113 protein-coding genes, 1 tRNA gene and 2 pseudogenes are annotated in these 93,231 nt (G+C 41.2%); 45 read left to right on the plus strand and 71 right to left on the minus strand.

Translation table 11 applies throughout. The annotated features are described in order from the left end of the window. From ACNAV8_RS07425 to ACNAV8_RS07455, 7 genes and pseudogenes are all read left to right on the plus strand, one after another. Window positions 1–96, plus strand: a pseudogene (locus tag ACNAV8_RS07425) (IS1595 family transposase); the annotation flags it as partial. Window positions 97–206: 110 nt separating this feature from the next. Beyond that, window positions 207–551, plus strand: a pseudogene (locus tag ACNAV8_RS07430) (TraI domain-containing protein); the annotation flags it as partial. A gap of 1 nt (window position 552) precedes the next feature. Continuing rightward, the gene (locus tag ACNAV8_RS07435; protein ID WP_415777482.1) at window positions 553–1,209 is read left to right on the plus strand and encodes a conjugal transfer nickase/helicase domain-containing protein; all 657 of its coding nucleotides are present in this window, start codon (window positions 553–555) and stop codon (window positions 1,207–1,209) included. Window positions 1,210–1,312: 103 nt separating this feature from the next. Further along, the gene (locus ACNAV8_RS07440; RefSeq protein ID WP_415777535.1) at window positions 1,313–1,675 is read left to right on the plus strand and encodes a site-specific integrase; all 363 of its coding nucleotides are present in this window, start codon (window positions 1,313–1,315) and stop codon (window positions 1,673–1,675) included. A 157-nt stretch (window positions 1,676–1,832) separates the two neighbouring features. Further along, window positions 1,833–2,462: a lipoprotein insertase outer membrane protein LolB gene (lolB, locus tag ACNAV8_RS07445; protein WP_103855560.1), complete on the plus strand. Its 630-nt coding sequence runs from the start codon at window positions 1,833–1,835 to the stop codon at window positions 2,460–2,462. Then, a complete protein-coding gene (gene ispE / locus ACNAV8_RS07450; protein WP_415777483.1) occupies window positions 2,462–3,355 on the plus strand; it encodes a 4-(cytidine 5'-diphospho)-2-C-methyl-D-erythritol kinase in 894 nt (297 codons plus the stop codon). Before lolB ends, ispE begins: the two co-directional genes overlap by 1 nt. A 51-nt stretch (window positions 3,356–3,406) precedes the next feature. Further along, the gene (locus ACNAV8_RS07455; protein ID WP_103855561.1) at window positions 3,407–4,354 is read left to right on the plus strand and encodes a ribose-phosphate pyrophosphokinase; all 948 of its coding nucleotides are present in this window, start codon (window positions 3,407–3,409) and stop codon (window positions 4,352–4,354) included. Between the two features lie 105 nt (window positions 4,355–4,459). On the opposite strand, the gene miaB is transcribed toward ACNAV8_RS07455, so the two are convergent. Beyond that, on the minus strand, window positions 4,460–5,884 hold the full coding sequence (gene miaB / locus ACNAV8_RS07460) for a tRNA (N6-isopentenyl adenosine(37)-C2)-methylthiotransferase MiaB (RefSeq protein ID WP_103855562.1): 1,425 nt from the start codon (window positions 5,882–5,884) through the stop codon (window positions 4,460–4,462). Between the two features lie 195 nt (window positions 5,885–6,079). On the opposite strand from miaB, the gene ACNAV8_RS07465 reads away from it, so the two are divergent. Next, window positions 6,080–7,252 (plus strand): FAD-dependent monooxygenase, encoded by a 1,173-nt coding sequence (locus ACNAV8_RS07465; RefSeq protein ID WP_415777485.1) that lies wholly within the window; start codon window positions 6,080–6,082, stop codon window positions 7,250–7,252. Window positions 7,253–7,323: 71 nt separating this feature from the next. On the opposite strand, the gene cpdA is transcribed toward ACNAV8_RS07465, so the two are convergent. The 9 genes from cpdA to thrA all read right to left on the minus strand — a co-directional run bounded on the left by cpdA (window position 7,324) and on the right by thrA (window position 16,888). After that, window positions 7,324–8,154 (minus strand): 3',5'-cyclic-AMP phosphodiesterase, encoded by an 831-nt coding sequence (gene cpdA / locus ACNAV8_RS07470; RefSeq protein WP_103855563.1) that lies wholly within the window; start codon window positions 8,152–8,154, stop codon window positions 7,324–7,326. Between the two features lie 141 nt (window positions 8,155–8,295). Further along, window positions 8,296–8,925: an ADP-ribose diphosphatase gene (nudF, locus tag ACNAV8_RS07475; RefSeq protein ID WP_103855564.1), complete on the minus strand. Its 630-nt coding sequence runs from the start codon at window positions 8,923–8,925 to the stop codon at window positions 8,296–8,298. Between the two features lie 118 nt (window positions 8,926–9,043). Continuing rightward, window positions 9,044–9,451, minus strand: coding sequence for a phosphate-starvation-inducible protein PsiE (gene psiE, locus ACNAV8_RS07480; RefSeq protein WP_103855565.1), 408 nt, complete (start codon window positions 9,449–9,451; stop codon window positions 9,044–9,046). 12 nt (window positions 9,452–9,463) lie between these two features. Next, a complete protein-coding gene (locus ACNAV8_RS07485) occupies window positions 9,464–10,150 on the minus strand; it encodes a M15 family metallopeptidase (RefSeq protein ID WP_103855566.1) in 687 nt (228 codons plus the stop codon). Next, a complete protein-coding gene (dapE, locus tag ACNAV8_RS07490; RefSeq protein WP_103855567.1) occupies window positions 10,150–11,289 on the minus strand; it encodes a succinyl-diaminopimelate desuccinylase in 1,140 nt (379 codons plus the stop codon). Before dapE ends, ACNAV8_RS07485 begins: the two co-directional genes overlap by 1 nt. A gap of 13 nt (window positions 11,290–11,302) precedes the next feature. Beyond that, complete coding sequence (locus ACNAV8_RS07495) at window positions 11,303–11,650, minus strand: ArsC family reductase (protein WP_415777487.1); 348 nt, start codon at window positions 11,648–11,650, stop codon at window positions 11,303–11,305. Between the two features lie 189 nt (window positions 11,651–11,839). Beyond that, window positions 11,840–13,117, minus strand: coding sequence for a threonine synthase (gene thrC, locus ACNAV8_RS07500; protein ID WP_103855568.1), 1,278 nt, complete (start codon window positions 13,115–13,117; stop codon window positions 11,840–11,842). A gap of 369 nt (window positions 13,118–13,486) precedes the next feature. Beyond that, window positions 13,487–14,431 carry a homoserine kinase gene (thrB, locus tag ACNAV8_RS07505; protein ID WP_415777489.1) on the minus strand — a complete coding sequence of 315 codons (945 nt, stop codon included), beginning with the start codon at window positions 14,429–14,431 and terminating at the stop codon, window positions 13,487–13,489. Between the two features lie 9 nt (window positions 14,432–14,440). Then, a complete protein-coding gene (gene thrA, locus ACNAV8_RS07510; protein ID WP_415777491.1) occupies window positions 14,441–16,888 on the minus strand; it encodes a bifunctional aspartate kinase/homoserine dehydrogenase I in 2,448 nt (815 codons plus the stop codon). A 304-nt stretch (window positions 16,889–17,192) separates the two neighbouring features. On the opposite strand from thrA, the gene ACNAV8_RS07515 reads away from it, so the two are divergent. The 5 genes from ACNAV8_RS07515 (at window position 17,193) to priC (ending at window position 21,229) form a co-directional block, all read left to right on the plus strand. Then, window positions 17,193–17,894 carry a YggS family pyridoxal phosphate-dependent enzyme gene (locus ACNAV8_RS07515; protein WP_103855819.1) on the plus strand — a complete coding sequence of 234 codons (702 nt, stop codon included), beginning with the start codon at window positions 17,193–17,195 and terminating at the stop codon, window positions 17,892–17,894. Between the two features lie 85 nt (window positions 17,895–17,979). Beyond that, on the plus strand, window positions 17,980–18,387 hold the full coding sequence (gene gloA / locus ACNAV8_RS07520) for a lactoylglutathione lyase (protein ID WP_103855820.1): 408 nt from the start codon (window positions 17,980–17,982) through the stop codon (window positions 18,385–18,387). Window positions 18,388–18,480: 93 nt separating this feature from the next. Continuing rightward, entirely contained in the window at window positions 18,481–19,128 is a 648-nt protein-coding gene (rnt, locus tag ACNAV8_RS07525) for a ribonuclease T (protein WP_103855821.1), read from the plus strand. 53 nt (window positions 19,129–19,181) lie between these two features. Beyond that, window positions 19,182–20,540, plus strand: a complete 1,359-nt coding sequence (locus ACNAV8_RS07530) for a Na+/H+ antiporter family protein (protein WP_103852752.1) — start codon at window positions 19,182–19,184, stop codon at window positions 20,538–20,540. A gap of 107 nt (window positions 20,541–20,647) precedes the next feature. Continuing rightward, window positions 20,648–21,229: a primosomal replication protein PriC gene (gene priC, locus ACNAV8_RS07535; protein ID WP_103855822.1), complete on the plus strand. Its 582-nt coding sequence runs from the start codon at window positions 20,648–20,650 to the stop codon at window positions 21,227–21,229. 75 nt (window positions 21,230–21,304) lie between these two features. Here priC and fabB read toward each other — a convergent pair whose 3' ends face one another. After that, window positions 21,305–22,525, minus strand: a complete 1,221-nt coding sequence (gene fabB, locus ACNAV8_RS07540; protein ID WP_103855823.1) for a beta-ketoacyl-ACP synthase I — start codon at window positions 22,523–22,525, stop codon at window positions 21,305–21,307. A 157-nt stretch (window positions 22,526–22,682) separates the two neighbouring features. On the opposite strand from fabB, the gene mnmC reads away from it, so the two are divergent. Then, a complete protein-coding gene (gene mnmC / locus ACNAV8_RS07545; RefSeq protein ID WP_415777495.1) occupies window positions 22,683–24,713 on the plus strand; it encodes a bifunctional tRNA (5-methylaminomethyl-2-thiouridine)(34)-methyltransferase MnmC2/FAD-dependent 5-carboxymethylaminomethyl-2-thiouridine(34) oxidoreductase MnmC1 in 2,031 nt (676 codons plus the stop codon). Window positions 24,714–24,771: 58 nt separating this feature from the next. On the opposite strand, the gene metG is transcribed toward mnmC, so the two are convergent. Continuing rightward, window positions 24,772–26,823: a methionine--tRNA ligase gene (metG, locus tag ACNAV8_RS07550; protein WP_415777496.1), complete on the minus strand. Its 2,052-nt coding sequence runs from the start codon at window positions 26,821–26,823 to the stop codon at window positions 24,772–24,774. A gap of 191 nt (window positions 26,824–27,014) precedes the next feature. On the opposite strand from metG, the gene apbC reads away from it, so the two are divergent. Continuing rightward, the gene (gene apbC, locus ACNAV8_RS07555; RefSeq protein WP_103855824.1) at window positions 27,015–28,139 is read left to right on the plus strand and encodes an iron-sulfur cluster carrier protein ApbC; all 1,125 of its coding nucleotides are present in this window, start codon (window positions 27,015–27,017) and stop codon (window positions 28,137–28,139) included. A 484-nt stretch (window positions 28,140–28,623) separates the two neighbouring features. Here the strand turns inward: apbC and rpsO are convergent, their stop codons facing one another. After that, entirely contained in the window at window positions 28,624–28,893 is a 270-nt protein-coding gene (gene rpsO / locus ACNAV8_RS07560) for a 30S ribosomal protein S15 (protein ID WP_017805737.1), read from the minus strand. A 173-nt stretch (window positions 28,894–29,066) separates the two neighbouring features. On the opposite strand from rpsO, the gene ACNAV8_RS07565 reads away from it, so the two are divergent. The 3 genes from ACNAV8_RS07565 to ACNAV8_RS07575 all read left to right on the plus strand — a co-directional run bounded on the left by ACNAV8_RS07565 (window position 29,067) and on the right by ACNAV8_RS07575 (window position 32,810). Next, a complete protein-coding gene (locus ACNAV8_RS07565; protein WP_415777498.1) occupies window positions 29,067–30,161 on the plus strand; it encodes a sugar diacid recognition domain-containing protein in 1,095 nt (364 codons plus the stop codon). 123 nt (window positions 30,162–30,284) lie between these two features. Continuing rightward, complete coding sequence (locus ACNAV8_RS07570; RefSeq protein WP_415777499.1) at window positions 30,285–31,661, plus strand: GntP family permease; 1,377 nt, start codon at window positions 30,285–30,287, stop codon at window positions 31,659–31,661. A 12-nt stretch (window positions 31,662–31,673) separates the two neighbouring features. After that, complete coding sequence (locus tag ACNAV8_RS07575) at window positions 31,674–32,810, plus strand: glycerate kinase (protein ID WP_103855570.1); 1,137 nt, start codon at window positions 31,674–31,676, stop codon at window positions 32,808–32,810. A gap of 185 nt (window positions 32,811–32,995) precedes the next feature. Here the strand turns inward: ACNAV8_RS07575 and ruvB are convergent, their stop codons facing one another. From ruvB to ACNAV8_RS07855, 56 genes are all read right to left on the minus strand, one after another. Continuing rightward, complete coding sequence (gene ruvB, locus ACNAV8_RS07580) at window positions 32,996–34,003, minus strand: Holliday junction branch migration DNA helicase RuvB (RefSeq protein ID WP_035685781.1); 1,008 nt, start codon at window positions 34,001–34,003, stop codon at window positions 32,996–32,998. A 14-nt stretch (window positions 34,004–34,017) separates the two neighbouring features. Further along, window positions 34,018–34,632, minus strand: coding sequence for a Holliday junction branch migration protein RuvA (ruvA, locus tag ACNAV8_RS07585; RefSeq protein ID WP_103855571.1), 615 nt, complete (start codon window positions 34,630–34,632; stop codon window positions 34,018–34,020). Window positions 34,633–34,718: 86 nt separating this feature from the next. Then, window positions 34,719–35,279, minus strand: a complete 561-nt coding sequence (ruvC, locus tag ACNAV8_RS07590) for a crossover junction endodeoxyribonuclease RuvC (RefSeq protein WP_103855572.1) — start codon at window positions 35,277–35,279, stop codon at window positions 34,719–34,721. 72 nt (window positions 35,280–35,351) lie between these two features. Continuing rightward, window positions 35,352–36,092 (minus strand): YebC/PmpR family DNA-binding transcriptional regulator, encoded by a 741-nt coding sequence (locus ACNAV8_RS07595; protein ID WP_103852766.1) that lies wholly within the window; start codon window positions 36,090–36,092, stop codon window positions 35,352–35,354. 286 nt (window positions 36,093–36,378) lie between these two features. After that, the gene (gene nudB / locus ACNAV8_RS07600) at window positions 36,379–36,822 is read right to left on the minus strand and encodes a dihydroneopterin triphosphate diphosphatase (protein WP_103855573.1); all 444 of its coding nucleotides are present in this window, start codon (window positions 36,820–36,822) and stop codon (window positions 36,379–36,381) included. A 40-nt stretch (window positions 36,823–36,862) separates the two neighbouring features. Continuing rightward, window positions 36,863–38,632 (minus strand): aspartate--tRNA ligase, encoded by a 1,770-nt coding sequence (aspS, locus tag ACNAV8_RS07605; RefSeq protein WP_103855574.1) that lies wholly within the window; start codon window positions 38,630–38,632, stop codon window positions 36,863–36,865. Between the two features lie 475 nt (window positions 38,633–39,107). Then, the gene (locus ACNAV8_RS07610; RefSeq protein ID WP_103854893.1) at window positions 39,108–39,437 is read right to left on the minus strand and encodes a hypothetical protein; all 330 of its coding nucleotides are present in this window, start codon (window positions 39,435–39,437) and stop codon (window positions 39,108–39,110) included. Further along, window positions 39,434–39,769: a hypothetical protein gene (locus ACNAV8_RS07615; protein WP_103854892.1), complete on the minus strand. Its 336-nt coding sequence runs from the start codon at window positions 39,767–39,769 to the stop codon at window positions 39,434–39,436. Before ACNAV8_RS07615 ends, ACNAV8_RS07610 begins: the two co-directional genes overlap by 4 nt. 8 nt (window positions 39,770–39,777) lie before the next feature. Continuing rightward, window positions 39,778–40,647: a hypothetical protein gene (locus ACNAV8_RS07620; protein ID WP_415777503.1), complete on the minus strand. Its 870-nt coding sequence runs from the start codon at window positions 40,645–40,647 to the stop codon at window positions 39,778–39,780. Window positions 40,648–40,650: 3 nt separating this feature from the next. Further along, window positions 40,651–40,863, minus strand: coding sequence for a hypothetical protein (locus tag ACNAV8_RS07625; protein WP_103854890.1), 213 nt, complete (start codon window positions 40,861–40,863; stop codon window positions 40,651–40,653). A 235-nt stretch (window positions 40,864–41,098) separates the two neighbouring features. Continuing rightward, window positions 41,099–41,794 carry a hypothetical protein gene (locus tag ACNAV8_RS07630; protein WP_103854889.1) on the minus strand — a complete coding sequence of 232 codons (696 nt, stop codon included), beginning with the start codon at window positions 41,792–41,794 and terminating at the stop codon, window positions 41,099–41,101. Between the two features lie 191 nt (window positions 41,795–41,985). Further along, complete coding sequence (locus ACNAV8_RS07635; RefSeq protein WP_103854888.1) at window positions 41,986–42,330, minus strand: DUF2335 domain-containing protein; 345 nt, start codon at window positions 42,328–42,330, stop codon at window positions 41,986–41,988. Beyond that, on the minus strand, window positions 42,299–42,517 hold the full coding sequence (locus ACNAV8_RS07640) for a hypothetical protein (protein WP_146256850.1): 219 nt from the start codon (window positions 42,515–42,517) through the stop codon (window positions 42,299–42,301). The genes ACNAV8_RS07635 and ACNAV8_RS07640 overlap by 32 nt, the downstream gene beginning before the upstream one ends. 207 nt (window positions 42,518–42,724) lie before the next feature. Beyond that, on the minus strand, window positions 42,725–51,208 hold the full coding sequence (locus ACNAV8_RS07645; RefSeq protein ID WP_415777506.1) for an ADP-ribosyltransferase-containing protein: 8,484 nt from the start codon (window positions 51,206–51,208) through the stop codon (window positions 42,725–42,727). A gap of 68 nt (window positions 51,209–51,276) precedes the next feature. Continuing rightward, a complete protein-coding gene (locus ACNAV8_RS07650) occupies window positions 51,277–52,119 on the minus strand; it encodes a hypothetical protein (RefSeq protein WP_103854883.1) in 843 nt (280 codons plus the stop codon). A gap of 9 nt (window positions 52,120–52,128) precedes the next feature. Beyond that, a complete protein-coding gene (locus ACNAV8_RS07655) occupies window positions 52,129–52,893 on the minus strand; it encodes a glycoside hydrolase family 73 protein (protein WP_181021995.1) in 765 nt (254 codons plus the stop codon). 146 nt (window positions 52,894–53,039) lie between these two features. After that, entirely contained in the window at window positions 53,040–53,375 is a 336-nt protein-coding gene (locus ACNAV8_RS07660; RefSeq protein WP_103854881.1) for a hypothetical protein, read from the minus strand. Then, on the minus strand, window positions 53,375–55,015 hold the full coding sequence (locus ACNAV8_RS07665) for a hypothetical protein (RefSeq protein WP_103854880.1): 1,641 nt from the start codon (window positions 55,013–55,015) through the stop codon (window positions 53,375–53,377). The genes ACNAV8_RS07660 and ACNAV8_RS07665 overlap by 1 nt, the downstream gene beginning before the upstream one ends. 80 nt (window positions 55,016–55,095) lie before the next feature. Continuing rightward, window positions 55,096–55,500, minus strand: coding sequence for a M15 family metallopeptidase (locus tag ACNAV8_RS07670; RefSeq protein ID WP_103854879.1), 405 nt, complete (start codon window positions 55,498–55,500; stop codon window positions 55,096–55,098). Further along, window positions 55,493–55,819, minus strand: coding sequence for a phage holin, lambda family (locus ACNAV8_RS07675; RefSeq protein ID WP_415777507.1), 327 nt, complete (start codon window positions 55,817–55,819; stop codon window positions 55,493–55,495). Before ACNAV8_RS07675 ends, ACNAV8_RS07670 begins: the two co-directional genes overlap by 8 nt. A 52-nt stretch (window positions 55,820–55,871) precedes the next feature. Next, a complete protein-coding gene (locus tag ACNAV8_RS07680) occupies window positions 55,872–56,045 on the minus strand; it encodes a hypothetical protein (RefSeq protein ID WP_181022027.1) in 174 nt (57 codons plus the stop codon). After that, complete coding sequence (locus ACNAV8_RS07685; RefSeq protein ID WP_103855455.1) at window positions 56,045–56,734, minus strand: hypothetical protein; 690 nt, start codon at window positions 56,732–56,734, stop codon at window positions 56,045–56,047. Before ACNAV8_RS07685 ends, ACNAV8_RS07680 begins: the two co-directional genes overlap by 1 nt. Further along, a complete protein-coding gene (locus tag ACNAV8_RS07690; RefSeq protein WP_103855454.1) occupies window positions 56,731–57,384 on the minus strand; it encodes a phage adaptor protein in 654 nt (217 codons plus the stop codon). The genes ACNAV8_RS07685 and ACNAV8_RS07690 overlap by 4 nt, the downstream gene beginning before the upstream one ends. Continuing rightward, entirely contained in the window at window positions 57,384–57,572 is a 189-nt protein-coding gene (locus ACNAV8_RS07695) for a hypothetical protein (RefSeq protein WP_103855453.1), read from the minus strand. Before ACNAV8_RS07695 ends, ACNAV8_RS07690 begins: the two co-directional genes overlap by 1 nt. A 66-nt stretch (window positions 57,573–57,638) precedes the next feature. Continuing rightward, window positions 57,639–58,232, minus strand: coding sequence for a hypothetical protein (locus ACNAV8_RS07700; RefSeq protein ID WP_103855452.1), 594 nt, complete (start codon window positions 58,230–58,232; stop codon window positions 57,639–57,641). 13 nt (window positions 58,233–58,245) lie between these two features. Continuing rightward, window positions 58,246–59,202, minus strand: coding sequence for a hypothetical protein (locus ACNAV8_RS07705; protein WP_103855451.1), 957 nt, complete (start codon window positions 59,200–59,202; stop codon window positions 58,246–58,248). A 13-nt stretch (window positions 59,203–59,215) separates the two neighbouring features. Continuing rightward, the gene (locus ACNAV8_RS07710) at window positions 59,216–60,193 is read right to left on the minus strand and encodes a cell envelope integrity TolA family protein (protein ID WP_103855450.1); all 978 of its coding nucleotides are present in this window, start codon (window positions 60,191–60,193) and stop codon (window positions 59,216–59,218) included. Window positions 60,194–60,257: 64 nt separating this feature from the next. Next, on the minus strand, window positions 60,258–60,515 hold the full coding sequence (locus tag ACNAV8_RS07715) for a hypothetical protein (RefSeq protein WP_146256881.1): 258 nt from the start codon (window positions 60,513–60,515) through the stop codon (window positions 60,258–60,260). 32 nt (window positions 60,516–60,547) lie between these two features. Then, complete coding sequence (locus tag ACNAV8_RS07720) at window positions 60,548–60,715, minus strand: hypothetical protein (RefSeq protein WP_181022026.1); 168 nt, start codon at window positions 60,713–60,715, stop codon at window positions 60,548–60,550. A gap of 29 nt (window positions 60,716–60,744) precedes the next feature. Then, window positions 60,745–61,182: a hypothetical protein gene (locus tag ACNAV8_RS07725; RefSeq protein WP_103855448.1), complete on the minus strand. Its 438-nt coding sequence runs from the start codon at window positions 61,180–61,182 to the stop codon at window positions 60,745–60,747. 14 nt (window positions 61,183–61,196) lie between these two features. Further along, window positions 61,197–62,360, minus strand: a complete 1,164-nt coding sequence (locus ACNAV8_RS07730; RefSeq protein WP_415777510.1) for a hypothetical protein — start codon at window positions 62,358–62,360, stop codon at window positions 61,197–61,199. 1 nt (window position 62,361) lies between these two features. Beyond that, window positions 62,362–62,784 (minus strand): hypothetical protein, encoded by a 423-nt coding sequence (locus ACNAV8_RS07735; protein ID WP_103855445.1) that lies wholly within the window; start codon window positions 62,782–62,784, stop codon window positions 62,362–62,364. Window positions 62,785–62,828: 44 nt separating this feature from the next. Then, window positions 62,829–63,653: a hypothetical protein gene (locus ACNAV8_RS07740; protein ID WP_103855444.1), complete on the minus strand. Its 825-nt coding sequence runs from the start codon at window positions 63,651–63,653 to the stop codon at window positions 62,829–62,831. A 12-nt stretch (window positions 63,654–63,665) separates the two neighbouring features. Next, the gene (locus ACNAV8_RS07745; RefSeq protein ID WP_103855443.1) at window positions 63,666–64,334 is read right to left on the minus strand and encodes a hypothetical protein; all 669 of its coding nucleotides are present in this window, start codon (window positions 64,332–64,334) and stop codon (window positions 63,666–63,668) included. Then, window positions 64,324–64,608, minus strand: a complete 285-nt coding sequence (locus tag ACNAV8_RS07750) for a hypothetical protein (protein ID WP_103855442.1) — start codon at window positions 64,606–64,608, stop codon at window positions 64,324–64,326. Before ACNAV8_RS07750 ends, ACNAV8_RS07745 begins: the two co-directional genes overlap by 11 nt. After that, window positions 64,605–66,551 carry a hypothetical protein gene (locus tag ACNAV8_RS07755; RefSeq protein WP_103855441.1) on the minus strand — a complete coding sequence of 649 codons (1,947 nt, stop codon included), beginning with the start codon at window positions 66,549–66,551 and terminating at the stop codon, window positions 64,605–64,607. Before ACNAV8_RS07755 ends, ACNAV8_RS07750 begins: the two co-directional genes overlap by 4 nt. Next, window positions 66,538–68,082, minus strand: a complete 1,545-nt coding sequence (locus ACNAV8_RS07760) for a hypothetical protein (protein WP_103855440.1) — start codon at window positions 68,080–68,082, stop codon at window positions 66,538–66,540. Before ACNAV8_RS07760 ends, ACNAV8_RS07755 begins: the two co-directional genes overlap by 14 nt. After that, window positions 68,060–68,518 carry a hypothetical protein gene (locus tag ACNAV8_RS07765; protein ID WP_103855439.1) on the minus strand — a complete coding sequence of 153 codons (459 nt, stop codon included), beginning with the start codon at window positions 68,516–68,518 and terminating at the stop codon, window positions 68,060–68,062. Before ACNAV8_RS07765 ends, ACNAV8_RS07760 begins: the two co-directional genes overlap by 23 nt. Before the next feature lie 6 nt (window positions 68,519–68,524). Continuing rightward, the gene (locus ACNAV8_RS07770; RefSeq protein ID WP_415777513.1) at window positions 68,525–68,881 is read right to left on the minus strand and encodes a hypothetical protein; all 357 of its coding nucleotides are present in this window, start codon (window positions 68,879–68,881) and stop codon (window positions 68,525–68,527) included. Then, entirely contained in the window at window positions 68,881–69,144 is a 264-nt protein-coding gene (locus tag ACNAV8_RS07775; protein ID WP_103855456.1) for a plant Invertase/pectin methylesterase inhibitor family protein, read from the minus strand. The genes ACNAV8_RS07770 and ACNAV8_RS07775 overlap by 1 nt, the downstream gene beginning before the upstream one ends. A gap of 32 nt (window positions 69,145–69,176) precedes the next feature. Continuing rightward, complete coding sequence (locus ACNAV8_RS07780; protein ID WP_103855437.1) at window positions 69,177–69,431, minus strand: hypothetical protein; 255 nt, start codon at window positions 69,429–69,431, stop codon at window positions 69,177–69,179. Beyond that, window positions 69,415–69,633 (minus strand): Rz1-like lysis system protein LysC, encoded by a 219-nt coding sequence (gene lysC, locus ACNAV8_RS07785; RefSeq protein WP_103855436.1) that lies wholly within the window; start codon window positions 69,631–69,633, stop codon window positions 69,415–69,417. The genes ACNAV8_RS07780 and lysC overlap by 17 nt, the downstream gene beginning before the upstream one ends. Then, the gene (locus ACNAV8_RS07790) at window positions 69,608–69,940 is read right to left on the minus strand and encodes a DUF2570 family protein (RefSeq protein WP_103855435.1); all 333 of its coding nucleotides are present in this window, start codon (window positions 69,938–69,940) and stop codon (window positions 69,608–69,610) included. The genes lysC and ACNAV8_RS07790 overlap by 26 nt, the downstream gene beginning before the upstream one ends. Beyond that, window positions 69,913–70,434 (minus strand): lysozyme, encoded by a 522-nt coding sequence (locus ACNAV8_RS07795; protein WP_103855434.1) that lies wholly within the window; start codon window positions 70,432–70,434, stop codon window positions 69,913–69,915. The genes ACNAV8_RS07790 and ACNAV8_RS07795 overlap by 28 nt, the downstream gene beginning before the upstream one ends. Further along, on the minus strand, window positions 70,431–70,676 hold the full coding sequence (locus tag ACNAV8_RS07800; protein WP_181022025.1) for a hypothetical protein: 246 nt from the start codon (window positions 70,674–70,676) through the stop codon (window positions 70,431–70,433). The genes ACNAV8_RS07795 and ACNAV8_RS07800 overlap by 4 nt, the downstream gene beginning before the upstream one ends. 116 nt (window positions 70,677–70,792) lie before the next feature. After that, window positions 70,793–70,966: a hypothetical protein gene (locus ACNAV8_RS07805; protein WP_415777516.1), complete on the minus strand. Its 174-nt coding sequence runs from the start codon at window positions 70,964–70,966 to the stop codon at window positions 70,793–70,795. A 145-nt stretch (window positions 70,967–71,111) separates the two neighbouring features. After that, on the minus strand, window positions 71,112–71,516 hold the full coding sequence (locus ACNAV8_RS07810) for a hypothetical protein (protein WP_103855432.1): 405 nt from the start codon (window positions 71,514–71,516) through the stop codon (window positions 71,112–71,114). 2 nt (window positions 71,517–71,518) lie between these two features. Beyond that, window positions 71,519–71,869 (minus strand): RusA family crossover junction endodeoxyribonuclease, encoded by a 351-nt coding sequence (locus tag ACNAV8_RS07815; protein ID WP_103855431.1) that lies wholly within the window; start codon window positions 71,867–71,869, stop codon window positions 71,519–71,521. Continuing rightward, on the minus strand, window positions 71,866–72,147 hold the full coding sequence (locus tag ACNAV8_RS07820; RefSeq protein ID WP_103855430.1) for a DUF1364 domain-containing protein: 282 nt from the start codon (window positions 72,145–72,147) through the stop codon (window positions 71,866–71,868). The genes ACNAV8_RS07815 and ACNAV8_RS07820 overlap by 4 nt, the downstream gene beginning before the upstream one ends. Further along, window positions 72,148–72,783, minus strand: a complete 636-nt coding sequence (locus ACNAV8_RS07825) for a DUF1367 family protein (protein ID WP_103855429.1) — start codon at window positions 72,781–72,783, stop codon at window positions 72,148–72,150. Between the two features lie 122 nt (window positions 72,784–72,905). Then, the gene (locus ACNAV8_RS07830) at window positions 72,906–73,508 is read right to left on the minus strand and encodes a DNA N-6-adenine-methyltransferase (RefSeq protein WP_103855428.1); all 603 of its coding nucleotides are present in this window, start codon (window positions 73,506–73,508) and stop codon (window positions 72,906–72,908) included. Next, window positions 73,508–74,185: a replication protein P gene (locus tag ACNAV8_RS07835; RefSeq protein WP_103855427.1), complete on the minus strand. Its 678-nt coding sequence runs from the start codon at window positions 74,183–74,185 to the stop codon at window positions 73,508–73,510. Before ACNAV8_RS07835 ends, ACNAV8_RS07830 begins: the two co-directional genes overlap by 1 nt. After that, window positions 74,185–74,922 (minus strand): replication protein, encoded by a 738-nt coding sequence (locus ACNAV8_RS07840; protein ID WP_103855426.1) that lies wholly within the window; start codon window positions 74,920–74,922, stop codon window positions 74,185–74,187. The genes ACNAV8_RS07835 and ACNAV8_RS07840 overlap by 1 nt, the downstream gene beginning before the upstream one ends. After that, complete coding sequence (locus ACNAV8_RS07845) at window positions 74,919–75,161, minus strand: helix-turn-helix domain-containing protein (RefSeq protein WP_103855425.1); 243 nt, start codon at window positions 75,159–75,161, stop codon at window positions 74,919–74,921. The genes ACNAV8_RS07840 and ACNAV8_RS07845 overlap by 4 nt, the downstream gene beginning before the upstream one ends. Before the next feature lie 44 nt (window positions 75,162–75,205). Beyond that, on the minus strand, window positions 75,206–75,646 hold the full coding sequence (locus ACNAV8_RS07850; RefSeq protein ID WP_103855424.1) for a YmfL family putative regulatory protein: 441 nt from the start codon (window positions 75,644–75,646) through the stop codon (window positions 75,206–75,208). A gap of 48 nt (window positions 75,647–75,694) precedes the next feature. After that, the gene (locus tag ACNAV8_RS07855; RefSeq protein ID WP_103855423.1) at window positions 75,695–75,916 is read right to left on the minus strand and encodes a hypothetical protein; all 222 of its coding nucleotides are present in this window, start codon (window positions 75,914–75,916) and stop codon (window positions 75,695–75,697) included. Window positions 75,917–76,015: 99 nt separating this feature from the next. On the opposite strand from ACNAV8_RS07855, the gene ACNAV8_RS07860 reads away from it, so the two are divergent. From ACNAV8_RS07860 to ACNAV8_RS07925, 14 genes are all read left to right on the plus strand, one after another. Next, window positions 76,016–76,681, plus strand: coding sequence for a LexA family protein (locus tag ACNAV8_RS07860; RefSeq protein ID WP_410679816.1), 666 nt, complete (start codon window positions 76,016–76,018; stop codon window positions 76,679–76,681). A gap of 60 nt (window positions 76,682–76,741) precedes the next feature. Beyond that, window positions 76,742–76,969, plus strand: coding sequence for a hypothetical protein (locus tag ACNAV8_RS07865; protein ID WP_103855654.1), 228 nt, complete (start codon window positions 76,742–76,744; stop codon window positions 76,967–76,969). A 158-nt stretch (window positions 76,970–77,127) separates the two neighbouring features. Then, the gene (locus tag ACNAV8_RS07870) at window positions 77,128–77,949 is read left to right on the plus strand and encodes an NYN domain-containing protein (RefSeq protein WP_415777520.1); all 822 of its coding nucleotides are present in this window, start codon (window positions 77,128–77,130) and stop codon (window positions 77,947–77,949) included. A 375-nt stretch (window positions 77,950–78,324) separates the two neighbouring features. Beyond that, window positions 78,325–78,669 (plus strand): hypothetical protein, encoded by a 345-nt coding sequence (locus ACNAV8_RS07875; RefSeq protein WP_103855655.1) that lies wholly within the window; start codon window positions 78,325–78,327, stop codon window positions 78,667–78,669. A gap of 291 nt (window positions 78,670–78,960) precedes the next feature. After that, a tRNA-Met gene (locus tag ACNAV8_RS07880) sits at window positions 78,961–79,038 on the plus strand. A 72-nt stretch (window positions 79,039–79,110) separates the two neighbouring features. Continuing rightward, the gene (locus ACNAV8_RS07885) at window positions 79,111–79,704 is read left to right on the plus strand and encodes a hypothetical protein (RefSeq protein WP_415777536.1); all 594 of its coding nucleotides are present in this window, start codon (window positions 79,111–79,113) and stop codon (window positions 79,702–79,704) included. Between the two features lie 91 nt (window positions 79,705–79,795). Beyond that, a complete protein-coding gene (locus tag ACNAV8_RS07890) occupies window positions 79,796–80,104 on the plus strand; it encodes a hypothetical protein (protein WP_103855725.1) in 309 nt (102 codons plus the stop codon). An 18-nt stretch (window positions 80,105–80,122) separates the two neighbouring features. Then, window positions 80,123–80,392 (plus strand): hypothetical protein, encoded by a 270-nt coding sequence (locus ACNAV8_RS07895; RefSeq protein WP_103855724.1) that lies wholly within the window; start codon window positions 80,123–80,125, stop codon window positions 80,390–80,392. Then, a complete protein-coding gene (locus ACNAV8_RS07900; RefSeq protein ID WP_103855723.1) occupies window positions 80,385–80,615 on the plus strand; it encodes a hypothetical protein in 231 nt (76 codons plus the stop codon). The genes ACNAV8_RS07895 and ACNAV8_RS07900 overlap by 8 nt, the downstream gene beginning before the upstream one ends. After that, on the plus strand, window positions 80,612–80,782 hold the full coding sequence (locus ACNAV8_RS07905) for a hypothetical protein (RefSeq protein ID WP_181022047.1): 171 nt from the start codon (window positions 80,612–80,614) through the stop codon (window positions 80,780–80,782). Before ACNAV8_RS07900 ends, ACNAV8_RS07905 begins: the two co-directional genes overlap by 4 nt. Next, entirely contained in the window at window positions 80,783–81,733 is a 951-nt protein-coding gene (locus ACNAV8_RS07910; RefSeq protein ID WP_415777523.1) for a hypothetical protein, read from the plus strand. It abuts the gene before it with no gap. Window positions 81,734–81,743: 10 nt separating this feature from the next. Beyond that, window positions 81,744–82,532, plus strand: coding sequence for a phage recombination protein Bet (gene bet, locus ACNAV8_RS07915; RefSeq protein WP_103855721.1), 789 nt, complete (start codon window positions 81,744–81,746; stop codon window positions 82,530–82,532). Further along, window positions 82,529–83,146, plus strand: a complete 618-nt coding sequence (locus tag ACNAV8_RS07920; RefSeq protein ID WP_415777525.1) for a YqaJ viral recombinase family protein — start codon at window positions 82,529–82,531, stop codon at window positions 83,144–83,146. The genes bet and ACNAV8_RS07920 overlap by 4 nt, the downstream gene beginning before the upstream one ends. Before the next feature lie 16 nt (window positions 83,147–83,162). Further along, window positions 83,163–84,005 (plus strand): hypothetical protein, encoded by an 843-nt coding sequence (locus ACNAV8_RS07925; protein WP_415777527.1) that lies wholly within the window; start codon window positions 83,163–83,165, stop codon window positions 84,003–84,005. Between the two features lie 152 nt (window positions 84,006–84,157). On the opposite strand, the gene ACNAV8_RS07930 is transcribed toward ACNAV8_RS07925, so the two are convergent. Beyond that, window positions 84,158–84,766 (minus strand): IS1595 family transposase, encoded by a 609-nt coding sequence (locus ACNAV8_RS07930; RefSeq protein ID WP_245872616.1) that lies wholly within the window; start codon window positions 84,764–84,766, stop codon window positions 84,158–84,160. 73 nt (window positions 84,767–84,839) lie between these two features. Between ACNAV8_RS07930 and ACNAV8_RS07935 the strand changes: the two genes are divergently transcribed. From ACNAV8_RS07935 to ACNAV8_RS07990, 12 genes are all read left to right on the plus strand, one after another. Next, the gene (locus tag ACNAV8_RS07935) at window positions 84,840–85,229 is read left to right on the plus strand and encodes a hypothetical protein (RefSeq protein WP_415777528.1); all 390 of its coding nucleotides are present in this window, start codon (window positions 84,840–84,842) and stop codon (window positions 85,227–85,229) included. Continuing rightward, on the plus strand, window positions 85,226–85,483 hold the full coding sequence (locus ACNAV8_RS07940) for a DUF6378 domain-containing protein (protein WP_103855718.1): 258 nt from the start codon (window positions 85,226–85,228) through the stop codon (window positions 85,481–85,483). Before ACNAV8_RS07935 ends, ACNAV8_RS07940 begins: the two co-directional genes overlap by 4 nt. 97 nt (window positions 85,484–85,580) lie before the next feature. Beyond that, complete coding sequence (locus tag ACNAV8_RS07945; protein ID WP_103855717.1) at window positions 85,581–85,820, plus strand: hypothetical protein; 240 nt, start codon at window positions 85,581–85,583, stop codon at window positions 85,818–85,820. 236 nt (window positions 85,821–86,056) lie between these two features. Further along, window positions 86,057–86,476 (plus strand): hypothetical protein, encoded by a 420-nt coding sequence (locus ACNAV8_RS07950; RefSeq protein WP_103855716.1) that lies wholly within the window; start codon window positions 86,057–86,059, stop codon window positions 86,474–86,476. Beyond that, window positions 86,460–86,645, plus strand: coding sequence for a hypothetical protein (locus tag ACNAV8_RS07955; protein WP_103855715.1), 186 nt, complete (start codon window positions 86,460–86,462; stop codon window positions 86,643–86,645). Before ACNAV8_RS07950 ends, ACNAV8_RS07955 begins: the two co-directional genes overlap by 17 nt. After that, window positions 86,632–87,114 (plus strand): hypothetical protein, encoded by a 483-nt coding sequence (locus ACNAV8_RS07960; RefSeq protein WP_103855714.1) that lies wholly within the window; start codon window positions 86,632–86,634, stop codon window positions 87,112–87,114. Before ACNAV8_RS07955 ends, ACNAV8_RS07960 begins: the two co-directional genes overlap by 14 nt. After that, window positions 87,107–87,376, plus strand: a complete 270-nt coding sequence (locus ACNAV8_RS07965) for a hypothetical protein (RefSeq protein WP_103855713.1) — start codon at window positions 87,107–87,109, stop codon at window positions 87,374–87,376. The genes ACNAV8_RS07960 and ACNAV8_RS07965 overlap by 8 nt, the downstream gene beginning before the upstream one ends. A gap of 132 nt (window positions 87,377–87,508) precedes the next feature. Further along, window positions 87,509–88,372, plus strand: a complete 864-nt coding sequence (locus ACNAV8_RS07970) for an SPFH domain-containing protein (protein ID WP_415777532.1) — start codon at window positions 87,509–87,511, stop codon at window positions 88,370–88,372. A gap of 297 nt (window positions 88,373–88,669) precedes the next feature. Then, window positions 88,670–88,885, plus strand: a complete 216-nt coding sequence (locus ACNAV8_RS07975) for a DUF4224 domain-containing protein (protein ID WP_103855096.1) — start codon at window positions 88,670–88,672, stop codon at window positions 88,883–88,885. Continuing rightward, window positions 88,864–89,949: a tyrosine-type recombinase/integrase gene (locus ACNAV8_RS07980; protein WP_245872544.1), complete on the plus strand. Its 1,086-nt coding sequence runs from the start codon at window positions 88,864–88,866 to the stop codon at window positions 89,947–89,949. Before ACNAV8_RS07975 ends, ACNAV8_RS07980 begins: the two co-directional genes overlap by 22 nt. A 155-nt stretch (window positions 89,950–90,104) precedes the next feature. Further along, entirely contained in the window at window positions 90,105–90,830 is a 726-nt protein-coding gene (cmoA, locus tag ACNAV8_RS07985; protein WP_415777533.1) for a carboxy-S-adenosyl-L-methionine synthase CmoA, read from the plus strand. Beyond that, window positions 90,830–91,174, plus strand: a complete 345-nt coding sequence (locus ACNAV8_RS07990) for a hypothetical protein (protein ID WP_415777534.1) — start codon at window positions 90,830–90,832, stop codon at window positions 91,172–91,174. The genes cmoA and ACNAV8_RS07990 overlap by 1 nt, the downstream gene beginning before the upstream one ends. A gap of 101 nt (window positions 91,175–91,275) precedes the next feature. On the opposite strand, the gene ACNAV8_RS07995 is transcribed toward ACNAV8_RS07990, so the two are convergent. Further along, the gene (locus tag ACNAV8_RS07995) at window positions 91,276–92,463 is read right to left on the minus strand and encodes a porin (protein WP_103855099.1); all 1,188 of its coding nucleotides are present in this window, start codon (window positions 92,461–92,463) and stop codon (window positions 91,276–91,278) included. A gap of 559 nt (window positions 92,464–93,022) precedes the next feature. Between ACNAV8_RS07995 and ACNAV8_RS08000 the strand changes: the two genes are divergently transcribed. After that, a partial coding sequence (locus ACNAV8_RS08000; protein WP_415777537.1) for a DUF1698 domain-containing protein occupies window positions 93,023–93,231 on the plus strand: 209 nt, incomplete at its 3' end.

Raw genomic sequence — 93,231 nt, forward strand, 5'->3', positions numbered from 1 at the left:
AACTTTCCTTTATTCTTGAAGGAATGTGAATTTCGGTTTAACTTTGGGCCACCAAAAGAGCAGTTAAAAATATTGCGAAAATGGTGTGAAATTTAGGGCTAATCTACTACAGCCCCTAATTTTAAATAGTTTATTCGAAAGTGAATAAAAAGTGAAGTGAGTTGATAAAATCAGAAACTATATAGTTAGTTTATTCAAGAATGCCTAATCCGGTATTAGGGGGATTTATCGCGAATCAACTGATTTCCAAAGAAACCTTTGATTGGCTAGCAAACTATCCCGACGTATTTTCTGCATTAATGTATGCTATGGCAGGACATTATGATAAAGCGAGTGTATTAGCTGAAATTGTGCAAAAAGCAGATCAAAACAGTGTTGCTCTCGCTCTTGGCGGTGATATTACTAAACTTGTCCAAAAACCACTAATTTCTTTTGCAAAACAACTTGTTTTAGCCTTACGTTATTTAGTTTCACAAAAATTCAAAATCAGCGCTAAAGGTCCAGGAGATGGCTGGCTTACTGAAGAAGGGCTATGGCTAATGAGTAAAAGTGGTGAATATCTCCTCTGCTGAAGCTGGAACAACAACGATATTAAAATCTGAGCCAGAGAATCTGAATACGCACATCGACATTGAAGCAAATTCTATTCCAGAGCCTCCAATATCTCCAACAAACAACGACTCGAATTTCAAATCCGAAGGGCAGAAATTTGTGGAGTGGATAAAAAATAAACTGTTAAATAATAAACTCACCTTTAATGATCGCACGGCAAAAGTTCATATTGTTAATGATTGTTTATTTATTGTTAGCCCAAGTTCCTTTGAGCTCTACTTACAAGAAAAGGGGGAGTATTTTTATGAAGAAAGTATAAATAATTTACAATATGAATTTCAAGCACTCGGCTTGCATAGAAAGCGAGTCATCAAAGATGATAGCGTAAACTTTTGGCGTTGTTATGTGATTTACCCAAATGAAATTACGCGTACTCATTTACTTAATTGGCGTAATACCGTTGTAGGGGAAGGGATTAAACCAATCACTTGGAATAGTTATTTACGGAATTTAAAATGTCTTTATAAATTTGGGATTGAACAAAAATTATTGGATTATAAAGAAAATCCATGTAATAAATTATTTTTATGGACAGGTAAAGCAAAAAGAAAAACGCTTACGGACTGCCAATTACAAAAATTAGAACTTTTTTCTTAGTAGTGAAGAAAGTTTGCTAGAGGTATTGAATCCCCAATGGTTTATCCCGGCATTAGTTAATACATTTCGTTTTACTGGGATTCTCCGAGCCCAATTACTTCGTTTGAAAATCGGTGATATTGATTTATATCAGAAAGTTATTCATATTTCTCCAGAGTTCAATAAAAACCATGAATATCATTGTATTCCTATTTCTGAAAGATTATTACCCTATATTGAAAGATTAATTATTGAGTTGAGGAAATGTAGCCAGACTTCTCATTCTCAGTTATTTAATATTAATATATTTTGTAAAACTCGATATAAAGGACAAGTTACAACAGAGTATCAAATTAGCCATCTCTTTCGAGTGATTTCAAGTAAACTGGGAGTTCAATTTTCCCCTCATCGTTTATTGATAAGAAACCTTGTCCTTTATTATGAAAAGAATGTGAATCTCACTTTAGAGAGCCAAAAGAGCAGCTAAAAACACTGCAACTTTAGTGTAAAATGTAAGACTAAGCTAATACTATCCCCAAAATTTTTCCACCACACTTATTTTTATACTTTATCCTTAAACTGCTTTCCTTTACTAATCCCTCCTAACCCCTTACAATACCTCAAAATTTTCTCGGTATAACGCAATGAAATTCTTAAAAACTCTTTTTATTCCTTTATTTATCAGCTTGTTGCTAGCAGGCTGCGCCCTCGATATTGATGATAACCGCCCAGCCAATGTGCAATATATAGAAAAAAACGACCGCACTTGGCAGCAACATTTACAACAAATTCAACAAATTAGTGCTTATCAAGCAGAAGGACAAATTGGCTATATCAGCGCCAAACAGCGTTTTTCTACCGCCTTTGATTGGCAATATCAAAATCCGAAAGCCTATACACTGGTGCTTTCTTCTGCCTTAAGTAGTTCCAAACTCATCTTTAAAATGCACGCGCAAGGTTTAACCATTTCAGATGAAAAAGGACGCCAGCGCTCAGCTAAAGATGCCCAAGCGTTATTACGCGAAATTATCGGTATGGATATACCACTCACCCAGCTAGCCACTTGGCTAAAAGGTGAACCAAACAATCAACAGGATTACAATGTGGGTAAGAACCATTTGCTCGCCAACTTTACTTATGCCGTCAATGGTGAGCAATGGACGGTGGATTACTTGAATTATCACCAAGACCGCTCGCCTGCCCTACCACGGGATATTTTGCTAAAAAATGACGCACAAACCCTGAAAATTCGTGTTAATCATTGGAAATACTAATGAAAAATTATCATTTTTCCACCGCACTTTTTGTTCCGCCGAAAAATGGACGCTACCGTTTTCCTAGCCCAGCAAAATTAAATTTGTTTCTTTATATTAATGGGCGCTTGGAAAATGGTTACCACGAATTGCAGACCTTATTCCAATTTTTGGATTTTGGCGATTGGCTAGAAATTGGCGTTAGGGACGATTCACAAATTATTCTTTCCCCAGAAATTCCCCATTTAAAACAAGAAGATAACCTAATTTATCGCGCAGCGCGTTTACTCCAACAGCGCACGGGATGCCAGCTAGGAGCGAATATTCATTTAGATAAAATCTTGCCTATGGGCGGTGGCGTTGGCGGTGGCTCATCAAATGCGGCTACCACACTTGTTGCTCTTAATGCTTTGTGGAAAACGCAATGTTCCCTTGAAGAGTTGGCTCAGTTAGGATTACAGCTGGGCGCTGACGTGCCTATTTTCGTCCACGGCAAAGCGGCGTTTGCAGAAGGCGTGGGAGAAAAAATTCACTATTGTAATCCTGCTGAAAAATGGTACGTAGTGCTAAAACCTGAAGTTTCCATTTCAACCGGCGTCATTTTTCAAGATCCTAATTTGCCGCGCAATACCCCGAAAAGACCACTTTCACAACTTTTAGCTGAAAATTATACAAACGATTGCGAAAAAATTGTGCGAGATCATTATCCAGAGGTTGAAGAACTGCTGGGCTGGTTGTTACAATATGCCCCCGCAAGATTAACGGGAACAGGGGCTTGTGTTTTCGCAGAATTTGACGATGCTCAATCTGCTCAAGCAGTATTTCTAAATAAGCCAAAAGACTGTTTTGGTTTTGTTGCAAAAGGGCTAAATGTTTCGCCATTACATCAAATGATGGAGCATTTATTCCAATGAGATCAATATGTTACACATTCTTCCATCTAAAATTCTGAGGTTAATTTTACAATGCCTGACATAAAACTTTTCGCTGGTAATGCAACGCCAGAACTAGCAAAACGAATTTCTGAACGCTTATACCTCTCGCTTGGTGATGCCACTGTGGGACGTTTTAGTGATGGGGAAATTCAAGTGCAGATCAATGAAAACGTGCGTGGTAGCGATGTTTTCATTATCCAATCAACCTGCGCACCAACAAATGACAACCTAATGGAATTACTTGTGATGGTTGATGCTTTACGCCGTGCATCAGCAGGTCGTATCACTGCGGTAATCCCTTATTTCGGCTATGCTCGCCAAGATCGCCGTGTGCGCTCTGCGCGTGTGCCTATCACCGCAAAAGTGGTGGCGGATTTCTTATCAAGCGTAGGGGTAGATCGTGTTTTAACCTGTGATCTTCACGCTGAGCAAATTCAAGGATTCTTTGATGTTCCTGTGGATAACGTATTTGGTTCGCCAGTATTAATTCACGATATTTTAAAGAAAACTGATCTTGAAAATCCAATCGTGGTTTCACCTGATATTGGTGGTGTGGTTCGCGCCCGTGCGGTGGCAAAATTACTCAACGATACCGATATGGCAATTATTGATAAACGCCGTCCAAAAGCCAATGTCGCACAGGTTATGCATATTATTGGGGATGTAGCTGGACGTGATTGTATTCTCGTTGATGATATGATCGATACAGGCGGAACACTATGCAAAGCCGCAGAAGCATTAAAAGAACGTGGCGCAAGACGCGTTTTTGCTTATGCAACTCACGCCGTATTCTCAGGCTCAGCGGCAAAAAGTCTTGCCAGCGATGCTCTTGATGAAATCGTGGTAACCGACACTATTCCACTTAGCCCAGAAATCAAAGCCTTGGGTAAAGTGCGTGTGCTTACACTTTCAAGTATGCTTGCCGAAGCGATTCGTCGTATCAGTAACGAAGAATCAATCTCTGCAATGTTTAGCTAATTGCTATAAAATGATAAAACAAAAAGCTGATTACATTGTAATCAGCTTTTTTCAATAAGTATCTCAACACTCAAAAATTGATATTATGATCACTCTTTGGTTGAGCTAACCTTGATAATGCCCCACGCCGAGTTCATCTTCTTTGCGCGTGCGGTTAATCACCGCTTGTGGCGATTGCACTACACGAAGTCCCATTTGATCTTCGGTACGCACCACATCACCACGCAAGGAGTTGGTGAACACATCAGTGATTTTAATATCCACAAATTTGCCGATCATATCTGGCGTTCCCACAAAGTTTACGATACGGTTGGTTTCCGTGCGGCCGGTGAGTTCCATTAAATCTTTCTTCGATGGCCCTTCCACTAACACGCGCTGCTCTGTGCCAAGCATTGCACGGCTAAATTGTGCCGCTTGGTTGTTAATGCGTTGTTGTAGCACATATAAACGCTGTTTTTTCTCGTCTTCGCTCACATCATCAGGAATATCTGCCGCAGGCGTTCCCGGACGAGCAGAATAGATGAAGCTAAAGCTCATATCGAAATTTACTTGTGCGATCAGGTTCATCGTATCTTCAAAATCTTGCTCCGTTTCCCCAGGGAAACCAACGATAAAATCAGAGCTGATTTGAATATCAGGGCGCACTTTGCGTAATTTGCGAATAATGGATTTATATTCCAACGCCGTATGGCCGCGCTTCATTAAATTCAAAATACGATCAGAACCACTTTGCACTGGCAAGTGTAAGAAACTGACTAATTCTGGCGTGTCCGCATACACATCAATAATGTCATCAGTAAATTCAATTGGGTGGCTGGTGGTGAAACGAACACGGTCGATACCATCAATCGCTGCCACTAAACGCAATAATTCAGAGAAAGAACAAATACCGCCATCGTGGGTTGGGCCGCGATAAGCATTCACGTTTTGCCCTAATAAATTCACTTCACGCACGCCTTGTTCTGCCAGCTGTGCGATTTCAAACAGTACATCATCAAGAGGACGGCTCACTTCTTCGCCACGGGTGTAAGGCACTACACAGAAAGTACAATATTTATTACAGCCTTCCATAATTGATACGAACGCCGTTGGGCCTTCTGCGCGCGGTTCTGGCAAGCGGTCAAATTTCTCAATTTCAGGGAAACTGACGTCCACCACGGAACTTTTACCGCCACGGATCTGGTTGATCATTTCAGGCAAGCGGTGCAAGGTTTGCGGGCCGAAGACAATATCCACATAAGGTGCGCGGCTACGAATATGCTCACCCTCTTGTGATGCCACACAACCGCCCACGCCAATCACTAAACTGGGATTGGTTTTCTTTAATTCTTTCCAACGCCCTAATTGATGGAACACTTTTTCTTGCGCTTTTTCACGAATAGAGCAAGTGTTCAACAACAACACGTCCGCTTCTTCTGGAATATCCGTTAATTCCAAGCCGTGCGTGCTGTTTAATAAATCTGCCATTTTTGAGCTGTCATACTCGTTCATTTGACAGCCCCACGTTTTAATATGTAATTTTTGCGTCATAATTTGCTTTAAATCGTTTAACCTGTAAAAATCGACTGGCTATTTTACCGACTTGTGCTGGTGGTGGCTAGTTAAAATAATCTTTTCTTTTGAATTTTACTCATAAAAGGTAAACTAGCAGGCAGTGAAAAATGCAAGTGCGGTATAAAAATTAGCAAAAAAATCACCGCACTTTTCGGATAAAAAGAGGCAAAAATGAATGCACAACGCGATGTAATCATTGTTGGCGGCGGAATGGTTGGTGCGGCTTGTGCCGTAGGGTTGGGGCAATTAGGGCTAAACGTGCAAGTGATTGAAGGCGCGCCATTACCCACTTTTCAGGAAAATTCCCCTTATGATTTGCGCATTTCCGCCATTAGCCTTGCTTCTGTCCAATTACTGCAACAATTACAAAGTTGGAAATATATCGAACAAATGCGCATTTGCCCCTATCGCGCCTTAGAAACTTGGGAAATTGACGGCTTTTCCACTTACTTTCATTGCAAAGAGTTAGATCATTCCGAACTCGGTTATATGGTGGAAAACAACGTGATCCAACTTGGCTTATGGCAAGCCTTGTCCCAGTTAGACAATGTGCAAAGTAGTATCGACGTGAAAGTGCAACGTGCAGAAAAGTGCGGTGAAAATTGGCAGATTTTTTTAACCAATGGTGAACAATATTCCACCCCATTAGTCATCGCCGCAGACGGTGCAAATTCGCAACTGCGCCAAATTGCCGGCATTGGCGTAACAGGCTGGCAATATCGCCAAGATTGTTTATTAATTTTGGTGGACACCGAATTACCACAACAAGACATCACTTGGCAGCAATTTTTCCCATCTGGCCCAAGAGCTTTTTTACCCCTTGAAGGGCAACAGGCTTGCCTTGTGTGGTATGACAGCCCAGAAAAAATCACTCAACTGAAACAATTATCCAAAGAAAAATTAGCCCACACTATTGAGCAATCTTTCCCTGCAAGATTAGGTCAAGTTAAGGTGCAAAAAGCAGGCAGTTTTACCCTCACCCGCCGCCACGCTCAGCAATATTATCATCAAGGCATTGTGCTAGTGGGCGATGCCGCTCATACCATTAATCCATTGGCAGGGCAAGGTGTAAACTTAGGTTTTAAAGACGTAAAAGCGCTGTTGCAAGTGATCGAAAGTGCGGTGAAAAATCAACAAAATTTTGCTTCTGATGAGGTACTAAAAAAATACCAAGCCTTGCGTCAAAAAGACAATTTACTAATGCAATCGGCAATGGATTTATTCTACAAAGGCTTTAAAACAGAATTGTTGCCCGTCAAAATCGCCCGCAACGCTGCCCTTTTATTAGCATCCAAAGCCACACCGTTGAAAAAACAAGCATTGAAGTATGCGTTGGGGTTATAGTAAGTAAGGAGCAAGTAACTATAAAAATGCGGTGAAAAATCACCGCACTTAGTTATTTGCTCTTTCCTCAGCTAATAGCCCTCCCCGAGCATATTCGGTAGAAATGTAGCTTGCTGGATACGTTTCACTCGGGTTTCAATGCGTCCATCATTGTAAAGCTCAATTTCACGCCAACCAGGTTGTAATGTGTCCAAAGCGAAGCTGTTGCTATCAGGTTTAAATTGAATGCAGGTGGACGGCGTTGCCATCACTTTGTAGCCCTTCCATTCGCTATCCACAGCTTGGTGGATATGTCCATATAAAATGCCTTTCACATTGTTAAATGGTGATAAGGTATAGGCTAAATCTAACGCATTGCGTAAATTATGCTGATCTAGCCAAGCAGAGTTCGTAGATAAGATATGGTGATGCAACACCACCAAAGAATAGCGCTCTGGATAATCTTTCAGTTTAGATAACAGCCAATCAATCTGATATTGTCCGAGCTGTCCGTGAGGTACGCCAAAAACTTGGCTATCAAGCATTAAAATCTGCCAGTGTTCACCAATTAAAAGATGTTTAAGCGGATTAATATTGCCGTTATTATGATTAAGAATATCAAACATCTTAGGTTGAAAATCGTGATTTCCGGGGATCCAAAACACCATTTTCTCTAAGCACTGCACTGTTTCGCAAAAACGTAAATACCCTTCACTGCTACTGTCTTGCACCAAGTCCCCTGTGGCAAGAACCAACTCATAATCAAAATCACTTTGTTTAATTTCACTTAAAACTTGGTTGAAGCTGGCTTGGGTGTTGATACCAAGCAATTCACCGTTTTCGTCCTTAAACAAATGAGGATCTGTAATCTGCACCAAACGTACAACGTCATTGTCCGTTGGATATGTATAAGTATTGACCAAAGTACGCTCTCCTCCTGTTATATTTATTATTAATTTTTGTTATACGTTACGAATTTGAAAAAAAATTGCATTAGGTAAATCTAAAAAATGCTAGCGGGATCAAAGTTTACGCCAAATTTTCTATTAAAAATTCGATCCAGTTCACATTTTTGACCATTCCTTTTGTAAAGAAAGGTAATTTAATTGTAGCCACAGCAAACCTGTTACCGCTAAGCCATTATCAATCTTGCCATTGCAAACCCATTCGTAAGCAGTTTGACGCGGGATAACGTGAACGCGAATGTCTTCATTTTCATCGGCCAAGCCGTGAATACCCTGTGCTTTTTGGCTATCTACTTTGCCGACAAATAAATGAATGCGTTCCACAATGCCCCCTGGACTATCCCAAAAGCTCATCACTTCACGCAAATGTTCTACTTGTACGCCTGCTTCCTCTTGGCTTTCACGCTGCGCCACCTCATCGGGCTGCTCGCCTTCTTCCACCATACCTGCGATCAGTTCTAACAACCAAGGGGATTGGCTAAGCTGCGGGTTATAAGCACCGATGCGCACCTGTTCTACCATCACCACGCTATCGGCATCAGGATCATAAGCCACCACCACAGAAGCTGCGCCTTTCACCAGCAATTCACGGGTTACTACACCGCTTTCACCGCCAGCAAACAGCTTATGTTTAAAATAGACTTTCTTTAAATTAAAAAAACCGTTATAAAGCGGTTCTTCCTTGATAATTTCAATATCCTGTTGAGTAAATTGCTGTAAGTCGGACATCATTTTTCCTCGCATAAAATTTTGCTAAGAATACGCCAGTTTTTTACAAAAAAAAATGTAATTTTTCTGTTCTTTGTTGAAAAATTTGACCTTGTTCACAAAACCTATGAAAAATCGGCTAACTTTTCTTCAGGCGATCTGAGCTAACCAAGAATAGCGCAATCACCATTAGCAAAATCGATCCAGAAAAGAGCAAAGTATTTACTGGGCTGGAATGATCCACAATGATTAAGCGCACCATTGCAGTAATCCCAATATATAAAAAATAACGCAGAGGAAAGTGATAATCAGTTTTAAAGTATTTCACAATCAAGGCTAAAAACTCAAAATAAAGGAAATACACCACAATTTTTTCCACCAACAGATAAGAGGCCTCTTTTGATTGCTCAAATAGCACAAGGGCTAGACCATAAGTTTCTTTCGCTAAAAACACGACCAAAATCAGTGCAAGCACTAAGAGAGAAATATTCAGCACCCATTGTAATAATGCAGAGATACTTTGTGGAAAAAAACGTTTTTCACTCATTTTATTTTCCTTCTAAATAAAAAATCGTTCAAAAATTTCAGGCAATTGCTTGATTAATGTTGCCTTGCCTGCTACATCTTGATCTTGCCAAGCTTGCACTAAAATTTCAGGATTGAAATGCGAGCGAGCAAGCTCAGCCATTGGTAAATAACTAATATGCCAAGGCTCATAACCAATAGTTAGACGTTCTGGCATTTGTGCAAAAGGGAAGTAAAAATCAAACTTTTGCACATTTTCTTTTAGCCATTCACTCAGCTCAAAAAAATAGCCTTTCTCACCATATTCCCAAGGCTCAAGTTGTAATTTTTGATCTGCTGGCAATAAATCAGGATCAAAAATATCCACTTCCGTTCCCCAGTGATGACGGCTTCCCCCCGGCAAGGCTGACCAACGCAAAATCGCTTGGCATTTTTCCCAATCAGAACAACAAGATAAGTCAAGTGCTTGTCCTTCATCATTATGTACTTTACGCTTGCCCGCAAATTTCTCATTCCAAATCATTTGCTGACGCTGGAAATCTCGAAAGCTACTCGCAGGCTGTAAATTGAAGCCATTTTTGACCGCACTTTGCTGTAAGCCTTGAAAGGCTTTTAAGGCATCTGGCTGAAGAAAATGTTGTGTTGAGAACGGGCAAGGCAAAGGGGATAAATGCTCACGCGATTTTCCCGTGAGCATTGCAGGTGTAAAACTCACTTTCATTATGCGTCCTTATTCAGCAAATTCACTAACATTTGCTGATAAACGTCGCCCAAAGTGGCGAGATCTTGACAACTTACGCATTCATTCACTTTATGAATGGTGGCATTTAATGGCCCAAGTTCCACCACTTCAGCCCCCATTAAAGCAATAAAACGTCCGTCTGACGTGCCACCACCCGTTTCAAGTGCGGGAGTAATTTTGGCAATTTCTTCAAGACTATCCACCACGGCATTCACCAGTTTACCTGGTTTTGTTAAAAATGGCTTGCCCGATAAATTCCATTCAATGCGATAATCAAGCTGATGTTTTTTCAGCATTTGTTCTACGGTTTGCTTGATTAGCTCGTCTGTTACTTCGGTGCAATAACGCAAATTAAACTGCACATAAAGCTCCCCAGGGATTACATTATTACTGCCTGTACCAGCTTGAATATTAGCAATCTGCAAACTGGTTGGCGGGAAGAATTCATTGCCCTGATCCCATTGGTAAGTGGTTAATTCTTTTAGGAAATCAACGGATTTATGAACAGGATTATCGGCTAAATGTGGGTAAGCAACGTGGCCTTGCACGCCTTGAATATGCAGATTGCCTGTAATGGAACCACGGCGGCCATTTTTCACAACATCGCCTAATTTCTCAGCACTTGAAGGCTCGCCAACCAAACAATAATCAATCGGCTCACCGCGTGCCATTAAGGTTTCCACTACCCGCACTGTGCCATCTTTTGCCGCAGCTTCTTCATCGGAAGTAATGAGCAAGGCAATCGTCCCTGCGTGATTTGGGTTAGCTTTCACATAATTTTCTGCCGCCACAACCATTGCCGCTAGCGAGCCTTTCATATCCGCCGCACCACGGCCATACAACATATCATCGACAATTTGGGCTGAAAACGGAGGATATTGCCATTGGCTCTCATCGCCCACTGGCACAACATCGGTATGCCCTGCAAAAGCCACCACTGGGCCTGTTGAGCCGCGCTTCGCCCATAAATTTAACGTATCATTAAAAGGCAACCACTCAATTTGAAACCCGAGTTTTTCTAAACGATCGGCAATTAGTTTTTGACAGCCTTGATCATCAGGGCTAATCGAAGGACGTTGGATCAGCTGTTGCGCTAAGGTAACGATTGTTTCTTTCATTGCTTAACCTTTCTTACTTACCAAAAGCTTCATCGTATGCCGTGGCATCAAAGCCGATTAACGCAATGTTCTCTTGTAAAATAATTGGGCGTTTAATCAACGTTGGCTGTTCAAATAACACCTCAAGTGCGGTGCTTTTTGACAACGTTTTTTTCACTTCATCAGGCAAATTACGCCATGTCGTGCTACGCTTATTCACCAAATTTTCCCAGCCAAACTGAGCTTCCGCTTGTGCTAACCAAGCCTTATCCAGCCCGTCCACACGGTAATCGTGCAAACGATGTTCAATGCCATTATCCGCCAACCATTTCAACGCTTTTTTCACCGTATCGCAATTTTTAATACCGTAAAGAGTAATCATTTTTTGTCCTTTTTATTTTCTAATGTTTCGGGCGGACACACAGGTCCGCCCCTATATATTCATTATACTGATATAAAATTTATCTAAATGCTCCGTAGGGTGGGTTTCAGCCCACCAAAGGGAGAAATCTCATTAAATGGTGGGCTAAAGCCCACCCTACTTCACTATGCGTCCGCCCTTTTTACAAAATTATTTCTTCAACAAATACGCCTTTAACGTTGCAAAATCATTATCCATTTCATCTGAAAGCAATGGCAATTTGTTGTGTTTATCCAAGGCTTCAGGTAAAGGTAATTCCGTTGATAAAATTCGCTCGACGCTTTCTTTGAATTTTGCAGGGTGAGCAGTGCAAAGGAATAATCCTGTTTCGCCAGCTTGTAAATCTTGTTTTAACACGCCGTAGGCGATCGCACCGTGCGGTTCGCATAGATAGCCTTGCTCGTTCATTGCTTGCAAGGTGTGTTCAGTTTGCTCATCACTCATTGCGGCGGAATGAAGCTCTGACAATGCCCAGCCGTTGCGTTTGAAGAGTTCTTCTACACGAGGCCAGTTATTTGGGCGGCTAACGTCCATTGCGTTTGATAAGGTTGCCACGGTGTCATTTGGCGCCCATTCGCCTGTGCTTAAATAACGTGGCACGGTATCGTTCGCGTTGGTTGCGGCGATAAAACGTTTAATCGGTAAGCCCATTGTTTTGGCAATTAACCCTGCGGTGAGATTACCAAAGTTACCGCTTGGCACAGAAACCACAATGTTTTCACGCTCTGCTTTTGGCAGTTGTGCTACCGCTTCAAAATAATAACAAACCTGTGCTAATAAACGGCTGATATTAATAGAGTTAGCTGAATTTAAACCAATCGCTTGGCGAAGTTCCGCATCATCAAACGCCTGTTTAACCAAGGCTTGGCAATCGTCAAAATCGCCGTTAATGGCAACAGTACGGATATTCCCACCTAGGGTACAGAATAATTTTTCTTGTAATGGGCTGATTTTGCCTTTTGGATATAAAATCACCACATCAATATTTTCTAAACCATAGAATGCGTGTGCCACTGCTGCGCCAGTATCCCCTGATGTTGCCGTTAAAATGGTGATTTTTCCATCGCCACGCACGGCAGCAAGGGCTTGCGCCATAAAGCGTCCGCCAAAATCTTTAAAGGCAAGAGTTGGGCCGTGGAATAATTCTAAGGCGTAAATATGATCTGCCACTTTTTCTACTGGTGCAGGGAATGTAAAGGCATTTTTTACCAGTTGAGCCAGTTTATCCGCTGGAATTTCATCACCAATTAATGCCCCTAGGATTTTCTCGCTACGCTCAACCAAAGGTAGTTCAAGCAAGGCATCAATGTTATCTAAGTGCGGGATAATTTCAGGGAAAAATAGCCCTTGATCTTTGCCTAGCCCTTGGCGTACTGCTTGGGCGAAATTTACTTGTTCTTCGGGGTGTTTGATGTTGTATAAATTCATAGTTGTTCCGTTTGGGGTTGGTTAATGTTCTTTGTTTAAAATTCTTTCATTTTTAATGATGTATAACGAGTTTCGCTCGTTGAGCGACCTGCTTTCTTTTGCTTGCTCAAAAGAAAGTAGGCAAAGAAAAAAGCACCCGATCAACCCGCTTTTTCCTCATTCCAATAAAATTTTCTTAACGAAAAGTAAGCCCATACTCGCTACGCTGCGTTCAGGCGTTACTTTTCTAAAAATTTTATTTTCATTCGGGCGGTTTGGACGGGGATTTTTACTCCCTTTCACTTTATTATCTGCTTTACAAAAGCGGTAAAAGTTACCTTTTTTGCAGATAATATTGCTTTTATAGTTTTACTTCCATTTGGGCAATTTTTAGCCCAATTCTCTTGCGCCTTGGTTATCTACTTTACAAACGTGGACGAAGCCTTCGTTGTTTTGTAGATAATGATTTTCCAAATAAGTGGCCACTTTGCTGGCGGTGTTTAAATCTGGTGCGATAGCAAACATTGTTGGGCCTGAGCCTGAAATGCCAGAAGCCAGTGCGCCAAGATCGCGTACCGCTTGTTTAACTTCAGCGAAGTTTGGTAATAGTGCTTCACGATAAGGTTCTGCGATCACATCTTTCATCATATAGGCGGCTAAGGCTTCTTGCTGTGTGTGGCAAGCGTGAACAAAGCTCCCTAAATGGCGACCGTGGGTAATTACATCTTGTCTGGTGTAGCTTTTCGGCAAAATGGCTCGTGCTTCTGAGGTAGAAACCTCAATACCTGGGTATGCCAACACCCAATACCAGTTATCAAAAAATGGCAACTGCTGACAAATATTGCCAAGCGATTGTACCATTAATTGCACCCCACCTAAATAACAAGGGGCAACATTGTCATAATGAATTGAGCCTGAAATACGCCCCTCCAATTCGCCCATCATTTCTAATAATTCCATTTTGGAAAACGGTTCATCGTGGAATTTGTTTAATGCCACCAAAGCAGCCACAATGGAACAAGCACTTGAGCCAAGCCCTGAGCCAATCGGCATATTTTTTTCGAGCGTGAGGCGGAGAGGCTTCACTTTAACGCCACGCAATTTTAACCGTTCACTGAACAGAACGTAGGCTTGATAGACGATATTTTTTTGTGGTTCTTTGGGTAATTTACGCACAAAATAACCCGCACTTTCTAGCTCAAAGCCTTGGCTGATTGCCTCCACTTGCACCACATCGCCCAATAATGAGCCATCAATTGGGGACACCGCCGCCCCCAATGTATCAAAGCCCACGCTGATATTCGCACTAGATGCAGGGGCGTAAATTCGTAACATAAATGCTCCTTAATTATGTAATGTTCTTAAAATATCAGCGAAGATCCCTGCCGCAGTTACCGCATTTCCTGCCCCATAACCACGCAATAATAATGGGATTGGCTGATAGTAGCGGGTGTAGAATGCTAAGGCATTTTCACCATTTTTTACTTTATACAGTGGATCATCTTGCCCGACTTCTACAATCGACACTTTGCATTTGCCGTTTTCAATTTGTCCAACATAACGCAGTACTTTGCCCTCTGCTTTCGCTTTTTCCACGCGAGCTTTAAATTCTGCATCAAGCTGTGACAACATTGCCATAAATTCGTTAACTGATTTGCCTTCCGCAAAACCTTTTGGCAACACGCCCTCTACTTCCACATCGCTTAATTCTAATTGTAAGCCTGCTTCACGAGCTAAAATAAGCAATTTTCGCGCCACATCTTGTCCTGAAAGATCATCACGCGGATCCGGTTCAGTAAAGCCTTTTTCACGCGCTAATGCGGTAACTTCTGAAAGCGATAGTCCTTCTTCCAACTTGCCAAAAATAAAGGAAAGCGAGCCAGATAAAATGCCACTAAAGCGGATTAATTCGTCCCCAGCAGCCAATAAATTTTGCAAGTTTTCAATCACTGGCAAGCCCGCGCCCACATTGGTTTCATACAAGAATTTATGCTGGCTTTTACGCGCATCTTCACGCAATAAATTATAGTACTCGAGTTCTCTGGTGTTGGCTTTTTTGTTTGGCGTAACCACGTGGAAACCCTCGCTTAAAGCACGCGCATACAAGCCTGCAACACTTTCCGCTGATGTGCAATCCACAAATACGGGGTTTACAACGTGGTGCAATTTAATAAAAGAAAGCAACACATCAAAATCAGAGGGCTGTGTGGCATTTTCCAAATCTTCTTGCCAGTGATCCAGATTTAAGCCATTGGCATCAAGTAACATTTTATTTGAGTTTGCAATGGCACAAACGCGGATCTCAATGTCCTTTTTTGCTAAATAATCTCGCTGATTTTTTACCTGCTCAATTAATTCACTCCCTACGCCACCTACCCCAACGAGAAAAATATCCACCACTTTTTTGTTATTAAAAAGGGCTTGGTGCGTTGCTTTCACCGCTTCAATGGCTTTATTTTGTGGCACTACGGCAGAAATAGAACGCTCAGAAGATCCTTGTGCAATCGCTACAATGCTGATATTTGCTTGTGCTAATGCGGAAAAGAAATGGGCAGCAATCCCTTTCGCTTGACGCATTCCCTCGCCCACCACGGAGATGATGGAAAGATCTTTGATCACTTCGATTTCTTCTAAATCTTGGTTTTTCAGTTCTTGGGCAAATTCCACTTCCAACGCATTTTTTGCCACCTCTGCTGCTTTTACAGGCACACAGAAACTGATGCTATATTCAGAAGAAGATTGGGTAATTAAAATCACCGAAACGCCAGCTTTTGACATTGTAGAGAACACGCGAGCGGCCATTCCCACCATTCCTTGCATTCCCGGCCCTGACACATTAAACATCGCCAAATTATCAAGGTTGGTGATCCCTTTTACTTGTAATTGTTCTGATTGCGCATTGCTGTCGATAATTGAGCCTTTGGCATCTGGATTACCTGTATTTTTAATTAAGCAAGGAATATTAGCTTGTGCTAATGGCCCAATGGTGCGTGGGTGAATCACTTTCGCCCCGAAATAAGAGAGTTCCATTGCTTCACGGTAAGAAAGACTTGGCAATAAACGTGCATCAGGCACAAGGCGTGGGTCGCAGGTAAACACGCCGTCCACATCTGTCCAAATTTCACACACAGAAGCATTTAAACAGGCAGCAAGGCACGCGGCGGAATAATCTGAACCATTACGACCGAGTAAAACAAGTTCCCCTTTCTCATTGCCCGCAGTAAAGCCTGCCATTAACACTACATTTTTCGGCGGAATACTTGCCGCATCAATGCGTTTGGTGGATTCTTCAATATCCACCGAAGATTCTAAATAACCACCTTGTGCTAAAAGTTTTTCCACGGGATTAATCACCGTAACTTGATAGCCACGGGCTTCAAACCAGGCTTTCATCATTGCGATAGACAACTTTTCCCCGCGACAATCAATGGTCGCTTTCACTGCGTCATCTAACACGCCTTTAGCACGAATTTCTGCTAAAAGCTCGGCGATTTGAGCAAATTCCGCATCAATCAGGGCTTTTGTTCCTGCGAGATCAAAATTTTCATTTTCGGCATATAAGCCATTAATAATGGTATAGAAAATTTCAAGTGCTTGATTAAAATCGGTATCAGTTGGTAGGTTTTGGCTTGCTTTTTCAGAAAGGGCGACAAGGTAATTTGTGATCTTAGCGGGGGCCGATAACACGCCAGCGGCTTGCTCTTCTAAATGGGCTTTTTCGATCAGCCGTGCCGCTTGTGAAAAACGTTCTGGATTTGCCAGCGAAGTGCCACCAAATTTTAATACTCGCATAGAAATTCTCCTCAGTATAAATGTTGTGAATGCAAAAAATGCTTATAAAAAAACCCGCACTTTGTAATGCGGGTTTTCTGTGATCCTGTTTTTAACGCACTAACCCGCCCCATTCATCGTAATGGTAATAATGGTGGTGGTCATAATAATTGCCATTGTGCGTTGCATTGTTGTGATTTTCCTAACAAAAAATAATGGTGTTAGAAATACCGAAATTTTCACGCCTTGTCAAACAGAAAATGAATAATATAGAATGATTTTGTTAAAATAATGCGAAACTTCATAGGATATAGGTAAGCCCACAATGACAATTCAACAAAATTTACAACAGGTGCAAACACAAATCCAACAAGCGTGCGAGCAAGCTCAGCGAGCCAGCACGGATATCACTCTATTGGCGGTGAGCAAAACCAAGCCCGTAGAAGCCATTTTGACTGCCTACCAAGCGGGACAACATCAATTTGGCGAAAACTATGTGCAAGAGGGGGTAGAAAAAATTCAGCATTTTGAGGGGCAAGGTTTCGATCTCGAATGGCATTTCATCGGGCCGTTGCAATCGAATAAAAGCCGTTTAGTGGCGGAACATTTTGATTGGATGCAAACCCTCGATCGTGCCAAGATTGCCGATCGTCTTAACGATCAGCGTCCCCACTACAAAAAACCGTTGAATGTGCTGATTCAAATTAATATTAGCGATGAAAGTAGTAAATCAGGCATTCAACCTGCGGAAATGCTCGATTTGGCAAAACACATCAAAAATCTACCGCACTTATGTTTGCGTGGCTTGATGACGATCCCCGCCCCAACGCAAAATATCGCTGAGCAAAAGCAGGCCTTTAGCCAAATGCAACAGCTTTTCCAGCAATTAAAAACCGCGTTGCCCGAATGTCAAATTGACACCCTTTCAATGGGAATGTCTGATGATCTCACCAGTGCCATTGAATGCGGTGCGACAATGGTACGCGTTGGCACGGCGATTTTCGGTGCAAGGGACTATAGCAAATAAGCGAAATTTAAGACAAAACTCTGTAATGCTTTTTCCCCCTAATTATGGCATAATGCCTACAATTTTTTGCTGATTGGAGATGATTATGCGAATTTTACATACAATGTTACGCGTGGGCGATTTAGATCGTTCGATTAAATTTTATCAAGATGTGTTAGGTATGCGTTTATTGCGCACCAGCGAAAATCCAGAATATAAATATACCCTTGCTTTTTTAGGTTATGACGATGAAGACAAAGCTTCTGTGCTTGAATTAACCTACAACTGGGGCGTACACGAATATGAACTGGGCAATGCTTACGGGCATATCGCTATCGGCGTGGACGATATTTATGCCACTTGCGAAGCCGTTCGCCAAGCAGGCGGAAAAGTTACTCGTGAGCCGGGCCCAGTAAAAGGCGGCAAAACAGTAATTGCCTTCGTGGAAGATCCTGATGGTTACAAAATCGAGTTTATCGAAAATAAAAATGCACAAGCCGGATTAGGCAACTAAGTTAAAATAAACGGTTAAAAAGTGCGGTGGAAATTTTCGCAAATTTTACACCGCACTTTTTATCTCACCTTTGATCTGATAGTCCATAATGTTATGACAACAAGCGAACCCATTAATTATAATTTGCTAAAAAACCGCTTTCGTGGCTACTTGCCCGTGATTATTGATGTAGAAACCGCAGGCTTTAACGCAAAAACTGATGCGTTACTTGAAATCGCCGCTATTACGGTAAAAATGGACGAAAATGGGTTCTTATTGCCAGATCAAAAGTGCCATTTTCATATTCAACCTTTTGAAGGGGCGAATATTAATCCTGATTCACTCAAATTTAACGGCATTGATATTGATAACCCCTTACGCGGTGCGATTTCGGAAAATATCGCCATTAGCGAATTATTCAAAATGGTGCGTCAGGCGCAAAAACAAGCGGAATGCCAACGTTCCATTATCGTGGCACATAATGCCACCTTCGACCAAAGTTTCTTAATGGCGGCGGCTGAGCGCGTGCAAGCCAAACGCAATCCATTCCACCCTTTTGGAATGTTTGACACCGCCACATTAAGCGGATTTATGTTCGGTCAAACGGTATTGGTGAAAGCCTGCCAAGCGGCGAACATTCCTTTTGATCATAAACAAGCGCATTCCGCTTTATATGATACAGAACGCACCGCAGAATTATTCTGTTATATGGTAAACCATCTCAAACAATTAGGTGGTTTTCCCCATCAAATAACAGAATAAGTGCGGTAATTTTTTTATAAATTTTTCTTTTTCTCTTAAATAAGGACAATGCAATGTTACTTTCCAATCCTGTTGTGATTTCTATCATTGTATTGCTTGCGTTAAGTTTATTGCGCATTAACGTGGTGATTGCTTTGATCATTTCCGCGCTAACCGCAGGCTTATGCAGCAATTTAACAATGAGCGAAACCATTCAAACCTTTACGGGTGGCTTAGGCGGCGGCGCTGAAGTGGCGATGAACTACGCTATTTTAGGTGCATTTGCTGTGGCAATTTCTAAATCAGGCATTACCGATTTGCTCGCTTTCAAAGTGATTCAAAAACTCGGCCATTCGCCAAACGGGCTTTCAATGGCAACGTTTAAATATTTCATCTTGGCGGTGTTGGTGATTTTCTCCATTTCATCACAAAACTTATTGCCTGTGCATATCGCCTTTATTCCTATTGTGATCCCACCACTGCTCGCCATTTTCAATAAATTGAAAATTGACCGCCGTGCCGTGGCTTGTGTGCTAACTTTCGGTTTAACCGCCACTTATATGCTCTTGCCAGTGGGATTCGGGAAAATCTTTATCGAAAGCATTTTGGTGAAAAATATTAACCAAGTGGGCGCACCGCTCGGCTTACACACCAGCGTTGGCGAAGTTTCCCTTGCAATGATGTTACCGGTGATTGGAATGATTTTAGGTTTACTCACCGCCGTGTTCATCACTTATCGCAAACCAAGAGAATATGCCGTTTCAGACAACAACCTTAGCACGCAAGAAATTGAACAGCATATTGCGAACATCAAGCCGTTCCACGTTATTGCTAGCATTGTTGCGATTGTGGTTACTTTCGGTTTACAACTTTTCACTGATTCCACCATTATCGGCGGTTTAGCAGGTTTAATCATTTTCGCCGTTTGTGGCATTTTCAAACTCAAAGAAAGCAACGATATTTTCCAACAAGGCCTACGCCTAATGGCAATGATCGGCTTTGTGATGATTGCTGCATCAGGCTTTGCTGCGGTGATTAACGCCACTGGCGGCGTAACCCAATTAGTGGATACATTCAGCCAAGGCTTAGGCGCAGACAACAAAGGATTAGCCGCATTATTAATGTTAATTGTGGGCTTGTTTATCACAATGGGGATCGGATCCTCTTTCTCTACGGTGCCAATCATCACCTCAATTTATGTGCCACTATGTTTAACCCTTGGATTTAGCCCATTAGCCACGGTTTCTATCGTAGGCGTGGCCGCCGCACTCGGTGATGCAGGCTCCCCAGCTTCCGACTCCACACTCGGCCCAACATCAGGCTTGAATATGGACGGCAAACACGATCACATTTGGGATTCTGTCGTACCTACCTTTATTCACTACAACATTCCATTAATTATTTTCGGCTGGTTGGCTGCAATGTATTTATAAGCAATGTTAGATAGAAGATAGACAGAAAAAGGACATCACAAGATGTCCTTTTTTATGCGATAATTTCCGCGCTACCCAATCTCACTCAATCAATATTGAACGGAAAAATGAACAAAACTCAACTCATTCAAGCGTTACGCCAAAAAATTTCGCAATGTTATCAGCAATATCCAATGCCTGATACAGAGAAAATTTATGCAAAATTTGACCGCACTTTATTTAGTGAAGATTTCCAGCTATTCAAATTTTATCGTGCCGAATTAGACAACACCCTTGCTCAAATCGCACGTTTGCAAGAAAACGAACAGGCTCAATGTCAATTTTATAGCGAAAAACTGCTTGCCCAGTTACAAGCCCTGCTAGATGCCATAAAACAACAGAAATCAAGAAAAACAACGCAGCGTAATCCCACAAAAGCGCCACTCAGCGCAAAGGATAAGCAGCAACACGCCATTCATCGCCTGCCGCCAAGGGAACGCTTAGAGAAATATTACGAAGCCCTACAAGCCTTAAATGCAAAAATTGAGCAGCAACAAGATCAGTATTTTCAAGCCCAAGAAGAATTGGAAAAACAACGGCTCCAACAGCTCATCGCACACACCCAACAACGCCGCGCACGCTGTTTGGAAGCCATTGAATTATTGGAAGGATATTTAGCTTTAGAACAGTCGCAAAAGAATGACAAATAGCTCAAATGCTAACAATGATTGAATATAAAAAAAACGCTTTCTTACTGAAAGCGTTTTTTATTATTTTGGCTTGGTTTATTTTGTATAACGTCTAAACACCAATGTTGCGTTTGTGCCGCCGAAGCCAAAGCTGTTTGACATTACGGTATTTAAGCCCGCGTTTTCTTTGGTTTCTGTTACGATGTTCATTCCTTCCGCTTGTGGATCGAGGGTTTCGATGTTTATGCTTGGGGCGATGAAATCGTTGTCTAACATTAGTAAGGTGTAAATGGCTTCGTGTGCACCAGCCGCACCTAGTGAATGGCCTGTCATTGATTTTGTTGATGAAATGGCTGGTTTTTCATCACCGAAAACATTTTTGATCGCACCTAATTCTTTCACATCACCCACTGGCGTTGATGTGCCGTGTACGTTGATGTAGTCAATAGGAGTATCTACTGTTGCCATTGCTTGTTTCATACAACGTTCCGCGCCTTCGCCGCTTGGTGCAACCATATCATAACCATCAGAAGTTGCGCCATAACCCACGATTTCCGCATAGATTTTTGCACCACGCGCAAGGGCGTGTTCTAATTCTTCAACCACAACCACAGCGCCACCACCTGCAATCACGAAACCATCACGGTTTGCATCATAAGCGCGCGAAGCTTTTTCTGGGGTATCGTTATATTTGGTGGAAACCGCACCCATTGCGTCAAATTCGGTGGCACATTCCCACGATAATTCTTCTGCACCGCCTGCAAAAACAATGTCTTGTTTGCCTAATTGAATTAATTCTAAAGCGTGGCCGATACAATGGGCAGAAGTGGCACAAGCAGAACTGATACTATAATTCACGCCACGGATTTTGTAAGGGGTGGCTAAACAAGCTGATACACTTGATGCCATCGTTTTGGTTACCGCATAAGGACCAACCGCTTTCACACCACGCGGGCCACGCACGGCATCACAAGCGATAAGCTGATTGTGCGCAGAACCTGTTCCTGCACCAATCACTAAACCGGTGCGATCGTTAGACACTTGTTCTTCTGTTAAGCCTGCGTCTTCAATGGCTTCTTTCATTGAAAGATAAGCATAAGCCGCCGCATCGCCCATAAAGCGATAAACTTTACGATCAATCAATTCTGAAGGTGTAATTTTGAGCGTACCTGCGATATGGCTACGCATACCCATTTCCACAAATTCTGGCACTAACTCAATGCCTGATTTACCCGCTTTTAATGAAGCTAATACTTCTTCTTTATTGTTACCAATACTGGAAATGACACCGAAACCAGTAATCACCGCTCTTCTCATAGATTATTCCTTTTGCGTTGAAAGAGTAAAAAATACAGTCGGTCGCTAACTTACTACGAAATGAAAATATTGCAAGCATTTCTTTGAAGGTTCGACCAATCCCGAAAATTTCGCTATTATAGCAAACTCGAATAGCACAACAAAGACGCCAGCAAAGATGTTTAAACTTAATCACGCAGAGATTTACTTTAATCAAGAAAACACGCCCGTTTCCCACCAATTTGATGATGTCTATTTTTCTAACCAAGACGGTTTGGAGGAAAGTCATTATGTATTTCAACAAGGAAATGCGCTGTGGGAACGTTGGCATCAGTTTAACCAAGGGCATTTTGTGATTGCCGAAACTGGCTTTGGCACAGGGCTGAATTTTTTTGCTGTTACCCAGCTTTTTCGTCAATTTCGTCAAGCCAATCCGCATAGTCCGCTGAAACGCTTGTTTTTTATTTCTTTTGAAAAATATCCGCTCAATCCAACACAACTAGCCCAAACTCATCAGCCTTATCCTGAATTTGCCGATTTAAGCACGCAACTTTGTCGCCATTGGCAGCCGATGATCACAGGCTGCCAGTGTTTTCATTTTGCCGAAACCACGTTGGATATTTGGTTTGGTGAGATAGCGGAAAACCTGCCGCAACTGGGTGATTATATGCAAAATCGCATTGATGCGTGGTTTTTAGATGGCTTTTCGCCGAGTAAAAATCCGCAAATGTGGAATGATCAGCTTTACAACGCAATGTTTGATTATTGCAAACCTAACGGCACATTTGCCACTTTCACCGCTGCAAGTGCGGTGCGAAAAGGCTTAGAAAATGCAGGATTTATCGTGCATAAACGCAAAGGCTACGGTAAAAAGCGTGAATGTTTAGCAGGGGTAAAACCCGAAAACTCCGCCAAAAACCACCGCACTTGCGCAATGTTAACCCCTTGGTATTTTCCACAAGCGGCTCAAATGAATGAAACGCAAGACATCGCCATTATCGGCGGCGGTATTGCTTCTGCCTTTACCGCGCTTTCTTTATTACAACGTGGCGCGAATATCACGCTTTATTGTGAAGATGAGCAAACCGCGCTCAACGCGTCAGGCAACAAGCAAGGGGCATTTTATCCGCAGCTGAGCGATGATGATGAGCGTAACATTCGTTTTTATATTCACGCGTTTTTATATGGGCAACAGCAACTGCATTGGGTGATTGAGCAAGGCATTGAATTTGAACGGGATTTTTGCGGCGTGGCGCTCTGCGCTTATGATCATAAAAGTGCGGTGAAATTAGACAAAATTTCTCACTTAGATCTGCCCGAAGCCTTATTTCAACGTCTTTCTCAAGCGGAATTGAGCGAGAAAGTCGGTTTGCCACTGCCTTGCGATGGCGTATTTATTCCACAAGGCGCTTGGCTTGCGCCTCGTCAGTTCGTGCAAAATTTATTTGCTTATTTACAAAAGCGTGGCGTAACGATAAAAACTTCGCAAAAAATCACCGCACTTTCTCAACAAGGCGAAGGCTGGGCGCTGACTAATTCACAGGGTGAAACCTTTTCTCATCAGATCGCCATTATTGCTAACGGACATAAGCTCAAAGACTTTAGCCAAACCGCACAACTACCCGTTTACCCTGTGCGTGGACAAGTGAGCCAAATTCCTACCACAGCACAGCTAAAACACCTTAAAGCGGTGCTTTGCTATGACGGCTATCTCACCCCTGTAGATCAAGAAAAAAGTAGCCATTGCATTGGAGCAAGCCACGTTCGTGATAATCAAGATCGTCAATTTAGCCAACAAGAACAGCAAGAAAATCAGCACAAAATTCAGCAAAATCTTTCGGGTGTAGAATGGGTGAATGAGATTGATACCTCGGGCAACTTGGCGCGTGTCGGTGTACGTTGCTCCGTGCGCGATCGCATTCCTATGGTGGGCAACGTGCCAAATTTCGCACAGCAAGTAGAAGACTATAAAAATCTCTTTAATCTACGCCGCCGCAAACAGCCTATTCCGCCTGCGGTAATTCATCACAATCTTTATTTAATCGGTGCATTAGGCTCAAGGGGATTAACGTCCGCGCCTTTGCTTGGTGAAGTGCTAGCTTCATTAATTTATGGCGAACCTTTGCCGTTAAGTGAAGATATTTTGCATCAGCTCAGCCCAAATCGTAGCTGGATAAGAAAATTGCTGAAAGGCACGCCAGTAGCGTAAACAAAAAGGCGAACATTAGGTTCGCCTTTTTTCTATTTTCTATCATAATTTGCGATTATTATTTCACGCGCGCGCCTGCTTTCGCACCAGAATCTACATCAAGCAAGAATAAATCTGCACCGCCCGTGCCTGCGGAAAGGATCATTCCTTCTGACATACCAAATTTCATTTTGCGCGGTGCAAGGTTGGCGACCATAATCACCATTCGGCCTTCCAGATCTTCTGGTTTGTTGTAGGCTGCTTTAATGCCCGAGAACACTTGACGCTGTTCCACGCCTAAATCTAGGATAAATTTCAATAATTTATTGCTTTCGGGCACGGCTTCGCATTTCAGTACTTTGGCAACACGCAAGTCTAATTTGGCGAAATCATCAATGGTGATGGTTTCTTCAAAAGGTTCAAAATCTGCTGCATTTTGCACCGCACTTTTTTCTATACTACTTTGCGGATTGAGTTGAGCATTTTCTGCTTTTGATGCGTCGATCATTTGCTCAATTTGTTTCATATCTAAACGAGAGAACAAGGCTTTAAACGGCGCAATTTTGTGAGCAAGCAACGGTGTTGCAAGGTTATCCCAAGTAATTTCTGTCTGTAAGAAGGCTTCAGCACGCTCGGCTAATTTTGGTAGCACAGGTTTTAAGTAGCCCATTAATACACGGAATAACTCAATACCCATTGAGCAAACTTGTTGCAATTCTTGCTCGCGACCTTCTTCTTTGGCAATGACCCAAGGGGCTTTTTCGTCAATATATTTATTGGCTTTATCCGTTAATGCCATAATTTCACGAATGGCTTTGCCGAATTCACGGTTTTCGTAATAAGCTGCAATGTGATCCGCTTGTGAAGTAAATTCAGCGAATAAAACAGGATCTTGCAAGCTGGCCGCTAATTCCCCTGCAAAACGTTTTTGGATAAAGCCTGCATTGCGTGAAGCAAGATTGACTAATTTATTTACCACATCGGTATTCACGCGCTGGACAAAATCTTCCAAATTGAGATCTAGATCGTCAATGCGGTTGCCTAATTTTGCCGCATAGTAGTAGCGTAAATATTCGGGATCAAGGTGTTTTAAATAGGTTGCCGCTTGGATAAATGTACCGCGAGATTTCGACATTTTCTCGCCATTCACCGTAACATAACCGTGTACAAAAATATTATCAGGCTTGCGTAATTCTGCCCCTTCTAACATTGCCGGCCAGAATAATGAGTGGAAGTACATAATATCTTTACCAATAAAATGATAAAGCTCAGCTTGGCTGTCTTTATTCCAGAAACTATTAAAATCAATATCACCTTTGCGGTTGCACAGGTTTTTGAAAGACGCCATATAACCAATCGGCGCATCAAGCCAAACATAGAAATATTTATTTTCTGTACCCGGGATTTTAAAGCCGAAGTAAGGCGCATCACGAGAAATATCCCATTGTTGCAGCCCCGCTTCAAACCATTCTTGCATTTTATTCGCCACTTCTTGTTGCAATGAACCAGAGCGAATCCACGCTTTCAACATTGCTTCAAAACTTGGTAAGTCAAAGAAAAAATGCTCACTTTCTTTCAACACAGGCGTTGCACCCGATACCGTAGAACGCGGATCGATTAATTCCGTTGGGCTGTAAGTGGCAGAACAAACTTCACAGTTATCGCCATATTGATCAGGGGATTTACATTTTGGACAAGTGCCTTTAACAAAGCGATCAGGCAAGAACATCTGCTTTTCAGGATCGAATAATTGCGAAATAGTACGGCTTTTGATAAAACCATTTTCTTTTAATTTGTTGTAAATGCTTTCTGCTAGCTCGCGATTTTCTTCGCTATGGGTTGAATAATAATTATCAAAACTAATGTTAAAGCCTTTGAAATCTTCAACGTGTTTTTGTTGCACATCGGCGATTAACTGCTCAGGGGTAATGCCCATTTGATCGGCTTTAAGCATAATTGGCGTGCCGTGCGCATCATCAGCACAAACAAAATAAATTTCGTTGCCACGCATACGTTGGAAGCGCACCCAAATATCGGCTTGGATATGCTCAAGCATATGTCCTAAATGAATCGGACCGTTTGCATAAGGCAATGCGCAAGTGACTAAAATTTTACGAGGTGAATTTGACATTATCTGTTACCTTTATCATCAGAAAAATTGTGCTGAATTTTACCTTATTGGCGGTATTTTTTCCAGTTCAAGGCGGTTTATCTCAATTTATACTTAACAGCACCGCCTTGCCGTGTTTAAATATACCCACAAATTTACTCAACTATTCTCTAACCATTTACTTAACAGCGACTTAACAATAGGAAATAATGATGAGCATTCATTTTTCAGCGAATTTAAGCGAGGCTCAACAAGCCGAAATTCAACAATTATTCCAACAATTTCAACACCCTAGCTTACAACGTGATTTAATCACTCTCAATGCGATCAAAAAAGTAGAGCTAGGTGCAGGCGTTTTACGCATTGAAATCACAATGCCTTTTGCGTGGAACAGTGGTTTTGAACAATTAAAAGCAGCGCTAACCAATGCACTAGAAAAAATCACTCAATCCACAGAAGTAAAATGGGTGCTGAACTACCAAATCGCCACCTTAAAACGCGCCAATAATCACCCAGCGGTAAAAGGCATCAAAAATATTATTGCAGTAAGTTCAGGCAAAGGCGGCGTGGGTAAATCCACCGTTTCCGTCAATTTAGCCTTAGCCTTACAAGCACAAGGCGCAAAAGTTGGCTTGCTCGATGCGGATATTTATGGCCCGTCTGTCCCCCATATGCTTGGCGTGGCAGATCAGCGCCCGACTTCGCCAGACAACAAACATATTAACCCTATTGAAGTGTATGGATTACGCACCAATTCCATTGGCTATTTGATGGAACCTGATAACGCCACCATCTGGCGTGGCCCAATGGCAAGCAGTGCGCTAAGCCAGCTTTTACAAGAAACCTTATGGGCGAAAGACGGCGTGGAGCTAGATTATTTAGTGATTGATATGCCACCTGGCACAGGTGATATTCAGCTTACACTCTCACAACAAATCCCTGTAACTGGCGCGATTGTGGTGACCACACCGCAAGATATTGCTTTAATTGACGCGATTAAAGGCATTTCAATGTTCCAGCGCGTTTCTGTCCCAGTGCTTGGCATTGTGGAAAATATGTCTGTGCATATTTGTAGCAACTGCGGTCATCACGAACCTATTTTTGGTACAGGCGGGGCAGAAAAAATGACGGAAAAATATCAAGTAAAAGTGCTTGCACAACAGCCATTACATATCCGCTTGCGTGAAGATATGGATAACGGCAAACCAACGGTGGTTTCCGCACCAGACAGCGAAATTGCCCAATCTTTCCTACAACTCGCCGAAAAAGTTGCCAGCGAGCTTTATTGGCAAGGCGAAATTATTCCAAGCGAGATTTTATTTAAAGCGGTGGAATAAAAATAACATAAGCAAAAAGAGCGGTGGTTTTTCACGGAGTTTTAAGTGGTTAAAAATTTGTGGAAAAGTACCGCTCTTTATTATTTGTTATTTAGTTCATTATTGTTGGCTGATTACTTATTTCTTTATGATAAATAACAGGTTTCGCCGTTGGCGACTTCCTTTCTTTTGCTTACCCAAAAGAGAGTAAGCAAAGAAAAGCCCCCCGATCATCGTCAAATTTCTCACTTTTCCTCATTCCAATAAAATTTTCTTAACGAAAAATCAGCCTGATGTTCACTTCGCTCTCGCTCGGCGTGATTTTTCTAAAAATTTTATTTCCATTCGGGCGGTTGGGACGAGGAATTTGGTTAGATTGAATTTTAAAGTGCGGTGTGTTTTGGGAGAGTTTTTCGGACGAATGTAGGTTTATTTTGCTATTGACAAAATATTCCCATAAAAAAACGCTCAATTGCTTGAGCGTTTTCTTGTTCTAATTTGGAAATTAGCGACGTAAACCTAAACGAGCGATAGTTTCACTGTATTTAGCTAAATCAGTACGTTTTAAGTAGTCTAATAATTTACGACGACGAGAAACCATACGTAATAAACCACGGCGACCGTGATGGTCTTTTTTATGCACTGCGAAGTGTGCTTGTAAGTGGTTGATTTGTGCAGTTAATAATGCAATTTGAACTTCTGATGAACCAGTATCTTTTGCATCACGACCAAATTCAGCAACGATAGCTGCTTTTTTTTCTGTGCTTAGAGACATATTAAAATCCTCAATAGTAGGGTTAGTCATACATCAAACGCCGATCTCTAATTCAGCGCCGACAAGGAGCAATAATTGTAGCGATTAAGAGAAAAAATGCAATAAATATCTTGGGCAAATAAGCATTTTAATTATATGATTTAGCCAGGTTTGATTTCATTTTCAGGTGGGTTATGGAACTTGATCAGCAAGTTGCACAGAAAATTGTTCAACGGGCAATGCATATTATTCCAAACAGCGTCAATGTAATGGATAAAAACGGGGTGATTATTGCTTCTGGCGATACTTCCCGTTTAAAGCAAAAACATACGGGGGCGGTGATTGCAATTCGAGAAAATCGGGTTGTGGAAGTTGATGAGTTCCTTTCGCAAAAATGGAATCAAGAAGCCAAGCCTGGTATTAATATTCCAATTAATTATCTCGGAAATATTTTTGGCGTTGTGGGGGTATCAGGCAAACCAGAGGAGGTGCGTCCTTATGCTGAATTAGTAAAAATGACGGCGGAATTAATTGTTGAACAGCACATTTTAATTGAGCAAGAACGTTGGTCGCATCGCTATAAAGAGGAATTTATTTTACAGTTAGTTAATCATTCACAGCAATATCCCCAGCTTGTTCAACAAGCACATTTTTTCGGTATTGATTTATCCAATAATTATGTGGCAACGCTGATCAATTTGTGCCATTCCAATCAAAATCAATTACAGGAATTAGTCAGCTACTTGCAGCAGCAAAATGTGCTTTTTGCCATTCATTCTTTGGATTCCATCTTGATATTATTACCAGCAAGTGAACGTCAAAATAAAACGTTGTTGAAAACCTTTGTGCCAGCACATTGGAATTCTCGCCAATATAAGATTGTGGTAGGCGGTTTTTTAGGTGGAAATGAAAGATTGTCTCTTTCTTATAAAACGGCATTAAGTACGCTAAGTTACGGGTTAAAATTTTTCCCTAAAAAATCGATTTATTTTTTTGAACAATACCAGTTGCCGGTTTTATTAGATGATTTAACCGATTCTTGGCAAGCAAAGGAATTGTTAAAACCCATTAATAAACTTTATGCACAAGATACCCATCAACAATTACGCAAAACCCTGCAACAATATTTTTTATCAAATTGTGATCTCACTCTCACTGCACAAAATTTATTCATTCATAGTAATACACTGCGTTATCGACTTAACAAAATTGAGCAAATAACTTCTTTGTCTTTCAATAAGATAGATGATTTATTTATATTCTATTTAAGTATATTATTAAAAAAGTAATTTGTTTATTTCTACAAATTATTGTGAATTACCCTCTTATTTTTTGTATTTTTAGATAAAGTATTTTCTCTTAGAGAAAACAATAATGTGATTGCTGATTAATCATATAAAAGGAGAAATAATATGACGGGCATCGCACTCATTATTAGCTTTATCCTTGCTATCCTGATTATGATTTTTATGATAGCGAAATTAAAAGTTCACCCTTTCCTCGCATTAATGAGCATTTCCCTTGCTTTAGCACTTCTTGCGGGCATTCCTCTCACTAAAATTCCAGCAATGGTTGGAGCTGGCTTTAGTGGCACATTTAAGAGCATCGGTATTGTGATTATTTTCGGTGCAATTATTGGTATGGTGCTAGAAAAAACAGGAGCAGCCTTAAAATTAGCAGATATGGTTGTTAAACTGGTTGGGCAAAAACGACCAGAGCTGGCTATGCTTATTATGGGCTGGGTTGTTGGTATTCCTGTATTCTGTGATAGTGGTTTTGTTGTATTAAACCCAATTCGTGAAGCGATTCAGAAAAAAATTGCCGCTAATCCCGTTGGTACTGCCGTTGCACTGAGCGCAGGGCTTTATGCCGCACACGTTTTTATTCCGCCAACACCAGGGCCAATTGCCGTGGCAGGTGGATTAGGTTTAGAGCATAATTTATTATTAGTCATTCTTATGGGGATTGCAGTATCTATTCCTGTTTTGATTGCAAGTTATCTTTTTGCCAAATTTATTGGTAAGCGAGTGATTTTGCAAGATGATGCTAATGATGAATTGATTGCTCAAGGTTATGAAGCCTTATTGAAAAAATATGGCACTTTACCTAATGGCTTTTTAAGCCTTGCGCCGATTTTTGTTCCTATCATTTTAATGGCACTAGGTTCAATCACTAAAATTTCAGGCGCAACAGGGGATATTGCCAATTTCATTTTATTCTTAGGCAATCCGATTATTGCCTTAGGAATTGGATTAATCTTTGCCATCATTCTTATTTTTCAATGTGGCAAAATCAGTGAGTTTGAAACCTTAACCAACGACACCCTAAAACTCGTTGGCCCAATTCTGTTTATTACAGCAGCTGGTGGCGTATTAGGCAAAGTGATTGTTGAAGCGGGATTCGTAGAATATATTAAAGAAAATGCGCATATTATTAGTAGTGCGGGTATTTTCTTTCCATTTATTATTTCAGCAATTTTGAAAACCGCACAAGGCAGCTCTACCGTAGCAATGATCACCACTGCGGCAATTATGGGAATGTTTAATGTTGATGATTCTCTAATGAGTGCATTAGGATTAACCAGTGAAATTGCTGCCGCGCTGACCGTAATGGCGATTGCGGCAGGGGCAATGTGTGTTTCTCACGCTAATGACAGTTACTACTGGGTGGTAACAAACTTTAGTAAAATGACACCACAACAAGGCTATCGCACACAAACCACACTCACTTTTATTATGGGAATTGTGGGGATTAGCACTGTTTATGTCCTTTCCTTAGTTTTACTTTAACAGGAATTAACAATGAAAATACTCATCGCACCAGATTCATTCAAAGAAAGTTTGACCGCGTTTGAAGTGGCAGAAGCGATTGAAATTGGGTTTCGCAAGATTTTTCCGCACGCGCAATATTGCAAAATCCCAATGGCTGATGGTGGGGAAGGCACGGTGCAATCTTTGGTGGACGCTACGCAAGGAAAGCTGATCCAATGCACGGTTACCGCCCCTTTGGGCAATAAGATTGACGCCTTTTGGGGGCTTTCTGGTGATGGTGAAACCGCATTCATTGAAATGGCAGCGGCTTCAGGATTGCATCTTGTGCCAATGGAGGTGCGTAATCCATTGAAAACCACCAGTTTTGGCACGGGAGAATTGATTTTGAACGCCTTAAATTATGGGGTGAAAAAAATTATTCTCGGCATTGGTGGAAGTGCAACCAATGATGCTGGTGTTGGAATGTTGCAAGCCTTGGGCGCGTGCTTTCTCAATGCTGAAAATCAATCTTTGGGCTATGGCGGTGAACAGCTAATTCACACCGCTCATATTGATTTAAGCCAGCTTGATTCACGTTTAGCGCAAGTACAAATTGAAGTGGCTTGTGATGTGAATAATCCATTATGTGGTGAAACTGGTGCATCTGCCGTGTTTGGTCCGCAAAAAGGCGCAACCGTGCAAATGGTGCAACAACTTGATGCCGCGCTTGCTCATTTCGCCGAGAAAGTACGGCAACAGCTTGGGATTAATATCGCTAATCAAGCAGGGGCAGGAGCGGCTGGCGGAATGGGCGGTGGATTATTGCTGCTACCTAAAGTGCGGTTGAAAAAAGGCGTAAATATTGTGTTAGAAACCTTAAATTTTAGCGCTCAAGTGCAAGATGCCGATTTGGTGATTACGGGCGAAGGGCGAATGGACGGACAGAGTGCTTACGGAAAAACGCCCATTGGTGTCGCCAAAACTGCTAAGCAATTTGATAAACCTGTGATTGCTATTGTTGGCTGCCTACGGGAAGATTACGAAGTGGTGTATGAACAGGGCATTGACGCAGTCTTTCCGATTATTCGTCAGCTCGATAGTTTGGAAAACACCTTGCGTTCGGGGAAAGAAAATCTGATTTCAACGGCGCAGAATATCGCCAGATTTTATCAGTTAGCGATGAAATAACAGAATAGTGAAAAGACAAGTGCGGTGGAAAATTTTCAGATTTTTCACCGCACTTTATTTTTAGGCATAAGATACGTTTTTCTACCAACTTTTCTACATTAACTTCCTGTAGCTTGCTACTTTACTATCTCGATAAAGCTTGCGAAAAAACGGAGCACTTCCCTACTCCATCGTCTTTTTCTTTCCTAGTCAGTCAGCTTATCAATTCCCAAATGACGATAGGTTCGCAATGTGGCGATACGCCCTCTTGGGGTGCGTTGTAAAAAGCCTTGTTGGATTAAATAAGGCTCAAGCACATCTTCAATGGTTTCACGTTCTTCACCAATGGCGGCGGCAAGGTTGTCTAACCCCACAGGCCCACCGTCAAAACGTTCAATAATGGCACTGAGTAATTTACGATCCATAAAGTCGAAACCTGCGGGATCAACATCTAACATTGAAAGGGCGGATTTGGCAATTTGTGCGGAAATTTGCCCTGCATTTTTAACATCGGCATAATCTCTCACACGGCGTAATAAACGGTTGGCAATACGCGGTGTACCACGAGAACGACAGGCAATTTCTTGCGCCGCATCTTGTTCAATGGCTAAGTTTAAACATTGCGCACTGCGTGCCACAATGGACGTGAGATCTTCTACGGAATAAAATTCTAAGCGTTGCACAATGCCAAAGCGATCACGCAAAGGGGAAGTGAGCGAGCCAGCTTTGGTGGTTGCGCCAATTAAGGTAAAAGGGGGCAAATCCAGTTTAATTGAGCGTGCCGCTGGACCTTCACCAATCATAATATCGAGCTGATAATCTTCCATTGCGGGATACAGCACTTCTTCAATGGCTGGGGAAAGGCGGTGAATTTCGTCAATAAATAGCACATCGTGCGGTTCAAGATTGGTCAGCATTGCCGCTAAATCGCCTGCTTTTTCAAGCACTGGCCCTGAAGTGGTGCGGATATTTACTCCCATTTCATTCGCCACAATATTGGCAAGGGTGGTTTTCCCTAACCCTGGTGGGCCGAAAATTAATAGGTGATCGAGCGCATCTTGGCGCAGTTTGGCGGCTTGGATAAAGATTTCCATTTGCTCACAGACCTGTGGTTGCCCTACATAATCGGTGAGTAATTTAGGGCGAATGGCACGATCAATGACTTCTTCATCGAATTTTTCCGTTGCGCTGACAATTCTATCTACTTCAATCATTATTCTGCCTTAATTTATAATGCCGCTTTCAGGGCTTCGCGGATTAATTGTTCGCTGTTAAGTGCAGGATCGGCAACTTTCTTCACCATTTTTTCCGCTTCACTTGCTTTGTAACCTAACGCGATTAATGCCGCGACTGCATCATCAATTTGAACATTTTCTTTATTTGGTGATTTTTCTGCCGCAGGTAAATGCGTGCTTTCAATAAAGAAATCGCCTTGTTGTAAATCCTTAAATTTCCCTTTTAATTCAACCAGTAAACGTTCTGCTGTTTTTTTGCCCACGCCGGGGATTTTGACTAATTTAGACAATTCTTCACGTTCTATGGCATAAGCAAATTCATTGACAGACATCGCAGATAAAATGGCGAGTGCCAGTTTCGGGCCTACACCGTTGGTTTTGATTAGCTCACGAAATAACGTGCGGTCTTGCTTGTGGGAAAATCCAAACAGCAAATGTGCATCCTCTCGCACGACCAAATGGGTAAATAAGGTTGTTTGCTGCCCTGTTTCTGGCAAGTTATAAAAGCTGGTCATTGGCAATAAAAGCTCATAGCCCACGCCTTGCACATCAAGCAAAATTTCTGGTGGTTGCTTTTCGACTAATAATCCTGTTAAACGGCCTATCATAATTTCCCCTTAAAACGATTTGCCATAGGATAAAATAAAACTGGATAAATATCCAGTTTTAAACGATAAATTTTCACGCTTAGCCATTATAAACGAAAACGCCCACGGCTATATCTTGGACGCAAAAGTGCGGTGTTTTTTCCCGCTGTTTTTTGCATATTCTGATTAATTTGCGATAAATGCGCGAAAGAATGGGAATGCGTGATGGCAATGGCTAAGGCATCGGCAGCATCGGCTTGCGGTTTCGCGGAAAGATTAAGAATGCGCGTTACCATTTCTTGCACTTGAGTTTTATCGGCCGCCCCTGTGCCAACCACCGTTTGCTTGACTAAGCGCGCGGCATATTCAAACACGGGTAAATCGTGGTTCACAGCAGCAACAATCGCCACGCCACGGGCTTGCCCAAGTTTTAAGGCGGAATTGGCATTTTTCGCCAAAAATACTTCTTCAATGGCAAACATTGTGGGCTGAAATTGCGTGATAATTTCGCTTACCCCCGCATAAATGCGCTTTAAACGGGTTGGCATATCTTCTGCTTGAGTGCGAATCACCCCGCTGCCTAAATAGTCCAACTTTAACCCCACTTGACGGATTACGCCATATCCCGTTAAGCGAGAACCGGGGTCAATTCCCAAAATAATTGCCATTCGATTTCCTGTTTGAAAAGGTTCAAATACCCTAAACAAAAAAGGTGCTTTCGCACCTTCTTCCATTACGCATTAAAGCAAGGCTGCCACTTCATCACTGATTTCGCCGTTGTGATACACATTTTGCACATCATCACAATCTTCTAGCATATCAATTAAGCGTAATAATTTTGGTGCAGTTTCCGCATCAAGATTTACCGTAGTTGATGGAATCATTGTTACTTCGGCTTCTTGAATTTTGAAGCCTGCTGCTTCAATGGCTTCACGCACCGCACTTAAATCTTCCCACGCAGTGTAGATCTCAAAGCTGCCGTCTTCTTGTGGTTGAATATCATCTGCGCCTGCTTCAATTGCTGCTTCTGTAAGCGCATCTTCATCGGCTTCCGCAATTAAAATCAACCCTTTTTTACTGAACAAATAGCCAACAGAACCCTCTGTCCCTAAGTTTCCACCGCATTTAGTGAAGCTTGGACGAACCTGTGAAATGGTGCGATTTGCGTTATCACTTAAACATTCTACCATCACCGCTGTGCCACCAGGGCCATAGCCTTCATAAACTTTGGTTTCCATATTGGTGTCATCGCCACCGCCCACACCGCGATCAATTGCACGGTTGATGGTATCGCGCGTCATATTGTTAGAAAGGGCTTTATCCACCGCCGCACGCAAACGCGGGTTAGCGCTCACATCACCGCCACCAAGTTTGGCTGCGGTAACCAATTCACGGATTAATTTAGTAAAGATTTTTCCACGTTGGGCATCTTGGGCGGCTTTACGGTGTTTAATATTCGCCCACTTACTATGTCCTGCCATTTTTTTTCCTTCTGTTTTTGTGATCTTTTTGATCTTGAGTTTAATTAAATTTGTTTGTTTTTATAAATCGGGTTTCGCCGTTGGCGACTTATGTTCACCACAATAGGCGTCATATCATTTAGTGTGTAGTTATTGCTACTATCAAATCTCCCCCTACCCATCTTTTCTAAAGAGGGGGATATGAGCGTATGATTAACTCATTTTGAGCTATAACTACTAAATTCCCCTCTTTCGCAAAGAGGGGTTAGGGGAGATTTGGCAGAATTTATTCCAACCAAATAATCAATCAGCCCTTATTTACCAAATATTTCTCAATCGCTGCGGCGTTATTTGGCGATTTTGTCATTTGCACGGCCTGTTGTGGGGAAACCCATTTAAAGGCCAAATGCTCGCTTAATTGCGGTTCAAATTCCTGCTCCACGGCGCATAAAAACCAATGTTCGCGCGCGTGGGTGATATTCGGTGCGTATTTATAGCGGAAATGGGGAAAAATTTCAAATTCTACGCTTTCGTTGCAATCAAAAAGTGCGGTTGAATTTGGTGAAATTTTTAACCGCACTTCTTCCCAAAGCTCTCGGATTGCTGTTTCTCTTGCGGTTTCGTCATTTTCCATTGAACCTGTTACCGACTGCCAAAAATCAGGATCATCTTTGCGTTGTAGCATCAACACGCGATTTGTGTTTTTGGCGTAGATAATAACAAGAACACTTTGGGGGTTTTTGTATTGCATAGAAGAAGAGAAGACGTGAGTTCTCTCACGCCTATTCACATTATTTCTCGTTTTTCACCACGCTAACCCCTAACTCCGCCAATGCCTGCGGGTTGGCATAGCTTGGGGCTTCGGTCATTAAGCACGCGGCGGCGGTGGTTTTCGGGAAGGCGATAACATCACGAATGTTGTCTGTGCCAGTTAAAAGCATCACTAAGCGGTCTAAACCAAAGGCTAAACCTGCGTGTGGTGGTGTGCCGTATTTTAAGGCATCAAGCAAGAAGCCGAATTTTTCTTGTTGTTCTGCTTCGTTAATGCCAAGAATGCGGAAAACGGTTTGCTGCATTACAGGATCGAAAATACGCACAGAGCCGCCGCCCACTTCATAACCGTTAATCACCATATCATAAGCATTGGCTACTGCTGCTGTTGGATCTTGTTCAAGCTGTGCAGGGCTGAAATCTTTTGGAGAGGTGAACGGGTGGTGCATTGCGGCAAGGTTGCCTTCTTCATCACGTTCAAACATAGGGAAATCTACCACCCAAAGTGGTTTCCATTCTTCTAAGCGAGTTAAGCCTAAATCACGGCCTAATTTCAAGCGTAATGCGCCCATTGCGTCAGTGGCAATGTTCCATTTATCCGCCCCGAAGAAAAGAATATCGCCGTTTTGTGCTTGCACACGGGTTAATAACGCATTTAACACGTCTTCAGAGAGGAATTTTGCGATTGGGCTTTGCACGCCTTCTAAGCCTTTTTCAAGCTCATTGACTTTTAACCACGCCAATCCTTTCGCTCCGTAAATGCCAACAAATTGGGTGTATTCGTCAATTTGTTTACGGGTAATGCTTGCACCATTTGGCACGCGGATTACGGTTACGCGCCCATTTGGATCATTAGCAGGGCCGCTGAATACTTTGAAATCCACGTCTTTGACTAAATCAGCCACGTCCACCATTTCTAACGGGTTACGCAAATCAGGCTTATCTGAACCGAAACGTTGCATTGCCTCCGCCCAAGTCATCATTGGGAATTTACCGAGATCTACGCCTAAAATGTCTAACCATAATCCGTGGATCATTTGTTCCATAATTGCACGCACTTCAGGGGCGGTTAAGAATGAGGTTTCCACATCGATTTGGGTAAACTCAGGCTGGCGATCCGCACGCAAATCTTCATCACGGAAACATTTTACAATTTGATAATAGCGGTCAAAGCCCGACATCATCAATAATTGCTTAAATAATTGTGGCGATTGCGGTAGAGCATAGAATTTACCCTTATGCACACGGCTTGGCACTAAATAGTCGCGCGCGCCTTCAGGGGTGGCTTTTGTGAGCATTGGGGTTTCAATATCTAAGAAACCGTGATCATCCATAAAACGGCGTACAAAACTGGTGATTTTCGCACGGGTTTTTAAACGTTGCGCCATTTCAGGGCGGCGTAAATCTAAATAACGGTATTTTAAGCGTTGCTCTTCGGTGTTATTTTGATTGAAATCCAACGGCAACACATCAGAGGCATTGTAAACAGAAAGGGATTTCGCCAATACTTCCACTTCGCCTGTTGTCATATTTTTATTGATTTGATTTTCAGGGCGCGCAATGACTTCGCCTTTAATTTGCACGCAAAACTCATTACGCAAGCCCGCTGCAGCGGTGAGTGCTTCTTGATATTTCGGGTCAAAGCAGACTTGTACAATACCTTCACGATCACGCAAATCGATAAAAATCAAGCCACCTAAATCACGGCGCTTATTCACCCAACCGCTCAGAGTAACTTCTTGTCCAATGTTGCTGCGGTTTAACGCCCCGCAATAATGAGTTCGCATCATAATATTTTCCTTATTGAAATCTAAAAAAAGTGATAACCGCAAGATTATAGCGGAAATCTTGGGGGGATAGAATTGTTTATTCAGTGAATTTATTAAATTCAGTGCAAGGACTTGCTGTGTATGTTGTAAAATTTTCCATTTGTGAGAACCGCAGTCTTGCTCTAAAATGCAGGCAAAATAAAGTGCGGGGGGAAATTTTGTGAAAATCCGAAATTTTCAGTAAGTACAAGTGTTTTTATGCCAAAAACGTTCCGAAAAATCACTGTATTTTTCAAAATTCCCATCAATTAAATCAATAAATTAGAAATCGTTTCGGAACGTTTTATAGCCCCCATTTCGTCAAACTAATGTCACTTTTTCTTAAACGAAATCCCCCCCCCAAATACTCTCACCAATCCATACAACACACGCCCTAAAATCGGGCGTTTAGTTTTAAACATTATGAAAAAGGCGACCATAAGATCACCCTTCTCCACTATTTGCAACAACAAGATTCGCAATTATCTTCTGTTGGACAACCGAGATCGTAAAATGCGCTTTGGGTAAATTCCCATCTTACACAAGCCCCCATTGGAAAAGTTTTTGCTTGAGTATCATCTTGTCCACGTTCAATTTTCACCTCATTACCAAAACGGTAGGCTTTGACAATTTCAGCCCCTGTTCCATCATTAATGACAAGGTAAGTGTGATCATCGTTCAATCTTTCTGCTAATGCTCTTGCTTCAGCAATGGGTAAGAGCTTGTCTGTGGTGCTGAGTTTTTCATTAAGGCTTGCTGTAAAGCCGTTTAAGAATTTATATGTCATTTTGCACATCCTAAACATTCTGTTGAAGTAAAATAACCATTTTCACTACGCCCCATTGAGCAAGTACAGCTATCAACGTGAATTGGCACGCAGAAAGGTTTGCACCCATCAATGCGAATAATCCCCTGGTAACGCCCTTTTCTTGCTTTATAAATCGCATCGTCCCACATAAACGTAACTTGGTTTTGATCACTTTCAAAAGCAGGATAAACAATCGTTGAACCATCACCGCCAACACGTGTGAGTTCAATACTAATATTTTCGGTGTTCGTACAGTTATCAATTTGGAACGTGGTCTTGGCCACTTTTTTATTAATTAAAATTGGTCTCATTTGATCTCCTATGTCCATAAGTTATTTGCAAAAGCTGGGATCATTCCTGCATTTAATGTGTGCATATCAGCGACATTTAATCGTCCCCACGCTGCGCCAATATTACTTAGCCCAGCTACAGATTGACTCCAGCCTTCATAAGGATTTATCTGGCTTGCAGCGGCTGCTGCCTGTTGTGCGGTGCGAATAGAATTAAGGCTATCCCCCACCCGCCCTTGAAATAAACCATTCCATTTATATACTTCTTCACGGTACTGACTTTCTCGTTGGTGTTTACGTTCTTCTTCAATGCGAATAGCCTGGTTTGTAGCCAAAACAGCGGCTCTTGCTTCGGCAATATGAAGCTGGCGTAATGCTGTTCTTCTTGCCCCCACACAATGCACATTCATTTCTCTTTCTATTTTTTGCCGAGCGTAAGAATATTCACTGCGAGTTGTCACAACAGCACGATTTTTCGCTGTATCATAATCAACGGGATAACCTGCCTGCTCTCTTGCTCTTGCTTCATTGAGCATCGCCACTTCAATCGGTCTGCTATTGTCATACCAGTGATTAAAGAGCTTATCCCCCTTATCACGTTGGTTATTCCAAATTTCATCAAAACGATTTTGTGCTTGCTTTGCTACATCGTGTTGCTTATCGGCAAAATAAAAAGATGCCGCTTGCTGGATTAACGCAATAATCATATTGGCTTTTGCATTTTGACTAACTGCTTTGAAATATTTGCAAGCATAATCAGCCATTGCAATCGCTCGCGCTTTTGCTGAACCATTTGTCAACTTTCCAGCATCATCAATACTTTTGATGTTATTAACTACTTCGTCGCAATTAATATCATCACCGGTAAGCATATCGAGATAGGAGCTACTGTCTGCCATAATTTAGTTCTCATTAAAGTGATGAAGATAGAGATACTCAGCTTTTTCCTTGTATTCCATCATCTGGTGGATAATTTCCTTAACATATTCATCTCGCAATGAAGTTAGTTGAGGTGCGGTGTATTTTTTATATTCTTGGTACAGCAGATCTTTGCTGCCCTCTTTATCTGACTGATCTTTTAACTGATCGATGATAGGCTTAAATTGATTTGCCATAGTCCTCCTTTTGAGTAATAAAAAACCGCTTGCGGTTTCCCACAAGCGGTTAAAGTGCGGTGTTTTTGTGAAATTTATTTCACATAGCCTAATTTTGGCATTGTGGCTGCGGTTACTGCTTATTCAAAATCATTGCGTACATAAGACTCGCAGCCCATTATTGGGTAAATTTGTCACAAAGCTGTTTCTGCTTTTTGGCTTTGGCAACCACAATTAAAGTGTTGTAAAAATAGAATTAGTTAATTCCAAAAAAATCTTGATAACGCTTTAGTAATGGCACTGCCGAATTACGCTCGATTGTGCAATATTGATCGCCAAATTTATCTAATCGCTTTTGTATCGTATTACGAATTAAGTTATTCATTCGATTTCTTTCATCCTGCTTGAAGTCCATTTCTGACTGATATTGAGAACATTGTTGAGCAATATAATATTGTGCTATTACTTCAGGTTTGACTTGAGTATCCGAAAATTCATTAGGACATAACGAAGTGACAGTCGATAAATAACTACCTTCATCAAAAATTCGGTTACAAAAATCAGCTTCACTCAAAATTTGATTAGCTGTCGGACTAAAAACCCAAGCTTGTGGATCGGCAGCTATATCTATGTGCTCACTAAACCACTTGTTAAAATCGAATTTAGATTGTCTATTTAATTCTTTAGCATAGAACTCTTTAGCATAATCACCGTATGGATTTGCATATTCAGAAAATGCTTCATTAAAGTCCTTATTATGCAATTTCGCATATTTCTGCTTCACTTGAGAAAATTTAGAGTATGCAGTTTTTTGATTGTCATTTAATACAGAATATAAAAATGAATTTGCCGATGCTTTCCCTGCTACTTCATCAGGCGAATCATCAAAAAATGAAAAACCAAACGCTGGAGAGCTAAATAGCAAAATCCCATAAGCCAACAATTTTTTCATAAAATATCCCAGCAAATAAAAGAAATTTAAGCATACAAAATAACCAAACTTTACTCATCAACGCTACTTTTGCTATCCTTCGGGTGAATAACTTTACCGATCGCAAAAACACCAGCTAAAGCAACTAGTACGCTAATCATAACAGTAACTGAAAGCCCATATTGCTCTTTATTTATTAATTCAAAGCAAAACTAAATAACTAAAGCAACGCTCACCATTGCAAAAACAAGTCCCAATCCTTTCAAGAATAATGACCACTTAGGAATAGCATAGCGATTTCTCTGTTCATTCTCTGCTAATTTCATAATGCGATCAGCCCCATTAGGAATAACCTCATTATATTTCCGCATATCATCAGCCATCGGTAGCGGGCCTGAATGGCTAATCTGCTGTTGAACCATCATTGAGATCAATCCTGCTGCTTGCGGAGTTTGCAAAACCTGTGTTAATAATTCAGGCTTTGCCGCAACAGTTTCAACAATATCTTTAGCTTGTTCTGATTGCTCAGCTTCTGTAATTTGATGTTGTTCGGTCATTGTCTAATGTTTCCATTGCTTTATATAAATAACCACCAACAGCCTGCCAATCCTTTTGCAAATTGGTTTTATCATTATTAGGCGTATCAGTATTTATAGGTAAAAATGCGATTGGTGCAACATTTAAAATCGAACCAATTCCAATCATAAAGCTTGCTAAATATTGTGAGTTTCTTAACTTTTTCATTTGAATTTATCTCGTTAAAATAGGTAATAAATTCAAACTCTCTGTGAAATAAGAGTTTAAGAATTGTTCATAGTCTATTATACAAACATAAATAGCTTATGCAATAGATTAAGTGCGCCAATAACTTTAACTGGCATTATCTTACTTAGTTAAAATGTTCAGAAAAAACCTACCGCACTTTGATCTCAACCAAAGTGCGGTGATTTTTTAGTGCGTATTTAGGCCATTCATTTCACGCCAGCGTTTAAGCAGAATGCGCTGGAGCTTATCCGTTTTTTGGTTATAAAGTTTCAATCTTGCTTCATAACCTGCTGGCGTTAATTTCCCCTTGTTTAAATCTCGGGTGAGTTTGGATTTTTCCGCACGCAGTTCCGCCATTCGTTTTTTGTCGATTTGATGAAATTGAATCATCGCTCGTTTCTGTGGGGTGAGCCAGCCATCTAACTTGCCGCGCGCTTTACGGCTTTCATACTCTTTAAACAGGCTTTGAGCCTCATCACTTGCCTCATAATAACGGCTCATAATGGCGAACTCATTGCCTGCCCCATAAAGCTGATTGAAAAATGGCGTGCGTTTATTACGCCCTAATAATTCTCGGTTCGGATTTTCCACAAAGATCGTTTGCACTTCTTTGAGTGATCCGAAAATTGAGCCATACCCATCAAACAGATTTTTAATTTGTTCAGGGTGAGCATCAATACCGAAAACATCGTGAACTTGCAGTGCCACATCTTTCCAAAATTGTGCGGTGGTTGATTTGGCCTGCTCTGCTTTCAGCTTATCATCTCGCACAAAGTTTGTGGTGATTTGGCTGCCAAATGCGTTACGGTTTAAGGCAATTTGCATTAATGGCTGCAAAATCGTCGGCGTTGCAGTCATCGCCACTTTTTCAATCGGATATTTGGCGGCGGAAATCTCACTTGGTGAAATTGGGGCAAAGGTTTTCATTGTGTGAACAAGCATATTCACCGCCGCTTCACTGTTAGAAATATCCCCCACATATGCTTTCACCAAATTCACGGAGAAGTTCCACGCCAATTGTGGCATACCAAAGCCAACAGGCAGTTTGATGTATTTGCCTAATCCATCTGGAATTGGGATGTAGCGAGAAATATCACCAAGCTGATCCATTTTGTTTCCGCCTTCATCTTCATCATCAAAAGCACGCAAGGCTAGGTAAAATGGCATCATCACTGCCATATAGGCAAAGAACCGATTTCTTCCTTTTCGGTGAGAAAGGAATTTATAGAGATTTCTTGCCCCCATTGCGGTAGGTTGAGAGAACATATACAAGGCTTTAATCGGTGCCATTGCCGAACCTTGCTTGCGGAAGTTAGTAAGTTCCAGCGTAATGGCTGCCGCTTGTTTTTCATCAATACCATTTTTGATCAAAGATTTAAACGCTGCCAAAGAAGATACCGTATCAAAGGTTTTGTTATAGCCTTCTAGTATCGTTCCGACTTGTTCAAGGCGTTTACCTAAGCCAGAATTTTCCGCTTTCACTTTTTTGACCAAATCTTTTTCCGTGCGTGCAAGATAAGTGCTGTAAGTAGAAACGCCACCTAATTCAAGCAAGCGTTTCAACAAACGCTCATCTTCCACGTCTTCACGCAAAGCTTGGCCAAAACCAAAGCGTTTTGTTGCCGTCCATAGTCCTTTATCGGAAAAGGCATACTTCAGCACCCCACGTCCGATTCTATCCATTGTTGCATCGTCCACTTTCTTACCATTACGATAAAGTTTCTGCACACGGATAAATTCGGATTTTTCCCAAGTATCTCGCAACATATTTTGCGGAGAAAAGGTAAGCGTCCATTGGGTTACACCACGGGCATACCAACCTGTTGGTTTGCTCACAAGTCTAAGTAACGCATTCACTTGTTCCACATTATCTCTTTTCAATGCTTGGATCACATCATTTGGTAAATGATATTCATAATAGCTATGCCCTTGTTTGCGAATGAGTACGTTATCACTTGTGCGTGTGGTGCCTTGCATTTTTTTCTTGCTAATGCCAAGGGTTTCTTCCACTTGCTCTTTGGCAGAACGTTCAGAAAAGCCTTCTTCTCGCAAGCGATGAAACTCATTTTCATAGATTTCATCAAGGCGATTTTTGAAATCCACCATTCCTGCATAAGCAGTAGTTTTACCCACGGCTTTCCAAGTGGCATCAATGGCATCTTCTGCTTCTGAAGTTTTCCGCCCTTTATGTGCTTTATCCTTAGCGATATTAAGCGCACTTTGCCCTGCACCACCAATGAAATCAAAGCCTTCATCAGCTCTTGGATCGCCTGTTAATGGCACATAATGACGATCTTGTTTATATTCGTCATAGGCTTCTTGCGTAAATCGCCCTGAATTGAGATCGATAAGCAAACGTGCTTGGTTTAAATCATAAACCAATTCTGCCACGCTTTCTAAATCCTTGCGTGAAACATAGGTTTCAATGCGTTTCATTAAAGCACGCGCGTGTGGAATTGAAAATCCGCCAGCGGTTCCCACTTTAAAGTTTTTCTCCACATTGCTACCAAAGTTTGTGCTTTCTACATCCGCTTTGCGGTAACGGTATTGGCGCTCCGCTTTACGATAGGCATCTCTTGCCTTATCGAGCAAATCCGGATCGTCTTGCGCTTCCGCTTCGTGCAATGCTTCTTCCGCGTCTTCCATTTTCTTTTTCTCATCGACTAAATAGCGCTGATTTCGTTCAATGGAATACCGCGCAGAAAGCCAAAAGCCCACTAAGCGTTTCACATCAAGTTCATTGCTTTTATTGCCTGATGGCCCTTCTTTGCTGGCAATTTCTGCCAGTTTACGCAATAACGGTTTGAGATAGGCTTGCTCTAATTCAGAATTAAGCGCATCTCTCACCCCTTTTGCGCGATACATATCGCCTTTTAATTGCTCTGCAATATGTTCTGGCACAATGCCTTTTATCTCATCAATCCAATCATTCACTGGGCGCAAGCTATCCGCAAACCATTCATCTAGTTTACTCGTTGCCCTATTTATGCGTTTTTTAAACCCTTCCCAGTCTTTGGCTTTGAGATCGTCAAATAACCCTGGTTCTGCTTTCGCTTTCCCTGTTTTGACTAAATCATCTACGGACTGGCGTTTGGAATAACGAATATTTTCTTCATTTTCCACCGCACTTTTATCTTGCAAGATTTGTAAAAGGCGTTTATCATCAAATTCATTAAAAGGCGAGTTACTTTTATCCACTGGAGTTGTTATCCTACTGGTCCGTGAAAGTAGCTCGCCTTTTTCGATCTCACTTAATTTATGATCATAATAACGACTACCATCTTTAGCAGTAGAAACCACCGCTTTGACAGTATAATTATCACCACCGATATTTAAGCCTGCCACATAATAATCATAACGTTGAATATTCGGGTGCTTTTCTTTATCCTCATTTTGAAGCGTATCAATATAAATCGCCTCTTCAATTATTTGTGGAATGGCGGCGATACTTTGTAAATGATCAGGGTCTTTGTAATCGTGGTTTAATACCTCTTTCACTGCCCCCATACCTAATACAACTTCTTGCCCCGTATCTTTATTCACATAGCTACCACGCAAGGTTTTACCATAGTTCAAGGCATTACGTTTGTATTGGCGTAAGTCTGAGCTTGGCTCAATATCCTTGCCTGAAATGTGAATCGGTTTCGCTTGGCGTAACTTCTCAAGGCTTTCTGATTTTGGACGGTGAGTTGGGCGGAGAGAATAACGAATATCATTTGAACGAGCATTAAAACGTTTTGATAATGGAATAATGTTTCCCTTATCATCATAGGTAATCAAATCAGCCGACTTCATTTGATTTTGTGTACCAAGAATATAGTGGGTACTGCCATCCTCTTTAGGAGCAATGATTCCACTGTTCTTCCGCACTTTGCTCAATGCGTTATAAACCTTGTCGATATCATTACCTGAGTTAATAATATCCCCAATAACTTCTACATCATTATCCAACTCAAGCAATGATTCTGCTGCTTCATTAAGAACATTGTTATATCCCTCATAATCCACGTCGCCATAATTAGAAAGAAAATCTTGCCCCGTTGGATCAAGCTGTTTGAGCAGTGATTTCACTTCTTTTTTGGTGAGTGTCAGCGAATTAGGATCTAATTCATTTTCTAGGTTGAGATACGCATTGATGACTTTTCCATTACCTTGTTGATAACGTTTGGCATAATCCGCATCATCGGTAAAATAGAACCCCTGCCCATCCACCGTTCCTTGCTGCCCAATTTTGTCGTAATCAAAGGTATGCAAGTTTTCCGCTTTGGTTCCGTGGTAAACGGTGCGTAAATTTCCATTCTCATCCGTAATACGGCTCGCTTTTGCCCAAGCTTTTGCCTTTTGATCAATTAATTGACGTAATTGTGGTTCAACAGATGTATCACCTTGTTCATAGCGTTTTGCTAATTCAAGATAGGTTTTATCATCCGCTGTATTTTGTTTCTGACGTTGGGAATAACGAATGTCGTCATTTTCTGTTGAAAACTCGCCATTATTCCCAACAGCAGATTTCACTTGATTTGGGTTGTACACCACCCAAATATCGCGAGAATCATTTGGGCGTAGATGATCAAGTTCAACGGTTTGCCCTTTTCTTCTTGCCAAACGCTTTTCAGTCAATCCGATTCTAGCGTTCAAGAACACAGGCATTACGTTATCACCAAACAATTTCGCCACGTCAGGATTGCTCGTGAAATAAAATCCACCGCCATATTGATTGCGGTAGTTTTTCTGTTTTTCTGGGTCGAACACATTAAAGTTTGCACTCGTGCCGTGATAGACCACCAATGGCTCACCGGTTTTCGGGTTAATCACTTTAGACGCATTTTCAGGATCGTTCTCCCAATCGCCGAACCAAGCCTTGAAAGCTGGGCTACGCACTTGCTTCCATTGTGAATAACTGAGTTCAGTTTCGCCATTTTCTTTTGCTTGGTTGTAACGTTGTTCAGAGAGATCTTGGTTCTCTCGCTGAGAAAAACGTGTTTCTTTGTTGTTTCGGTATTGACTTAGATCGTCTTCGGTTTTAATATTTTCAAAAGGGGAAAAATCTTGTGATACATATGCGGGCAATTGAAGCCCAAAGGTATCGGCAAAATTTTTTCCTTTTTCTTTATTTAAATACAACAAATCATTATCTAGCCCTCGCTGAATCTGAGAATGATTTCTTCCATACACGCTTGCAATATTAATAAGCTCTAACCCATTAGCATCTTGTTTTAAATGCAACGCTGCTATTACTGGCTTATTTGCTCCGTTTACATTTTCAATTAATTCAGTTAAAACAACATAGCCATTATTTTCAGTTGATGATCTCATTACCGCAACGGGATTATTAATTTGTTGTGGTAGCTGTTTTAAGGTTTCCGCTGTAATATGATGTTTATCTTGCATCACCTTTTTAAAGGTAGCACCGTGAATTGTAACTTTTACATCAGGCAATCCCAACATTTTAAGTACATCTGGTGTTGTGCCAACATCAATATAACCTTTGACACTTCCCCCCTTAGAAACCTCATCAACCGCTTTCGCAAAATCAGAATCAGCACTTTCGTTTAGGGAGTAACGTGTTTCTTGGGTATTGTCTTGCGATACATTCTCGGTATGCGGATCTTGGTTAAGTTGTTTGAGCAAAGAAAGAATATCTGCCGTGGTCGCTTTACTGAGATCTTTTTTCAGCACCGCACCGACAATTTTGCGTAATTTGTTCGCCACATTTTCAATAAAAGTGCGGACAGAATTTTCCCCTGTTTTCCAGCTATGGTGAATGCGAAGATTGTAATCTTTCTCTAGCTTTGCCCAATCGTTTGTCTGGCTTGCTGCATAAAGTTCAACAATGGCTTCTTCCGTTGCCACATCATCATTGATATGAATATTCATATCTGCATAACGCTGTTGGATTTTGCGTCTTAACGTTCCCACGACGGGATTAGTGCGGGCAAATTCCATTAAGTTTTTATGATTAGCACTAAAACGAACATTAACACCATTATGCCCCAATTCGTGCCAAGCGACCCAGGCAAGACGTTCTTCACGGCTAAATACGTCATCACCCTTGATATTGTCCGTAACAAGATGCGCCTTACCATTTTCAAAAAAACCTTCTGCGTTTTGCTTATTGCCCTGTAAAGCAACACGGCTAACCAATTCAATCTGGCTGGCAACATCGCCCAATATTTTTTGCAAAAACTGGCGATCTTGTTCAATATTCGCAGAATCAATATGAGGCTGGTTGTTGCTTTGAGTGGTGGTTTGTTGTACAGTATCTGTACCGACTGCTCCCATATCTTGACGCTGACGTGTAGGCAAGGTATGCGTAGGCTGGATAGGATCGTTACTTCCTACTTGTCCATCAGTTGGTTTCATTTCAAACGCATTCATTAACCAACTATTTGATCCTTGTCTTTTTATTAATGTAGCTCGATTTCCATTGTAATCAATAAAAACGCTTTGAACGTTTCCATTCTTGTAAATTTGAGATACTTGCCCTTTTGCAAGCGTCTCAACGACCCGATGAGTAAGCATTTGACTAACTTGACCATAATCCATACCATCTTTTCTAATTCGTGATTCAATAATATGAGCAATCCCCATTGCTCCTTTTGTTTTACCACTAGGCTTAATTTGTCCTACATCCCCCCATTCAAAATCCACCCAGCCATCTAAATTATGGTTATACATTGCTCTATGAACAGTTCTTCGCTCTACAATGGCTGTGTTCATAGCTTCACGGCCACGCTTGATATTCGCTTCCACTGATTTTATTGGCGAATGAGAATAGCGAGTTTGTGCTGCAGAATCACCATTATCTTGTGCATATGGTTGTGCTTGTACACTCGATTGTGCGTTATCTTGTGCTTGAGCTTTATCAAGATCTTCTGCAGTGATGGTGATGTGGGGGTCGCTGTCCTGTTCAATCCATTCACGGATCGCATTGCCATCGTTTGGATCAATCCCGTTACGTTCTGCCAAACGCTGAATTTCACCAAACGCAGTGCGAGTGGCAAAGGTGACTTTTGCTTTGTCATCAGTGAAGGTCATTGGCGTGCTAATAACATCGCTAATATCATCAACCTTTTCTTCATTGAGCCAGCGTTCCATTCGGCTTCTTAAATCAGCCGCACGTTGTTTATCCAACTGTTCTTGAGTTAGCCCTTCCGTTTCAGCTTGAGCTTCTGGCTGAGTTATTGCACGTTGCTCTGTATCAATTTCCTGTTGCGGATTTGTGGCTTGTAAATAGGCTTTGGCTAATTTGCCATAGGTAGAATTTTCTTTTGCACGTTCCGCAATTAACCCGTCTTTGATGTCATTTTCGAGTTCTTCTTTATAATCTTTACGAAGTTGTTCATCTTCAATGACGCTCAATGTTTCATCTAAGACATTTTCATCAAACTGTTGTGCAGCCTTTTCGGTTTGCTTTGGTGTAGGCTCTGCATTTTCACTTTCTACTTCCACGGCATTCTGTAATGCTTCTCTGTGTTTTTTTGCTTGGCGATCGTTACGATACGCATCATAAGCAGAAATTGCCCCTGTTGGCACGCCCAATACAGCACCAGCAACGGCGCTTGCTTGCACGTCATCCATTAGTTGGGTTTTGCCGTCAATTTGTCCTACGCCATAGTTTCTATTCCCTTGTTCTATGGCTTCTTGCGCTGCCTCTTTGGTGACTTCTTTGCCAAAGGTTTTGAGCATACCGCTATTTACGCCTTTGCCTAATTTGCCAAGTGGGCTAATGGCATCAATCCCACCAATTGCAGCTGCTCGCCCAATTCCCGCCAAATTATCCGATAAGTCTGTAGACGCATCTTCAATAGCTTGTTCCAATGTCATTCCTTGCGCCATTCTTTGTTGGATTTGTGGCATTTGAATTGCTTGCTCGGGCGATAGGTTTTTCCACGCATTGCGAATTTCTTCACGATATGAACCCGCACTAGCCGCCGCATTCACCGCTCCTAGACTCAATCCACCTGTTGCGGCAGCCAAAGCAACTTGTGGAATTGCCTGCGTAGCCTGATTGGCGGTGGCAAGTGGGTGATTCCACAATGATTGGAATTTAGCTAGCGCTTCGTTTTCCCCATTCGCCATACGCTGGGCAAACTCTTGATCTTGACGATTAAGCCCAATTAAGCCACGATCTGAAAGCGCATTTGCATAAGCATCTCGGGTTTCTTTCCAGTCGCGATGCCACTCACTTTCAGGCGCAAATGCACCGATGACATCTGCCGTTAAGCCACTGGTTGCTGCTGCGGTAGATTTGGCTAAGTCACTGGCGTGATCCCACGCGCGTTCATACCACGGGCCTTGTCCCGCCAAATTCGATGCTTGGTTAAATTCCGCTTTGATCTTCTCAATTTGCGCAGGGCTAAATCCTTGTAGGGTGTAGAACTTTTCCATTTCCCCTAAATGATGCTGGAATTGATTGTCAATCCAAACTGGATCTAATCGCCCTTTCTGTGCCGCACGCTGTTTTTCTACCTGGGAATTAAAATATTCACCATATTTTGTTCCCATTCCTGTAACATCTTTATCTTGAACATTACGAAATACCCATTCTTGTGGATCTAAAGCTGGTTGCTGTGAGGCGTTAGCTTGATGGTTTTGTAGCATTTGGTTGGCGGTGTTTTCATCGGCAAACACCCACGCACGCGGGTCAAATTGAGTTGATTGTGTCATTATTACTACCTATTAAATAAAACAAAACCCGAACGATTGTTCGGGTTATTTCCATTGATTTTTATTTTCTATCTATTCCAGCCATTTTGATTCATTACCCTGGCAACGAATCCATTAATTTCATCTACGCGATTTGGGTAAAGCAGATAAAGTTGTTTCATATTTTGGCGGAATTTCGCAGGATCTAATGCTGGGACGCTGCCTTCTTCACCTAACATATCTTGCATAGAATTGGTGAGTACATCACTAAAGGGTTTGGTTAAATCAGGTAATGCACGTTGTGCCGCTTTTTGTTGAGATTGCTGATTGGCAAGTTGATTGAAATAATATTTCCACGCCTCGCCACCTGCTACCGCTGCTGGATCGACATTATTTGGTAGCACACCAATGTTTTCCCCTGAGAAAAAGTTTTGCACTTGATTATTTTCATCAAGCAAATGTGGAGTTACACCAGCCATTAGGGAATATTGCGATGCTGCACTGGGATTAATGGGTGCAAGATTTTTGGCGGTTTCTGTAAGGTAGTTTTTATCTCCACTAAGTAATTGGGCAAAGAGATAGGGGTTTTGTTGTTGCGTTGGAAATTGGCGATATTTGTTGAGCAATTCTTCAGGATTTCTAATTCGTCCTTGCTCATCAACAGCGTGTTTTTTCAAGAAATCTAACCCTTGCTCCCAACCTTGTAGTTGGGTTAAATCTGCTTGCTGTTTTGCCACATTGGTTTTGGCTAATGCGTTGGCATAAGCAACGCGCCAATCTTTGGTTTTATTATTTTCATCTAATCGGCGGTGTTGCTCTGCCGTGTCAGCAAAGGCGTTAGCCATTTGAAATGGTACTTTCCACGCATTTAATTCAGCTTCAGGTTGGGTAGCGTACAAGGCTTGGATTTTGTTAATATCTGCAATGGCCATTTTGTTCTCCTAAGTTTGGTCATAAATACTTCGCACTAAGTCACCAATATAATCAGGTATCATTCCTTTGGTAGAAGGTTCTATGCCAAAGGCTTTGGCGAGTTCCTTTTGATATTTCTGCTGATAATTAATTGGCTCTATTGGCGATTGCGCACTTTCTCCTTGAGCTCCGTTGAGTTGTTCAAAGTAATTTTGAAATTCGGCTAAGGGGTTGTTAGATTGAAAATTAGGTTGACTAGGAAAAGAGAACGCATTTTCTTCTGTGTGTTGAGACAAGTTTGATGTCGGCTTTATTGTGCTGTAATCACGCTGACCATTGTATGGATCTATTCCAGCGCTTTTCATTACATCAATTAAGTTTTTGGCATAATTAGGATCGGTAGCATAGCCACCTTTTTGTAATGCTATCGCTGCTTCCGCTGGCGATGCTGCATCAAAATACCCCGCCTTTTCATAACGCCCACCGCGTTTAGTAAATGCAGCCCTGTCTGCTAAGGCTTCCGACAGGCTGTTATAATCACGGAATTTTTGTTTAACTTTGACATTTTGCCCATTGATATTTTCGTGCGTCCAAGATACCGTTCCCTTTTCATCATTATTAGGATCACCGTTACCTGCTTTGACTCCCCAATAATTATACTTTCCAGTAACCTTTTTTCCCCATCCAGATTCTGCGGCCCATTGTGCGGCAACCACTTCAGGATGCGGAATTTCCGCTTGTTGTGCTGCTTGGAAAACTTCCATAAATTGCGCTTTCTGTTCTTGTGTTGCCATTTTTTCTCCCATTAAAAAAGCCTATTGGAATGAGCAATAGGCTTGATATAAATTTGTTAATAAGTGCGGTAAAAAATTGTTTCATAAACCCTCCTTATGTGAATAAGTTATTATAGGCCTATTCAATCTGGAGTTTCACTAAAAATTTAAACGCTGTCTAAAATCAGTTTTACATACTGTTCAAACTGAGTATCACCATTAGTCAAATCAACAAAGCGCTGAATAAAAGGCTTTTCAACGAATAGTGGGTTTTCAATAAGCAATGCCATTACACAACCTACAATGTGATCTTTTTCATCTCTGGCGGTAAATACTTTGATTTTGGTGTACGGATCTTGATTGCCCCAAATACGAAAAAACGGCACCCAACTTTCTCTTAACTGTGCCGTTTGATCGTGATGTTCGCCCACGAAAGTAAAAAGTTCTGCCAGCAAGGATTGCGATTGGCCGATTGCTTCAATGCGTTCTGTTTGGTATTTCATTATTCTGTTCCTAATTCTGCTACAGAAGTAGCAATGTGATAAGCCAGCACTTCGCCTTTACCCGAGATTTCAACGTCAAACTGCAATGTTGAATAGCCCCCCTTTAAACGGTGTGGACGGCTGTCATTAACGATTTTATCACCTAAAATAACAAGCTCTCTGACCATCTCGTTGCGATGGCGTTTATAAGCCGTATGCTTAACGTGCGTTTGTGCAAAATCCTGTTGCAATTTATACGCCGTCATTGCGGTGTAACCAGGTAAGGTATTTAATCGTCCTATCCATTTAAAGGTTTTCCAATCATCACCGGCGTTCCATTGATAAATGCCAGATTCAGTCGCAAAATATAGTTCATCTTGATCACTACGATAAACCGCCTGTGGTTTTATGGAAAGAGTGGTTAAAGATTCAATTTGCACTTCTTCATAAATGCTATCCGGAATTTTAAACCGCAAGCTGTGTGTTTCAGTAAATCCCAAATAATAACCATCTTGTATGACACCAATCATTGTCCAAGGAGCAATAGCTTGCCACTGGTCTTGCGTGAATAATTGTGTGGTAACAATTTTAGATTGATTACCCGAAAGCATAACCAACCCATCTTTAGTCGCATAAAAACAAGCTCCGTTGTATAAGCAAGCGGATTGGTATGAGATGATGGGGTGTGGTTCTTCATGCAAGCTAATAGTCCTACAACCTTGCGATTGGCACGGGCTTTCCATTTCGATAATCGCAGGATATTCATCGGTGAGAATATAGCCTACCCGTTCGCCACATAAAAAGCGAATTGGTTTACCGTTGAAATGGCCATAACGATAGGCTTCAGGAAAAGCGTGCGGCTTAAGGGGTTCACTTAACCACAATTCCGTTCCCACCAGGCCACCAAGCTGTCCATTTCCACAATATTGCAGATCGGTCATAGTGTTTGGCGGTGGTTCATATTCTTCAGTAATGCACACGTCGCCATAGGTGATGTGTGGCTGGTGAATATAATTTGCCGTGCCAAAATCAATCTCATCAAGCAATAAAAAGTGCGCATCATAATCGGTTTTAGCGTCACCATAATCTAAGGGTGTTACCGCACAATATAACCGCACTTTGGCTATGTTGTAGGTTGGGAAATCCATTGGTAGTCCACTTAAAATAACTGGCTTATCATTATGCGCATAAATCGCTTCACTCGGCAAACTTGGGGCTGATTCAAACCCAAATTCATCAACAAGCGTGTAAATATATTGGCGTAGTTCTTGATTGAAATCTTGGCTTAACTCTCCCAAGAACTCGGCATTTGGCGGGGGCAATTCAACGGGAAATCCAAGCCGATTCCACTTCTCTTCGCAAGCGCACTGCTTCTTTTGAATAACAGGATATTCTTTCACCCCACTTGCTACGATGAAACAACAATCGGTATTAATTCGAGAAAAAGACGCCTTGCAATTTTCACTCGCAAGATAACAACATTTATCAATAAAAATGGATTTCCCTGTTTTTTCGCTGACCTTTTTATCCGTACGCCAAGGACGTAATGTGCCACGGGAAAGATCAACATCTTCCGCCACTTGCGCCATTGCTTGATGTAAGTTTTGTGCCTGATACCTCGGGGCAATCCCACCAAAGTTAGTGAGTTTAATACTTGGCATAATTATGCACCTTAAATGAAAAAGGCCTAAGGGTTGGGCTGTTCCTGAATAGCGGAAAGCGTTGCCAAAGGCCGGATGTATTAAGGATAAGCCGCTCTAAGTAATTCAAAATGCGGGCCATCATAAAAACGTTCGTCTTCCGTTTTACCATTTTGATTCCAATCACCGCCCCAGCGGATAGGAATATTTAACTCTTTTGCCGCTTGGAACATTGCTTGGGATATTTTTTGAAATTTCGCTTTATCTTGCCAGTCTAAAGGATAAGGAACAATATCAACGGCGTGGCCTGTAAGATGGCGGCTGTGCATTGTTTTACTTGCCCCTTGAGCAAAAAGTCGCTTTTGTTTGGCTTTGCTGCGAATGCCTTCAATAACGGTAAAATCGACCGCACTTAACTGTAATGCACGGCGAACCACTTTGACTAAGTCTTTGTGAACGCCTTTAAGACTTTCTTCGCTACGCTGGCTAAATTTGAACTTATTCACTTTTCACCACCTTTTTATCCACATAGTTCTTCGCAAATAACCGCACCTGGTCTATTCCAAACATTGCGATAATTGCCCCTAGTGCGATGGCTAATTTTGCTGGCATTTGGAAATACTCAAATAGACTTTCACTTGCTATGGCAAGTGAGCCACAAAGCAAGCATTCCACTAAAATTCGCCAGCACTTTCGTTCTTTGCCCACATAAACAATGCATAAAAATGCAATGATAAAGGTGAGAACAAAGCTATTGATTGAGTTCATATGTAGCGCCACCCAGTTCCAAATGGTTGCCCATACGTCAGGATTTTTTATTGGCATTGTTTTCTTCCTCCCCTTTCGGGAAATAAAAAACCAACTCCGCTGAGTTGGTTTATGACGTTTCGTTACAATCACAATCTGGTTTGCACCTTGATGCAAGTTCCACAATTTGTCGCTCAATCACGCGTTCTGTTGGTCGGGGAATTTGGATTTTCTCTGCCAATCCCACTTCTTTGTTTTTACAAGCGCACTTTTTGCATTTCTCTAAGATTTTGCATTTCCCCATTAGATCCAAGCCTCCCCAATCAATGATTGTGTGTCCGTTGAGAAATCACGCATTGTGTCAATTTTTGCCTGAGCTATTCCCTGCTTAAAGCGTCGCTCATAAACCATCGCCATTTGCGGATCAGTAAATTCATAGTGACGCATTAACAATAAATCAGCCAATGCGCCATTCACCACCACATCGTGGTAGCGGTCGTAAATCAGCTTATCCACCTGACAGGCATTTTGCGTGGGTATGGCAAAATAATGCACAAAGAGATGCCGCTCCCTATCTTGCATAGGCGGACGTGTTAGAATAATTTTATCGCTAGGCTCAAACGCCAAATTTTCATCACGATAGCCAGCCAAAGGTTTATAGCGGAAATAACCTTGTTTACATTTGCCAAGAGAAATATTATCCACATAATGCACTTGTTCATTATCACCGCAATGCAGGTAGTAATCTTTTACCCCTGCTTGCACATCTAGGCTCACTTCTCGCTTAAGTAGCCAGCTATCCCTTGCCAGTTGTTGGCAGGCTTGGCGAAGATATTCTATCGCTACATCATCGGGGACGCCTTTGGCAACCAACGTAACGCGTGGCAGGAATAACTCCAAATCCACAAACTCAACGTCTCGCCCCACATTTTCGCAAGAAAAATTCACCGCACTTTGTTGACTAGTGATGGGCTTTAAGCAACCGCAATTCATTTTTTACCCCCTTGCGGTACTTTGGTTCCGTGAATAAAACCTTGTCGCACCTGCTCCTTAACCATTATGCTTTCTAAAAACTGCTTGTAATGAAAGGCAGACTTTTGCTGTGAAGTGGCGCTTTCTGTTTCCGCACCAAATAAACGGTATAGCGCATAATCCACTAACGCAGAATAATGCTCAGTAATCGCCTCATCTAATGGCTCATCTTCCTTGATCTTAGGCATCACCGCACAAGTCATTCTTGCATAAACGGTTTCATTTGGGCTAATTGGTGGGCTGACGGTAAACTGATTGTCCGTGTTAGGTACTTTGCTGTAACTGCGTGTTTGGCTTTGTCGGCCTGTGCAGTTACGTTTACCAAACGCGGTTGCCGCACTTTCATCAACGGATTTTAGTTTGGCAATAAAGTTACCCTGTGCATCAGTAATCGCATCCACCGAATAGAGCAGATCACAACAGCAAGGTTGTTGTAAGTCGCTGTCATCAAGCTGTGCCACAACAGTTTTCAGAAACTTATTTGGGTTTAAGCGAAAAAGCTCTTGTAATCCCTCATTGAGATAATCAATAATCAGCGGATCTTCAATTCTATCGCTGTCGATGTCGTTGTAATCGAACCGCACTCGTAAAATAATATCCGCAAGATTCATTAGTTAAGTTCCTGTTCTACATCATCCGTGCCAATCGACACTTTGGCTTTGCGAGCGGTTTTGGTTGTAGGTGTTTCCGCTTGCACGAATTGGCTTTTTTGGTGGCTGCTTAAAAGATGATTGGTGGTTGGGTTATAGCTATCGAACTTTAACCCATTCACTTGAGAACGAAAAATTGTTTTATCCATTGTGATTTCCTTGAATGAAATAAAAAGTGCGGTGAAAGTTTTGAATTTTTCCACCGCACTTTTTGATTAGTAAAATGATGGCATCATATAGCCTTCAGGCTCAAATCGACGTGCAAACTGGATTTGTGCCTTTTGTAGTAAAGACGGATCTTGCGGTAATGCCACAATTTCTAAATCAATGGCATCTACTTTGCTGTTGTAGCCATTCTCCACAATCGTGGTGATTTGCGTGAACGCATCAACGGCCGCAGTATCTACCTCTTCGACTTCTTCTTGATTATCAACGCCACCGCACTTGGTGTAAGTGGATTGATAAATCTTGCCTGAATAATCTGCCCCATTTGCGGCCACAAGGTTAAATTTAAATCCTGCAACTGGCTCACGGAAATCCATAAAAATCGATTTCACGTTAGCGTGATTTGGTTGTAAGAAAATGCGAAGTTTATCGCCTACCTCAAGATCCGTTGCATCTTTGTCATAACGGCGATCTAATTCGTGCAACAAGTCTTCCCAAGTGATTTTATCGCGGAAATGGTAGCCATCTCTGCTATCAGGTTGCAAAAAAACAGGCAATTCATTGTCAGTATCAACCGAGCAACCCTTGCAGCTATTGCCATATTCAGGGGCGATGCCCCCTTTCGCTAAAATATAAAGTGCCATAGTATTACGCTCCTTATTCTTCTACTACAACGGCAGCTACAACAACAGATGCACCTGTTAATGCAACCACATCAAAGTCAAATTGACCAACCAACCAAATATCACGCTTGATAGTTTGCCATTCAAGGAAATCAAGGGACATTGGTGCGGCAATGTGTTCAGGGTTTACCATCATTACATATTCCACACGTTTACCATTGCCCGTTTTGTCGAAGGTTGGCATTGCGATAGTTGAATACAATTCCATTCCTAGCATTGGTGAAGTGATACCAGTGATAAGCGGATTATTATTCAAACAACAGCCCGCACCTAATGCAGATTGTTCATCAAGCACTAAGTCATAAAAACCTGGTGTTGCCACCACTTTAACTAAACCACAGTTGCCCGCACTTTCGGTTAACACGCGTTTCATCCGTTTTAACACGGTTGAAGCTTTAGTATTACCTTCACCTACAACAATTGGGTTGTCTGAGCTACCTAAGTTGATATTCTTTGAGTTACGCCCAGCTTTCGTCCCTACGTTATAGCGATAGGCGTGTGCCATAATAGAGCGTAAACCATAGTATTCCACTTCGGCAGCCAAAGCTTGCCCAATTGACGTTTCATAGCCACCTTGTACGGTGTTCCAGCGTTCACCTAAGCGTGTTGCTTCACGGCGAGAGAATTTCTTCTCAAGATCGATGTTTTGACACAGGGTGATTTCCCCTGATTTAAACGGATTATTAGGTTCCCATACTTCTCCGTTCCAGTTGCCACCAGTAAAACCGCCCACTGAAATATCAGTGATGATGTCATACACGGCTTTAGGTGCTTGATCTAAGCCTAAGTTTTCAATGCTGTACTTAGGATTTACGATTTGCAGTAACACCGAATGACGGCACGTTTCTGCAATAATAAGATTGAGGTTTTTCTCAGGGACACGAGAAAGCGATGCACCGCTATAGTCAGCGGCCTTGATAACTGCTCCCATATTATTTCCTTATTTAGTCAATGTCATATTCATCCTGAAGCTTGCGTAATTCCTCCGTTTGTCCGGTGTTCATTAAAATCCGCATTTTGCTGATAACTTCAGGGGTTAGTTTCTTTTTGCCTAAACCAGCTTTTCTATTCATCGCTGTGCCACTATTACTCGGTGGTGCCGTAACAGCTGGCTTAGAGGGGTGTTGAGATTGATTGAACTCATCCACTAAGGCGCGGAACTGCGGAAGTTTCTCAATATCATAGGTTTTGCCGATATGTCCTACAAACATTGCAGCGGTGTTGCCATAAAAATCTACCACCTTGCTATTTAAGAATTGTGTGAACGCCGAGTTGTTCATCAACCCTTGTAGCTCTGGTACGGTATCATTTAAGGCTTGGATAAAGGCTTGTTGGCGAGTTTGTTGCGCTTGTTGTTCTTGCGCTTGTTTTAACCGCTCATCAACGATCTTGCCAATATCTTCAGGCGGTTGCGTAGGTGGATTAGCTGGCTGACGCAGACGATCTAACAGTTTTTTCCCAGTGGCACCGAGTAGCGAAATGATTTCCTCTTCTTCAGTTGTGCTGAGTTCATCTTCTGCTTTTTGTGGTGGTTGGGTTTCGGGCTGTTTTTGCTGCTCAAGTTGCTGTTGCAACGCTGCGAGCTTTTCTTCTGCTTCTTTCGCCTTTAGCTCCGCTTGTTGGCGAGCTTCAGCTTCTGCAAGCAAGCGTGCATTGGTGCTTTTATGCGCTTCTTGCTCTTTGTTTAATCTTCCTTTCCACGCCTTAACATCGTTATCTTCTTGTTCGATGTTGGTTTGTGGTGGTTCAATCTGTAGTTGCTCAGATTGTTGGGGAACTTCTTCAGGGGTAGCAGGGGAGTTATCTTGTTCCTGCTCGTTATTTTCGATATGCTCACTTGGTTGCTTTTCGTCAGTGGCAAGTAGGGCTTGTCGAACCTGTGTGGGTAAGTTTCCGTATTTTTCTAAGTCTTGATGTTCCATTGGTCTTTCCTTTAAGAGATGGAATAAAAAAGCCATTCAAGATGAATGGCTTTCAGGGTGAGCGTTAAATGCTAGATGGCATTTCCGTTGTCTTTGGCGATTCACTTTCTTTAAACAGCTTGCCGGCAATTTCTGCCAATGCGTGGGCATAATGCAGGTACTCTTGCCGTAACTCAGGGTTAAGCTCAGTACGAACTTTGGTGTTGTAAGCAAGCCATTCTGAATATAAAAACGCCTGTAAGAGATAAGATAAGTTTTCGTCTATGGATAACCGATGCCGAATTTCGGTCAGCTCAGACTTTGAGCTGGTGGGCGAAAACATCTGTTTCCACAGCGGTGAGTCAGTGTTTTTCATTATGAATTACAACCGCTACAACGTTCTTTGCGTCCAGTTTGTTGTAATGGTTTTCCGCTATTGATAATACCGGCTACTTTTGCCGTGCTATCTTGAAAGCGTACTCCACTATTACCATTGGCTGGTGTTTTTACGTTACGGCGGTTTGCTAAAGGACGTAATGCCATATTGTTTCTCCCATAAAAAAGCGACTGGATTAACCGCAGTCGCATTGTCTGTTTTTTGCCATTACTGGATCATCATAGTGATCGAGTATGACCTCATTGTTGCCGTGATACTCAAAATAGTAAGTTCCCGCATCATCAATGTGAATAGCAGGATCATCAGCAGTTAAAACTACCGCTTGCTTACATTTTTTGTAGGGCATTTTGTTCACATTCACCACTAAATCTGGCTCAATAATGCAAGGGCAACAATCGTCCGTTAATGCCCAATTTGGATTACCGATTGATTGCACTCTTGCAATATGCACCGTTACCGTTTCATCACCTTCCAATCCCCACGCAATCACGCGCTTAGGTAAGCGGCGAACTTCAATATTGCTTGATGTGGGATAAAGTGGATTAAGGGTGAAGCGGGGGGCGTTAGATTGAGTTGAATTTGTCGTGATTATGGTGTGTGTTTTAATTTTCATACACCAAGCTACCTTTACCATTTTGTTGGCGAAACATCAGAAGTTGGAGCCAACAACTGCTTTACTCCATTTTGTTCATCAATAACAGCGCCATATACTCGTTTTGTAAATCTCTCTACAGGATCTGCATTTTGGCCCAAAGAAATGGAAAGTAGGTTATTAATCCTCTGATCCCAACCTTGATGTGCAATAATATGACACGCTACATTACTTTCAATAAATGAATTCAAAATATTAATTTCTCCCCCCTGAGGATGAAGAAAACCTGTAATAGAAATTTGGTTACCTTCAACTAGCTTACGCGATTTCTCAAGTGTAAATTCTTTAGTATCTTTAAATGTCATATTTCCCACACAAGATAATCTACATTGGAATAAACCGACATTAACGCCATCGCGTTGAAGAATTCTACTAAGAGATCCATATTTCACTACGTTAGATTTTGCTTCAGGATGCTTTCTAATTTGGACATTTAAGTCATTACATAAATTTATCCCATAGAAATTAACTTTGCATCCATTTGACAAGGAAATACAAGGCATATAAACATACGAAGCTTCTTTTGTTGATGGTGGAGTCAATTTCATCACAACTCCAGTGAATTTTACTATTGGCGCTGTACTTTCTCTTGCTACTATACTAGTAGCTGTAGTTCTATCTCCACCAGCTCTTTCCATTGCCGCATCAAATGCTCCCCCATAAGGAAATATAGATAAATGCCCTGGCTGAACAAAAAACTCATCACTTGATGAGCAGATATGTTCCTGTTCTGTATGCAGATGTATTTCTCGATATGTTCCTTTTACCGCAAACGAATTGGCATATTTTATTGTCCTTAACGGTTTGTTAATTGTTCCCGCCCCTTCAATCTCATAAGGTGATTGATCTACCCCATTTACCGAATCAACATAAAGCACCTCCACCTCTTTCGGAGATTTAGACCCCACATAAATACCATCTTTATGCACTTGTAGTAAATTATCTTCTAATTTTGATATACGAATGCTAAGTTGTCCCGTTTTATCATCAACCTCAAGAAGCTGACTATTAATATCAATGTTATACTTGCCTGTAGAATCATCCCATAATAGCCCCTTACCCATATTCACAGGAGAAACCACAGCAATATCGCTTTCGATCTCCGTGTCTGAACCATTTCCTAATTTTTGATGTGCCATACTATGCTCCCTGATTAACTGCATAACCAATTACTTTGCCGGCTGCATTAACAATGCGTGCAGTTGAAACATTGAGCTGTTTACTTCTTTCATCAAAATTAAGCCCATTACCTGCTAACGCATTACCAATAACGCCACCAACCTTTTCTGTATCTACACCTAGTTTACCTTCTTCGTTAAACTTAAGTGTTTCATCTGGTGCTAATGCAAGTGGGCTTTCTTCAGTACCGTTCCCATTAATTCCTGCGTTTGGTTTTACAGAAACTGCAACATCACCAGCAATTGCTTCTTTAATTTTCTCAACGGTTACTTTCCCAGCTCCTTCGCCACCGCTCTTATCTAGTAACGAATCTTCTGCGGAAACCGCTTTATCATCTTGCTCTTGTTGTGAATCTTTAAATTGTTTACAAGTTACGAATGCCATATTTGTTCTCCATAAAAAGTCTTGTTATTAAACAAGACTATGTGTTAATACGAACTACCTAATGGTGCCGTGATAAATACTGCCGAGTCATCATTCGTACCATCGATGCGAGTGAGTCCAAATAATGATGAACCACTAGGACCACCACTGAATGAAATTCCAATCTCTCCTGCATTAACTACATTACGGTGTCCATGGCTATCAGTTAAACGAATAGTGTACATTCGTCCACGACCGATTAATTGACTATCTAACACTTCAAGCGTTGAGCCAGAACCATTCACCCAGAAATAATCTGGCACCATTGTTTCTGGTACGGTGTTTTCACCCGTTACATCATACACAGCTACAACAGCTTTCACATAGTTGTTAGTCTGAATGACAGTTAAGTTACTTATCCCCCATTGTGGTCTAGGTGCCGGCTGTCGCTCTATTGATTTTGCTTTATCTCTAGCTTCTGCTAATTGAGCTTGTGTAATAGCAAGCTCTGATCGCGCTTGAGTTAATAACTCTCGCATTGAATCAAGCTCTGACTGAGCACTTTCTGCTTGAGCAGTTATTGATTTGAGTTCTGCTTGTGAAATAGCCAAATCAGATTGCGCTGTAACTAAATCACTTTGAGTTCTCGTCAATAAGTCTGTTAAATCTGTAATCTGTGAAGTTAAGTTTTCAATCTCGCTTTCAAGACCTACAATTTTTGCTTCCAGTGCGGAAGTGTCAGCCGAATCTCCTTTTTCCTGACATTCGGCTAATACAGATTGAACCTGCTCTAATTCCTTTTGGGCTGCAGCTAAACGCTGATAAAGTTTGCCTTTTTTACAAGGCCAGTTTATTTCATCAAGTAATTCGACATAAAGTTTTAAACCCATATTTTCTCCCTTTTAATTACATTGGATAATCTCTGGAGCTGTTGGCGAGTTATTTACCGCATACCCCACAATAGTCCCGTTACACTCCTCAATAGGTAATGTATGCCCATCGCCTGCAGTGGGATAGGCATAACCAACGAACTTTTCACAATCGTAAATTTTAACCGTTGCTTCTGGATCACGCGTTTCATTTGGGTGAAATAAATACCCCATAAACATCACTCCACAACAATCCCCATCATCTAAACTAATCGGCAATGGCACACTAGCCTGATACCCACAAGGAACAATGCCTAGCTCTTTGTCACTAAAATCAGTGCCATTAATGGGTTCTATCGTGACGGTTAAGTCAGGGCTATGCTGATTATTCACCACCGGAATATAATTCCCTGTGTAACGAATCACTAGCGTTGAACGCTTTGCCGAAAGAGTAGGTGTGCAATATCCCAGCTGATAAGGAATTGCACTGGCTATTTCTGCTGGCGTTGGTTCAATAATGCAGCAACCTTCGCTCTTATAATTTCCTTGATTAGAGCAATAATTCACACGCTTAAAGGTAATGGTATCAAGCGCATTTAGTCCATATGCACTCACTAAAACAGCTTTTGAACCTACGGAAAAGCCTTTTGGATCAATGCTGGCAGGTGAGATAATAGAAATAACATTTGGATTACAACTCATTTTGCCCTCCATATTTCCAATCAATTAAGTGCGGTACAATTTCTAGCAATTTTTGGTAATTTACTCCTTTTCTCGGCGTAAATAACATTGGTGGTTGCCACCATAGCACTTTAAAATTTCCTGCATACCCACCCTCAGTAAAGGTTAATAGTGTCGGCGATTCATTAAATTTGACATCGCAAGTGCCAGATTGAACTCGAATCACCTTTCCCCATCCATAGCGATCGTGCCAAACCTGATCGTTTTGTTTTACATCATCTAAGTCAATTTTCATTGCATTACTCTCAAGCTCCTTCCGTCTAGCCCGTCTGTTGGGCTTTGCATCTGAATATTATTTAAATCGGACTGCACGCCATCACTCGGCATATAACGGTCAGTGTCGATCCCTTTTGATTTGAAATAATCCCGAACAAGATCGCGATAAAGCTGTTCTGGGAGCATTCCTTGCTGAACAATTTGTCCAGCTTGTGGCACAAGCCCTGCCAGCTCTTTGGATTTATTTAACTCAGCCTCAAGACCAAGCAATCCTGTTGCCACAATTTTGGCATCTGCTTTAATTGACTTATCTTTACTGGTTACCAGGTTTGTCGCATAAATCAGCGTAATTGCTGGGCGAATAAAGTACTCGTCAATATTTAATGCACAATCTTTTAAACCTAATACGGCATTATCAGTCATCATTGCTAAGCCACCTAAGGTTTGCCCAGCGCCTTGCAATCCCGCATTCCCATTCAAAAATGAAGGCAATCCGCACTCGTCATCGGCAAGACGAATCTCGTTTGTCATCTGATTAAATAGGGTTGGAAATGTTGGGGTGATTTGATGTTGTTTAATGCCGTTAAGATAGCCTTCCTTGGTTGGGTTCGTGTAAACCCGATGCAACGGTTCCATCGTTACATCTTGCGGGCTGTCAAAAGCAGCCGCATCAATTTCTAACATCGGGCCTGCTGCATAACGTGTATTAAGTAGCATTGCATATTGCGTGCGGTTTATAGAGATTTGTCTGTCATAAACCATCATACCTACGCTAATCCCATAAGGCTCTCCTGCCACCCGTTTATAGCTGGCTGAAAAATAAGTACGTTTACCTTTTGGGTGAGCCACAATGTTACATCGGATAACCCGATGATTGCATACTTCGATGTCCGCATTAAAATACTTAAATTTTTCGCTTTCTTGGATTGGTACACCATAATCAATTAAGTCTGCACCACGAACAAGCATTTGGCATCGCAAGATATGAATTTCGTCATCAAGTAAGCTATTATCCAATGTACCACTTTCATTTGTGTCAATGCCAAGCCATTGGTTGTCGCCATTTTCGATAATGTCTTTCAGCACTTCATCAAAATAGCCTAGGGTTTCATTGCCAATAAAGCCCGCCAGTTGTGCTTTCGTTCGTTTCGCGAGTTCGATAAAAAATGAACCGTCTTGCGCATTAGTTGCATCAGGTGAGAAATACGCATTGCTTGGTTCTACACGTCTAAATGTTGGGCGAATAACAATCTTTTCTTCGTATTTATCGTTTTTCCATACCTGATCGACAACAGCTTCATTTTCATAGCTGATCACCATTACAGGATAAAGCGCCAAATCCAATAAGGCTTCCGTCATTGCGCCTGTAAAATTCCCTTCGATAAGCTGATCTTTAATTAACCTTGCCATTTTAGTTGTGGCTTCACTGGCGATTTTAAATTCTTCTTCGCGCAATGTTTCTTTTGCCTGCTTGCTTTGCTCCTCAATAAATTTGGCAATTTTCGGATGTAATAAAAAGCCATCAGTTAAGGCTTCAAACGGCAAATTATTATCCAATACCACTTCAGTGAGCTTTGCTTTTACTCGCTCAAAACCTTGCTCTTGCTTGTCTTTTGGTAGCTCTACAATTGGTGTGGGCGCAATATCAAAAGGTGGATTTCTGTGATTAATATATTTTGAGCGGATATAGCTCGATACCATATTGGCCTTATTTTGAATTAACCCAAAATAGGTTTTCATATTTTTTAGATTGGCCAATTCTTCGGGTTCGTGGATTTTGTTATAGGCGTTATACAAGCGATAAAACCAACTCTCCACCGTCTTGCCTTGTATCTCCATTCTCGCACGATACCCTTGCGCAATCCTAAAATTATCCATCACCCTTTCGGCAAGTTTATCGTGGATTTCTTCTTGCGTTTCTTCATCTTTGGGTAACGCAATTTTTTCGCTAGATGTTTCCATTTATCATACTCCCGCCACTAGTTGGCGTCCGTCTAATGCCATCATACTCATCAGGTTGCGGTGAGCGTGGGACAATATTTTTTAAATAAAAGGTCATCGCCAAAGCATCGCCTACATCGGGAGAGCGTGGTAGTTTCTTTTTGGCGGTGAGCAATAGCCGATCTTTGCTGTCATAATCATATTTAGGCAACAACAAATCACTAGCAAATAAATCGTTATCCGGTATATCTGCCCCTGCATTAAGCCACTCACTCATCCGATCCCACATTTCTGCACGCTTATTAACATAAGCATCATCATTGTCAGCCGTATTGCTAGCAATTGCCTCAAAGATTCGCTCTCCAAAACCTAGTTGATTTAACCTGTCATAAACACCAGCACCAATGCCTATCGTATCGACAAACACCGCATCGGCATTAAACTCAGTAATAAATTTCGCACAGCGCTCTGCCACCAGCATTGTATCTGGGATTTTTAAGCGTAAGGCTTTAATTACTTTGCGCCCTTGTCTAATAACTACTCCTGTACTGTCTTTACCACGTCTTGCAGGGTCAATACCCATCACAATAGGCCCAATCGGCTCATAGGTTGCTTTGCGTGCTTTGGTTACACTATCGCCACTCACTAAAGAGCCATCTGCGGACTGAAATGCTTCTTCTGCCGTGATAGGATATTGCTCGGCAAACAACGCAATTTTTCGATCTTCTGAACCTTTAAACGACCTGATTTTCGACTGCCGCCAAGCTAATTGCTCATCGCTAATGCCGTGCAAACGTTGGTAATCCAATTCTTCTTCGGAAAACTTCACGCCTTCCGCACTGATGGCATATTCTTTCATCACCGTCCAAGGATAAAAAACCGGCTCAAACTCACTTTCACCACGCAGAGCCGCCTCCCAAGTTGCGTGGAAATAATCACCAGGGCCATTTGCCGTACTCTCCAAGAAAATCATTGAGCCTTCGCCCGTTGGCACGGTTTGCATTACCCCTGCCGTCATATCTTCTTGGTTTTTTGAGCGGGACACCTCAGACCAATGCAAACACTGGATTGTTGAGCCGTGTCCAACGTTTTTACTCCCTGCCGTAGCAGTTTTAATTGCGCAATCAATCCCCGTAAAAGCTAACTCATTAACACTGGCACGATTAGCAGGTGTTTTAAACGTCTCAGGTGTATAATCGTGATAACGCTTAGTTATCTCAAATAATTCTTTTGTCGAGCTATCTAAGTGCGTTAATACCAGAGATTTTGTCCCTGCGTGGTTAATCGTCCACCAATAAATTAATGCTTCAATCAGGGTGGAAAACCCCATCTGCCTTGCTTTTAAAATGATAAAACGCGCATAACCTTTAATGGTCATAGACTCAATAAAGCGATTAATAAAATCCGTCTGCGCCTCATTTGGTACAAATCGAACTAACCCGCCTTTTTTCGGACGTATCCATAAGCAATCTGCTGCAAAACGCAAAAAATCGGCGCGATAAATTTCGCTCAAGCGCCGAATAATTTCATCATCCGTTAGTGTTTTGCTCATATTCGCTTAATCTCTTTAACCAATTTTCACGGTCGAACCCTTCCGATGTTGCCTGATTCTCCGTGCTTGCTCCCAAGGCTAGGCGAGTAACGGACTGGGTATCTTTTAGCGCCCCTGATAGTGCTTTAAGCGCAACAGGGCTATCTATAGTAGGCAGCAACTCAATGATTTTATTATTAATCAGCTCTGCTGTTTTAACGCAATCATCATCAATTTGAGCAAGTTTTGCGGCTCGATTATTAACCGAAAATTCAATGCTCTTGTTTTCCGCATCTTTTCCGATCAATTTCCGTTCGTCTATCCACTTCCCTTGCGCGACTTGTTTCGATAGCGATCCATAAGGTATTCCGTATTTTTCCGCAAATTCTTTTGCGGAAAGCGAAGAATTGATAAACTGAACCTTAATTGCTACCCAGTCATATGATTTCTTCGCCATCTAACTTTACCCCGCCAAATAACCAATTAGTCCACCAAGCAACAACCCGCCCATAATGCGATAGCCTAAGCAGCACTGACAGTCTGTACCATAAGCAAAAAATAAAGCAGCCTTTTTGAGCTGCTTAAACGGGAATGGCAATTCGTCTGCTGGCATCGAGCAAATCCAAGCAATTTTCTGCCCTCCAAATTTACTCACTGCTTCGGTTCCCACCACCTCATCATAGTCATTGGCATAATGCAATCCTGCACAAATACTCTCAGCCAATGCTTTTGCTTCCTTAACGCTTGATGCCGTAATGTAAAATGATTGCTCTTCGCCATTATGGATATAAGTAAACAAAAAGTTATAGTACTTCATCATCAAATTCCATAAGTTAATGCTTTAACCGCCCACATCTGAGCATCAAGAATGCGTTTTTGTGCTTCCTCGATAAGCATTTCTTTTGTTGAGTTTAGTGTACCTTGTGCAAAAGCATCTTGTTTATGCGCCTCAAGCTGATCAATAGCAAAAGCAAATCGCTGCTTGCAATCGTGTACATCTTGTCTCGCACCAACGTTAAAGGTAATACCAACTAATTTCTCACCGCGTGTAAAAGGTGGCGTGGTTTGTTCTTGTTCTGTCATATCTTCCTCACTCATTTGATATAAGTTAATTCTTATTTAATTTCTCCGGTGATGCGGATTTTAAACATCGGTTCATACTCAGGATTGTTAATATTTATCAATCCCTCAATAAAAAATCCTATATGATCTGCCGCAGTCAAAACCCAATCAGGAATAAAGTTAGCTGCAACGATTTCTGGAGCTTCGCTATTGATGTCTTTAACATAAACGGGAATATCCCAAAGCCGTCCGTAATGCGTGAAGCCTTCTTCAATCAATTTCTTTTTCGACTTATAAAGCATTCCCATTTAATTTACTCCATTCAATCACGCCACTTAATCGCCCTGCACAAATCTCACGCTCTTTTTGTACTATACGCAAATAAACAATCGCCTCGCCGTAAGTTGAACCTTGAAAAGCAGTTTGTTGGCAAGGAATTAAGTAAATGCTAGGCGGTAAAATAGGCTCTGTTTTGATGACTGATTTAGCGCAACCGCTTAATAACGTCATTAGGCAAGCGCTGATTAGCACAGTCTTGCACTTTAATCGTTTTGTAAATGACTTGAATGTCTTCATCTGCTTTCTCTCGCTGGGTTTGTTCAAGTGCGGTCTGTTTTTCGGTGGATTTTCGCTCATCATTTAACTGCCTTGTTTTTTCCGCTAAGCTATGGTTAAGTTGCTGTATGGTTTGGGCTTGCGCTTGATTTTTGGCTTTTAAGCTACTTATCATCTGTGACTGATACCAAACCCAACCACACAAGCCTAAAATCAGACAAAGTGCGGTGAGATTTAGCCACGTTTTAAACTGGTTAAACATAGTGCTTTCTCTTTTTCACGGCGGGCTACCAAACCTTTAAGCACTTTCCCGCCAGAATATTTCCAGCGCGGGAATTGCTCACATATTGCAGCAATATCACCTTGTTTTGCGTAACGGTAAATCGTAGATGTTTTGAGCTTGCTGCAACCTACGTTAAAGGTGAGTGAAGTTAATGCCTCAAATGCGCCTTGTGGTAAGTTTCTACCATTAGCATAACGATTGACACACTGTTCCGCAGTCTGAATATCTTTCGCCCAACGGTAGGCAATCTCTTTATCCGAATAAACCTTGCCAAAGGTAATATCGCCTGTTGACCCAATTCCAACCGTCCACACATCAGCAGGGCATTTATACGGCTCACGCATACAGCTTTCCGCTTCGCCGATTAATTCCATTCCCTTTTGCGTAGTGCGGATTTCGTCGGAGTGATTAAGCATTACTAAGCCAATGATTGCTACAACCGAACAACCCGCAATTTTTTTGAAATGCTTCATTTAATATCTAGCCCTTTTTTCAATCTCGCCACTGTGAGCTGATGGATTTCTTCCTTACGTTCTTCATCACGCTTTCTCGCCCGCCAATCACAAATACGTTGATATAAATTAGCAAGTGCGGTAACAATACCGATGGCGAGGCTCAACATCATTAAATTTTGTTGATCGCCAAGCCAAGCTAAAAAGCCACCAAAGCCTGACCAAAGATAGCTTTGCGTCCCCATATCTTTCATAGTTTTCATACTCCGCCCCATTTCGGGACAACAAAAAAGCCCACTTGTTACAGTGAGCTATAAGTTCTGCTAAGATAGAGTTTCCACGCAATAAAATAGCAGAGGTTTAAAATGATTATACGAATTTAAGTAAGACTCGAAGATTTCGTACCGCCTGAAACAATACACTTACCGTTGCAGACTCTTACAGTATAAGCACATTTAAATTTCATCTTCAAATTCTCATAAAGTGCCTTGAGTAAATACTCTGGCACTTCTTCGCCGTTAATCTTAATTTTTTCGCCTAATGTAATTTCCATACTGTCACCTAAATAAAAAACCCCGACCGTTTCCGATCAGGGCTGTTAAAATTCATTCGTGCGTTTTAAACGTGCAAAACCGCACTATAGACAAAATGTTAGTGTTTTAGTGCGCACTAGTCAAGTGTTTTCACAAAAAATATGCTTACGCAACAAAAATACAGTTATTTTGGCTTAACATTAACATCAGTGATGTTTCTGCTATTTTTAAGCGTTCAAAATAAGTGCGGCGACCGATCCCAAACCTTTCCAAAATCCCCATTCTCACTAACGCACGATTGCGATCGTACTCATTATAAAGTGGCAAACGGTAAGCATAAGTTGCCATAAACAAATCATAAAGCTCAGGTGTTGCTTTACGCATCACTAGCACGCAACGTTCAATTTCCTCAGCCAATGGCTCACTGATTGGATCTGCTCGTCTTTTGCTCTCATCAATAGGCACGGGTATGCTCACCGAAAGGCAAGGATATTCTGTGCCTAATCGTGGTGTAGCCCAATAGCCCCATTGGGTGCAAACTTTTTTAATATCGTTAAAAACTAATTCCATTATTAAACAATCTCCCCAATAACAACTTCAATCTTTCCACCTTTAACCGCTCCGCATTTTTCGGCACTTAATTTAAAGATCAAACTATCATCCTTAATCACTCCCGCTTTGACGAGAGCGTCAAGCAATGCTTTAAAAATATTATCAATATCTCGCCTGCGGTTATCGGGTGGGTAAATTGCAATATTCAGTGCCACCTTACCCGCAAAGTGCGGTGTATTTTTTGTGAGATTTTTCACTGTTTGCTGGTAGGCTTTGCCTTGTGTCGTCACATAATGCACGCCAGATTTTGTATGCTTCCAGTAATGATTTACTGTAGGCGGGTAAGGGAGGGTTAAAGTTAGCTCTCTCATAGTTTTCCCTCTCGTTCAAGTTGCACAAGGGTTCGCATTACACCTTCTGCGTGAGCTTGGCGCACAAAATCCGCTTCTAATTGACGAGTGCGGCGATCGATTTCATCGTGGCAAGCGCCACAGGCCCATGCGCCGATTAAATCATTGGGTTTCATTCCCATGCCGTTAATTCCAGCCATACGATAATGAGCCAGCACCACGGTATCAGGATTAAAATTACAAATACCAGGCAACCGCACTTGACAATCTCGCCCTTTGGCTTCTTTGCGTAAATTCATCTAACCTCCAAACGCCATCAACTGATTAATCTTATTCTCCAATGCCCATTCATCTTGATAGATATGGCATAGGGTTTCATTCCAAATCACGCCATACACGCCCTTGTACACTTCGTTGAATTTTTCCTGTGGCAACTTATCAAAGGCGATAGACCAGCGTGTTTTTATCGTGCCGCCATCTTGGCTTGGTTTAATGTCATAAAAACCTGCTTTTTTCATCACGTGATCGAGATAGGCTTCAAGGGTTTTCATTCCCTCATAATCCAATTTTGCTTCACGATTTGACCGCACTTTGGCTAACACTTTGTCGGCAATGGGTTTTGTGATGTTGGAATATAAATTCTCATCATTAGCCGCTATCGCAATTTCTTTTGCCACGGCTTGGGCAATCCATTCTTCCGCCTGAGTTAAAACGCTAAATTCTGGCTGCCAATATTCATAGCCTGCATCAAGCAAGGCAAAAAATTTCTTGTGATGCTGGTAATTGCGATTATGAGATAACGGCACAATTTTCACCGCACTTCCAATCGGTAATGACTTCAACAAATTGCGATCGTAATCCGTTTCTGCCACAATCGCCCCGTTGGCATATTTCACCGCGTGGATCTCAGTTTTGCGACGTGTTTTACTTGCCATACCCACTTACCTTAGTCTTCAATCCCTTCTCCGTATTTAGGGCATTTTCTATCCATTAAAACCTGACTCGAGATAAAATCGCAAAGCAAATTATCAAGGCCCAAAAACTAACCGCTAAACTTTCATAATCCATACCCACCTACCTTTTTTACAAAATCCAAACTCACCGAACGCTGTACAAAATCTTCCATTGCTGGATCGAACACCACAACCATTTGCCCTTTGCTGTTGCCTTTGATTTCTTCACCTGTTACCGGGTGGAGAAAATTAATGCGCCCGCCGACAATATCAATCACTTCATTGGCCACGCCGTGAATATGGTTTTGATACCATTTTGTGGATTTGTCGTTATTGAGCAACATCACCACCAAATAACCTGCATCGCGTAATTCCTTTGCTCGTTGCAAGTAAGGCGTAACGTTGGAGTAAGGCGGATTAACGAAAATGCGTAAGTTGCCGTTACAGGTTTCCGCAACCACATCAAGCAATCGCTCGAATAAATCCTCGCCCAAAAAATCTGCCGCAATAGGGTATTTTTCACCCCAAGGCGATTCATCGGGATGTTCATAATCTTCAGGTGCTGGTTTACCGATGTAACGATAGGTCAAAGCGTTTTCATAGGTCGCGCAACCGTCAATATCAAACCAGTTAAAACGCCGTAAGAGCCAGTCAAAAACATATTTCGGTGTGCGCCACGTGTCTTTATCGAATTGTTGTTCGGTCATCATTTCATCCCTAAAATCGCTTTGCATTTTTCAATGCCGTGTTGATTAATTTTTCTTTGCACTTCAGGCGGAACAAAGCTCGGTTTAGCTGGCAAGGTGATTTGCGGTTTAGGCAAAGTTTCGCCCGCTTCCAAGCGTGCTGCCATCGCTTTCAACGCTTTGCTCACTGCTTTGCGCAACTTTTCTTCCGTTGCCTCACGATTGTTGCAATACAAGTCTGTGAGCAACCAATATTCCGCATCGCTCTCAAATTGGAATTTGTGGATTTCCAGCATTCCGCAGCCTTGGAATTTCTTCAGGCGGTCGTAAAGTTCGTCTTCGCTCGGTAGCCCTAACGCTTCAAAACGGTCTTGTTTGCACCAAGTGATAAATTGCCCCACGCTCGGGAAAAACGGTTTATTTTCACGTTCCGCTTGGGCAATGCCACGCTTGAATTGGGCTGCGCTAGTTACCCCGTTATTCACCAAGGCTTCAAGCCAAAGGTGCTTGGCTTCTTGGTAGCCTTCTTCACCGTCAAATGCCGCTTGCCAAGCGGGGAATATTGCTTTCAGGCGGACGAACAGGCGATCGACAAATTTGGCAACGTGCGGTGGGATTTCTTGCTTGCCCACAGGTGCGTGATAGTTTGGCTCACGCCCAATCGCATTTTGCAGTTGTGTTACGGTAATTTGGTTCATCAATACCCCCGAATCTCAATGGTTTTGCCACGCCACCAGCTATCGTCATCATCGCTGAACTTTGGCTTTTTGCTGTCCGCCGTTTTCCAATCCCAATCAGCTTGAAAGCCTTGCCAGCCCCGTTCAATCATCATCGCCACTACCTCCCCAAGTGGCAATTTGGCTAAATCCGCTTGTTTTTTCAGTCGTGCCATCGCCGTGTTGGTGATAACCGCACGTTTGGCTTTTCGGTGTCGGATAAAATCTTCAGCAAGCTCCCCCTCAATGCCAAAACTTGCCAAAATTTCCACCGCACTTTGCGATTTTTTTTGCGAAGTTTTTTTAATTGGTTTTATAGGAGTGTTTTTATTGTTATTTTGTGTGTGAACTTTTTTCACAGGATCTTGTGAACTTTCTTCACAGGCGCTATGAACTTTTTTCACAGGTGAACTTTCTTCACTAGTGAACTTTTTACACAGGTTAGGCGTGAAAACATTCACCCCTCTTGCCCCTTTTTGGCGAGTTAATAACCCGATTTCTGTTAAATGATTACAGGCATCAATCACCGCTCTGTTACTCAACCCTGTCATTTCCATTAACTGAGAGATAGAAATCGCGTCGCAATCTTTATTCCAGCCTTTTGTCTTACGCACAATGACTAAGTAACATTTGAGTTCCGCACCAGTTAAATCTCGAATTAAATCATCCACCACCACATTAGGCAGCTGGAACGAATTTGGAATAAATTGATTGCTCATACACCCTCCGCTAGCCAATAAGCCTTATAACGCTTGCCAGAATTTGGATCTTTCATCATCTCGTCTGTGATGGGATAACCCTGTTCACGCAAATCCAAAATGCGGGCAGAAAGACGCATACAGCCAAAGCGATTTAATGCTTCAAGTGCGGTGATTCTTTTACCTGTTTTTAGATAAGCCAAGATTTTGTTACATTGGCTTTGACTTTGTTTTTCATTTGGATTAATATTTTCCTTCATAGTTAATTCCTAAATTGATTAGCCACCGTGTCCGCGGTGGTTTTTTATTGCTTATGAATAGCAATCGCCACTTCGATCGCTTTTGCCGTGGTCTGTTGTGATTTATGCAACAACTTATGCAGCACATCTTGTTCTTCCTGTGTCAGCACGCCATCGCTTAAAAATTCGTTGAGCTTGGCAAATAAAATCCCACGCTCTGCTAGTTCTTGCAGTTGTAACTGCGATAGCTCGACTAAGTCAGTTTCGTTTTCGTTCGGTACAGCAAAACTCACCTTGCCTAAACGCCGATTGATTTCATCCGACCAATCACTTACGCCATATTCAAGCTCAATCGCAATCAATTCTTCGCAGGTGAAACGCTGTCCTTTGGTTTGATAAAGGCGGTTATTTAGCGCCTGTTCTGTCATACCAAGAAAGCCCGCAACGGCTGCTTTTCCGCCTTGGCACTTCTCTATCATTTCAATAATCGTTTTCTTCATTGCCATAAATTCCTTGTGGATTTTGTGGTTTTGTTTTTGGGTGGGCTTGGTAAATTAGCGATTAGCTGGATTCGCTAGTCGCTTAATGTCGTCAGCCGTTATTTTATTATTGAGAGCATTAGCTAATTTCTCTGCATATTGCGTTTCTCCCGTGTAATCTGTTCTTGGCAATGCATTTGAAGCTCGCCACTTATACACAGCCCGAGAAGTAATACCGCATAATTGAGCTACATTTGAAGCTCCAATATGGTCAATAATTTGTGTAAGTGTTTTCATAATTCCTCATAAAAATATGAACATTAAGTACATAATAAATCAGAACTGAAAGTACTTCAATATTTATTTATAATTGAACCGATGGTACGGAGATAAAAAATGATTACAGAAGAAAAATTCAGAGAGAATTTTGCTAAACGATTAGATCTTGCTTGTAAAGAAAAAGGTTTAGCAGAATGGGGGCGTGGTGCAGAAATTGCCAAAATCCTTGGAGTAACGCCTAAAGCGGTCAGTAAATGGTTTAGCGGAGAAACAACCCCCTCACCGAGTAAAACTTATGCTCTTGCCAAATATTTAGGAGTGACACCGGAATGGCTAACATTTGGCGATCAAAATGTTGTTCCTGCGAACGTTAAAAAATCCCACTCTTATCCCCTTATTAGTTCAATTCAAGCAGGTACATGGACAGATGCGTGCGATTTTCACGATAGTATAGGTTATGACTATATTGACACAGAGATAGATGCAGGCGAAGACGCGTTCTTTTTGAGGATAAGCGGCTTATCGATGGAGCCTAAATTTAGCGAAGGGGATTTAGTGTTAATTGACATTCGCAAACGCCCTCACCCCGGTGATTTTGTAGCCGCTGTCAATGGAAACGGTGAAGCAACCTTAAAACGCTATCGTGAATTAGGCGAAATTTCCGAATCAGGTAATCCACATTTTGAGCTTGTTCCCCTTAACCCAGATTTCCCAACCCTTAGTTCAATGAAACAAGAAATTCGCATTATTGGCGTGGCGGTTGAGCATCGGAGTTATTTGTAACTACCAAACCAGTAATTGAAATTTATTGGACGTGGCGGTTGAGTATATACGGAGTCCAAAATGAAAGAACACGATCACGATAAGTTTCTCATTGCCTTGATCAAAGAGGCTTTACGCCGTACTGAATATTCTAAAACAGAGCAGAAAGAATATTTAGAAGGTTTGCTGCGCGTTGAGCCAGCATCATTACGGAATCTAATCACCTGTATGCTATCGGTTCAACTAGAAAACCTACATCAGTTTGCTGATGTGGTAGTGGGCAAAGGTGAAGATAAAGATGGGGCATAGGTTGAATTTAAATTAAAATGATCAAATTTAGCTTGACATTAAAAGATTAGATATTATTATAAATCATAAATGACGGAACCCATAGCAGCTCACAGACCATTTTTACTATCTGTACGGCTGTTATGGGTTTTTCTTTATCATCTCAACGAGTTCCCAATATGAAGAAAACAGCAATTCTAATTGATGGTGGTTTTTTCTTTGCCAAAGTTGGTTTTTTTATTAGAAAATACTTTAAAACACAAGAAGTAACCGCAGATCACCTGATTGATTTAATGTGGAAAATTGTTAAATTCCATACCGAAATTGAGCGCGGACAACATTCAGGAAGAGAGCCACAAGAGCTATATCGCATTTATTACTATGATAGCCCCCCACTTGATAAGCAAGTTAAATTACCTCATCCAGAGAAAGGACAAAGCACACCTAGAGATAAAAATTTTAAAGCTGAACCAATGAATAAACTTAGAGCCGAATTTCACGCAAAACTGAAAGGAACACGAAAAACGGCACTACGAATGGGCAAATTACAATCAACAGATTGGAAACTTAATGATCATACCTTAAAAGAGCTTCGCAGGGGCAAAAAGAGATGGGAAGATTTAACTAATGCAGACTGGTACTATGAAGTTAATCAAAAAGGTGTTGATGTTAAACTTGGAATGGATATTACTATCCTTTCATATGAGAAACTTGTCGATGTGATCGTTCTCATTGCTGGAGATTCGGACTTTGTCCCTGCTGCTAAGCAAGCAAGAATAAAAGGGGTAGATTTTATTTTAAACCCTTTAAAGCAGGAAATTTCAGAAGAACTTTCGGAACACATCGATGGCATTCAATCATTTAGCATTGGTGTTGGATTAGCCGAAATATTAAAGCGCAATCCTGACAACAATCCTGACTGGTGGTTAGAATATCAAGCCAAAATAGAGGCTAAACGTAATAGCAAGAAAAAGAAGAAGTCTAAATCGCTAAAAAAATAGCGTCGCAAAAACCGCCCTCGTGGCGGTTTTCTTTTGCCCAAATCTTGCTTAAATCCACTCAAATCGTGCTTAAATCCATAAACTACAATCATTTCAATCTGTTAGATAATCAATCTTTCCTTGCTTAACCATTTTCGTGGCGTCGCGAAAATGGTATTTCAACAAAATTTATTTCTTAAATTTCACTTCTCCATTCTCGAATTGTTTAAAAAACAAGCAATCAAACAAATTTTTTGAAAATATTTTTCTTTAAAAATCAACAATATGTGTACTTTTGGTACTTTTTACTTCACAAAATGAACAAAAAGTTCTTTACATATATGAACCAATGGTACACAATACACCCATCAAAACGAAACAACGAGGAAAAACAAAATGGCTTACATCAACCAACAAATGAAAAAAGAAATTATGGCAAACGTGAAAAAAGTGTTACCGCAAGGCTGGAAAGTGAGCGGAAAGGTATGCGACAGCGCGGCACTTTCTCTTACTGTAAAAATCGCCGGTGAAGATGCGAACGTATGGAATGAGTGGAAAGCCAAAATCGCAAACGCAAAATCAAGCAATGCACTTTTTGAAGCACGCCAAGCTAAACCTTTTGCCGAAGTGATTGAAGCCTTACGCAACGCAATGGAAAGCCTCAATGCTGGCGTAAATGATGGCTCTCGTGATTTATGTACAAAACGCTACTTTACTGAAATGAACATTATCACCGCTTAGGCTCGAGAGAGCCTTTATTCAAGCCCTAGTGGGTTTTAATAAAGGTTTTTTTAACCGAATTTGCTCTTTAACAATTTAGATAAAACACATTGTCGCCTGATGGTGAGTAGTTAGTCAAAGCGTGGAAGACCATATAGAACCACCGCTACAACAGCATTATGCCTCAATGAGGAAAAATCATAATCCGACAAGGTGTTTAGGTGAAAGCTGGTCGCACATAATAAGGTGCAAGGGAGTAGCCGAAGTTATCTGCTGGCTGTGGCAAGGGTAAATAATCACAGTCTTAACATTGCCCCAATAGCTCAATAGGTAAGAGCAATCGGCTCATAACCGATAGGCAGATAGGTTCAAATCCTACTTGGGGCACCATTCAAAACCGCATTCTTAGCCATTCCTTTTTATGTTTTTTTCATCGTGGCTTTGAGTGTGGTTCTGAATGAGATGAGAAATAGGAGAAACTCAGTGAAAAAATATGAATTAACCGACGAGTATATCGAGATCGGGCTTACAACTAAAATTAAACTTTATCGCATAAAAGCGATAATCGAAATCGCATCAATTGGCGTTAGTGCTGGTGATTTAGGTGGCTATGTTGAGAAAGAGTCAAACTTAGATCAGAGCGGCGATGCCTGGGTGTACGGCAATGCCAAGGTGTACGGCGATGCCAAGGTGTACGGCGATGCCTGGGTGTACGGCGATGCCGAGGTGTTCGGCGATGCTGAGGTGTTCGGCGATGCTGAGGTGTACGGCAATGCCAAGGTGTACGGCAATGCCAAGGTGTACGGCGATGCCTGGGTGTGCAGTAATGCCAAGGTGTGCGAGAGATCTGGTATTGTCTGGTTTTCGAACGTGGGCACGGAGTACGGTACATTAACCATATTTAAAACTGAACAAGGAGTATTGTGGGCTACTAGAGGCTGTTTTAGTGGCTCTGTTGAGGAGTTTTTGAAAAAATCCGCGGAAGTTCACGATGAAAAAACAAAAAGAGAATATCAGCTCTTGATTGAAGTCGCTAAATCAAGGTTGAACAACTAATACGCCCACACGGAAGGCGTTAAACCCCGTGCAGACATACTCCTAAGGTTGCCCACTGTAACAGGTGGGCTTTTTTATGAAGGAAACAAAAATGCCAACACGAAAATTCAAAACTCCCGTAGGAGACTATCTAAGAAGTAAATTAGGCAATCACTTTATAGCTAATTATTACATCTCAGCATTGGGCGTTATCGTAAACCATTACCATAATAACGCTCTTCATATTTTCACCTTTTTCAATCTCACCCAGTATGGACTAGATGAGATTAATCAACGATTGCCCACCGTTAAATTTAACAACGAAATTGTCACTTCGGGAAGAAAAATACTCAACTTTGAGACAGATAAGGAAAATAAAGATCACGTTGAGCTTTTGGCTTATAAATTAACGCAATTGTAATTTATTGGGAGTAAAAAAATGAACGCACTGATCAAACATACCTTACAAACCCTACTCATTTTATTTGTCGTTATCTCTGCTCTGAGCCTTGCAGAGGCTTACGCCCAAAGCGTTGAAGAACACTATACCGCTCAAGGCTTTAGCCAAGAACAAATCACAGAAATGCAACTCCAGGCAAGCCCAGAATGGAAAAAAGAACACGGCGATTTACAACCAAACCTAACCGCCGAAAGCGAAAAATATCTACAAAATTACACCGCACTTTTGCAGGAGAAAATCAATGAGTAAAGCCAACCTCGCTTATGAAGTAGGCATTTATGCCAACGACGGTGGATTTCGTGGCTACATCGCCAATCTCAAAACGAATTTAAATATTTATCGTACGCCTGTTTGCCATTCGCCCCAAATGGCAAAAGAAACACGTGAGTTTAAAGAGAAAATACAGACGTGCAAACAGCAAGGAATAATGCTCTTTTTTGAAGAATCTTTCAGAAATGAGGTAACACAATGAAACGCCGCGGATTTTTAAGTGCTTGGCAATGCGATAGCGACCAAGACTATTATGAGCAATTTGAGCAACAAGACGAAGATAAAATCGATCCTGATGATAGCGATAACTTCGAGCCTTGCGATGATGATTGCGATTATTGGAAAAGTAACTGTTACGGGAGAGGATAAATGGAAAACCAAAAATTTGAGTTAATTATTAGCACTGAAAGCAAAGTGCTTGCTTGCAATATTACCGACTTTGAAAAGCAAGCAGATCAATTTTTATCAACGCTCACACAAACATTTGAGACGGATAATGATTTTGCTCAAGCAAAAGAAGAAGTGAAATTACTGAAAGAGCTAGAGGATAAAACGCGCACGGCAATTAAAAATGCACAGCAAGGCAATATTAACAAATTGCTTGAACAAGCCCAAGACATTGCCGAACGTTTCCGCCAAGCGCGCTTAGAACGTGAAAAACTGGTGAACACCAAAGAAGAAGAGATCAAAGCAAACATTGTCAATGGTGCTTTTGAGCGAATTTCAGTGATCAAATCAGGTTTTGAAAGCGATGTGTGCATTGCCCTTGAACAGGTTATTCCAAAAGCCACTGTTAAAAAACGCTTAGAAGAAGCTACTAAACGCCGTAGCCTCCTTGCTACGCTCATCAAAGCCGTGAACGCAGAAGAAACCCTTATCGCGGCAGAAATTGCAGCAGAAGCCGCACGACTTTCTGCGCGTCGCAAGCTAATCCCTATCTCTTATGAGTATCTCTTTAAGGATTGGCTCAATCTGATTACTGGCGATGACGAGCTTGAACCACTCATTCAAGCACGCATTGCCGATGAACAAAAACGCGAAGCGGAAATAAAAGTGAAAGCGGAACAAGAAGCAAAAGCGCGCGCAGAAGCGGAAGCAAACCTTAACGCCTTACAAACCAACGAAAAAACAGAAACCAATGAAAACACCGCGCATATTGAACCGCAAACGCCAACGCAAGAAATGCTACCTGCGGCAACGCAATTTATCCTCAAAATCCCAGCTCAAGAAATTCCTTTCACAGGAACACTTGAGCAATTAAGAGAACATTTTGCCCCAGTGAAAGCGTTGGGTATTACGGCAACGATTGTTAAACAATAAGGATTATACGATGACAACAGCACTTCAAACACTCACTCAAAAACTCGCTGAACGCTTTGAAATGGGCAGTAGCGAAAATCTACTACAAACCCTAATGGCAACTGCCTTTCGTGGGCAAAATGTAAGCCCCGACCAAATGACCGCCCTACTGGTTGTTGCTAACCAACACGGCTTAAACCCTTGGACAAATGAAATCTACGCATTCCCAAATAACGGTGGCATTGTGCCGATTGTCGGCGTGGATGGTTGGTCTCGCATTATGAACGACCACCCACAATTTGACGGTATTGAATTTACCTTTAATGATGATAACAGTTGCACCTGTAATATCTACCGTAAAGACCGCACTCGCCCAACAACAGTTACGGAATATATGATCGAATGTAGCCGCAACACGCAACCGTGGAAATCGCACCCAAAACGAATGTTACGCCATAAAGCAATGATCCAATGCGCAAGGTTAGCTTTTGGCTTTACAGGTATTTACGACCAAGACGAAGCTGAACGCATTGTAGAAAATCAAAAAGAACCGTTAAATGTAACGCCAAAACCAACGGTCATTGACACCACTGCGACAAATATCATTCACGCCACGCCTGAAAAAGTAGCAGAAATTCGTCAGTTAATTGAACTCACTGGTACACCGCTTGAAAAAGTATTGGCATCAGCTGGAGTGAATGAATTAGAGCTGATAACGGCAGAACGTGCAGAAGGCGTATTGAAAAAATTAAATCTTACACTTGATAAACAAAATGCACAAAATCAAGCCAATAACGCAGATGAAGGAATCCCACTATGATAGACGGTTTGATCACCCTTGATTGTGAACAAGGCTCGGAAGAATGGCTAGCCGCACGGCTAGGCATTCCTACCGGCACGGGCATTAAAAATATTGTATCTAACAGCGGGCAAAAGTCCGCTAGCTGGTTGAGCTATCTTGCTGAACTGATTGCCGAAATCATTGAAGGCGCGAAGGAAAGCGTAAAAACCGCTGCAATGGAACGCGGCAATCAGCTTGAGCCACTGGCAAGAATGGCGTATGAGTTTGAAACAGGCAATGATGTTGTACAGGTTGGCGGTGTCTATCTCAATGCCGACAAAGAGCTAATGATTAGCCCCGATGGACTCATTCCCTCCCTTAGAAAAGGGCTTGAAATCAAGTGCCCCAAAATGAAAACCCATATCAAATATTTGCTCGAAGGTGGTGTGCCGAGTGAGTACGTTATTCAAGTGCAATCCGCCTTATGGGTGACAGGCTATGAGACGTGGGATTTTGTCAGTTATTGCCCTGAATATCAAAAACAGCCTTTTTATCTTTACACAGCACAACGTGATGAAATATTAATGAAGGCGTTTGATAAATATATTCCCGAATTTTTGATCGCACTTAGGGCATTAAAAGCCGAAAATTAATGGTTAGGAGGGAGGTATGAGACTCTACACATCAGACAAATGGCACTCCAATTTATTACACGGAGCTTTTAAGAGTAAATCGGGGTTTATTGGTGTATTAAAGACTCAAAACAATGAATTTATACCTAGGATCTCGCTTAATGGTTCTGTTGTCAACTTCCCATCTTTCAAAGATGATATTTCCGCGGCGTTATTCATTGATGAAAAACGGGTAGAGCTATTAGGCAATGATTGTATTACTAACCAAAGCGCAGGATTAATTTATGGAGATTATACAGTGAAAAATATGAAAAAGGTGATTGATGAATATATTAAGGCAAACAAACTCGGGATTAGATTAGCGAATGTTGCCACAGTATTTCTGGAAGTCCTATGGAGCAATAGAACTCGGCAGGGACGCATTATTGATGCGGAGAAATCATTTAAGAACAGGAAGTGTGGTTCTATCCACTTAACCGATGACGAAACAAAGCTAATCCTCAACGATCTGCAAGAATTTGGATTGATTAGAATCACAAGTAACAAATACGGGCCGAAACTTTGGGTCGCAAAACTTGATCTAAAAAAAGAATTACGCCCAACATCCCCAATTACACCAACAACAAAGGAAAAAGATATGCAACAATTAGACAAGCTCTCCCCCGAAATGCTGGAAAACTTAGCTAAACAAGCGGCAGAATTAGCAAGAGCGAAAAAACAGGAAGCTGAAGAAAAGCACAATTTAAGAACCCTTCTTGATCCGTTAATCCTTAATGCGGTACAAGCGAAAGGAAAATATGAACGGCTCTTAAATGAACTCCTTGATACCTCAACAGAGCTTGATAATGCGCTGAATGCGTTGAAAGATGCGTTGAAATAATCCTAATTTAACTTGTCTAGCTTAGACAATCCTAGACGAAATCTAGACAGTTTTTTAGACGATAGCCCTTATTTAAGGGCTTTTTTATGAGGCGAAAAATGAAAAAACGTTATGAAGTGCGGTTGAATAATTTTAGGGGCTGTCCTAGATAACTAGACTAAACTCCCTTTAACCAATTGTTTTAAAATAGAAATTTGACTTTTTATGTTGCTGTAATTAAAACGCCATTCACATTCCTTTAAATAAAGCTCAAAATGCGCTTTTGGGATACCATTAAATTTGCGTAAATGGCGTTTTGCTTGGCTCCAAAAATTCTCAATTCCGTTAATGTGGTTATGATTTTCAGCAAAATGTGTGCTGTGATTGATACGAAAATGACTAAATTCACTCACATCAAGCACGTCATAACTACGATAATTATCGGTGTAAACAATACTATCAGGCTTTACCTGCTCCCGAATAATGGGTAACAAGGTGGCAGATTGCGTATTTGGAACCGCAACGGTATAAACCTTGCCATTGCGCTTGAGAAGCCCGAATACCGCAATTTTCCCTGCCGCACCACGACCACGTTTGCCTTTGCGAGCACCGCCAAAATAACTTTCATCGGCTTCAATTTCACCTTCAAACATCTCTAAGTGAAGGCTGTTTTGATAGATGAGTTGGCGTAAACGATGAAAGTAATATGCGGCAGTCGTTTTGTTTACATTGACTAACTCTGCTGCTGTCCTTGCAGTAACACCTGCAACAAATAGCTCAATGAGTTTATTTTATTTGTGCTGACTTAGATGACTTTTTCTCATTGGTTCATTCTAACCTAAATAGATTTTTTAGTTGTTATCTAGGACAGCCCCTAATTTTATTGACCTAGAGCTAAGCGCAAACTGGGAAATAGATTTTGGCTTCAAAGACTTTTCTGACTCTTTAAAAGAAGAAGGAATAAAAACGGTCGAGCAAGCCATTATCCATATTAATCAGTTTTGGGTGGACTCTCCCAATGAAGATGATGAATTTAATGAACATCTGAATTACTTTTTAAAATACGCAACAGTGAGAATCCACTATATCTACAACAATACTACGTTATGGGATGTTAATGACTTAACGCGACACCTATTTAGCAAAGAAGAAGGTTTTTGCGTTGGGAAATGCGGAATTGAATTAACTGATTTTTATGATGGATTTGAATTAAATGATGATTTATTAGAGGTGCACGAACAATGAACACAAACGAACTACTCAACGAACGAGAAAAAACGCACGGAGACTTTGTCAGCGGTGCAGAAACTTTTTATCACCTGATGAAGCCCATTATTGATAGCCAGCTATTTGAACGAAATAAAGTGGCGGCTTACGCAATGACAATGATACAAGCGAAAGTCACTCGAATTTGTAATGGCAATGAAAGTTTTCCTGACCACTGGGAAGACATTATTGGCTACGCGAGCCTTGCGCTCGGTAAGCAGTTTGAGCCATAGCAATCGGTAAGTGTGCCAGTTGTGGATTATATAAAGGCTCAAAATCTGACACCTAACCGCTAAATAGCGGTTTTTTATTGCCTTATAGGAGAAAAAAATGGGGAAAATCATTACTCATACCGTCACTGTCGATGTTGACGTTGATGTAGATATTGATCTTGATGATTTAGAACTTTCGGATTATATGCCAGATATAACCTTACAAGAGTTTTTCTATCACCGGTGTGGCAGCTTAAATTTTGTTGCTATTGAAGCAATGCGGGAGCTGCGAGCCTTGCAAGGTGAAAAAGCAAACCTTATGAAATTACTTGAAGAATTGACTGGTGTTTGTTTGTAGTAGAAAAGGAGAGAGTATGAAGCTATCAATATTTAAGCCACAAGAACCTGACTTAATTATGGGAGATGGTAAAAAATATATTATTTTAGAAAATCACGCTCATTTGGTTGGGATATAGCCAGAGAAACAAGATACGGCTTGCCACTTGATGAAATAAAACAAGTGCACGCATATCAAATTAAATATCGTGATATTAGTCATAAAAATTTATTGATTGTGCCTATGGAGGATTGATTATGGAAATTGAAAAATTAGAGTGGAAACCGACTAATGAAGTACTAGGTGCATTTATTGTAGACAATGATGACCTTTATATACCATTCATAAAAGGTACGCATAATGGATATATTCTTCTAGGAATTTTGCACCCACTATATAAGTTAGATTATGTAGATATTAATAAGAAACTGTATCAAGAAGGTATAACTCTACCGCACGGAGAAATTACATTTGGTAAATATATCTTCAATTTTAAAGATGGATTTAGAGAAAACATACAGGAATTATTCTCAGAATTAGATAGTGTTAATTATTTAGTATTAGGTTTTGATACTTGTCATCTAGATGATAACTCAATTAAATGGGATAAAGAAACCGTAACACAAGAAACAATTAATTTCGCTAAAACTATGGCTGCGTATGACATACAAAGTTAATTTGGAAGATGAGTTTGATAAAGCAGTATTAAGTTTTATTAAGACCGTATATATCCAATCAAAATTTAACAAAGAAAGATTACTGGGTTTATTTTCAGAAGATGTAATAAAAGCAGTAATGACAACAGTAGATGAAACAAAAAGAGAGGTTAATTATGAAACCATTTGATTTAGAAAAAGCACTGGCAGGTGAGCCAGTTAAATTATGTGATGGAAGAAAGGCATATATACAAGGTACAGTGCCGAAAGGATACGATAGTGACTATGAATTGGTGGGGTATGCGATTAAAACTGATGGACGAGCCGTTGCTTCGTGTTGGACATTACAGGGACGGCACGACAAAAGGTGGAAAACAAGTATGGACATTGTAGGTATGTGGGAAGAGCCAAAGCCTAAACGTTTTATTAACGGTATCGAAGTACCTGAACCAGTAACGCTAGATACTCTTAAAGAAGGTAATGATTATTGGTATCCAATATTTAGTAATTCTAGCTACACCACTTCAGATCGATTTTATGCTAAATATGAAATAGACAAAAATCTAATTGAACAAGGTTTGGTCTTTGAAACTCAAGAAGGTGCTGAAGCTATGGCTAAAGCATTACTTAATTATAAAGTGGAATATAAAAATGAGTGATATGGGTGAAATGTTTAGAGAGCTACGCTCTGCTAGGCAAGAAAAACGCTTTAAAAACAAGATTAATGGTAAAGCATTATTAATCGGAAATAATATTCCATTTAAATCTTGCAGTGATACTCATATCCAAATCACTACTAAAAAAGGGGTGATTAATTATTACCCTTCCACTGGTTTATGGTTTTATAACAACAGTAAATATAGACAACGTGGTATAAAGAAATTAATTAAACATTATTTTGACACTAAATTGGGAGATTAAAGAATGCAAAAATTAAATTTAATTTTAGGTATTGCTACGACAGAATTTTGGCAACCATTACCAAGTCCACCTGAAAACTAACAAGCCACTGTAACAAGTGGCTTTTTTATTCATTAAACACAGGAGAAAACAATGAAAAAATCACATTTAGCTTTAGCTCTTACTGCGACACTAAGCCTTTCCGCTTGCTCACCTTTTTCTGTAGATGAGGGAGAAATTGGCTTAGTAACCAAATATGGCGAAATTGTCGAAACAAAAACGGCAGGGCTGCATTGGCGTTCTTGGCTTGAAGATGACATCAAGTTTTCCACTCGTGAACAAAAAATCACACTCGGTTCGTTCAATGAGTCAGGCGATTTAACGGGCGGTATTTCTGCTTATACCAGAGATACGCAGACCGTAATAACGGCACTAGTAATTACCTATAAACTCACTGATCCTATTCTCGTGTATAAAAATTATCGCACGACCGACAATATGATTAATCAGTTGATTGAGCCACGCAGTCGTCAGGCGTTAGAAATCGTCTTTAGTGGCTATACGGCACAACGGGCGTTAGAAAATCGTGCCAAGCTCACTACCGATATTACCACGCAAATTCGTGAGGCGGTGAAAGGCTACCCCCTTGAAATTACCGCCGTGCAAACCGTGATCCAATTCAACAAAGAATATGAAAAACGGGTGGAAGAAAGCGTGCAAAAAAATGTTGCCATTCAAACGGCAGAGCGTGAGCTTATTATCCAGCAAAAGCAAGCGGAAATTGTGAAAGTCAATGCACAAGCGAAAGCAGACGCAGAAGTGATTCAAGCGAAAGCCGACGCGGAAAAAGTGCGTCTTGCAGGGGAAGCTGAAGCAGCAGCAATTCGTGCGAAAGGTGAAGCCTTGAAAGAAAATCGCCAGCTCGTCGAACTCACCGCCGCGGAAAAATGGAATGGCGTATTACCAACCACAATGACACCAAATAGTTCAGTGCCGTTCATTAAGGTAGGTCAATAATGGTTGATGTACTTGAAGTAATTTTTTATTTGATCTGCATTGGCATAATGTGTCTGAGTGGCAATATGCTATATGAGTCAAGAAAGCTAATTAAGCGTCAACAAGATAAAGTTGAGATGCAAATCAAAAAACTTCAGTCCGATAATAAGGAGTAACAATGTTTATATTAGGTATGATCGCAGGCGCAGCAGTCGCCTTTGCTGTGCAAGCATTTTTTCGACAATATAAATTAGTTGATCGAAATCAGGATAAATAATCACAACGCCCCGCTAATCGGGGCTTTTTATTGGAGGGAATATGGAATTTCTAACTGCTGAAGAATTATATTATCTAACTGGTTATAAGCAGCACTCAAGACAAATTACCTATCTCAGGGAACAACATTACACGATTCAAGGCATAAATAAATTTGGTATGCCATTGGTTATCTACAAAGATGTATTTGGATTTAGGCGAGATCCTTCGCCCACAATAAAACAACAAGACGTCAAATGGCAACCACCACCAATGTAAAAGAGGTAGGATATATGGGAAGACCACGCAAACCATCTAATCAATACTTACCCGAAAACCTCCGCCCGAAAACCGTTAAAAGAAAATCGGGTAAAACTGTCACTTACTGGCTTTATCGCACAGCAGGCAAAACAGAAATATCTTTAGGGAAAGATAGAAATCAAGCATTCATCAAAGCAGCACAAATGAATATAGAGCGAGAACAAAAAGGCGGCTCTATTACTTTTGGACTTGTAGCAAAACGCTATAAAGATGAAATTATTGCTAGGAAAAAAGCCTCTACGGCAAAAAATAATTTAATATGGCTCAAATCGTTACTTGCATTTTTTGCCTCTGCTCCGCTTGATCAAATTGAATCACCGCACATCGTTGAATATATGAATAGACGAAAACAAACACCAGCAATGGCGAACAATGAATTTTCACTATTCAATCACATCTGGCGATATGCAAGACAATGGGGCTACACAAAATTACCTAGCCCCTCAGAAAGTGTTGATAAATTCCCTATTAATCGTCGTAGTAACTACATAGAAGACGACATTTTTCAACTTGTTCATAAGTATGCAAACCAAGACATTAAAGATTTGATGGATCTCGCTTATCTAATTGGTCAACGCCCTTCTGACTTGGTAAATATACAAAAAGAACATATTTTTGATGGCTACTTGCACATAGCACAGCAAAAAACACAGGCTAAACTGCGTATTAAATTAGTAGGAAGATTGGCTGAAATTCTTAATCGGCGACTATCAAGCCAAAATAATTTCTTATTCCGCTCCAAGAACGGCACAAAACTCACAGCAGATAAACTCGCAAAAATTTTTGCTCGGCTACGAAACAAGGTGGTCACCTTGCACCCTGAATATGAGAGTGAATTAAGGGCATTTCAATTCCGCGATCTCAGAGCAAAATCAGGCACAGATAAAGCGATGCAACTTGGTGAAGAAGAAGCGAGAAAACAGCTAGGCCACACGACGGTAGCGATGACAAAAACTTACATTCGCAAAGCCCCCATCGTAACGCCTATTTTAAACTCGATCACCGATAACAAAAAAGCGTAACGGCTAGAGTTTCGGAACACTTCTTGTTTTTTCGGAACGCTTTGCTTAAATCTTTTTGTATGCGGTTGATTTTATTATAAAATAATCCACACATAAAGTGCGGTAAAAATTTTGTGAATTTTCACCGCACTTTGCTAACCCATTTAGGATAAATAATGAGTAAAGATACCATTTTTTCCGCCCCGATTAAGAATTTGGGCGATTTTACTTTTGATGAAAATGTGGCGGAAGTGTTCCCTGATATGATCCAGCGTTCTGTGCCGGGTTATTCCAATATCATCACTGCTATTGGTATGTTGGCGAGCCGTTTTGTAACGCCAAATTCTAATGTGTATGATTTAGGCTGTTCTCGTGGGGCGGCAACCCTTGCGGCCAGACGCAACATTCATCAGCAGAATGTGAAGATTATTGGCGTGGATAATTCGTTGCCAATGGTGGAACGCTGTCGCCAGCACGTTCAGGCGTATCATAGCGAGATTCCTGTGGAGATTTTGTGCGATGATATTCGCAACATTGAAATCAACAATGCCTCAATGGTGATTTTGAATTTCACCTTGCAGTTTTTGCCACCGCAAGATCGCAGCGCGCTGTTAGAAAAAATTTATCAAGGGCTAAATCCGAATGGCGTGCTGGTGTTATCGGAAAAATTCCGTTTTAATGATGAAACAATTGATGAGCTATTGATTGATTTACACCACGAATTTAAGCGCGCCAATGGTTACAGTGAGCTAGAAGTGAGCCAAAAACGCACCGCACTTGAAAATGTAATGCGTACTGATGATATTGAAACCCACAAAGCGCGGTTGAAATCGGTGGGATTTTCTCACATTGAATTGTGGTTTCAGTGTTTTAATTTTGGATCAATGGTGGCAATTAAATAATGCAAATCCGTTCATTGTTCTTGGCTGGGTTATTGCTTGGCTGTGTTAATCTGGCTTATGCTCAAAACATCGCCACAGCTCAAATTTCCCCCCAGCAAGTGGAGCAAGCGTCAAGTGCCACGCTCGATTTTATTATTTTTTACGACCGCACTTTAACTACTGCACCGCAGCTTATTGCAGCCAGCCAAAAATTAGGCGCTGAATTGCTGTACGAATACCAAAACTTTAATGCTATTGCGGTGCATATTCCTGAGAATTTAGAGCTGTCATCTCTAAAAACAAAGTTATCTCAAATAAAAGGTGTATTGGAAGTAAATGAATCACAAATGATGCAATTACATTAGCAAGCGGAACATTAAGAAACATATCAATTAACCTCAAGATCAATAAATAAAAAACCACCTCAAGAGGTGGTTTTCATATCAATCTAATATTGGTTTAACAATTAGAAGTAAACGCGTAAACCTACAGCATAACGGTTATCTTTAGCACGTTTAGTTTTACCTGTAACTTTTACATCGTCACCTTCGATAGAACCAGTACCTTTAACGCGAGAGTGAGCATATTCAACATAAGCTACTACATTTTTGTTAAATGCATAATCAGCACCAACTAGGTAAACATTCTCTGTTAATTTCTGATTTTGAGCAACGCTTAATGTACCAACAACAGAACGTAAGAAGTTTGCATCACCTTTGTCAAAACTTAATTTAGCTTTGTGACCTTTATATTGGTTGCGTTCCCAAGCTGCATATACAGAAGCATTATCTAAATATTGATATTTAGCAGCTACTTCTAAGAAACGTCCTGTTCCTTCTTTGTCTTGAGTTTGGTGATCTTTATAATAAGATTGACCGTATTCAGCACCCAAAGTCACTGGGCCATACGCGAATTGTGAAGCTACACGCCAAGATTGAACTTTACGACCTGTTCCTGTTGTTTTTTTAGCTTGAACTGGAGGATTTGCATTTTGATTTGCTGCTCGACCATTGTCATATACTTCTACAGTATAACCAGCGTTTAAATTTACCCCAACGTCAGCGAATTGACCTGCATAAAATGCAGATGTACCATAAGCATATTTAAGGTCTGAAGCTTCATTCTGTTTCTTAGCTTGACCAAAAGTATAATCAGCACCAAAACCTAAAGTTTGGCCTTCTGCTAATTGGAAATCTGCTGAGCGGAAAGAAACTACTTTATCACCACCAGTGAATAGATTATTGCTACCGCCAAATAAGTAAGAGTGATCATTGATCTCTACTGCATCACCAGTAGTATCTTGTTTACCAAATGAAACACGACCAATTTCATCTTTTTGAAGTGCTAACCATAATTTGTTAGTTTTAATGTTGTTAAATGAAGAACCAGTATCCCATTTATCACCGCCATCATTGAAACGTAAACGAGTGTAACCGATTACTTTAACGCCTTCACCTAAATCGTGTTGCGCTTTGAATTCTAAACGTGAACCAACGTTACGAAGATCCGCACGCTCATCATCATTAAATTTGCCTAAAGCTACATCAAAACGACCGCCAACATCAACTTGTGTACCATCGTTGTTATAAACTGTTGCTGCGCTTGCTGAAGTTGCTACAGCTGCAACTGCTAATGCTAATAATGTCTTTTTCATAATCAAATTCCTTTCAGAATTAAGTTGTTATAACAATTTAAAGTTAAGCTAAAACTTTTCTTAAAAGAAAATGTCAAAGCTGACTTCACTTGAAGCAGGGCTATATTGGCAAAGAAACATTCAAGTGTCAATGCAAAATCTGAAAAAGTTCACCATATTTAGTGATCAAGATCACATATTTTAAGAAAAGTTGCTCTTCATACTTAGCTTATACAAAATCTGTATAAAGCTACATCTAATACATAAAATATAGATAATAACGGCTTATCAAGCTTATGAAAGTATATGGGGAAGCACGGATAGGTTTCACAAAATGTTTAACAAATGACTTCTTTAATCTTTGTATCTGTAAATAGACTAAATCATATACTATGGTCTAAATTGAATGATATATGCAAAAATCAGCTCTTATACTAGCTACAAACACTTAAATTATTATTAAAACTAGAGCTAATATATCACTTAATCTTAATTGACCCCCATTGAATACTTCTTTGAAATATCTGCTCCAAGTGACGCATTCATATACAATAATTAACAAAGAGCAAAAAAATTTTACATAAATGATCAACAAACTTCTTATAAAGTAATGCAAGATCGCTACGCCAAAATGAAAAACGTGTATTTTATCCCTTCAGTCAAGACCTTAATTTTATGGCTAGAAAAAAGCGGATTCCACAATGTGCGCTGTGTAGATGTGGCGGTAACCAGCCTTGAAGAACAACGTAAAACCGAATGGCTAGAAAATGAAAGCTTGATTGATTTCCT

This window comes from Avibacterium endocarditidis, assembly GCF_965138825.1.
GTDB lineage: Bacteria > Pseudomonadota > Gammaproteobacteria > Enterobacterales > Pasteurellaceae > Avibacterium > Avibacterium endocarditidis.

Coding starts and splice junctions, on each gene's coding strand:
- lolB (WP_103855560.1), top strand. CDS start 1,833: ATGAAATTCTTAAAAACTCTTTTTATTCCTTTATTTATCAGCTTGTTG.
- ispE (WP_415777483.1), top strand. CDS start 2,462: ATGAAAAATTATCATTTTTCCACCGCACTTTTTGTTCCGCCGAAAAAT.
- ACNAV8_RS07455 (WP_103855561.1), top strand. CDS start 3,407: ATGCCTGACATAAAACTTTTCGCTGGTAATGCAACGCCAGAACTAGCA.
- miaB (WP_103855562.1), bottom strand. CDS start 5,884: ATGACGCAAAAATTACATATTAAAACGTGGGGCTGTCAAATGAACGAG.
- ACNAV8_RS07465 (WP_415777485.1), top strand. CDS start 6,080: ATGAATGCACAACGCGATGTAATCATTGTTGGCGGCGGAATGGTTGGT.
- nudF (WP_103855564.1), bottom strand. CDS start 8,925: ATGTCCGACTTACAGCAATTTACTCAACAGGATATTGAAATTATCAAG.
- psiE (WP_103855565.1), bottom strand. CDS start 9,451: ATGAGTGAAAAACGTTTTTTTCCACAAAGTATCTCTGCATTATTACAA.
- ACNAV8_RS07485 (WP_103855566.1), bottom strand. CDS start 10,150: ATGAAAGTGAGTTTTACACCTGCAATGCTCACGGGAAAATCGCGTGAG.
- dapE (WP_103855567.1), bottom strand. CDS start 11,289: ATGAAAGAAACAATCGTTACCTTAGCGCAACAGCTGATCCAACGTCCT.
- ACNAV8_RS07495 (WP_415777487.1), bottom strand. CDS start 11,650: ATGATTACTCTTTACGGTATTAAAAATTGCGATACGGTGAAAAAAGCG.
- thrC (WP_103855568.1), bottom strand. CDS start 13,117: ATGAATTTATACAACATCAAACACCCCGAAGAACAAGTAAATTTCGCC.
- thrB (WP_415777489.1), bottom strand. CDS start 14,431: ATGTTACGAATTTACGCCCCTGCATCTAGTGCGAATATCAGCGTGGGC.
- thrA (WP_415777491.1), bottom strand. CDS start 16,888: ATGCGAGTATTAAAATTTGGTGGCACTTCGCTGGCAAATCCAGAACGT.
- ACNAV8_RS07515 (WP_103855819.1), top strand. CDS start 17,193: ATGACAATTCAACAAAATTTACAACAGGTGCAAACACAAATCCAACAA.
- gloA (WP_103855820.1), top strand. CDS start 17,980: ATGCGAATTTTACATACAATGTTACGCGTGGGCGATTTAGATCGTTCG.
- rnt (WP_103855821.1), top strand. CDS start 18,481: ATGACAACAAGCGAACCCATTAATTATAATTTGCTAAAAAACCGCTTT.
- ACNAV8_RS07530 (WP_103852752.1), top strand. CDS start 19,182: ATGTTACTTTCCAATCCTGTTGTGATTTCTATCATTGTATTGCTTGCG.
- priC (WP_103855822.1), top strand. CDS start 20,648: ATGAACAAAACTCAACTCATTCAAGCGTTACGCCAAAAAATTTCGCAA.
- fabB (WP_103855823.1), bottom strand. CDS start 22,525: ATGAGAAGAGCGGTGATTACTGGTTTCGGTGTCATTTCCAGTATTGGT.
- mnmC (WP_415777495.1), top strand. CDS start 22,683: ATGTTTAAACTTAATCACGCAGAGATTTACTTTAATCAAGAAAACACG.
- metG (WP_415777496.1), bottom strand. CDS start 26,823: ATGTCAAATTCACCTCGTAAAATTTTAGTCACTTGCGCATTGCCTTAT.
- apbC (WP_103855824.1), top strand. CDS start 27,015: ATGAGCATTCATTTTTCAGCGAATTTAAGCGAGGCTCAACAAGCCGAA.
- rpsO (WP_017805737.1), bottom strand. CDS start 28,893: ATGTCTCTAAGCACAGAAAAAAAAGCAGCTATCGTTGCTGAATTTGGT.
- ACNAV8_RS07565 (WP_415777498.1), top strand. CDS start 29,067: ATGGAACTTGATCAGCAAGTTGCACAGAAAATTGTTCAACGGGCAATG.
- ACNAV8_RS07570 (WP_415777499.1), top strand. CDS start 30,285: ATGACGGGCATCGCACTCATTATTAGCTTTATCCTTGCTATCCTGATT.
- ACNAV8_RS07575 (WP_103855570.1), top strand. CDS start 31,674: ATGAAAATACTCATCGCACCAGATTCATTCAAAGAAAGTTTGACCGCG.
- ruvB (WP_035685781.1), bottom strand. CDS start 34,003: ATGATTGAAGTAGATAGAATTGTCAGCGCAACGGAAAAATTCGATGAA.
- ruvA (WP_103855571.1), bottom strand. CDS start 34,632: ATGATAGGCCGTTTAACAGGATTATTAGTCGAAAAGCAACCACCAGAA.
- ruvC (WP_103855572.1), bottom strand. CDS start 35,279: ATGGCAATTATTTTGGGAATTGACCCCGGTTCTCGCTTAACGGGATAT.
- ACNAV8_RS07595 (WP_103852766.1), bottom strand. CDS start 36,092: ATGGCAGGACATAGTAAGTGGGCGAATATTAAACACCGTAAAGCCGCC.
- nudB (WP_103855573.1), bottom strand. CDS start 36,822: ATGCAATACAAAAACCCCCAAAGTGTTCTTGTTATTATCTACGCCAAA.
- aspS (WP_103855574.1), bottom strand. CDS start 38,632: ATGATGCGAACTCATTATTGCGGGGCGTTAAACCGCAGCAACATTGGA.
- ACNAV8_RS07610 (WP_103854893.1), bottom strand. CDS start 39,437: ATGACATATAAATTCTTAAACGGCTTTACAGCAAGCCTTAATGAAAAA.
- ACNAV8_RS07615 (WP_103854892.1), bottom strand. CDS start 39,769: ATGAGACCAATTTTAATTAATAAAAAAGTGGCCAAGACCACGTTCCAA.
- ACNAV8_RS07620 (WP_415777503.1), bottom strand. CDS start 40,647: ATGGCAGACAGTAGCTCCTATCTCGATATGCTTACCGGTGATGATATT.
- ACNAV8_RS07625 (WP_103854890.1), bottom strand. CDS start 40,863: ATGGCAAATCAATTTAAGCCTATCATCGATCAGTTAAAAGATCAGTCA.
- ACNAV8_RS07630 (WP_103854889.1), bottom strand. CDS start 41,794: ATGAAAAAATTGTTGGCTTATGGGATTTTGCTATTTAGCTCTCCAGCG.
- ACNAV8_RS07635 (WP_103854888.1), bottom strand. CDS start 42,330: ATGACCGAACAACATCAAATTACAGAAGCTGAGCAATCAGAACAAGCT.
- ACNAV8_RS07640 (WP_146256850.1), bottom strand. CDS start 42,517: ATGAAAAAGTTAAGAAACTCACAATATTTAGCAAGCTTTATGATTGGA.
- ACNAV8_RS07645 (WP_415777506.1), bottom strand. CDS start 51,208: ATGACACAATCAACTCAATTTGACCCGCGTGCGTGGGTGTTTGCCGAT.
- ACNAV8_RS07650 (WP_103854883.1), bottom strand. CDS start 52,119: ATGGCCATTGCAGATATTAACAAAATCCAAGCCTTGTACGCTACCCAA.
- ACNAV8_RS07655 (WP_181021995.1), bottom strand. CDS start 52,893: ATGGCAACACAAGAACAGAAAGCGCAATTTATGGAAGTTTTCCAAGCA.
- ACNAV8_RS07660 (WP_103854881.1), bottom strand. CDS start 53,375: ATGAAATACCAAACAGAACGCATTGAAGCAATCGGCCAATCGCAATCC.
- ACNAV8_RS07665 (WP_103854880.1), bottom strand. CDS start 55,015: ATGCCAAGTATTAAACTCACTAACTTTGGTGGGATTGCCCCGAGGTAT.
- ACNAV8_RS07675 (WP_415777507.1), bottom strand. CDS start 55,819: ATGCCAATAAAAAATCCTGACGTATGGGCAACCATTTGGAACTGGGTG.
- ACNAV8_RS07680 (WP_181022027.1), bottom strand. CDS start 56,045: ATGGGGAAATGCAAAATCTTAGAGAAATGCAAAAAGTGCGCTTGTAAA.
- ACNAV8_RS07685 (WP_103855455.1), bottom strand. CDS start 56,734: ATGAATTGCGGTTGCTTAAAGCCCATCACTAGTCAACAAAGTGCGGTG.
- ACNAV8_RS07690 (WP_103855454.1), bottom strand. CDS start 57,384: ATGAATCTTGCGGATATTATTTTACGAGTGCGGTTCGATTACAACGAC.
- ACNAV8_RS07695 (WP_103855453.1), bottom strand. CDS start 57,572: ATGGATAAAACAATTTTTCGTTCTCAAGTGAATGGGTTAAAGTTCGAT.
- ACNAV8_RS07700 (WP_103855452.1), bottom strand. CDS start 58,232: ATGGCACTTTATATTTTAGCGAAAGGGGGCATCGCCCCTGAATATGGC.
- ACNAV8_RS07705 (WP_103855451.1), bottom strand. CDS start 59,202: ATGGGAGCAGTTATCAAGGCCGCTGACTATAGCGGTGCATCGCTTTCT.
- ACNAV8_RS07710 (WP_103855450.1), bottom strand. CDS start 60,193: ATGGAACATCAAGACTTAGAAAAATACGGAAACTTACCCACACAGGTT.
- ACNAV8_RS07715 (WP_146256881.1), bottom strand. CDS start 60,515: ATGTTTTCGCCCACCAGCTCAAAGTCTGAGCTGACCGAAATTCGGCAT.
- ACNAV8_RS07720 (WP_181022026.1), bottom strand. CDS start 60,715: ATGGCATTACGTCCTTTAGCAAACCGCCGTAACGTAAAAACACCAGCC.
- ACNAV8_RS07725 (WP_103855448.1), bottom strand. CDS start 61,182: ATGAAAATTAAAACACACACCATAATCACGACAAATTCAACTCAATCT.
- ACNAV8_RS07730 (WP_415777510.1), bottom strand. CDS start 62,360: ATGGCACATCAAAAATTAGGAAATGGTTCAGACACGGAGATCGAAAGC.
- ACNAV8_RS07735 (WP_103855445.1), bottom strand. CDS start 62,784: ATGGCATTCGTAACTTGTAAACAATTTAAAGATTCACAACAAGAGCAA.
- ACNAV8_RS07740 (WP_103855444.1), bottom strand. CDS start 63,653: ATGGGTTTAAAACTTTATGTCGAATTACTTGATGAAATAAACTGGCCT.
- ACNAV8_RS07745 (WP_103855443.1), bottom strand. CDS start 64,334: ATGAGTTGTAATCCAAATGTTATTTCTATTATCTCACCTGCCAGCATT.
- ACNAV8_RS07750 (WP_103855442.1), bottom strand. CDS start 64,608: ATGAAAATTGACTTAGATGATGTAAAACAAAACGATCAGGTTTGGCAC.
- ACNAV8_RS07755 (WP_103855441.1), bottom strand. CDS start 66,551: ATGGAAACATCTAGCGAAAAAATTGCGTTACCCAAAGATGAAGAAACG.
- ACNAV8_RS07760 (WP_103855440.1), bottom strand. CDS start 68,082: ATGAGCAAAACACTAACGGATGATGAAATTATTCGGCGCTTGAGCGAA.
- ACNAV8_RS07765 (WP_103855439.1), bottom strand. CDS start 68,518: ATGGCGAAGAAATCATATGACTGGGTAGCAATTAAGGTTCAGTTTATC.
- ACNAV8_RS07770 (WP_415777513.1), bottom strand. CDS start 68,881: ATGATGAAGTACTATAACTTTTTGTTTACTTATATCCATAATGGCGAA.
- ACNAV8_RS07775 (WP_103855456.1), bottom strand. CDS start 69,144: ATGACAGAACAAGAACAAACCACGCCACCTTTTACACGCGGTGAGAAA.
- ACNAV8_RS07780 (WP_103855437.1), bottom strand. CDS start 69,431: ATGGGAATGCTTTATAAGTCGAAAAAGAAATTGATTGAAGAAGGCTTC.
- lysC (WP_103855436.1), bottom strand. CDS start 69,633: ATGACGTTATTAAGCGGTTGCGCTAAATCAGTCATCAAAACAGAGCCT.
- ACNAV8_RS07790 (WP_103855435.1), bottom strand. CDS start 69,940: ATGTTTAACCAGTTTAAAACGTGGCTAAATCTCACCGCACTTTGTCTG.
- ACNAV8_RS07795 (WP_103855434.1), bottom strand. CDS start 70,434: ATGAAGCATTTCAAAAAAATTGCGGGTTGTTCGGTTGTAGCAATCATT.
- ACNAV8_RS07800 (WP_181022025.1), bottom strand. CDS start 70,676: ATGAAAACTATGAAAGATATGGGGACGCAAAGCTATCTTTGGTCAGGC.
- ACNAV8_RS07805 (WP_415777516.1), bottom strand. CDS start 70,966: ATGGAAATTACATTAGGCGAAAAAATTAAGATTAACGGCGAAGAAGTG.
- ACNAV8_RS07810 (WP_103855432.1), bottom strand. CDS start 71,516: ATGGAATTAGTTTTTAACGATATTAAAAAAGTTTGCACCCAATGGGGC.
- ACNAV8_RS07815 (WP_103855431.1), bottom strand. CDS start 71,869: ATGAGAGAGCTAACTTTAACCCTCCCTTACCCGCCTACAGTAAATCAT.
- ACNAV8_RS07820 (WP_103855430.1), bottom strand. CDS start 72,147: ATGAATTTACGCAAAGAAGCCAAAGGGCGAGATTGTCAAGTGCGGTTG.
- ACNAV8_RS07825 (WP_103855429.1), bottom strand. CDS start 72,783: ATGGCAAGTAAAACACGTCGCAAAACTGAGATCCACGCGGTGAAATAT.
- ACNAV8_RS07830 (WP_103855428.1), bottom strand. CDS start 73,508: ATGACCGAACAACAATTCGATAAAGACACGTGGCGCACACCGAAATAT.
- ACNAV8_RS07835 (WP_103855427.1), bottom strand. CDS start 74,185: ATGAACCAAATTACCGTAACACAACTGCAAAATGCGATTGGGCGTGAG.
- ACNAV8_RS07840 (WP_103855426.1), bottom strand. CDS start 74,922: ATGAGCAATCAATTTATTCCAAATTCGTTCCAGCTGCCTAATGTGGTG.
- ACNAV8_RS07845 (WP_103855425.1), bottom strand. CDS start 75,161: ATGAAGGAAAATATTAATCCAAATGAAAAACAAAGTCAAAGCCAATGT.
- ACNAV8_RS07850 (WP_103855424.1), bottom strand. CDS start 75,646: ATGGCAATGAAGAAAACGATTATTGAAATGATAGAGAAGTGCCAAGGC.
- ACNAV8_RS07855 (WP_103855423.1), bottom strand. CDS start 75,916: ATGAAAACACTTACACAAATTATTGACCATATTGGAGCTTCAAATGTA.
- ACNAV8_RS07860 (WP_410679816.1), top strand. CDS start 76,016: ATGATTACAGAAGAAAAATTCAGAGAGAATTTTGCTAAACGATTAGAT.
- ACNAV8_RS07865 (WP_103855654.1), top strand. CDS start 76,742: ATGAAAGAACACGATCACGATAAGTTTCTCATTGCCTTGATCAAAGAG.
- ACNAV8_RS07870 (WP_415777520.1), top strand. CDS start 77,128: ATGAAGAAAACAGCAATTCTAATTGATGGTGGTTTTTTCTTTGCCAAA.
- ACNAV8_RS07875 (WP_103855655.1), top strand. CDS start 78,325: ATGGCTTACATCAACCAACAAATGAAAAAAGAAATTATGGCAAACGTG.
- ACNAV8_RS07885 (WP_415777536.1), top strand. CDS start 79,111: ATGAGAAATAGGAGAAACTCAGTGAAAAAATATGAATTAACCGACGAG.
- ACNAV8_RS07890 (WP_103855725.1), top strand. CDS start 79,796: ATGCCAACACGAAAATTCAAAACTCCCGTAGGAGACTATCTAAGAAGT.
- ACNAV8_RS07895 (WP_103855724.1), top strand. CDS start 80,123: ATGAACGCACTGATCAAACATACCTTACAAACCCTACTCATTTTATTT.
- ACNAV8_RS07900 (WP_103855723.1), top strand. CDS start 80,385: ATGAGTAAAGCCAACCTCGCTTATGAAGTAGGCATTTATGCCAACGAC.
- ACNAV8_RS07905 (WP_181022047.1), top strand. CDS start 80,612: ATGAAACGCCGCGGATTTTTAAGTGCTTGGCAATGCGATAGCGACCAA.
- ACNAV8_RS07910 (WP_415777523.1), top strand. CDS start 80,783: ATGGAAAACCAAAAATTTGAGTTAATTATTAGCACTGAAAGCAAAGTG.
- bet (WP_103855721.1), top strand. CDS start 81,744: ATGACAACAGCACTTCAAACACTCACTCAAAAACTCGCTGAACGCTTT.
- ACNAV8_RS07920 (WP_415777525.1), top strand. CDS start 82,529: ATGATAGACGGTTTGATCACCCTTGATTGTGAACAAGGCTCGGAAGAA.
- ACNAV8_RS07925 (WP_415777527.1), top strand. CDS start 83,163: ATGAGACTCTACACATCAGACAAATGGCACTCCAATTTATTACACGGA.
- ACNAV8_RS07940 (WP_103855718.1), top strand. CDS start 85,226: ATGAACACAAACGAACTACTCAACGAACGAGAAAAAACGCACGGAGAC.
- ACNAV8_RS07945 (WP_103855717.1), top strand. CDS start 85,581: ATGGGGAAAATCATTACTCATACCGTCACTGTCGATGTTGACGTTGAT.
- ACNAV8_RS07950 (WP_103855716.1), top strand. CDS start 86,057: ATGGAAATTGAAAAATTAGAGTGGAAACCGACTAATGAAGTACTAGGT.
- ACNAV8_RS07955 (WP_103855715.1), top strand. CDS start 86,460: ATGACATACAAAGTTAATTTGGAAGATGAGTTTGATAAAGCAGTATTA.
- ACNAV8_RS07960 (WP_103855714.1), top strand. CDS start 86,632: ATGAAACCATTTGATTTAGAAAAAGCACTGGCAGGTGAGCCAGTTAAA.
- ACNAV8_RS07965 (WP_103855713.1), top strand. CDS start 87,107: ATGAGTGATATGGGTGAAATGTTTAGAGAGCTACGCTCTGCTAGGCAA.
- ACNAV8_RS07970 (WP_415777532.1), top strand. CDS start 87,509: ATGAAAAAATCACATTTAGCTTTAGCTCTTACTGCGACACTAAGCCTT.
- ACNAV8_RS07975 (WP_103855096.1), top strand. CDS start 88,670: ATGGAATTTCTAACTGCTGAAGAATTATATTATCTAACTGGTTATAAG.
- ACNAV8_RS07980 (WP_245872544.1), top strand. CDS start 88,864: ATGGCAACCACCACCAATGTAAAAGAGGTAGGATATATGGGAAGACCA.
- cmoA (WP_415777533.1), top strand. CDS start 90,105: ATGAGTAAAGATACCATTTTTTCCGCCCCGATTAAGAATTTGGGCGAT.
- ACNAV8_RS07990 (WP_415777534.1), top strand. CDS start 90,830: ATGCAAATCCGTTCATTGTTCTTGGCTGGGTTATTGCTTGGCTGTGTT.
- ACNAV8_RS07995 (WP_103855099.1), bottom strand. CDS start 92,463: ATGAAAAAGACATTATTAGCATTAGCAGTTGCAGCTGTAGCAACTTCA.